This is a genomic window from Brumimicrobium mesophilum (assembly GCF_003025005.1).
Taxonomy (GTDB): Bacteria; Bacteroidota; Bacteroidia; order Flavobacteriales_D; family Crocinitomicaceae; genus Brumimicrobium; species Brumimicrobium mesophilum.
Window position 1 is genome coordinate 1 of sequence record NZ_PVSS01000014.1, and the last position, 115,343, is coordinate 115,343.

Consider the following 115,343-nt stretch of genomic DNA (forward strand, 5'->3'; position numbering starts at 1 on the left):
CATCTGTTACAGTTAAAGTATAACTCCCACTTGATAAAGCACTCAAATCCAAAGTTGTGGCAGCAGATAAAGTCCAGCTATAAGTCAATGTTCCAGAACCTCCAGAAGCTATAATACCAGTAATTGAACCATCGTTTCCATTGCACGATTCATCAGTTATAATTAAATTAGTTTCATCAATCACAATTGGTGAAGGTGAATTAATTGTGAAAGGTCCAACGGTTGCAGCACATCCATTTGCATCAGTCACAACTAAAGTATAATTCCCACCGACTGCATTGTTGAGATCAGCACTTGGTGTTACAATTCCATTCCATTCGTAAGTTAAAGGGGCTGTTCCACCAGAAGTCGTAATTCCTATAATACTTCCGTTATTTCCGTTACAAGTTTCATCATTTATCGCTAAACCAACTGAATTTATTGAAGGGCCGGGTGAAGAAGGAATAACAAAAGGTCCAACGGTTTCAGAACAACCAGATAAATCAGAAACAGTTAAAGTATATGAACCGCCTACAGAATTTAATAAATCTAATGACGTTGAATTGACCCCATTCCATTCGTAAATCAATGGAGCGATTCCACCACTGACCGTTAACCCCGTAATTGCCCCATCATTTCCAGCACACGTTTCCGGAGAAATTAGTGGAGGTATTCCTGAAATCGTGATTTCTGGGGAAACCACAATAGTAACTGGAACCCTAAATGTACCGGGACAAGAACCTGCATAAAATGTTATTGTTGTGCTTAATGGCGGAGTTGTAAAAGTAGACCCAGCATTTAGGAAATTTCCACCTACCTCTGAATCAAACCAACTAACAAGTGGACCAGGTAAAGTATTCCCTATAATTCCTGCAGTAATTACAGCCGATTCACCCTCACAAATTGTATCATCTGTTAATACTATATCGTAAAATGAAGTGGACTGTGAAGCCATTCCTGCAGCTCCTCCTGTTGCTCCATTTACAGGAAATAGTGTCATGTAACTTGAATTGGTAACACCAGCAAAACCACCGGAAACGTTTTCATTTGGAGAACCAACAGAAAAGGCAATTAATCCACCTGCACCTCCACCACCAGGACCGTCAGCTTGATTTGCATTATTAAAAAGACCAAACTTCAGAAATTGATCTCCACCGTTTCCTCCTTTTGCTTCCAAGTTTATAGTTGAAGGAAGAGGGTTAATATTATTGATGATTACTGAACCACCACCTCCTGCTCCACCAGCTCCATCATCACCATTTTTTTGTCCAAAGCCTGGATTTGCTACCGCCATTGCATTTCTTCCATTTCCGCCATTGGCTGAAATCGTTCCATTACCCGTAACATTTCCGTATAAATTTAAAAATACTGCACCACCGCCTCTTCCACCCCAACCGGCGTAAGTATTGTTTCCATGACCACCGCCACCACCGCCACCTAAAAAAGCACGATCTTCGTCATACGTTAGTGGATGACCACCAACACCTCCTGAAATCCTTCTATAATCTATACCCCATAAGGAATTATGAGGCCCCGTAATAAGTGGATTATTGTTAGTTTCCGCATGCGAATATCCACCTCGACCACCTCCGGAAGAAGGCAAAGAAACCATATTTGGGTCTTCTAAATTCCAAGCCTGATTATACGCATTTGCAGGACCTTGATCAACTACTCCATAGCCATAGTAATTTCCTGTTCCAACGTTAGAACCTCCACCACCACCAGCATTGTGATAACCTCCACCTCCTCCAGCATTAGCTATTGCTCCATAACCATATCTCGTTGACAATAAATCATATACTGTATTTCCTCCGTAAATCCCTTCTCCTTTTTCTGACCCTTGTATTGGATCAAATGACCCCATATATCCACGATCTTGAATATTAGAAATACTTCCTGGACCACCAGATGTGGAAGCATTGTTAACCGGATGACCACCTCTAAATCCAGAAGAATCCGCTGTTATCTCGCCTGACCCCATTATATTTAATGTTCCATTTACTTCCATCGACAATACTCCACCAGTTACTCCATCCCAATGAGTCGCAACTATACTTGTATTGTTTGAAACGGTCAAATCATTAAATCTTGGAATCCTGATAACTTGAGTTTTATTATTTGAACCCGTTGAGAAATTTTTGGTTAAGGGACATGACAAAGTAATAGTTTGTGTTCCACTGATCGATTTCACTTCTACAAACTCATAATTACCTGTATTATCATAAGTTAAGACATCCCCAAACTCAATAAAACTAAATGGTAAGCCATTGGTTATAAAAGAGCTTTGCACCACATAGCTCCCTCCCCAAGAAACTGTAGGAGTTACATCAATATCAATTGTACCACCTTGAACTTGATAAATAAGTAATAAGTCTCCAGGTGATAGAGGACCAGAAAAGTTTGCTCCAGTTAAGGCATTATTATTTACAGAAATTGAATTGCTTGGTGCAGTAGCATTGGAAATTAAAAAAGTAAATGTATTTACTATTTCATCTTGTGCAGAGCTTGTATAACTTCCATCTTTACCCCTTTGAGAAAACCCCAAAAAAGCTATCATAAAAATAAGTAGTGAAATTTGAAATTTATACATTTTGTAAAATTATCATTTCTTATCCATTTGGACGTATTTGAAATATTTATGAATGACTAAATTAAGTAAAGATTCAAATAAAAGTAAATTCATACTTCTAAAAAACATTTTAAAATTCCTATTTTAGGTGGAAATAAAATATTTACCTCTATTTATAGATGAAGAAAAAGATTAAAAAAAGAAGGAACAAAAGTAGCCAATTGAAAAAGACTGGTATGTCTCCTGGTACATTTTTGTTTACAGGGGAACAAAAGGTAGACAATACTACTTTGCAATTAATCACCTATGACAAATCTGACATTGAAGAAAAATATTTTACAAATATGGAAGCGCTTTTGACTCAAATGTCAAATACGAATCAAATGTCGTGGTTAAATGTTATTGGACTACACGAAGTAGAAGTAATCAGCAAAATAGCGGAACATTTTCAATTACATAGGCTATCAGGAGAAGACATTTTAAGTGTTGGTCAGAGACCTAAATTAGACGAATATGATGATTACATTCATATTGTAGCAAAAATGTTTAGGATTGAAGATGAAAACATTGAAGATGAACAAGTAACGATATTATTCGCAGAAGGATTGTTGATCACTTTTCAAGAAAAGGAAGGCGATGTTTTTAATGGTGTAAGAGAAAGGTTATTTGAATCAAAAGGTCAAATAAGACATCGAAAAACTGATTACCTGGCTTATGCTTTATTGGACTCTATAGTAGATCATTATTTTATAGCAATAGAACATTTTGGAAATGTCATTGATGAATTAGAGTTAGAATTATTAGAAAATCCATCAGATCAAATTTTACCACAGTTACATGAAGTCAGAAGAGAGGCTTCATACATAAGGAGATCTGTTTTTCCTATGAGGGAAACTGTAAGTCGCTTTGAAAAATTGGAGGTGCCTTACATGCACAAAGAGACGAAACTATTTATTCGGGATTTATACGATCATACGTTACAAGTTATTGAATCCTTAACCGTATTTAAGGATACTGTAGGAAGTTTGATGGATTTATACATGAACAGTATCTCTTATCGCATGAATAATGTAATGAAAGTCCTCACAATTGTATCTACAATTTTTATCCCATTAACCTTTATAGCAGGAGTTTATGGAATGAATTTTTTAGTTATGCCAGAATTGGAGTATAAATATGGCTATTATTACGCTTTGATTGCGATGGCTGTATTAACTTTGCTAATGATAATTTACTTTAAACGCAAAAAATGGCTTTAAAAAAGAAAGACAAACCCATTAAGAAGGTAAAACCTATTATAGGAAAAGACGATATCGCGGACATGCCTAAGTTTAATTTACAAAATGTGAACGTAAAAATTGATTCAGGAGCCTATACATCCACAATTCATTGTTCAGATATTGAAAAAACAGATAAAGGATTGAGGGTAATATTCCTTGATGAAAACGAATCAGGATATACTGGAGAATATGTGTACTTCGAAGAATATGAAAAGAAAAAAGTACGCAGTTCAAGCGGAGAAATGCAATTGAGATACATCATTATGGGAAACATAGTTTTATTTGGAAAAAAACATTCAACAGAATTTACACTTTCTAAACGAGATTTAATGAGATATCCTGTACTTTTGGGAAGGAAGCTATTATCTAATCGCTTCATGATAGATACAACATTATCAAACGAATCATACAAACATAAAACAACAATTACAAAGTAATGAAAATTGCAATATTAAGCAGAAATGCTAATTTATATTCAACTAGAAGACTAGTAGAAGCATGTAAAAAAAATGGTCATCATGTGGAAGTTATTGACCACTTAAAATGTAACATTCTAATTGAAGAAGAGCTTCCAAGGATTTACTATGTAGATCGTTATCTTGAAGGTTTTGACGCTGTAATTCCTAGAATTGGAGCATCAGTTACTTTTTATGGCACTGCAGTTGTTAGGCAGTTTGAAATGATGAGTGTTTTTACAACTGTTAAATCAAGAGGCCTAGCAGATTCGAGAGATAAACTTCGCTCTTTACAATTGTTAACTAAATCAGGTATTGGCTTACCTAAAACAGTGTTTACTAACTATTCAAAGAATGTGGAAAGCATCATTGAATCAGCTGGTGGCGTTCCAATAGTAATAAAATTGTTGGAAGGAACACAAGGATTGGGAGTAGTTTTAGCAGATTCCAAAAAAGCAGCAACATCTGTTCTTGAAGCCTTTAATGGATTAAAAGCACGTGTAATCGTTCAGGAATTTATCAAAGAATCAGGTGGTGCAGACATCAGAGCATTTGTAGTTGATGGAAAAGTTGTTGGAGCAATGAAGCGACAAGGTAAGCAAGGTGAGTTCAGGTCTAATCTTCACAGAGGAGGGTCATCTCACGTTATTGAGTTATCTGAGGCTGAAGAAAAAGCTGCAATCAGTTCAGCTAAGGCATTGAATTTAGGAGTTGCAGGAGTTGATATGCTTCAATCTAGTCGTGGTCCATTGGTATTAGAAGTAAATTCTTCACCGGGATTAGAAGGAATTGAAAATGCAACACATTTAGATATTGCTAATGAAATAATTAAATATATAGAAAGAAGCGCTAAATAATGAAAAAAGCAAAACCCTTAAAGAGAGCTCCCTTCAAATTATTGGGTCATTCAATTGAGCCTGGTAAAACTACGAGAATAACTTTGGAGGTTGCAAAATTGCATACCAACACCCCTATTCAAATTCCAGTAATAGTAAGTCACGCCAATAAAACTGGACCAATATTACTTTTACTTGCTGGTTTACATGGTGATGAAATCAATGGAATTGAAGCTGTTAGGCAAATCATTAAAAAAGGTTGGCATAAACCGAATTACGGTACAGTAATATGTATTCCCGTTTTCAATATTTTCGGATTTTTAAATTTATCAAGAGAGTTTCCAGATGGTAGAGACTTGAATCGTGTGTTTCCTGGTACCAAAAATGGATCATTGGCAAGTCAATTCGCTTATATTTTTATGAAAGAAATAGCACCATTGACAGATGTCATTATTGATTTTCACACTGGTGCTTCACAAAGAAATAATTTCCCTCAAACTAGGGCAGATTTTAGAGATAAAGGATCACGAGAATTGTGTGATGTTTTTGCAGCTCCATTTACTATTGATTCAGCAGTTTTAGCCAAATCAATTCGAAATTCTGTAACCAAATTGGGGAAAAAATATATTTTATTTGAAGGAGGAAAAGCCAATAGAATTGAAAATTTCGTTGTAAACACTGCTATAAATGGAACTTTAAGGGTAATGCAGCATTTAGGGATGAGATATTTCGATGTAGAAGACAATGAAGAGCCAAGTCATGTAATTAAGAGAACAAAATGGATAAGAGCAAGTAGTTCTGGAGTTTTAAACTTGAGGGTTGAAAACGGTCAATATGTTGAGAAAGGCAGTGTTTTGGCTATTATTTCAGATCCTTTTGGGAAATTTGAACGCTCTGTAAAATCTCCAACGAACGGCTTTATTTTCAATGTAAACGAAATTCCATTGGTCAATAAAGGTGATGCAATTTTTAATATTGGAAAACGTGACCCTAAGCCCGTTGTTGTGGCAGAAAAGAAGGTAGAAAACTAATAAAAAACGCATAAGGAATTATTCCAGCTTGAGTTTCCAGCATTGATTCGGGTAGTAATGCTACGCATAAAATGCTAATTATTCCTATTCTCCAAGCCCTGTAATTGTCTGGTTTCCTCTTAAGGTAGCTTGTTACAATTGAAAGTAACAAAAATAAACTTCCAAAGATTCCCAATGCGATATGGGAATTAAAGAATTGATTGTGACTATTCAGTTTTTGTTTTGCAACTCCCGTATAACCTTTATCAAAATTTCTTTGAATTAATTCATCTTTAATATCTCCTGTACCTACACCCCACCAAAAATTCTCCTTGATTAATTCTAAGGATGAATCCCAAACCATGATTCTTGATGCAGTACTTTCGGGATGTTCCTTATCAAAACTATCGATTGATGCATTCATAGAGTTAATGGCAAGGTTTAAACGTCCTGTTATACTAGGAGCTAAATAAAAAACAGATGCTATACCAACGGCTAATACTGCTATCGAAACTGGTAGAATCCATTTGTTATTAAACTTTTTGAACAAAGAAATAACCGCCCAAATACTCACAAAGAATAAAAGGATAAAACCAACTTTAGAACCTGATAGAAAAACAAAAGCAATCATTATTAAAGCTCCAGTAAGGTTTAAAAAAAATGATTTTTTATTTTCTGATTCAATCATGAGTTTTAGCAAAAAGAAATAAGCTAAAATCAAATAAACTGCCCAGTATCCACGGTGCATTAGATGAGATAAATGTTCTCCAGAAATATAATAAACATGCAAGTGTCGTAAAAAGACCTCAGAAGATAAGTAAACGTTATATAGTATAGAAATAAAGGCACCAATGATGAATACTTTCACAAATAATTTCCAATTTACCTTTACACTGTAAAGCATAAAAAATAATGGTAAAACCCCTAAAGAAGCTTTCATTCCTAGGTCCATATTCGCAAATTTCATATTTTCAGAATGAATAAGACCAACTAAATGCAATAAATAGAAGCCTAAAATCCAAATACCCGGATTGCGCCATGAGAATTGTGATTTTAAATAAGATAAATCAATTTTAGGACGGCGGATCAATTGTTCAACAATGATCAAAGCAACTGCAACGCCAAGCATTTTTGGACTTAAAGGAATGAAAAAAGCCATAAAGTAAACCCCAATAGGTCCTTCACTGAATAACTTCCTTAAATTATTTATTAATTTACTCATAAATTTTAAGATTTTTGCTACCTATAAACGAATCGATATGTAATTGTTCCTTCTTGCTTTTTTGGCGCACTCGAAGTGTAATTAAATCTTGATTTCATTGCATATTCTCTTGCTTTTTCCAACATACATGGTGTAGCTCCTTGACTCTGTTCTTCGATAACTGAGGCTCCAATGACCTCACCTCCGACATCAACTGAAATTGCTATTGTAACGATTCCATTTACATTCCCACAAGTATAACCTGGGTTTCGTACATTCCAATCATTATGATTTAATGGATGACGATTGATTAGCGAAAATGAAACCATCGTCTTACCTCCTATTGCCTCAGTACTTGAGTTACTTCCTTGTCCAGCATCTTTTTTTGGAGGTTTATTGCCTTCATTTTTTATTGCTGTGGATACTTTAGTTTTTTTACCCTCCTTTTCTTCGCGGGCTTTCTGAATTTGATCTTTTATGCTTTGCTCATAATCTCGCTCTAATTGTTCAGCACCAGTTTTGCTATAAGTTGACGTGTATTTGGTATTTTCATCCTGACTGGTTTTACGCGTATCATTTTGATCACGCACAAAAGCTGTGACTTTCTCTTGAGGTTGAAGCAAACTTTGTTCTTCTGGTGTTTGAATTTGATCAGGATCTATTTGAATATCATCAATAGATTCATCTTTGGCATTTCGGAATTCCCAAGGTTCAAAAAGAACAGCTTCTTTGTATGTAGCGACTTGAAAGTACACAAATATCCCTACATGAATTGCAAGGGTTATTAATATACCAAATTTATGGCGCTCAATAAAATCAAGTAAATTGTTCATTAATCTTGTAAACTAATTATTCTGTTATTATTTACTTCGTAATAGGTAACATTCTGTCCTTTAATCAATTGAAATAAATTTGGAGAAAGCTCTTGAATTCGGTCATAATTGGATGCAACAACAGTTTCATTCGAAATAGTCAAAAGTCCATAAAATCCAGCTTGTTTAACCAATAAAATATCATTTGACATTCTTTTTATAGATTCAAACGCTATGGGGATAATTTCTTCATTTTCTAAACCAATTACTCCCATTAAATCGTCTCTTTCTACAATTGCTCCACCGTTTACAAATCCATAAGCATATGAGTACTGATACTTTATTTTCAAATAAACGTCTTTATTTGAGTATCCCCAACCATCACCTTTTGTAATAGGAATTAACTCCCCAAAAGTTCCAATTCCTGTAAAAATTGCTGGAAGTACTGATTTTCCCAGACTATCCATCATTGCGAATTTTCCATTTCTTTTTATAACGACGTGACCATTTTCAAATTGTGCAAATTGCGTATAATTTGAATAAGGAGTATGTTCCATTGGAATAATAATTTTCCCTTTGCCATCGATATAGCCATATTGACCATTTTTTTCGATAATTGCTCGATTGTTTTTCAAAACTCCAATTTGATCAAAACTTTCTGCAAACAAATATTCACCATTGGCATACATTAGATTTACACTATCTCTCGTTTCATGTATAAAAATCGAATCTTTGAAATGCTTTAAGCTTCCATTTTCAACCGAGACAACAAATGAACCGTCCTTTTTAATATATCCTTTCTCTTCATTCTTTCTTACCAAAGCCATACCCTTATCAAATGAAAAGGCTTCATCATACATTGTAGAAAAGGCTAAAGAACCATCTAAGGTGTAGTATTGAAAACCTTTCTCTTCCTGCACATAAGCCAACCCCTCTGAAAACACTCCAATATCTTTATACTTTGGATTTAAGATATATGTTCCAGAAACATCAATTATTCCATACTTGTCATTTTCCAAAACAATGGCTCTACCTTGATCGAAATCCATTGCCTCTTCATATTTATAATCAATAAGCAGAACCCCATCTTTATTAATGTAACCATAAATCCCATTCTTTGCCACTACGGCCAACCCATTATTAAATTCACCTGCAAATTCGTATTTAGCCGGTATTACTACATTACCGCTCTCGTCCATAAATCCATATTGCTCATTTTTTATGAATTGGAATATTTTCTTGCCAACAAGTTTTAAATCTTGCTGTATTAAATCTTGGAAAGGAAAATCTGAATAATCATTAGAAAACTTCTCAATTGTTTCCTTTTTGTAATCTGCTATGGATAAGCGATACAAACTGGTCCAAGCGTCATTAATAAATGGATTTTTTGGAAAACTGCGAATAAAAGTCCTGTATTCTGCAATTGTTCCTGCTTTGGTTTCTAACGAGTAAATTTGGAATTCTGCATCCCTAACAAGCGGATTATCTGGAAATTTATTAATAAAATCAACATAACTCTGTGTAAGGCCTTCTATTATTGTTTCATCAAATTGAGCACGAAATAATAGAGTTTGCGCCTTATTTTCCCATTTTTCGTTCTGATATTTTTTCAGGAATTCAATATAGGCTGTACTTGAACCTATTGACTTCGCATTCAGGAAAGCCAAAGAATCTCTTCTCTGTTCGGCTAATTCTTTAAAGACAGACCAAGGGTATTTTGCAATAAAACCTTGATAAGCCAAAACTGTATTTTCATCAACCGTTTTGTTAAAAGCTAAATCACTAATTTCTTTCCTGTGTAGTTTTGCCTTCTCTAAACTAAAATCAAGTTTTTCTTTCCATTTAATTTGAGTTTTCTCCTTCGACTCTTTAAACGATTCTACGGAAAGTAAACTATAATGGTATGCAGAGTCCAAATTGTGGAAAGGATTATCATTTCTAAAATAGATTACACTTAAACCATAGGACGCTGGAGACTTTTCTTTTTGAATAGATTTTTCAAAGTTCTTTTTTGCCTCAAAATAGTTGAAAGAATCAAGCGATTCAAATCCCTTTTGAATTTTACAAGAACCTAGAGTAATGAGGAATAGTCCAAGTGAAGATAAGAATATATATTTGTATCGCGTCATTTCGTTTTAATATAGCGCAAAGGTAAACATATCCATCCAAAATAGAACTTCCATTGAACAAAGGAAAAACCTTTTTTATGAATTCTTATCAAGAAATTGGGATTGCGGAGGTATAAAATGTGGGTTGGAAAAGAAAATGATTAAATGGAGTTAAGGTAACTGAATAAAAAAACTTCATATTATCAATATTTTACCTGTTTAGAAGAAAAACAAAACATATATCACCAAAGTCACCACAACGGAAGCCACCAAGTTCAATAATACTCCATACCTCACCATTTCTTTTATTCGAATTAAATTTGAGGAATAAACGATAGCGTTTGGCGGCGTGGCAACTGGCAACATAAACGCGCAACTTGCACTTAATGCAACTCCTGCTGAAATTCCCAATAATGGTAAATCTAGCTCAATAGCAAATTTTCCTATCAACGGGATAAGTAAACTTACGAGCGCCAAATTCGACATTAATTCTGTGGCGAAAAGTGCAACGCTAAAAATGACCAAGAGTAAAACTATAACAGGGAATTTAGCCAATGGTTTCATATTTTCAACTAAAAAAGACACCACATTTGCCTCGGCCAATATCGCAGCTAGGGCCATTCCACCACCAAAAAGGAAGAGAATTCCCCAAGGTAATCTATTGAGATCTTCCCAAATAAGCAGTGCTCGTTTTTCGGTTGATGGCAAAATAAACAACAAAATAGCTCCAGAAAGAGCAATTACGGTATCGTTTATTTTAATAGGCATTATTTCATTTAAAAAAGTTCTACCCATCCAAAAAGTAACAACTGTAAGAAATAAAAAAAGCACTCTTTTTTGATTGGCATCTAATTTTCGTTCCGCTATTCTAGGCATTTCAAAATTGGCCTTTCTAATGAAAAAGTAACGTAAAGTAAGGTATGACAACACCATCATAATAACCATAAAAGGTGTTCCAATCATGAACCATTCAAAAAAACTAATCGATAAATTAAACTCTTGTTCTAAAATTCCAGCCATTTGAATATTAGGTGGCGTACCTATCAAAGTTGCCGTTCCTCCAATATTCGCAGAAAAAGCAATACTCAACAATAAACCTACAGCAAACAACCGTTTTTCTCTAAACCTTGGAATAGAATTAATGACTGCAATGGCAATCGGCAGCATCATCAACGTAGTTGCCGTATTACTGATCCACATACTCAACAAAGCAGTTGAAAACATAAATCCTCCTAAAATTCTATTCGGTGTTCGCCCGAATAATCGCAATATAGTAAAAGCAATTTGTTCGTGTAATTTCCATTTTTCAATTCCCAATGCCAAAATAAAACCTCCTAAAAACAGAAATATCATCTGATTCCCATAAGATTGTGCCAAGATATCATTAGGGATTAATTCAAAAGGAACACCAACTGCTATGGGCAACAAAGCAGTCACATAAAGAGGAACTGGTTGAAAAATCCACCAATAAACCATCCATAGGGCCAAACCAAGTGCTGAACTATCGAATGCAGAAATATCGAATTGTCGAATGCCGAAAAACAAGACTATTCCGATTATAAAATGTAAATATTTCACTAGATTATGAGTGTTATTATATTGGTTTCTATGCTTATCCCCTCAGAATATTCAAGGCTTAATTGAACAAAAATAATCAAATTCTATTTGCAATTTTAGTTTCTTATTAATTCGATAGAAATCTTCTTATTTTTACATTTCAAAACAAATAAAAATGAAATACTTCATCCTCCTTACATTAATGCTTGCTTTGGGTTCTTGTTATAAAGGAAAAAGCGTTGACCTGATCATTCATAACGCCAAAGTGCACATTATGAATGACAAACTTGAAATTGCAGAAGCTATTGCGATAAAGGATGGAGAAATTGTTGAAGTTGGTCCAGAAAGACAAATTTTGAATAAATATTCTGCTGAAACCACAATTAACGCGCAGTCTAAAGATGTTTTCCCTGGTTTCCATGATGCACATGGACATATCATGAGTTTGGCCAAACAAAAACTCAATGTTGATTTGCGCGACACCCGTTCTTACTACGAGGTGATTTCAAAATTAGAAAAGCATCAAAACAAGAATAACCAAGAAGTTCTAATTGGAAGAGGTTGGGATCAAAGTATGTGGAATGAAAAAGAATTGCCAAATAATGATTTATTAAATGAAGCGTTTCCGACTATTCCTGTTGCATTAACAAGAATAGATGGTCATGCGATGCTTGTGAACAAAGCTATGTTGGGTCATGTTGGAATTACAGATACAACGATTGTAGATGGTGGTGTAATCAAACTAGAAAACGGAAAACTTACAGGAATTCTTCTGGATCACGCTTTAGATTTGGTAAATTTCAAATTGCCAAAACCTAATAAAGAACAATTGAAGAAGGCGATTCTTCAAATTCAAGATGAACTTTTAGCCGCTGGAATAACCCATGTTCACGAAGCAGGACTATATAAAGAAGATCTGGATATATTTATAGACTTAGCCACAGAAAATTCTTTGCAAATTTACGTTTATGCCATGTTACTCCCAACCAAAGAAAATATTCAATTCGCTAAGGAAAATGCCTATTACAAAAACAATCGCCTTTCAGTTCGTAGTTTTAAAGTAATCGCTGATGGCGCACTAGGTTCACATGGCGCATGTCTAATTGAACCTTATTCAGATGATTCATCAACAACTGGAATTCTGCTAAAATCACCAGAAGAAATTATGGACATTTTCACCCTTGCAAAAGATTTAAAGTACCAGGTCAATACTCATTGTATTGGAGACTCTGCCAATCGTTTGGTTTTGAACATCATCGACACTTTGATGAATGACGTACAAGATCATCGATGGAGAATTGAACATGCTCAAATCGTAAAACCATCTGACTATAAACTATTTAGTTCAGCAAGAGTTCTTCCTTCAGTTCAACCAACTCATGCCACTTCAGACCAACGTTGGGCAGCACATCATATAGGAAAAGAACGTTTAAACAACGGTGCCTATGCTTACAATAGTCTGCACAAGCACTCAGGGATGATATTATTTGGAACAGATTTCCCTATTGAACATTATGATCCTTTTGCCACCATTCATGCTGCAGTTCAAAGAAAAAATTCGAACGATGAACCTATTGAAGGTTTTTTAAAAGATGAAGCTGTTTCTTTACCAACGACTTTAAAAGCGATGACATTATGGGCTGCTTACGGATGTTTTGCTGAATCTGAGGTAGGAACTTTGGAAAAAGGGAAAATTGCTAATATTTCTATTTTCGACCAAAATGTGACGAGTACTGAGAAGTTTTTACCAAACTATTCTTGGGTTACAATTGTTGATGGTAAAATTGTGCATGACATGCGTTGATTTTCAAATCCATTAGGTGAAGAAATATAAAATCAATAAATTTACTTGAATTAATTCTTAATGGAACTAAACTTTAAAATAATGAAAACTTTTGCTTTACTTCTGTTCAATAGTTTCATTTTTCTATTTGTTAATTTTAGTCATGCCCAATTTGGTTTTATTTTCAGCGACAGCATTCAAGTTAAAAAAGGGGGCAACACATTAGAGTTTCCTTGGGCAGGCGGATTAAATCATGCTCAATTCTCAACTATTGATGTAGATTTTGATGGAATGGAAGATTTATTCATTTTCGATCGAAGCGCAAATCAAATTCGTATATTCAAAACAGTTCTGCTTAATGGTGTTAAAAGCTATCAGTATTTAAACAACACCAGAGATTTATTCCCTAAAGATATACGCTATAAGGCTACGATGGTAGACTTCAATGGAGATGGTAAAAAAGACATTTTCACTTATGGCATTGGAGGTGTAAAAGTTTATCGAAATATTGGAAATGCTGCAATTGGATTACAATGGATCTTGGAAAAATCAGTTCTACAATCAATTTATTCAAATGGTAACTTATCCAACCTTTATGTAAGTTCGATAGATATTCCTGCCTTTACAGATGTAGATGGAGATGGCGATACAGATGTATTAACCTTTAATATTGGAGGGCAACAGGTAGAATATCATAAAAATACATCCATGGAAAATTATGGGATTCCTGATTCTCTAGAATTTCAACTTGAAGATGCATGTTGGGGAAAATTCATTGAAAGTGACACTGATAATAATATCCAACTAAATTCAAACGTTGGGCCTTGCGATCCTTCTAATATTACTTTTCCTCAAAATGGAGTTCGGCATGCGGGCTCAAGTTTGTTAGCCCTTGATTTAAATAATGACAATGCTCTAGATTTGATTCTGGGCGATGTTTCACATTATAACTTAACTTCTTTGACCAATGGAGCACTGCCGAATGAAGAGGCTTTAATGACAGCTCAAGACCCAAATTTCCCAAGCAACACCACTCCAGTAAATCTTCCAATTTTCCCAGCTCCTTTTTATATTGATGTGAACCATGACGGAATAAAGGATTTGGTAATTGGCACAAATGCTAGTGGAGGTTCAGAAAACTTAGAAAGTGTTTGGTATTACCAGAATCTAGGTTCGAATTCTAATCCAAATTTTTCTTATGTCAAAAAGAATTTTCTTCAAGATCAAATGATAGAAAATGGAAAGGGTTCTATTCCTGTTTTAATTGATTTAAACAATGATGGATTGAAGGATTTATTGGTGGCTTCAAATTTTAGATTTTTAGATCCCGCAGATAAAATTTCGAAAATTCAGTATTATCAAAATACAGGTACTGTTGATACGCCTGCGTTCACTTTTATTTCAGACGATTGGCTTTCACTGTCAAACGGAGGGTACGGTTTGAGAATGCATCCAGCTTTTGGAGATTTAAATGGAAATGGGCAAGTTGAAATGATTATAGGAACTTCAGCCGGAAATCTTCATTTATACAACAAAACTGGGAATGGTCCAGAAAATTTTGTGTTGGATCAAATTAACATGACTGACAATTTAGGTCAAGTTATTCAAGTAGGTGCTTTCGCATCTCCACAAATTTTTGACCTCAACAACGATGGTTTATTGGATATTATTATTGGAGAGAAAAATGCCGGATTAACATTTTATAAAAATATTGGAACTCCTACACTACCGTCTTTTGAATTAATTACAAATGACTTAGGTCAAATAGACATGGGGGAACAATTTATTCCTGATAATTATTCTGTTCCAGCTTTTGTTCGACACAATGACACAACCCATTTATTTATTGGAAACAGAAAAGGATCAATATATTACTATAGGGAAATCGATGAAAACTTAGAAGATGGAGATTCATTTTCATTATTGTCAGATAATTATTCTTTCATAAATACAGGAGCTTATTCTGCACCTTTTATTGATAAAATACATTCTGATGGCAGGTATAGCATGTTTGTAGGAACGGATTTAGGTGGAATTTGGTCATATATCGCTGGTACTTCAAGTGATCTAATTTTATCAATTAACGAATTAGAAAAAATTGATAAGAAAATTAACATTCACCCTAACCCTAGCAAAACTGGACTATTTACAATTAATTTAGGTGAAATTGATCAAGGGTTAAATATAGGAGTTTACGATAATTTAGGTCAGCTGATTAAAGAAAGTAAACAACTTTGGGGACACGCACACTTGGATTTATCCAATTCAGCGAAAGGGGTTTATACTGTCATTTTTAAAAGTACGACGCAATTTGTTTCCACAAAAAGAATTGTGATTCAATGATTTTTTCACCCTATAGAGGCCCAATGCATTACGCATCAACGGGGTGAAAAAAAAATTACAATTCCACTACTTCTAAAAATCCATCTTGTATTTCAAATTGACCTTCTAAATCCGGTGCTGAATCAAATATTCCAAACATGGTAGAACCAGAACCTGTCATTGCCGCATAGCTAGCTCCTAAATCATACAACTTAGCTTTTATTGATTTTAACTCTGGAAAAGCCATTAGAGAAGGTTCTTCAAAATCATTCTCTAAAGTTTCCTTCCAATTTGGAATTGGTTCATTTAAAATATCCTCCAGTAGATAAATTGGCGTTTTTGGATTTATTCTTCCATACGCATCTGCAGTACTAAAATGCAAGCCAACATTCACCAAAACTAATGTTTTACCTTTCAAATCTAAATCAAAAGGTGTGAGTTTATCTCCTTTACCGGTGGCTATTTGTGGTATGGCTTCAATAAAAAACGGGCAATCTGAGCCCAATTTAGCAGCTCTATTTTTTAAATCCTCTGTACTTAATCCCAATAAAAATAATTCATTCAGAACTTTTAAAGCGTAAGCACCATTCGAAGACCCACCACCTAAACCTCCACCCATTGGAATATTTTTGTACAAATAAATTGAAACAGGAGGAATATCAAATTCGTCTTTCAAGATTTCATAAGCACGAACAACCAAATTTTTACTTTTATCGCCTGGAATAGCTAATCCACCAGATTCAAATTGAAATTTTTCAGCTGGTACAATTTCTAGAACATCCTTAACTGGAACAGGATACATCAATGAATTTATCTCATGAAAACCATCTTTTCTTTTAGAAAGAATGTGCAATCCGAGGTTTATTTTGCATATTGGGAATGATATCATAGTTACAAATGTAGAAATAGCTATTAATTTTTTGTAACTTTCACCGCTCAAAAGAATATAAAAAATGTCAATATACTTAGATTTCGAAGAACCATTGAAAGCATTAGAGGACCAAATTGCAAAAGCGCAAGAAATTGGACAAGATGCAGAATTAGACATGACTGATAAAATCAAAGCTTTAGAATTAAAGCTAGAGGAGAAAACCGTTGAGATTTTTTCTAATCTTACGCCTTGGCAAAGAGTACAATTATCACGTCATCCAGAAAGACCTTATACATTAGCTTATATAGATGCAATTACCCATGGTGATTTCCAAGAACTACACGGAGACAGAAACGTTGGTGATGACAAAGCCATGGTAGGTGGCTGGGGTTCAATTGATGGAAAAACAGTAATGTTTATTGGTCAACAAAAAGGAATGAACACCAAAATGCGTCAATACCGTAATTTTGGAATGGCCAATCCGGAAGGATACAGAAAAGCCTTGCGCTTAATGAAAATGGCTGAAAAGTTCAATAAACCAATTGTAACTTTTATTGATACACCTGGTGCATTTCCAGGTTTAGAAGCTGAAGAGCGTGGTCAAGGTGAAGCAATTGCAAGAAATATTTACGAAATGATGAACATAAAAGTTCCTATCATTTGTATTATTATTGGTGAGGGTGCTTCTGGTGGAGCATTAGGAATTGGTGTGGGAGACAAAGTAATCATGCTTGAAAACACATGGTATTCTGTAATTTCTCCAGAATCTTGTTCATCAATTCTTTGGAGATCTTGGGATTACAAAGAAAAAGCAGCAGAAGCATTGAAATTGACTTCTGAAGACATGAAAAGATTGAAGCTTGTTGACGGAATTATTAAAGAACCTATAAACGGAGCGCATAGAAATAAGGAAGAGATGTTTGCTACAGTAAAACGTGAAGTAAAACGCCAAATCACTTTATTATCTAAATTAGAACCTTTAGAACGTTGCGAAAAAAGAATGAATAAATTTATAGATATGGGTGTTTATAAGTAAACGAACCCCATGATTACACTTAAAGCTTCAACTTAATGTTGAAGCTTTTTTTTTGTTTCAATATTCTTATAGATGAAATTTAAAAATGGCCACAGGATTATAAAGTGCCTACTTTTACAAGATTTTGGGTACCTACTCTATCTAAAACACCTCCTTTATTATAAACATTTTTTATCTTTGTAATTCATAAACACAGAAAATATGTTCGGAAAAGATATGATGGCAAAATTGCAGAAAATGCAAGAACAAGCGCAATTGTCAAAAGAGAAATTAGATACCATAATCGTTCATGGAGAAGCGGGCGGAAATCTGATTGAAGTTGAAATGAATGGAAATAGAAAATTGACGAAACTTTCTATCAATTCTGATTTGAATCAAATGGAAAAAGAAGATTTAGAAGACCTGTTAAGTGTAGCTCTAAATCGCGCAATTCAAGCTGCTGATGCCGCAAATGAAAAAGAAATGGCAAATTCTGCTAAAGGATTAATACCAGGAATGTAATGACAAGAGAGGAAATTCGTAACCACTATCGTGCTCTAAGAAAAGAGTTAACTCCTGAGCAATGTATTTATTATTCTCAGCAGATTGCTAATAATTTTCTGAGAAATTGGAGATTTACCGACAAGTTAATTCATTGTTTTCTGCCAATACATCGCTTAATGGAGGTGGATACGATTCCTCTAATAAAAAGATTGAGACTTAAAAATCAAGTATGTATTCCTGTTTCAAACTTTGATAAAAACAACATGACGCATAAAATCTTGGATGAACACACTCAATTCCAGGACAATGCGTACGGAATAGCTGAACCTCAAACAGGAAAAGATGTTGATGTTAAAGAAATTCAGGTAGTTATTGTTCCACTTTTAGCCGTTGACCAGCACGGAAATAGATTGGGTTACGGTAAAGGATTTTATGATAGATTTTTAGCTGAATGTTCTCCAGAAACTATTTTTATTGGTTTTACGATGTTTGATATTCATGATGATCTTACGGAAATTGACGAATTTGACATCCCTTTACATTTTGTAGTAACACCTAAAGGAATTCTACAAACGACAGCTGAACAACCTATATCGAATGGATAACTAACAAATCAGAGGACCTTCTTAAATAAAATCGAAAAATTTGTGGATTGGTTGAAAGGGTTCCGCTACTTGAAGTGAAACCCAATTTGTGAATTGTCAACTTTACTTTATTTAGGTAATACTCAATATTGCCTGTTGGGTATTATTTAATTGAATAATGTCTCCTACTTTTTTATGTAACAACAGTTTTCCTAATGGTGAAGCTGTTGAAATTGCATATATAATTTGATTCTGAATTTCAATTTTCCCCAAACTTAAACCTAAGAAATAAAATCCCTTATCTGTTTCGACAAAACTACCAGAAATCACTTTCTCAGATTTCTCTAAAACCGGTAACCTACTCAATTCATTTTTAAACAATTTCGCTTGGTGGATACTGGCCTCAGCATTATCCATTTCTTGTTGCATCATAGCCCTACTGGTTTCATATTTATCTCCAGCACTGCTTTTAGTGTCATTATTACGTGATTCTAACGCATCATTGTATGCCTGATTAGATAAAGCCAGTCTTTCTTCCAAAACTTCTTCAATCGCTTTAATTACTTCTTTTTTTATGGCTTCCATATTTTTCTAATATCGATATTTTTAACTGAAATGATATTGAATTACTACTGTTATATTGTTAAAAAGTCTTTATAAAAGTCGGGATAAGATTTATCTATGGCATTTGGACTATCAATAAAAATCGAGCTTTTAGCAGCAATACTAAATAAACTCATCGCCATTGCAATACGGTGATCATTATGCGATGAAAAAGTAACTTCTTCTGAAATACTTTGATTTTCATTGCCATAAATAATCATTTCATCCGCTATTAACTCAATCTTCACTCCTATTTTAAAAAATTCCTTTTGCAAAGTGATTCCTCGATCACTTTCTTTATGTTTTAACCTATTTACTCCTTTAATCCTAGATCTACCATTACAGTATGCTGCCAAAACAGCTAAAGGAGGAAACAAATCTGGACATTCAGTGGCATCAAATTCAAAGTGATTCAATTCGCTTTTTTCAACATATAAATCTCCTTTTTTCCAATTCACTCTTGCACCAGCCAATTTTACAGCATCTAAAATTGATTTATCTCCTTGACGAGAATTTTCAGAAAGACCAGAGAGTTTAACTTTACCTCCTATTGCAGCAGCTACAACATGAAATGAAGCCGCGCTCCAATCTCCTTCCACTTTATAATTTATAGGCTTATCCAGACTTTGATTTCCTTTAATATTAAAAGTTTTAAAATTTTCATGTTCGACTTTCAATCCAAAAAAACGCATTAAATCGATTGTCATTTCGATATAAGGTTTACTTTTTAGATTACGCACTTGTATCCTTGTATCTGAATTTAAAAATGGTGCTACGATTAATAAACCTGTCAAGAATTGTGAGCTAATACTTCCATCGATTTCAACGTTGAGATTTGTAACTTCTCCTGAGATCGACAAGGGCAATTTCAACTCATTACTTTTAATCACTTTCCCAAATGGTTCTAATCCATCAATGACCATTTCCATTGTTCGCTGGAGAATTGAGCCTTCACCATTGAGAAGAAACTCCTGTTCAAACAGCAATGAGAAAGCACTAAATAAGCGGGTGCTTAAACCAGATTCTTTACTATTTATGAAAACTTCTTCTTTAGAATCAAAATTTATTCCCTTTAAAAAGCGTAATTCTGCGCCATTTCGAGAGAATTTTGCTCCAATTGATTTAACAATACCTTGCGCAGCTATTACATCATCACTATTGGTCAAATTATGAATTACTACACTTGAACTAGATAATGATGCCAAAGCAATTGCCCGTTGTGCATAGCTTTTGGATGAAGGAATATTTATTTCACCTTCAATACATTTTTTTGGTAGAATCTCCATTTTCAACATGGTTACGAAGATAAGAAAGTACCAGAAATACCAACTTCTAAAATCAAATTTCGAATAAATTAAGCAAAAATTGAACTTTGACGAGTTATGTCAATAAAACCAAATAAATCTAATCATATTCACCAAATCTGACTAACTTTACCATAAATAAATCAAAATCTCCATTCTAAAACCTACTTGTATGAATAATCTAAAAACACTACTTTCAATCGCACTTTTTAGTTTTATATTCTTAGCATCCTGTAATAAAAAAGAAACTGCGGAAAAAGATTTTCAAACATCTCTCCAAAATATAGCAGATAGTATTTACCAAAGTTTTAATACAGAATGGGGAATAGATAATGCTGGAATTCATTTTTATATTTCTGGGCTCTCCGGGTCTTTTATGGCTTCAAGCAATATTACTCCAAAACCTAGTCCTGACTCTCATTTTCGTGTAGCAAGTATTACAAAAACCTTTACAGCAGCTTCAATAATGTTGCTTCATCAACAAGGGGAGTTAAATATAAACGACACCATAACCTCCTATTTACCAAACACATCAAATTTTGATATCCCGAATAAAAACATAATTACGATCAAGCAACTTCTTCAGCACCGGTCCGGGGTTTTTGATGTGTCAAATAATGATATTCCTGCTACTGTTTCTGCTCCATATGCAGGAATGAAATATGAAGATTATATTAGAAATCAAAATGATTTACATAGCTTCACATTTGAAGAAATGATTGGAGTAAATGCCGAGCACCAATTAAGTACGGCCTTACCCGATGATGGATTTTACTATTCAAACACAGGCTATAATATTTTAGGAAGAATAATAGAGGAAGTTTCAGGCATTAGTTATAGTGAGTTTATTGCCGAAAAATTCACGATTCCTCTAGGTTTAACAGGCACTTACAGTCCTTGGCAAGGAAGCGAAGTTGAAATGCAAACACCTTATATAAATTCCTATTTTTATATGGTTGGAGAAACACCTATAGAAACTTCACAAAATAATGTTTCCATTCATGTAGCTGAAGGAAATATTGTATCAACTCCAGAAGACATTACCAAATGGATAAAACTATTATTGACCGGTAATGCAGGAATAAATTCTTCAAATGTGGCATTGATGAAAGAAATGGAAATAGCGGATGAGGGGCATGGTCTTTATGGTTTAGGATTAATATATGACGATTTGGGATACGGACACAATGGAATACATCAAAGCTACGTCTCTTCAACAAGATACAATCCAAACAATGGAATATCTATTTTGGTCTCTGCAAATTTCATAAGGTTTGATCCGGCAGTTGGACAAGAAAGCATTTTTGAATTAGCTTATGCACTTCGCGATGCAATGCATGTTGTAGTTGAAGAATATCAAAAATAAAACTGCCGCCCATTTTAAGAGGCGACAGTTCAGCATTATTTAAGAATTTATACTAGCTGTTTATTTTCCAGCTTTCTTCGCACGTTTTTCTTCTTTTTTCTCTTTTGGAGTTTTTAAAGGTGCTTTTTTTTCAGTTTTCTTTGCATCTTGACTTTTTGCCATGATCTTAAAGTTTAATTGTTAGTTACAATTGACAACAGTCATTTCGTTGTCATTCACAAACCAATTTTACGACAATTTTCGATATAAAAAGAAAGTTGATGAAAATATATTTAAATGCTTTCACTTTGAATTTAATTTAACATTTATAAACTCCAGTTCTTACACAAATCCAATTGGTGGGAATTCATCCCCCACTAATTGAAATTATGAGTTGTCAAAAGTGGTTTCAACCACTTACTTTAATAGATTTAAGCTATTTCTCTACTGGCGAAGTATCCAATCGGCATTTATTTCTTTTAGATTCTTTCAATTAACAGATAAATTGAGACTAAAAATCAACAAAAAAAGCCTCAACAAAATTGTCGAGGCTTCAATATTAAATATGTTTATTTTCTATTTTTTTTCTTCTTCGAAGTTAGCCAAACGATAAGCTATTCCAAGTCCAATTACTTGTTTAAATTGGGTTCTAGGCCCAACGTTTCCGTCTCTATCCGTGATGGCAATATCATCATCATAAATTACATTCAGCTGTAAATTTGCCGAAAACCATTTATTCACTTTAAAATCAAGAATTACCTCTCCATTCACATCAATATTCCCAGGGTTTTCTTGGTAATTAGAGAATAATTCAAGTCGAGATCTCAAACCAATATTTTCCATTAACTCCTTTTTATAGATTATACGGAAATATGCTCCTAATTCCGCTCTGAAGTTTTCACCAGATTTTATTAAATCACCCATACTATTAAATTCAGCCGGTGCTACACCAAAAGCTCCAGAGTCTGCCAAAACTTGATCTTGAACAAAAGTTAATTTAGCAGATAACGGAGAAAGAAATACTTTTAAATTTTCATTAGGAATATATTCAATACCCAAAGATATGTTAGCATATCCCGGTGCCATAATCGTTGAAGAACGAACAGAATCTTCTGGATTAGAAAAACCATCTAAAAATTGAGTTCTAAACCCTCCTAATAGTGAAACATACCAAGGATCTTTCAAACCGTAAGAAACTGTTGATTGAATATCTATAACATCATCCGTTTTTTCTATGGCTTCATCAAAATATTGAATTCCACCAAGACCAGTAGATAATGTTGTAGCCCATCTGATTCTGTCTTTTTTATAATCCGCAGAAGCATTGATAAAACCTAATCCTGAAATATTGTTACGTCCACCACTTGCCCAATTTGTAAAAGTTGATTGTGTAACGTTCAAAGCAAATTTACTTTCAAGTTTCCAATTACTTGTTTTTGGAACTAAAACAATAGTATCCATCTGTGCATTAATAGTTGGTGCAGCGAAAATGCTAATCAAACCGACTAATGAAATCATTTTAAAATTCATTAATTAAATTTTATGTAGTTAATATATATTAAAAAATTCGGAGCAAAAGTAGTTATTAATATCCTAATTAGCCGATTAAAGGACGTTTAAAGTACTTAATCACTTAAAAAGATGGGGAAAGGTGAAGAATTTTGTACATTCGTAGCAATTAAAAAAAAATTACAGAATCATGAAAGAAGTTTATATTATTTCAGCTGTTCGTACACCTATTGGAAGTTTTCTTGGTGGATTATCGACGGTTTCAGCTACACAATTAGGAGCAACAGCCATTAAAGGAGCAATTTCAAAAGCTAACATCAAACCTGAAGACATCAATGAAGTTTTTATGGGTAATGTGCTTTCTGCAAATTTAGGTCAAGCACCTGCTCGTCAAGCATCAATGTTTGCCGGTATTTCTGATCAAGTTCCTGCCACAACAATTAATAAAGTTTGTGCTTCTGGAATGAAAGCTTTGTCTTTAGCTGCACAAACCATTCTTTCGGGTGACAATCATATTGTTGTTGCTGGTGGAATGGAAAACATGAGTCAAGTTCCTCATTATCTAAATGGACGTAATGGTCAAAAGTTAGGTGATATGAAAATGGTTGATGGAATGGTTAAAGATGGTTTAACTGACGTTTATGGTCAAGTTCACATGGGATCTTGCGCCGACGAATGTGCAACAGAATATAAATTTTCTCGTGAAGACCAAGATAATTTTGCTATTAACTCATACGAAAAAGCTGCAAAAGCTTGGGAAGATGGTAAATTCAAAGAGGAAGTAGTTCCTGTAGAAGTACCACAAAGAAGAGGAGAGCCAGTTGTTGTATCGGAAGATGAAGAATATTCTAATGTAAAAATGGATAAAATTTCATCATTACGTCCGGCCTTCAATAAAGAAGGAACTGTAACGGCTGCAAATGCTTCTACATTAAATGATGGAGCTTCTGCATTAATTCTAGCTTCAAAAGAAGCTGTAGAAAAGCACGGTTTGAAACCAATCGCAAAGATTGTTGGATATGCTGATGCTTCTCAAGAACCAAAATGGTTCACTACAGCTCCAGCAAAAGCTTTACCAATTGCATTGGACAAAGCAGGAGTTTCTAAAGATGATATTGACTTTTGGGAATTGAACGAAGCTTTCTCTGTTGTTGGTTTAGCCAATACAAAGATTTTAGGTATTGACCCAGCAAAAGTTGATGTGAATGGTGGTGCTGTAGCACTAGGACATCCTCTTGGAAATTCTGGATCTAGAATTATTGTAACTTTGATTAACGTTCTGAAACAAAACGGTGGTAAATATGGAGCTGCTGGAATTTGTAACGGTGGTGGTGGTGCTTCTGCTATGGTAATAGAGAATATAGATTAATAAAATTAGATATAGATAAGGGCGATTTACAAATCGCCCCTATATTAAACCAAAAAAGCAGACCTAGGTCTGCTTTTTTAATATTATAATATCATACTTTAACCAGCCATGTGCGCAAAACTGCTCTTCTTAATAGATCTAGGCCAAGCTTTTCTTAATTCTCCTAATGAGTTAATTAATGGATCAAAAATGAGTACTTCACTACGATTACTTAATTCTGAAAAATGAATTTGTTTTAGCTCCTCTCCTTCTTGAATGGTAACCTGCATTCTATCAAAAAAGTTAATTCCCATCTTTCCTCCTAAATCTTTCATTTTGTGAACAGATGCATCTACTGAGCAGCCCGATGGTGGTACTAATGAATCATTTACTGCTACAACTGCAAAATATGGATTTAATACTTTCGCTCCAGCCCATAATTTATTTCCATGAGCAGCCCATCCATCAACGAAGGATGATAGTTGATTCTCTAGTTGTGACATCTCTTCCCCATTCAAAGCTCTATCGCTTTGATACAACCAAATTTTTGATTGATCGGGAAACTGAATAAATAAATCTTCGTTTGAAATCTCCATAAATATTGATTATAAATCTGCCGCAGTAGCAATTAACTCTGCAACATCAATGACTTGAATATTATTCTCTTGATCTTTATTTTTGACACCGTCAGTCATCATCGTATTACAGAATGGACAACCTGTAGCAATGATATTCGGTTTTACTTCCATTGCTTCTTCGGTTCGTTTTACATTAACTTCTTTATCTCCTTTTTCAGCTTCTTTAAACATTTGGGCACCTCCTGCACCACAACAAAGTCCTTTAGCTTTACAGTTCCTCATTTCCACCAATTCGGCATCTAACTTACTTAGCATTTCTCGTGGTGCTTCATAAACATTATTACCGCGGCCCAAATAGCAAGGATCATGGAAAGTGATTTTCTTACCTTTGAATGTATCTCCTCCAGCCACTTGCAATCTTCCTTCTTCAATTAATGACTGTATCAATTGCGTGTGGTGAACTACATCATAATTCCCACCCAATTCAGGATATTCGTTTTTCATTGTATTAAAACAATGAGGACATCCAGTTACAATTTTCTTAATTTCATATCCATTTAAAACTTCAATGTTTTGCATCGCTTGCATCTGAAAAACAAACTCATTTCCAGCACGCTTTGCAGGATCACCTGTGCAAGACTCCTCTGCTCCAAGAACAGCAAATTTAACTTCGCATTTATTAAGTATCTTAACAATTGCCTTGGTTATTTTCTTTGCTCTATCATCAAAACTACCAGAACAACCTACCCAGAATAAAATTTCAGGAACTTCTCCGTTCGCTGTCATTTCCGCCATTGTCGGTACTTTCATCAAATCGCTCATATAACTATCTTTGTAATCTGTTTATAATCTTATTTCTCTTCTCTCCAATTCAACCTGTCTTCAGGACTAAACTGCCAAGGTGCTCCATTGTTTTCAATGTTCGAAATCATTCCAGCCAATTCATTTGGCACTTTTGATTCTTCCATCACTAAGTAACGGCGCATATCCATGATAATCGATAAAGGGTCTATATTCACCGGACAAGATTCAACGCAGGCGTTACACGAAGTACATGCCCATAACTCTTCCTCGGTGATATAATCATTTAACAAACTTTTCCCATCATCATAGTCTTTTCCATTCTTCCTTAAACCTTCCCCTTTCTCTTCCAATCGGTCTCTGGTGTCCATCATTATTTTACGAGGAGAAAGCAATTTACCCGTTTGATTTGCCGGGCAACTAGAAGTACATCTACCACATTCAGTACAAGTGTATGAATCCAATAAATTTTTCCATGTTAAATCTTCAACATCTTTAGCACCAAACCTTTGAACCACTGCATCTTCATCCCCTTCTTCAGGAACTGCATACGGATCAGCATCTGGGTCCATCATTAATTTCACTTCTTTCATCACAGCCTCCATGTTGTTGAACTGACCTTGAGGTTTAAGGTTAGAGAAATAAGTATTTGGAAATGCCAATATTATATGGAAATGCTTTGAGAATGGTAAATAGTTTAAAAAAGTAAAAACCATCAATATGTGTCCCCACCAACCTATTCTTTCTACGATAATTAACGAGGATTCACTCATTCCACCGAATAGAGCTGGACCAACAAATTGAGAAATAGCAAAACCAAATGATTGATCTCCTAAATTCTCAGCGTGAGAAAGGCCTTGTGAATATAGGACTTCATCCGCCCCATTCATCATAAAAATGAAAGTAACAAGAATCAACTCCATTACAAGAATCATGTTTCCATCAATCTTAGGCCATCCTTTCATTTCTTTCATATTGAAACGAGGTATTTTGAGCAAATTTCTTCTGGCCAAAAATATAAATGTAGCCACAAAAGCTAAAACTGAAAGTACTTCTATAAATGAGATAATGAATGTATAAAAACCACCTAAAGCTTCTCTAAAAACCCTATGTTCTCCAGTTAAACCATCAGCGATAATCTCTAACAACTCAATCTGTGTTACAACAAATGCAACATATAGGCAAAGGTGAAGAATAGCCGGAATTGGTTTTTTAAACATTTTTTTCTGACCTAGCGCTATAAGCGACATAACCTTTAAACGTTCTCCTTTATTATCAGACCGATCCACATCGCGTCCCATTAAAATATTAGTTCGAATTTTATTTACATTCATTGCAAAAAATCCAAACCCCAGAAGCAATAAAACTGCGAATATTATAATTGAAATCATAAATTAGTATTTAATGTTTATTGAATAGTATCAAGCAAATTCTTCAATTTAAGCTCTTCATCTTTTGTAATTGGTACACCTTTAGTCTTTGAGCCAAAAACAGAGAAATGGATGTATCGTTCTGGATGAACTTTAATGTCGTCAACTAAATTTTGTAAGCGCTCATTCGTTTCATTCAATTCATCATATAATTTCTCATCATTCAATAATTTTCCAAGCGTACCATTTCCTTCAGAAGCCTCTTCTAATAAACCATTAAGGTTTTTCAGAGTTATTGTTGCCTCACCAATAGCGGATTTAAAATCTACCGTCATCAATGTATCAGAAATTTGAACCATATTTCCAACCACTTTCTGAATTTCAGCATTTGTTTCTTGGAAATTTTCTGTAATATTTTCAACATTATCAAAAATACGACCTAATTTGGCTTTTTCATCCAATATCATATTGTCGATATTATAAGCCACACGTCCAAATCTAGAAATTGCAATTTTCACTTCGTTTAAACCTTGGTCTAAAGTGTGGGCAGCTGATGTATCCCAAAATACAGTAATCGAATTCACGATATTATCAATTGAAGTTATTAGGCTTTCCATCTTTCTTTTAATAGGAAGTAACTCTGACTCGATTTGTTCTGTTATTTCTTGACTTACTGTCCCATCAAGTGTATCACCAATTTCATGATATCCCTTTTCAGCAATAAAGTTTTGCTCGATATGCACTCCAGTACTTAAAACACCTGGAACAATTTTAATTCCAGAACCTCTGGCTAAACTAAGCCCTTCAGTGTGTACATTGAATTTCACCAAAACTCTTTTGTTTGGATCAGTAAAATTATTAGGGTTAACAAGATCTACAGTTAAAACTTTTCCTACTTCTACCCCATTTAAGGTAACAGATGATGATGGAGTCAATGCTCCAGAAGTTGGGAAATAGGCGTAATAGACATCATCTCCTCCGAAAAAACTATTTCCTTTGAGGTAATTCACCCCGAAAACCAGTAATGCTGTAGATAATATTACTGCTAAACCTATTTTAAATTCTTTTGAGACTTTCAATACTTATGATTTTGTGCTAAAATAAAGAGAATAAATTAATAATTACAGTACTAAAGTAATAGAAATTCTACTGCTTTGCCAATTTTATGGCTTCAGCAATTGGAATTCTTTCGCCATTTTTGAATCCAACGACAAATGCGTGTTTAAATCCTAAATTTTGCATTTCTACTTTATACTTGTTTGCAGTATCAAAATCATTCTCAAACAATCCAGCTGTATATTTGTACAACCCATCTTGTTTATACTCTTTAACTGCCACATTATTAAATCGTTTGTGATTCACAGAAAGTGGTTCTCGTGAAGTCTCTACTTGAACTTTAAAATAAACCTTATCTTTTTCTTCTTTAAAAACAACCTTTTCACCGGCATCGTTTTCCTTTATATCTTTGATTGAAGCTTCAAATCCTTCTCCATTTTCTACCAAAGTATTAACACCTTCTATTTCAGAAACATACTCTTGAAAAGCTTTAAAAATAACATTGGCCATTTTAATTTGATTCACAGGATCATTTAAAAACTTTTCTTCAGAGGAATTAGTTAAAAATCCAGTTTCAATTAATACACTTGGCATTGTTGTTTTATACAATACAATGAATCCAGCTTGCTTAACTCCTCTATCACGTCGGTCAATCCCTCTAAATTGTGCTTGAATTTTAGAAGCTAAATTTATACTTTGATTCAAAAAAACACTTAATTGCAATTGTCTGGCAATAATGGCATCAGGTGTTAATTCGAAATCTTTGTACTTCTCTTCGCTATTTTCTTCAAAAAGAATTGTGCTATTTTCACGTTCCGCTACCTGTTGTTGACTTTCAGACCTATGCAAACCTAAGACATAAGTCTCTGTTCCATATGCGGCAGATCCAGCTGCATTAGCATGTATAGAAATAAATACATCTGCGTTTTTTTCATTGGCGATTTTTGCACGTTGATCCAATTCGACAAATTCATCTGAATCTCGTGTAAATATCACGTTAATATCAGGATACTTGCTTTTAATGTATTCACCAAGCTTCAAACCAATTGCTAGAACAACAGTTTTTTCATTGGTAATTCCACCATGACAACCTGGATCTTTTCCTCCGTGTCCAGGATCAATAACCACGGTTTTTATCCCACTAGACAACACGTCATCAAGATTTCCTTGGGCGAACATTGGATGAACTGACCAAAGAAGCGTAAATAATACTATTGTTTTAAATATTTTTGACCACACAACAATGTAATTTTTTAGATTTGCATCCGTTAAGTTTATCTATACATACAAATTTACAAGTTACTATTGAGCAAAAAATATTCCATAAGGCATTTTTTCGTCGTTGGATTGTTAATAATTCTATTAGCTCCTTCTTTTTATGCCCAAGATTCTCTTCGAACTGAAGATAAAAAACGCATCTATAAAACCAAAGATGTGTTAGACTCTCGTGTGTCCTATTCATGTACAGACTCAATTGTTGCAAATTTAAAAACCAATAAGATTTCAATTTACGGTGATGCTCGAATAGAATATGAAGGCATTGTAATGACCGCTGATTTAATTGAATTAGATACTGATAAAAGTGAAATTTATGCGATATACACGCTTGATGAAGAGGGTAATCGTGTTGGAATTCCAAAATTTGAAGAAGGAACTCAATCATTTACCGCTGCAACAATGCGTTATAATTTTAAATCCGAAAAAGGATTTATTGAAGAATTAAAGACCAAACAAGAAGAAATGTACCTCCAAATGGGAGTGGCAAAACGTCAAAAAAATGAACAAGTCCATTTCATTAAAGGTAAATTTACGACTTGTGAGTTAGACGATCCACATTTTCATTTTCAACTTTCTAAAGCCGTCATGGTTCCTAATAAAAGAATTGCCACAGGACCGGTTAATTTATGGGTGAAAGGAATTCCAACTCCACTCGGTTTGCCTTTCAGTATGATTCCAACAAAAAGTCAAGAAGAAGAACAAAATGGTTTTATATTTCCAATGTTTACTCCAGTTTCGCAATATGGTTTTGGATTTCAAAATTTAGGATACTATTTTCCCTTGAAAGGATCAGATCTTATTCAAACTACTCTATATGGAACTTTATATTCGAGAGGAACATTCGAAGTAAGAAATCAAACGGATTATAAAAAGCGATACAAATTTCAAGGAAATTTCAATCTTCAGTACAGTAGCTTTAGACAATCATTTCCAATAGATACAGTCCGAAATCAAAAAATTGTCGTTCAATGGAGGCACCAACAAGAGGCAAAAGCAAATCCTTTTTGGCGATTTAATTCAAATGTTAACTTTCAATCAGATAATTCAGGAAAAACAGATTTAGATCCTCTTAGTCAACAATACTTTCAGAATAATTTCAATTCTGACATCAACTTAATTCGAAGTTTTCCCAGCAAACCAGTTACAATTGGTTTAAAGGCAGCATTAAAACAAAACTCTGCATCTCAAAACATTGATGTTGACCTACCAACATTAAATGTTAATGTGAACCGTTTTTTCCCTTTTAAGGGATTAAGAAAAAGTGCAATTGGAGATGAAAAATTCTATGAAAAGATAGGTTTCACCTATGCCTTAGAAGCAAAAAACACAGCCCTATTTGGAGATAGTTTATTAACAGATAAACGATTTGACTTAATCCAAAATACTTTTCAGAATGGAATTCAACACAATTTTGGTTCAAGCTATCCCTTAAAACTATTCAACCAAGTTGTAACACTTAACACCACAGCGCAATACAATTTAAGAATGAATTTTCAATCAATCGATAAACGATATATAGATTCATCCAATTTGATTATTAATGATACATTGTCTGGACTAGGACTTTCACATGATGCCGCTTTTGCTACTGAGCTTTCTACAAATTTATATGCATATTACAGTTTCATTGGAAATAGTGGAATGAAAATGCGTCATGTAATAACTCCGCGTATTTCCTTTCGCTACCAACCGAATATTAGCTCATATAAAGCCGAATATTTAGGTCCAGAAAAAGAATCTGTTTATTACTCTCCTTATGAAAATAGTGTTTACAGGGAAAGTTTTGGGAGAGATGTTGGAGTTATAAGTTATTCTTTAAATAATACTTTCGAATTAAAACACCGCAATAAAAACGATACAATTGAAGATGAGTTTACGAAAACGAGAATCATAGATGCATTTGGAATAAGTGGAAATTATGATTTCTTTAAAGACTCCTTAAAATTATCAGATATTAAATTCGACTTGAGAATTGCACCTATTAAAGGATTGAGTATTGTATCAGGGGCCTCATTTTCTCCTTATGCATGGGACGATAACGAAATTTCTTACGATGAGTTTGCTATCGACAACGGACAAGGTTTAGCGCGATTAACCAGAGCAAACATTTCAACAACATACACGTTCACAGCCGATGAATCGAGGGATGAAATAAATAAAACCCAAGAATTAATGGGAGATCATTGGGGTGCAGATTTTCAATATTATGCATTGAATCCACATGAAGTTATTAATTTTGAGATTCCTTGGAAAATAAACTTAACCCACACTTTCTTTCTTGATTTAAACACCTCCAATCCAGAAGAACGCTACAGCCAAAATCAAAATATTGTTGTATCAGGAGATGTCAGTTTTACAGAAAGATGGAAGTTAGGTCTAAACTCAAGTTACGATTTAAAAATGCAGGAATTAACCCAAACAAGATTATCATTAAGTAGAGACATGCATTGCTGGCAACTTTCCTTCTTTTGGACTCCAATTGGAGGACAACAAAGCTTCTTAGTTCGTTTTAACGCTACTTCGGCCCTATTCCAAAGTGCTAAATTGGAATTGCGTAAACCACCGGAATTTCTTTGATAATGGTTAATTCTCTTTCGGATTTGACGTTCGAGGAATTATTGGCAGTTAAACAAACAATTGAAAGTTCACATTACCTTTCATCTACTTTCCATATGCGAACAAAGCCGTTGTAAATTTGTTTTATAGATACCTTTAGGAATATAAATTTGACCAAAATATTAAAGAGTTAATTAGAGCTGCTATTTTTATTACTTATTTTTAAATTTAGTTAATATTTACTATTTCTGTTAAAGAAGATTTTATATATTGAAAAAAATTAAAAGTTCAACACATAGAAACCATGGCTATCGACTTATCATTCGAAAACAAAAGAAAACCACGCAAAGGACGCGTTCTAATTTCTGACCCATTTTCTAAAGACGATTATTTTGGTCGTTCGGTGGTGTACATGTGCGATTATAATAGTGAAGGAACTTTTGGATTTGTTTTAACCAACTATTTAGATCTTGATCTATCTGAAGTTGCTAAAAATTTCCCTGATGTTGGTGCTAACATTAGTATTGGCGGACCTGTTCAAACAGAAAACATTTTCTTTATTCATACATTAGGTGATCAGTTACCTGGTAGTATTGAAGTAGATGATGGGATCTATATTGGTGGAGATTATGACCTTTTATCGAAACAATTGAAAGAGGGAAAAGCTGATCCTTCTAAAGTTCGTTTCTTTTTAGGTTACTCTGGATGGGACGCAGGTCAATTAGAAGAAGAAATTAATCAAAATAATTGGATTGTAGCACCAGTTTTAAATCCATTAGAAATTATGGACACTTCAATTAATGACATCTGGCAAAGATTCATGAAAAGAGAAGGGAAAAAGTATGATATATTGTCTAGAGCTCCTTTGGATTTTAATGACAATTAAGATAAAAGTATTGAATAGGGAGTACAACGTAGTATGAACGAAGTACTCAAAACTCTAGCCGACCTACTCAAGACTTTAAACTCAATACTGATTTAATATAACGCCATCAACAGACCGAGTGTTTCTGATGTCTCTACTTTTGTAGCTATACCATAAGAACTTTTCACTGACATATCTTTTCCAACATTAAGTTTCAAATCATCCAATCTCTTTACTTCATCATTTCTTCCTATTGGGGATTGAACCTCCATCATTTCCTCAAGAAAAACATCCTCGGTTTGAAGGTTATTCTCCATTTGAATTACCTGAGGATTATGTTCATTTGTTGAAGTAGGTATGTCGAAAGAACTTTCTTCCATCTTTACTTTCAATTCATTTTCCAAATCTTCACCCACCTCTTCCACTTTATTATCCGATTGTGAATTTGATTTTTCTTTAGAAGAAGTGTGTTTTACTTTATCCAAAACTTCAAGCTTTTCAATTTTTAGTTGACTTTCATTCATAGCATATTGCGCTTTTTCATCTTGCCATAAAAATGGGATTATTAGCAATATTACTAACGCAACCATTGCCAGTTGAAATGCGGGCTTCTTGAAAAAAGATGTCTCACTTGGAAAGAAGAAGACTGAGAATTTATTCCAAATCGATTCATTTTTCTTGCCATGTTTTGCCGCGAAACGATCTTTCAGTCTATTCTTCACCTCTGGCGACAAATTAGCTTGTTTACCTTGACTCAAGGTTGACACAGCTTGAAAAGTTCGTTTTAATGCATCAAACTCTTCTTCATTTTCAGCCCAGTCTTTGATCAACGACCTTTCTGTTTGAGTCAATTCAAAATATCTTTTCTCTGTAATTATATTTTTTATCAAATCTTCCATCTTATTCTTCATTAATAGGATTATACATCTGCAAAGCTCCAGCGATTTTCTTAGTTGCATAAAATAAGCGCGACTTTACAGTTCCTTCATTGATATCCATTATTTCTGCAACTTCTTTAACCGACAAACCATCTATATGGCGCATCACAAAAACTTCTCGGTGTTTATCTTCTAGTTTATACATTGCTTTTTCTAAATCCGAACTAAAGTTCTTTTCATTCAACTGTTCTTCTATCGGCTGATTATTCCCAGCAACCTGCAAATCAGATGAAATACCATTATTTGTATTGGAGCGAACAGCCATTTTTTTGTATTCATTAATACACATATTATTGGCAACAGAATAAATCCAAGTTTTAAAACTTCTCGAAGGATCAAAAAGTTCTGGACGATCTATCAACTTAGCAAATAAATCATGCATGAAGTCTTCTCCTTTTTCTTTATCATGCTTCAGTTTTCGAGTAAAATAATAGGCCAACTTTGAACCATAGCGTTGATAGACCTCGTCAAAAGCGCGTTCATCACCTTTGCCCATTAGTCTAACCAATTGCTCATCAGTTTGTTTTCTATAGTTAACTCTAAATATTCCCATTCTATTTTTTCAAGAGCGCTTTGACTTGATTTATTTTATTCGATTTTTGTCCAATTAATATTATCAATTTTTCTAATTCCTGCATATCTTCAACATTTTTTAAGTCACTTCTGAAGATGTAATCATTTCTTACTGAAAATAAATACGGAAGGTAATTTGCTAAAATCTGTCCATCTTTAGCCTGGGCTACATGATTCAAAATTTCGTTTTTTAGAGTATTTTCATAATAATTCAAATTATAATAAACATCATTCTTCCTGTCAAAAGAGAAGCCCAAACCTACTGTATTGATCTGCTTACCATTTTTCAAATAAGGTTGAGGAACAGATCCTGCAACAATAATATTTTTAGTAGAGTTCATTTGAATAAAAATTTTAAAAAACTCCGTATCTACCATCTCGCGTTTAGGTATTTTAAACCCTTTCGATTGCAATCGGTTTCTATACTCCTTACTTTGTAGATGATCTAAACTTATAATTTCCACATCATTTCTAACATTATTTATTTTTTGTTGAATTAGCATTGGGTAAGTATCAGATTCTCCATGACTTAACACAACTGAATTAGTAGGAAGAGATTTAAGTACGTTTGTCGCGTAAACATCTAAATCAGAGGAAAAAACACGTTGAGAATTTAGGCGTCTTAAGTATTTAACTAGGTCTTTCTCATTGTTCATTATATAAGAATATGCACTAAACTCTTTCAAAAGAGCGGCATCATTTGGGTTTATTTTCTCTGCTTTCTTTAAACTCTCAACACGCGAGAAATCATAATTACCAACCTGATAATTCAATAAATGATATTCAAAACTATTAGCATTCAATCTCTTCACTTCTTTTAATTGAATCTCCAATTGTTTCTGTTGTTTATCTGTAGGTGTTTTACTTGTTGTAGATAATGATAAAACTCTCAAATCCGTTTGTAAAGTATTTACATTACTCAAAAAAACTTCTCTTTGAGAAGCGAAAGGTTTTGCCTTTATTGATTCAGTTTCAACTTCTTCTAATTCTTGAATTATTTTGTTTGACTTCTTTTCCACCTCGATAGAATTATTCTGATTTCTAGTTGGTGTTTCCACCTGAGCAACGGAAACCAGTGAAAAAAAGACGAATAAAAGGAGTATTTTATACATAATGATGCTTATTTTTATAACTGTACATCTTTGTTTAAGATTGGTTCAAATAAATAATTCATTACGAATTATTCAAACACGAATTTAGTGAATAAGGTACCAATTGCTGCGGGATTACAATATAAAATTAGCCCTAATTGAAAAAGAGCATGATTACAAAGAAAGAATTTACTACAATGTCGTTACAAGAACGCTATGAAATACTCAAAAAACATGGTGAATATGCTGGTGTTCGACAATTAGGAGATCATCGGGTACACTTGTATGCCGTTTCTAGTTTCTTTGTTGAAATGTGGATTCTATTTTGCATTAATGAAATTCGATGGATAGAAATTCAAGAAAATCAATCGATATTAAACGAATACACGGATAGAATTGATTTGAAGAAAAATCTTGGAATTTAGATAATTACGAACGGCTTTAGCCCTCAACGAAGTTAACTACTACTGCTAAAATAATTAATGGTACTGTACAGTCCACTTGTAAATCGCCCTAATTAATCCGAAATTATTTTACCATTTTCTTTCGCACTACTCCTTCAGAAGTTTCTACTGAGATGAAATAAATTCCAGAATAAAGATTTGAAACAATTACTGAATGTTTTGTTTTTGAATCTACAACTTCCTCATTTAATACTAATTGACCAAAAGAATTGAAAATTTCAACTTTCTGAATGATTGCATTTCCAGTTGATAAATTGATAACGTCCATCATTGGATTTGGATAAACAGATAAATTGATTTCTTCCGTTTTAACTGATAATGGATCTTCCACTCTCACATTAATACTATCTAAATACAATTTAAAACCATTGAATGTAGTATTCACGAAAGCAATATAAACATCTTCGCCTGCATAATCATCTAAAAGTTCAGTGTGACTTGTCCAGATTGGAGCTTCATTACTCACAACAGTGATAGTATCTGTAAAATCTGCAATCGTATTTCCAGTAACAGAAATCATCACTTTGTATGAATCTGGGAAAGAAGGATCATGTGATAAACCACTCCAAGAAAGATAATTCCCAAATGACGACAAAGTTATTTGTGGAGTGATTAACCAGCGGTCGGCTCTATCCACAGGACTAAAATAGGAAGTACTTGAAACTGTTCCATTAGATGCGTCCATCGGATCCTCTTTTAGAATCCAAGCACTAGTATATTCTTGTACATCTTGCGCAACAGTGTTACCATCATTATCAATTATCGAAAAATTAGAAGGAAAAGTTGGTAAATCAAAATTTTCGTCCAAAATTGTTGTTTGTCCATATAAAGTTGAACCTACTATAACCGCTAAAATTGTAAAAATACACTTCATCTAATGAATTCATTTTATTTAAGCAACTTGCTTAAAATTTGATGTACAAATGTAACAAATTCAATAGACAAAGTTTGTATTCAGATTGAGATATCGTTAAAGTATGTGTTTTTTCTATAGGCAATTATTAAGAAAGTGAGATTATTAAAAATAGGGCAACAGCAGACATGCCCGCTGTGCCCCAAAATCCAATTGATTTCCAATAAACAACAGGTTCCTTGTGTACATTTTTAAGAATAGCATCAAAGTCCTGGTTTTTTCGGATTTCCTCGGAGGGAATTTTCCATCGATTATAAACTAATTTTCGTTTCATAAGCGTATATTTTTATTAAATGATTTCTTGAGCTTTTCAAGAGCTCTGAATGTTTTAACTTTTGCATTATTTTCTTTCACATCAATAATTTCTCCAATTTCTCTATATGGTCTGTCTTCAAAATAACGCAACTCAATCAATTGTAATTCTGACTCATTCAAACCTTTTAAGGCATTAAACAAACGTTTTTTATTAATTGAATTGGTTTCTTCTTCAAAAACCTCCATAAATGTAGCCACTTGAATATCATCAATATTAATTGCACGTTTCGCTTTTTTATCTCTAAAAGATTGATTTAATTCACTTTTAGCAATGCGATACAACCATGAAGCCAAGGGTACTCCACGAAATTCAAACTTTTTTAAGTTATGAATTGCTTTTAAAAATACCTGGGATGTTACATCATAAGCCGATTGCTTATCGTCCATTCGTTGATAAACATAACGGAAAATTTGTTCGTGATATTTCTCATACAAAGGAGCGAAATTTTTCGGATTTTCTTTTGCTTTTGTTATCCACTCTTGCTCTTGACTAAGCATTTGAGTTGAGTGGTGATAAATGGGGTTTACACTTCTCATGGTTTCAAATTTGGGTTTATATGGGTTTATTAAAGTTGCTTGCAGACAACTTTGAACACTTATAGAATGAAATTTTAAATTCCAAAGTAAAGTGCTTTTCACATATATTAACGCCTGATTAAATAATTTATTGTGGTTTGGAATTACAGAAAATATATTTCAACAAAAAAAGTGGACCCTACACTTGAGTAGAATCCACTTTAAATTATGTTTAAACTAAAAAAAAGGATTACAATAAAAGCTTCCCTCTTCTAATTCCAGTACTAATTACAATAATAAGTCGTATTTATATCATTAGGAATTGGACTACAAAAATTCAATGCATTTGTATATTGTCCATTACATAATTCTTTTGTAGAATTTTGGTTAAGCGCTCTCCAATTCCCATTAAAAGAAGGTTTATACTGAGTTGCTGTTACACGTGAAGAAAATATTCCTAATGCTCCATCAACATTTGAATATGTTGGTTTATTTTGAGCTAATGAAGAACTAGGTTCGTTTGTTAACATGTAAGTATACAAATCTCTTGAACCTGCAGTTATCACGATTTTCATTCCTTCAACTTGTCGTTTAGTCACATTCGGGTCAACAGCAATTTTACTTTGTAACAACTGGTAAAAACGTTCTCCACTTGGTAAAAAAGTTGCAGAACCATTTGTAGAACTGTTATTTACTGATTCTCCTAGTTCCATAAGTACAGTTTTAACTTCACTATTGCTCCCAACAAACTCTCTATAATCAAACTCTAACCTTCCTTTAAAAATTGACGCTTCAGGAGATGTTGAATACTTAATCTGCGTAGTTCTATAACCATTCAAAGGAACGTTATTTTCAGCAAAACCAAAGGAGATATTAATATTTGGATATTCTATACCAACGCCTTTAACCAACTCTGTTTGTCCTTCAACAATATGGTTTCCATTGTCAATGTCAATATTCAATCGATAAAATGCATCTTCATCTAAATAAACAGTTTGTCCATTAACCACATTTTCATCACCTCTAAAAAAGTACAATTTTTGCTCAGGACCATAAAAAGCTCCTTCATCTTTATTATTAATAACTGTATCCTCTAAAGTCCAAGTTTTTTGAACACTTCCGTTCTTGATTTCTTCAACCGTGGCTACAACATTATCGAAATAGGACAATTCAGCATCTTTTGCAAACTCATTTGCGTTTCCTTCCTTCAAAAAAGTTCGATTTAGTTTTAAAAATTGGAATTCTTGACCTTGGTCAAGCAAGAAATGTACGATTGGAGTTTCCTCGTATTCACCGTTAACACTAAACTTTGTTTCACAACTCGCTAAGAAAGTAAGACTTAAACCAAAAAAGAATATTTTTTTAAACATATATATAGCTTTGAAAAAGATAAAATTAAGAAAAAAATACGGCTAAAGAGTTACCAATCACTCATTAATCCACACTAATCAAATAGTAAATATGATTATTTCACGCGATTCATCCCCATAGCTTTCAACATCCATGTAGGCAGTGCTTTTTTGGGGTTTCTATTTTTTAGATTAATATACCAACCCAACTTTTTCATTACTGGAACTTTATGCGTCTCAACAAATTCTATCCATGAACCATCTGGATCTTCAATATATGAGAATCTTCCACCTGCTTCACCCATATCGAAAGTTGAACCACTATCAACAGTGAAAGGAAAACCTGCAGCTTCGCATTCTTTTTGAAGTTCATCCATATTTCTCACATCAAAACACAAGTGAATGAATCCCCAATCTCCCCAGAAACGGTCTTTAAATATCTTCTTAGCGTCTGTTCTTTCAATTGCTTGAACTAATTCAATTTTCGTTGGGCCTAATAATGGAGCAAAAGGTCCTTCACGTTTTTCTGGATGCGATAATAAAACACGACGTACTTTCTTATCTCCATGAGGTAAATCAGAAAAGCAATCAAAAACATCAGTTTCATCGTATTCCACAGTTGAATATCCAAGAATATCAGCATAGAGTTTTTTAGCAGCAGCAATATCACTAACACCAATCATAACTCCAGCAGCTCCTCCTGTTTTTCCTTCAAATTTTGTTTTTTGGAAAACAGTATGTTCTTGAACTACATTGAAAATGTTTCCATTTGGATCTTCTACAAAGAAATGAGGTTCGCCATGAGGAGTCTTTTTTAAATCCCCTAATACTTTCGCACCTTTAGATTTCATAAATTCGTAAGACGCCTTGACATCTCTTGACTTAATACGACAAATATATAATCCTAAATCACCTAATTGAATTTCGAATTTCGCTTTTTCGGTATCTCGGCTTGTATATTGCCAAATTTCGAATCCACCACCTCCTTCCATGGAAAGCGCTAAAGTTGCAGTTCTAGCTTGAACCTTGTCACCCGTATATCTTGTCATTAAAGGAGCTTCAGCAGCTTCTTCAAAAATCCGAACATCTACTCCAAAGAATTTACGGTACCATTTCCATATTTCTTGAACATCTGGAACACCAATTCCAATTTGTTGAATTCCACAGATAATTTTCTCCATTTTTTTGCATTATTTTGACTTCGCAAATTTAAGATTCTTTTCCATATAGAAAAACACCCTCCAATAGCAAACGGAATACGAAATAACAATTCCAATTATACCATACCCCATTTGGTCGACAATTAACCATTGATAATTCACAATTAAAAAACTATTTTTACAAAATGTTCAGTGCTTTCGCATATTACGTATTCATTTATCCTTTGTCTTTACTGCCATTGCGGGTGATGTATTTATTTACTGATTTCTTTTATTTGTTATTGATTTCTGTAATTCCTTATCGCAGGAGTGTAGTGCGTGGGAATATTGAGAGATCTTTTCCAGAGAAATCAACTAAAGAAAAAAGGAAAATTGAGCGTCAATTCTATCGTCACCTAACAGATTTATTGGCTGAGGGGGCGAAAAATTTAAGTATTTCCGAAAAACAATTATTGAAACGTTTTAAGGTTGAGAATCCTGAAATAATGGAAGAACTATATGCGAAAAACAAGGATGTTTTATTGGTTTCTGGACATTACAATAACTGGGAATGGCTAATAACAGGGCAAAATTTGTTATTTAAACATCAAGCAGTGGGAATAGGAATGCCATTGAGCAATGGATTTTGGGATAAAAAATTAAATGCCCGAAGATCAAGATTTGGGATGAAGGTTATTCATGCGAAAATTGTTCATGAATTTTTAAAATCAAATTCCGCTACGATTTCAACACTCATTTTAGCTGATCAATCGCCAGGAAATTCCAAAAAATGTTATTGGATGGAATTCTTGAACCAAACATCGGGAATCATTTTTGGACCTGAAATGCTCGCAAATCAATATGATCAAGCTGTCGTATACTTTAGTTTGCATAAAGTAAAACGCGGTCATTATTCAATGCAATTAAAGGAAATCACCTCTACTCCAAGGGAGTTAGAATATGGCGAAATTACAGAACGATTTGCTCATTTGTTGGAGGAAACAATTAATGAAGCTCCTCAATATTGGATTTGGTCTCACAAACGATGGAAAAGAGATATTCCAGCTGATCTAAAAGAACTTAGAGCTCAACAAATTCAGAAATTTAATGATAGATTCCGTTCTAATTAAATATGGAAACAATTTCTATAATCTTAGGCACAATCATCCTCTCATTAGCAATTGGAATTACAGGATTTTCTTTACTAAAGAGAGGTCACAAAAAACAAAAAGATGCTTATCCAAAGCTATGGGATAAATTTCAAAAATTGAAAAACGAAAATTCCAATGTTCAATCAAAAGAAATTATTGAAATAGCTAACCAATTAATTTACAATAATGCTATCCCTACAAAACATTTAGAAATCATTCTAGAATTTGCTAAGGAAATGGAAATTAGATATCCTGAATTTAAAGCTTTAAAATTAAATGCTTATGATAAGTGGGTTCATCGTTCCCAGGGACGAGGAGGTAATTTTTAATACAAAAAGGAGCGAAAACACATTCGTTCTCACTCCTTTTTACAAATTATCTCAATATAACTGAGAACTTCAAAAAGAATCTATTTTTTATCAACTCTAATCCCCTTATCATTAAATACCATTGTTGACATTGCACCATCCTTTTTAACATTTACTTCATAAGTTTTGGTTCCATCAGCATGTTCTAAAACAAAAGCTCTCTCAAAAGTATAAGATAAGTATTTTTCACCTTTAAGAGTTTCTGAAATTGATGGAGGCAATAACGCCAATTTCACTTCTTCTCGTTCCACTATCTCACTGGTTTCAGTTGAATTTAGACCATCCTGATTCATAGAATCTGAATACATTAAATCTTGTTCTTCCTCCATTTCATAATAATCAGAGTTTGATGAATTCATATCCTCATCATTATCATCATTCAGAATCATTGTATCTACTGACATATCGGACCTTGACATATCATCTTCTGAACCAGATTCACAAGACGAACTGATCAATGCTCCAGCTAAAACTCCCGTTAATGCAATTTTCGTTAATTTCATATCTTTTTATTTTAGTTAATACGATAATGAAAATACAAAAGACAATTCATTATTCCTAACTAGCTGATTAATATAGTTTTTACTAAATTTAAGGTTTATCAGAATATTTCAAAAAAAACAATACAAACATAATCACGACAATAAAACCCATAACCACATAACAACCAGAAAGTTAACTGCAGCCATAGAATTTATTACTTTGGAAAACCTCACTTTTTCTTATTAATAAAACAAGAATATACTATTGAAAATATGACCAAAACTTTAACAATTGTTTTAAAATTTAGTTAGATAGAAATACCTAATTAAGAGCAATTCGATGGCAATAAAATTATTTCAAAGGAACATTTAAAAAATTATTAATTATGGCTTTGCCGTGTTCACTTAAAACTGATTCAGGATGAAATTGAACACCATAAAGATTGAATTTCTTGTGTCTTAAGGACATAATTCTCTTATTATCATCAATCGCTGTAATGACCAAGTCATTTGGGAAGTGAGTAGTAGATATAATCCAACTGTGGTATCTTCCAACTTGAAATTTATTTGGCAAACCTAAATAAAGCTTCTCCTCATCATCAATAACCGTTAATTGTGTAGACACCCCATGGTAAACATGTGATAAATTTTCTAATTTTCCACCGAAAACCTCTCCTATTGCTTGCATTCCTAAACAAACTCCAAGAATTTTCTTTGAACTAGCATATTTTTGAATCAGAGACTTTAATATACCCGCATTTTCAGGCAACCCTGGACCTGGTGACAAAACTATTGTATCGTATTTCTCAACCTCGTCAAGTGAAATTTCGTTATTTCTATATACATCAGCATCATAATCACCACTGGATTCAATATAATGAACCAAGTTATAGGTAAACGAATCATAATTGTCTAAAACAAGGATTTTTTTCTTCACTTGCCAAATATAAAAATTTAAAAAGATGAAATATTTGGAATTACATATTAGAAATCGAGAATTAAGTAAAATAAAATAGTTTAACAATAAGTGAATTACCTTACCTCCACCATTCAATAGGACTTACAGAAGAAATTATTTTAATCGTGCATATTTTTTGAAATTATCAATTGACAATTATCCATTATCAATTATCAAATCCGTAACTTTGAAATGTAAAAATCCGCTCCCATGTACATAGTTTTTGATACTGAAACAACAGGTTTACCTAAAAATTGGAACCTTCCATATACTGACACCGACAATTGGCCAAGATGTATTCAAATTGCCTGGCAATTGCACGATGAAAAAGGTCAGCTTGTTGAGTCAAAAGACTTCTTAATTCGTCCAGATGGTTTTGATATTCCTTACGATTCGGAGAGAATTCACGGAATTTCTACACTTTTAGCTGAAACTGAAGGTGTTCCTCTTCGTGAAATGATGGAAGAATTCAACAAGGACTTGGAGCGTTCTCAGTTTATTGTTGGGCAGAATGTTGGTTTCGATATCAACGTTATGGGTTCTGAATTTGTACGATTGAACATGGAAACGCCAATGCATGACATGCCAATATTGGATACATGTACGGAAACTACAGCTCAGTTATGTCGTATTCCTGGAGGTCGAGGTGGAAAATTCAAGTTACCCACATTAACTGAATTACATCAGCACTTATTTGACGTTCCTTTTGGAGAGGCGCATAATGCAACTGCCGATGTTGAAGCAACTGCTCGCTCTTTCTTCGAATTGGTGAGAAGACGCGTATTCACAGCTCAAGAACTTCAAGCAGAAGAAGCATATATTGAGGAATATTTAGATGCTAATCCAGATGTTATTCAACCCGTTGGACTGACGCACTTAAATTTGAAACAAAAAAGTGAAGCACTAAAAGCCCAACATGAAACTCAAGAGGAAGTTTCCCAAGCGGAAATAGAAGAAGGACTTGAAATATTAGCAGAAACTCAGTTTGTTCACCTTCATAATCACTCTCAGTTTTCAGTTTTGCAATCTACGAGTAACATCAAAGATTTAATTAAGAAAACTGCGGAATACAATATGCCTGCTGTTGCCTTAACAGACACCGGAAATATGATGGCTGCCTTTCACTTTGAAAAGCACATTACAAATTTCAATAAAGCTGTAAGAAAGGAACGTGAAGAGGCTGAAAAAGAAGGCAGAACATACAAACAGAATGAAATTACACCAATTATAGGTTGTGAATTTAATATTTGTGAAGACCACCTTAACAAAACAGTAAAGGACAATGGATTTCAGGTTGTCTTGCTTGCGAAGAACAAAAAAGGGTACCACAATGTTGCGAAAATGTCTTCTATTGCCTTCACTGAAGGTAAATATTACGTTCCGCGAATTGATAAAAACGTAGTTGAAAAATACAAAGGAGATATCATTGTACTTTCTGGAAATATGTATGGTGAAATTCCATCTAAAATCCTGAACGTTGGTGAAAAGCAAGCTGAAGAAGCAGTTATTTGGTGGAAAGAGCAATTTGGAGATGATTTCTACTTGGAATTAATGCGTCATGACCAGGAAGATGAAAGACGTGTCAATGAAGTATTATTACGATTTGCAAAAACGCATAATGTGAAACTCGTAGCCACAAATAATACTTTCTATTTGAATAAAAGTGATGCTGCTGTTCATGATATTTTATTGTGTATTAAAGATGGTGAAATGGTGGAAACGCCAAAAGGTAGAGGTCGAGGTTTCCGATATGGACTTCCAAACGACAACTACTATTTCAAGTCACCAGATGAAATGAAAGAATTGTTTGCAGATTTACCTCAAGCAATAGAAAACACAATGGAAATAGCCAACAAATGTGAGAAATACACTTTGGCCAGTGATATATTATTGCCCGCATTCGATATTCCTGAAGAATTTACTGATCCTTTAGATTTAGAAGATGGAGGAAAAAGAGGAGAAAATAATTACTTGCGTCACTTAACGTATGAAGGAGCAAAACCTAGATATAAGGAAATTACGGATGAAGTTAGAGAAAGGATAGATTTTGAGTTATCAGTAATTGAAAATACTGGTTATCCTGGATATTTCTTGATTGTACAAGATTTTTGTCATGCCGCACGAGACATGGGAATTATCGTTGGACCAGGTAGGGGTTCTGCAGCAGGTTCTGTAGTTGCCTATTGTAATGGTATTACGAATGTAGACCCTATTGCTTACGATCTACTTTTCGAGCGTTTCCTTAATCCTGACCGTGTATCAATGCCCGATATAGATATTGACTTCGACGATGAAGGTCGTGGTAGAATTATTCAATGGGTAATTGATAAGTATGGCGCTAATCAAGTGGCTCAAATTATCACCTATGGAACGATGGCGGCAAAATCATCGATTAGAGATACCTCTCGTGTTTTGAATCTTCCACTCTTCGAAGCTGATAGATTAGCCAAGTTAATTCCAGATACTTCTTTGAAGAATATTTTTGGCATGGATGCAGCAGATTTATCTGTAAAATTAAAAGAAAACCAGGAAAGTATCACAATGGCCAATCAGCTAATTGATATTTCAAAAGGTACCGACTTACCCGCGCGGGTACTTGGAAGCGCTCGTAGATTAGAAGGAAATGTAAGAAATACAGGAATCCATGCTTGTGGGGTAATCATTACACCTAGCGACATCACAGAATATGTACCTGTTGCATTGGCTAAAGACTCTGAGATGTATTGTACGCAATACGATAACTCTGTCGTTGAGGAAGCCGGTCTACTTAAAATGGATTTCTTAGGATTAAAGACCCTTACTTTAATTAAAGATGCTGTTGCATTCGTTAAAGATATACATGATATAGATTTAATTCCTGATGACTTTCCTTTAGATGATCTAAAAACATATGAACTCTTCCAACGAGGTGAAACTGTGGGAGTTTTCCAATATGAGTCTCCAGGAATGCAGAAATACATGAGGGAACTTAAGCCATCAGTATTTGCAGATTTAATTGCAATGAATGCCTTATATCGTCCAGGACCAATAGAGTATATTCCTGACTTTATTAAACGTAAAAATGGAGAACAAGAAATTGTTTATGACATTGAAGATTCAAAGGAATACTTGGAGGAAACCTATGGAATTACTGTATATCAAGAGCAAGTGATGCTGCTTTCTCAAAAATTAGGTGGATTTACCAAAGGTGAAGCAGATACACTTCGTAAAGCTATGGGTAAAAAGCAACTGAGCTTACTAGCTGAACTAAAACCAAAGTTTTTAAATCAAGGTGCAGAATTAGGACATAATAAAGGGAAATTAGAAAAAATATGGCATGACTGGGAGGCTTTCGCATCTTATGCATTTAACAAATCTCACTCCACTTGTTATGCCTGGATTGCCTACCAAACAGCTTATTTAAAAGCCAATTATCCAGCAGAATATATGGCTTCCGTGTTGAGTAACAACATGAATGACATCAAACAGGTAACATTCTTCATGGAGGAATGTAAGCGAATGGGATTAGATGTTTTAGGACCAGATGTTAATGAGTCAAACTACAAATTTACAGTGAATTCGAAAGGAGCTGTTCGTTTTGGTTTAGGAGCTATTAAAGGTGTTGGTAACGGACCAGTGGATGCAATTGTTGAGGAAAGAAAAGAAAATGGACCTTTTAGGGATATTTTTGATATTACAAAACGCGTAAATTTAAGAAAATGTAATAAGAAAGCATTTGAAGGCTTGGCACTTTCTGGTGCTTTAGACTCATTTTCAAATGTTCACAGAGCACAATATTTCGTGGAAGAAAACAACAGAACTTTTTTAGCGAATGCTATTAAATTCGGAAGTAACCATCAAGAAAGTGCGAACTCTAATCAAGTTAGTCTTTTTGGTGAAGGATCTGGTGTTGAAACTCCTGCTCCAAAAATTCCTATGGTTGCAGAATGGTCTTCTCTTCAAAAATTGAATAAAGAAAAAGAAGTTGTTGGAATTTACATTTCGGGTCATCCGCTTGATGATTATAGAATTGATATTGATTCTTTCTGTAATGGGAACGTAGAATACATTAACAACCTGGAGGAATACAAGAATTTAGAATTTACTGTTGCAGCAATTATCACGGAGGTTGAACACCGACATACAAGAAAAGGTGACCCATTTGGAACCTTAATGATCGAAGATTATAACGATTCAACTAAATTATTTTTGTTCCGAGAGGATTATGGAAAATTTAGAGATTACATGGTTGAAGGTTCATTTATTTTCATGACAGGTAAAGTAATGTCAAAACGATGGAATCAAAATGAATTTGAATTTAAGATTCAAAAGATTGATTTCCTTTCAAGTTTACGAGATCAAAAAGCAAGTGCTTTAGAATTATCTGTTCCATTAACCGATATTAGTCATACACTAATTGAAGACATTGACAATATTTTTAAGGAGAACGAAGGAAAATTCCAAGTAAAGTTTAAAATTTATGATACAGTAAATAAACTTGAAATTGAAATGCCATCACGTTCGCTGAAAATTGATATTAACGAGAATGTTTTAAAGACATTGAATTCAAAGAATATTGAATATAAGTTGATTTGATTTGGATTGTTGCATTTTTTCATGTTCTTGTAGAGGCGTAATGCATTATTCCTCAACAAGAATATGAAAATCACCTCATCAAGTACATTTTTCCCCAATTCTTTTTGAAGTATTGATCTGCACCTGTTTCTCTATGTTTGATATCTTCACCGTTGATTTTGGCTTTCATTCGGTACAAATAAACACCATTCGCCAATGGATCTCCAAATTCATCTCTACCATCCCAAGCATATTCTGTGATGTTTCTACCAATTCTAATAAATCCTAATTCATCTTCGGTAATTTCTCGAACAATTCTTCCAGTTACCGTCATAATTTGGATAATCATGTCTTCAGGAACTTCAGTACCAGTTAACGTAAACACAAATCTAGTAGATGTAGAAAATGGATTAGGGTAATTCATTAAATGAGTTATCGTTGACTCTAAAATCACTTCAAATTGAATTCGGTATTCAATATCTCCAGAAAGATTTCCAGAGTTATCAGATCCCTGAACCATCAATTCATATACTCCACTTTCTTCAAATTCTGCGTTGTAGATAATTTCGAACCTTAAATCTGTACCATTCGCAGGAATCCAAGTCAAAATTTGATTTCCATTTCCATCGATAAAAGGAACACGTTTTTGATCACCATTCGGATGCGTTAAGAAAATTCCAAAATTACTCGTATCCGCATCATTATTCATCATTAAGAATGGATTTTCATCTTTTAAACCAATGACTATTTCCGCTTTTGGACTTACAATATCGCCGTTCAAAATATGTTCACCATCAAAAGTAACATCCAAAATAGGATTGACGTCATCCACTTTTAAGAAGAATGAAATTTGCAATAGATTATTGAAATGCGCCAATTCTGGTTGATCCTTTAATTGATTATTAACCCCTTTATTGTATGGGTTAACTTCCATCCAAAAGGTGTTTTCACCCGATAAACCTTGAGTTGAAAATTGCACAGTATCTCTTAAAACCTGCCCTGGTCTCAAAGAATCTTGACGCATATAATTAATAGGATGTTTAACTTGATTTTTATCTGTTATCCAATAATTCACCAATAATGAATCCATTGATAAATCACTTATATTTTTCACATCAACTGCAAAAGACATTTCAATACCTTCTTGCAATGAATCTCCTTGATCGGGTAAAAATGCATATCCAGCTGAACCATCAATTGCGGCTTCAGGCAGAGGTTGATATAATACATGCCATCTGTCCACTTGCGCTGGAGTTAGTGTTATTTTATCATAATACTTAGCTTGCAATTGCAGATATGGGTAGTCATTTGCAGAAAGAATAGTATTGAAATTTTGGATAGAATCGTTGTTGGAAAACACAGTATCAATCTCAATTTGGAATTGTTTATTGTGATCGTACCCCTTAATAACTAACCTAGTAGAATCATTCACAGGAGTTTCCATAGAGCTTTGTTTCCAATAAATGGTTTGCCATTCCGCTGCCGGACCAATTAAAGTAGAAGACTCTATTCCACTACCTACTGAACCAGAAAAGGTATTTGCTAAACTAATGAATTCCCCTGAATTTTGAGCATGAATAGTCATGGCCGTACTTGGATCCCCTTTTTCATAAATAAAAATAAAGGCTCTATCAGGTGATGAAGGTGACATTCCAGTTGCACCAGCATTTTGTAAAGTCGTAAATAAACTTGGGTGAATGGATTGCCATTGACTATACAAAGCTCGCATTGTAGTATATATCACTATGAAATGTCCATCTGGAACTTCATTCGCAATCATATTTTCAAATGCTTGAAGTTGTGATGCAGAGTTTTGACGAAAAATAAAATAATTCTCTACACGAGTTCTACATGAAGCACCATTGTTAGCATTTCCAAATTGATTATTTACATTAACCCCGTTATAAAAACTTCCCCACGGAGCTTGGGTAGAAGGGTCAACAACACCTACATGTAAGGAAGGTGAAGTTGTACATAAACCATATTCTGCATCTTGCCCATTTACAGACCACAATGTGGAGTTATATTTGAAAACTGAATTTGAATTATCATAAACTTGAGCAGCTAACTCTATTTGTTGTGTTGCGAATTCTCTTTTTCTTGGAGTTCTTTCATAAGAAACTCCATTAAAATCACTGTTTTTAAATTGAAAGAAATGATCTTGTCCCCAACCCGTTTTATTTGGAATATATTGGAAAGAATGCTCTGTCCAACTATAAACACTTGAATCTATAGAAACCCTCCAAAAATAAGCTACGCTATCTTCTAAAATCAAGGGAGAATTGGAATTATTTGAAACCCTCCTCCAATCATTTGGGAAAACTTCTTTTACACCACCAGTTCCACTTTTTACAGCATATTTTAGAAATGGACTATTAAATAAATCAGTCGTATCAATTTCAAAACGATAAGTATTAAAAGAAGCTATGGGATTAATCGTTGAAGCTTTCAGAACTATAGAGTCATTTGGTACAACTGCATAATTATATGGCAATACAGGCATTATTCCGTCAATATTTAGAAAGTAATCAATTTTAACTTCATTATTTTGAAATTCATCGTACTGTTCTGGAACAAAAGATGGTAAATCTGCTTGAATTGTAAATTGATTCACTCCAGAACCTATTGAAGCTTGCAAGGGCATATTGAATTGAATAGTATCTCGATAATTCAATCCATATATTGATAAATTATAAACCGAATCAATAGCTGAATTAGGAAAACCTCTAGTTATTGTCAATCCAAATGTATCGGTTACGCTTCTACCAAGATTTGTGAGAACAACATTTACTGTAATTGAATCAGTAGACAAATTAACTTGAGAAGGAGTAAAATAAACATCTTGAATTGTTAAATCAATTTCAGGCTTAGCATGCCAATTCAATTTGATCATTGGGTCAGCATGTAATATCATTTGCATTGCCGTTACCTCAGTCAAGAAACTAGGATTTACAATTTCTAAATTGCGTATTGTCGTGGACATTTGAGCCCCCAAAGATGCGCCATAATTATCTGGACTCATTTGTCTATATAACTCCGCAGAATATAGATTCAAATAAGAAGCATATCCTAATTTAGAAGAGGAAAGAAAGCCTATGGCACCTAAATCCTCTAAAAGGACAAAACTCTCGGCCGTAGAACTATTATCTGATTTAAAAATATCTCCAGTGTAGCATCCGTTTCCAATTACCATCGGATATTTCCCAGTATTATTCCAATTTTCAGGATCGTCAATATTTTGATCGAATCCATCACCTGTGGCATGTCCAAAGAAAGTCATTAATGAAACTCCATTTTCTAGTAATTCACGCACTTCAGAAGATTGTACAGGATTAAATGGATTTGAAGTTTCTTTAAAATATGAAGTAACATTCCCTCCGTAATCTGGACCTTCAATGGAATTTTTCATACCATTAAGGTAAGATTGCAAAAGTGACTGTTCCTGAGATGTTGAACCACCTCCAAAATGGATAACTTGTTTTTGCCATTCTTTTAACTCTTTATTATAAACAGCATTTTGATTTTGCGTAGCTTCAAAAATCTTAACTTTTTGCAAATACATATTCAACTGTTCATTGTTATTGGCTGCAATTCTACCTGTTGGAATTTCAGGTTTCATGCTGATGGATCCATTCCATTTGGCAGTTATACAAATATCACTAGAAGGAGAACCATAACTTGGTACAATATTCAAACTGTTCACCGCAGCATTCTTTCTCGGTGCCCCTGCTGAACTTGTGTTTGGATCACTGGCCTCTGAAATCGCCTTACCTGCTATAAATAATGCTACAGGTTTTAAAGTTGAAATGTTGTAAATATGATTAATAGCGCGACGACTTCCTAAAATATGTTTTGGAACTCCCCCTCCATATTGCATCCATGCATCGTTCACTTCTAACATCACAACATTATATCCTCCTCCATTTGGAGTTTTACGGTAAGAAGAATATTGGGTCGCAGAAGATAACATTTGCTGATTATATAATAAAATATATGCCGCTTCAACGTTAATTTGACTATAATCCGTAAAAACTCCAGTTCCATTTACGGCCGAAATTGAATTAATCTCTTTAATATCAGCATCTGAGGTAATAATTAATTTTTGATTTGCACCATTCACTGAATTTGGAATTAAAACTTGCCAAACTCCCCCATTGTTTGTGATCGGAATTTTCCGAGCATTTAGATTTCCAAAAACATAAGCAGTAGGATTAATTAAATTAGAAGCTGAAATATCTAATCTACTTTTTGCTTGAGTGCCCGCACTACGAACTTCCCAGTCAATAGATGTTTCATTTGAATTAGGTATACGAGGATATTCAACAGAGACATAACTCACAGATTGAAAATCCGTTGAAGCTCCTTGATCACCTATAATTTTAAAAAATGCATTGGTTGTTCCATTCGAAAGAATACTTGGGTTGAAATTCTTATTAACTGAAGTCTGCCTATAACCTATAAAAATTTCATCATGCATTTCCGTCCCACTCGAACCAAGTTCCCATCTTAAATGATGATTTCCTGACCCTGAAAAACTAGCATTTGAATTGGCATTAGATTTAGCATGGAAACTTGCATCTGGAGCTCCAACCCCAGTATAAACATCAGGTGTTGGAACTGGAATAGTTAAAGTATAATTAGAGGCCCCATTATAATTTGGTCCGCCCCAACCTTCACCTGCAGAGAAAAATGAACTATAAGATGAGTATGCCGAAAAACCACCATAATATTGCACATGATAATCTAAAATAGACTTTTCAAGAACATAAGATGAAGGAGAATAAATTGAATAATTGACATCTGTTTCAATTAAAAATCGTTTAGCAGTACCTGTAGTCCACGTTAAAAAATAGTATAACGAATCATTATATAATGAATAAGCTGGATTCCCAATATCGTCTGGGGAGTTATACAGTAATGAATCTAGCCATCCATCATTAGACTCTGCATAAAATTCAATGTAATCTCCTACATTAATAACATTATCTCCATTGTCATTCACAAATAGAGGAAGCTCTTTTTCCTTACCGAAAATTTGAAATTTATTCGCTGCTATAGTATTCACTGGAACACCTGCATTAACCAATGTTTGATATGAAAGTTGGTAAACACCATCCTCTGCCACTCCAAACTTGTAATATTTTTGGTTGTAGTCTATCCATTCATTCCCATATGGCTGAGCCCATACGAATGTTATGGTTAGAAAAACTGATAATAAGGTAGTTATTATACGCATACAGCGATTTAAAAAGTTTAAAGTTAGCTATTTAAACCCGAATTTAAGTGAAATTACGTGAGAAAACAAAGCTTCTGACTGATTTCCGATATTCGTGAAAGCATAGTCTAGGGTTATCCCTTTAAATGTAACACCTAAACCTATATTTGGTTGAAAAACTAAAGTTTCATTGTCATTAAAGTCCTTGATATATTGAAAGTTATTCACTCCTGTTCTAACAGCAACAATATCTCTCCAGCCTATTTCTAAGCCCATCACCGGATCTATTGAAACAACACCAGATTTGATTAAAGTATTTCTTCTTCCGTCTGTTGTAATTGAAGCATTTATTTCTGGAGAGATAGTAATATCTTGCCATCCAATATCAATTTTTCTTTTTGCTGCTAAAATTAATCTTGGTAAAGTCAACTCTAAACCATTTTCTGGAATTTCGTTTCCCGTTTCTAAGAAAACCTCTTGCATATCGGAATCGAGGTTAAAAATCCACGCATTGAACGTTGAAGTAACATCTCTAGCCATCGCTCCAAAAAACCATTTTTGATTAACGTTATATTGCATTCCCGCATCGATTCCAAAGCCCCAACTTCTAGCAAAATCTCCAGCTCGTCGATGTACAACTTTAACTGTTCCACCAACACTAAGTCCTTCAACACCTAACTTTCTACCATAAGAGAAAAGGAATCCGTAATCTGCAGCCGTAAAAACAGTAATTCTATCGTAATCAATATTTCCTTCATTATCAATCAATTGAGTAGTATTAGGAATATCGTCTACCCCAAAACGAATTGCGGCGAAACCAACCGCACTTTTATCATCAATTTTGTGTGCCAATCCCATATAATCGTATTTCGCAATTCCAGCAAAATATTCTGAGTGCATTAAACCAACATCAAATTTGTTTTTCACGCCTGTTAGTCCTGCAGGATTCCAATAAACAGAAGTTACATCATCTACACCAGCTACCATGGCATTTCCCATTCCAAGTGATCGTGCTCCAACACCAATTTGTAAAAATTCGTTTGAATATTTAGGTGCAATAGTCTCATCTTGTGCAAAAACAGAAGTTTGTAGCATCAATAAAGACAAGGTGATAATCCAAAAGTTATTTCTCATAGTCTAAACAATAGCGCAAATTTGCATAAAATATTGTGTAACTTAATAACTTTTATTAACAGAATCTATATTAATGATAAAATGGAACACTTTCAATCAGGAATTAAACAAAATTAGACCTAAAACAAACGCCATTAAAACATTATTTGTTTCTTTGTCCACATGTTTACAGTAGCAAATATTTTAACTGGTTTCAATCTATTATTTGGTGTTTCCAGTATCATCTTCACATTTTCAGGGAGATTAGAGTTAGCAGTTTTAGCAATCATTGCTGGGGCTTTATGTGATTTCCTTGACGGATTTGTCGCGCGTTTAATGAAACAACCAAGTGAATTAGGAAAGCAATTAGATTCTTTAGCTGATTTGGTTACATTCGGAGTAGCTCCTGGACTAATCGTTTTTGTACTTTTGATTTTATCAGGTGCATGGGATATTATTCTTGAAAGTGGCGGAGGAATTAACGAATTGTGGATAGAAGGAACAATGGGCTTTAGCGTTCAATTATGGATTTCAGTTTTCTTGAATGATTTGGTTGGCAACAATTCCCCATTTCTACCTAATCATTTTTATGGATGGTACAAAGTGATGCCTTTCTTTGCATTATTGATTCCTTTCATGAGTATGTTCCGTTTAGCAAAATTCAACCTAGACGTAAGACAAGCAACAGGATTTATTGGTTTACCTACTCCGGCAAATAGTTTATTTTTTGCCTCTTTTGCCTTGTTATTATGGGATGGATTTGGTCAAGACAATTGGAAAACCGTTTTATCCATGACATTCATTAAAGACCAAATGTTATTGTCCTTAGTCATTTTGTTCTCCATTCTTTTAGTTGCTGAAATACCTTTATTTGCATTAAAATTCAAGTCCTTCAAATGGAAAGGAAACGAAATTAGATATTCATTCCTTCTGGCTTCATTGGTTTTAATACTGATTTTATGGGTTTGGGCAATACCAATTATTGTACTCATGTATATTTTGCTTTCGGTGGTGAATAATATGGTTTTGAAGAAAAATAGCTAGAGTTAATGACATTCTATTCCCATATCCCTTAGTATTTCAGGCAATTAAACAAGGTTTTGAATTAAACTAAATAATTTTGAGAAACAACAAAATAATATCATTTGTTCTCCCTTTTACTTTTATAATACTAGGCTGTTCAACACAACAACTATTTTCAATAAAAGAGGTTGAAAATGACTTTATTTATAAAGATAAAATTCAGGAATTCAACAAAGACTCAATAAGTAATTTTCTAAAATTAATGGAGCAGGATATGAATAAACCTAAAGCCATCCTTAATGAATTACACCTCTCAATTTTTCAAAATCCTAAAGATGTCGATTCAATTATTACAGAACAAACTTATTTCCTTTATAACATTCAATCATTAACTACTAAGAGAACTCGGATTACTGTGATTGGAACTAACGATAATTGGATAAATGAAATTACTTTACTCTCATTCAATAAATTTGGACGACTTTGTAATAAATCAATATTAGCTGAACTAGGTGGTGACCAAGATTACTTTATTGAGAGTCAAAGCAAATTACAAAATGACTCAACTTACATAAAAACTATCAAGAATTTCAAATACGATATAAACACCAATAGTAATAAGCTTATAAATCAATTTCAAGACACAGTTAATATAAAACAGGGTAATAAATAATCACAAGTTTTGATAATCGGATTTGATCAACCATTATATTGCGCTATGAAAATCAATACTAAATTTTGTAAGTTAACCCTAAGTATATTTATTATTATTTTAATTAATGGATGCTCTTCATATAGTGAGGATGAACAAGAATTAATCAAAACATTGGAAAATAAATATGAATGTAAAATTGAGGTAAAAAAAGAAGAAGACCTTATAATCATTATCTTTTCCAAATGTGTGATAGATGAAAAAAAAAGAGGAGAAATCTCTTCTAACAGCTCTTTGTCAGCATTAAATACACTTTCTAAAATTAATGATTTTACAAAAGTGAAAATTATATTCCCTGAAAATGCCTATTTTGAATATAAGATAAATGATTTGGTAGAAGTGAATAAATCTCTAGATTTATATTATCTAACATTTGAAGAGCTAAAAAGTAAAAAATACGAACCTGTATATAATAAATTGTGGTCCGAGATACGAAAAACAACTACACTAGAAGATTTTATATCTTATATTCAAACAGTAGATAAAAAAGCTAATTTTGCACAACTTGAGTTTAAAGAGTTTAAATTTGGAGATATGAAAGAAGATAATTTAGAAATATCTTTCATAAGGTTTATTGGGCAATTCAAAAATAAAAAAGATGAAAGTTTTATATTTGAACTTTTCATTCCAACCAAGGGAAATGATGAAATCTACGGCTTGTTGATTGAAACTTTATAGAAACAAATTAGTATACTCAGCTACCACACAACTCCGTTCGCTTAGTAGTCCTCAAGTATCAAGCGAGAGCTTAAGAAGCTTGAAACAATAAATTTAGAATTTTAATAATATAGTATCACAACTTGAATAAAATGAATAATTATAGAATGTTTAAAATTCAAATAATAATACTTCTTTGTCTTGTGTTTGGTATTAAAGAATGTTTTTCTCAAACTAAAAAACAAATAACGAGTGATTTAATCAACATAGAAAACATAGTCGAGGCCAAGACCTACTCCAAGCTGCATCCCACCTGGTTAGCAAATATTTATACAATTTCAGAGTTAGATACTTCTAAAAGATTCCATGATATTACAAAAGCTCCATTGATGGAAACGTTTTACTGGCATGATATTAAAACTAATATTAATTTCATGGCTAAGGTAATAGATACCATAACACAGCATGTTTGGGATGCTAGATTTATCTACTTAGATAAAAACAAATTAGAAGCCTCTAAAATCGACTCATTTATTGATGTAATAACTGATAGTTATAAAAATGGTGAGTCATTTCAATCCCTATTTGCAAAATACCATATGGGTCCTGATCCCATTAGTAAATTAGAATTGATTAAAGAGGGAGATTTATTACCAGAACTTGATTTAAAAACTAAAGAAGCCAATCAAGGAGATATTTTCACTGCCTATCTCCCAACTTTAAACTGTTATCTCATCGTATTAAAAACAGTCGACGAACGACCTATAAGGTTTAAGAGAGTACTTGTTACTAAGTTTGTTGATTAGCCCTCCTCGCATTCGTACGTCTTTATTCGCATGGTTGTCTTAATCCCCCAGGAGCTTGAGAATTAATATTGAATTCCCTAAGATTCTATTTTATTTCCTTACCATTTAACTCAATTAGTCTGCGGTTATCATAAAGTCCTTTTTCAACAATCTGTTTATCATGGATTATGAAGTAACCATACCTATAAACTCCAAGGTAAGATTCCCATTCATTGCCAAAAGGTTCATAGTCTTGACCAAAATTAGTTCTATTGAGACTTCTAGCCTCTTTGTATAAGGTGACAGTTAGTTTATCATTCTCTTCCACCTCGTCAAGAACTAAACTATCGATTAATATTCTATTTTGTTGAGTATATAGATTGTCACCTCCTAAAACCATAACAAGGTTTTGGGATTTATCAATAAAACATTTCGCATAGAACTCAGGAGGAAAAGGAATTAACTCAATCCTATCTTTCTGACAGGATTGTAAAAGCATTGTTAAAAGGATAAAATTAAACACTCTCATCAGCAATATTAAAAATTAAAAATGATTTTCTATTTTCATCAAAATTGAATGAAAAGAATTTTGCCTAAAATTTCATTTATGAAATTTCCCTAGGTTGGTACGGACGTTTTGCAAAACGTCCACCTACCAAGCCTATCAATAGCTCAAAAAGATTTGATCAAGAAGGTTTTTTCTCTTTTAAATTAGACTATTTAATAAAATCAACCTACTTTAATAAAAAAGGCCATTATTCCAAAAATGAAAGTAGTTAATCCTCCTACTAATGTCATTGGAAACAACCATTTCACACTTTTCTTTAAATAGGCAATTCTGGAGGAAACAAGAATTTCAATTAGACCGACAATTACTACATAAATTGAAGCGATTTTTATGCTAAAAAACATTACTCCAAGAAGAAATAGACCAAACATCATCATTATTAAACCCAATAAGAAAAACAGAGGTAATCGCCAGGGACTCTCCAGCTTATCAAATCTTTTAACATAAGTGCTATATACCGAATACGCTCCTACACCTATTGAAATAATTGCAGAATAAAAAAAATTTGAATCTGTTTTTAAATGTCCAGAATAAACCTTGTCTAGCACCAAAAAGTAACCAAAAAATATAAAAACAATGCTACCAAAAAGTATCATCGATTTTCGCCATTCGTCAGCTACCTCATTATTCCAAAAATAAAGTATAAAGCAAACTCCAAATAACCCTAAGCCTAACAATACAAGTTCATTTAGTGTAATCATCAAAAAATATTTAATTTTATTGCCTATTTTAAATAAAAAATGGTTACATCGCGTTTAAAAAACACCATGTAACCATTCATATAATTAATTTTACTACTTAATCAACTTCTCAATCTCAACATGCAATCCAATTCCTCTCAATTTATTTCCTTGAGCAACAATTATCCCATCTCCATCGATTAAGAATGAATGTGGAATAGAACGCACATTATATTTTTGCGTTACATCCTTTGACTTATCCCAAACGTGTCCATCCCATTTCAAATTGTCTTTTTTAATTGCATCCTTCCATGGTTGTTCTGCTCTATCTAAAGAAACGCTTAGAATAACAAATCCTTTTCCATTTTCGAATTTTGAGTTTTTATATTTTTCGTATGCTTCTACAATATTTGGATTTTCTTTTCTACAAGGTCCACACCAAGAAGCCCAGAAATCAAGTAGAACAACTTGCCCTTTATAATCGTCTAACGCCACCATTTCTCCTTCGGGATTCAACAATGTAAAACCTATTGCTCGCATTCCATTCTTAGGTTGTGCAAAAAGCATGAATGGTAAAAAACCAACGAGGATTAAAACTAAATTCTTCATAATACAATTTATTCTTTTAATGAGGCAAGCAAAATATACCGAAAGCCAGGTTAACCCTAAAAATGGGAACGATAGAACGGAATACTTAACAATTTGATTTGCTAATTAGCAAGAACTATACCCTTCTGATATCTGCTCCGAGATTATTCAAACGAATATCTATATCTTGGTATCCTCTGTCGATTTGCTCGATATTGTGAATTACACTTTTACCTTCAGCAGATAAAGCTGCAATCAACAAAGAAACTCCAGCTCTAATATCAGGTGAAGTCATTTGAATTCCACGCAAATTATTTTGTCTGTTCATTCCAATAACGGTTGCTCTGTGAGGATCACATAAAATGATTTGAGCTCCCATATCTATTAATTTATCGACAAAGAATAAACGCGATTCAAACATTTTTTGATGGACAAGTACACTACCTTTGGCTTGTGTTGCGACAACTAAAATAATACTCAACAAATCTGGAGTAAATCCTGGCCAAGGTGCATCAGAAACCGTTAGAATAGAGCCATCAATGAAAGTATCAATTTCATAAGATTCTTGCGCAGGAACAAAAATATCATCTCCTCGGCGTTCTAAATTGATTCCTAAACGTTTAAAAATCGTTGGAATAATTCCAAGGTGTTCGTACCCAACATCTTTGATTGTAATTTCTGATTGGGTCATTGCTGCCAATCCAATAAAACTACCAATTTCAATCATATCTGGAAGAATTCTGTGGTAACATCCACCCAATTCCTTTACTCCTTCAATGTGCAATAAGTTACTTCCAACACCTGTAATTTTAGCACCCATATTGTTGAGCATTTTACACAACTGTTGTAAATATGGTTCACACGCGGCATTATAAATTGATGTTTTACCTTTTGCTAGAGCAGCTGCCATCACGATATTTGCAGTTCCAGTCACAGAAGCCTCATCCATATGAATATAAACCCCTTCTAATTTTTCTGCTTCAACAGTATAGAAATGTTCTTTAGAATCAAAATTGAAATTCGCCCCCAATTTAATCAATCCCTCAAAATGTGTATCCAGTCTTCTTCTTCCTATTTTATCTCCTCCTGGCTTAGGCATAAATGCTTTTCCAAAACGAGCCAATAAAGGTCCAATGATCATTACAGAACCTCTCAAACCACTGGCACGATCTTTAAAATCTTCTGATTTCAAATAATCTAAATCTAAATCTTTGGCTTGGAAAATATAAGTTCCTTTTTCAACTTTTTCAATCTTTACTCCCATTGCTTGGAGTAGACTGATCAGTTTATTGACATCAATAATATCGGGAAGATTAGATATAGTTACTTTTTCTGGTGTTAGTAAAACCGCACAAAGAATCTGCAAAGCTTCGTTCTTTGCTCCTTGTGGAATTACTTCTCCTTTTAACTTCTTACCTCCGTGAATTTCAAATGATGCCATAATTTTTATTTTCTACGTTTTTTAGATTTGTGTTTTTTCATCGGCTTTTTAGGAGTTACCCCAACCGTTTTTAGGATTGTATTCGTAGGCTTTAAAAGACTAATATCTTTCAATTTAAGTTGTCCTTTTGATAACTCTCTTAAGTGTGAAGTTATTGCACTGTTCTCCACATTTTGTGTGTGAAAAGTCAAATAATTCTTCTTCAACAGATTCGCCAACAATTCAGTTAGGTAATCTTTTTCTTCCTGATCCTCTACTGTGACAGTCTCCTTAATCATTCTCTCAGCGTAATAGCCAAAATGACCATATTTACTACTATTTCGAGGATATTTCATGATTTTAGGACGCTCAGAAAGAGTTTCTGGTTCTGGAATTTCATAAGGAGAGTCTACATCAATTTCAAAATTACTCATTATGTACATGTGTGTCCATAACTTGTGAGTGTAATCTTCAACATCTCTCAAATGCGGATTCAATTGACCCATCACATCAATAATAGCGCGTGCGGCCAAATTACGTTCTTCCCTTGATTCAATCTGCTTAGCAAAATTGATCATGTTCTGAACATTTCGTCCGTATTCTTGAATATGTAATTGTGCCCGTTCTGTATTGTATGAGAGGGCATTCATTGAGTATTCTTCCAAAATAAATTTGTTTTAAAAATAAGGTAAAACCTTAAATTGATGGTGGTTTATCCAAAAAATACAATCGTTAGGATAACTCCTAGTAAAAAGACTGTATATAACGATGCTAATGCAACGGTTGAATCATCAAAATAATTTCTCTTAGACATAATATTGTTGTTTTGGGGTAAAAATAGTAAATCTTATTTAAATAAAACAGCCTAAAAAAAGGAAAAACTGTTGGGATGATGTTTTTTATTTCAAAAATATAACTTCTGGAATTGGGGGGACAGGTTTTCTCACCAATTTCCTTCCTCTTTTCCATAATTGCCACTCCTCTACGGAACCAGATTCAAATTCTACCAATAGTGAATAATACATTTTAGTTTCAACAATAACTTTATAGCTTGCCGCTATATTTTGTTTGGGTGTTTTTAACCATAATTCATTATAAGCTAAGGTCAGTTCATGTTCAGCTGCAGGAACTACAACCGGCTCACCATTCATGCTTACTTCAAAAGCTTCTTGCCTTCCTTCATACCTACCTAAATGTTTTTTCGGGAATAATCTGTCACCATTTCCACAAGAGCTCATGAAGAAAATTATTAAACCGTAAAATAGGAAGTTGCGCATTTATTCATTTTTAAAGGTCTAAGATAAATATATAATTTGAACCGCTACAAATTCATTTCAAATTAAAGGAGTATCAATATTACTTAATTAATAAAATCAACTATTTTTACCCTTTAAAATTGACAATTCATGGAGCAATATCATCATCTTTTAAAGCATATCCTTGATAATGGAACTGATCGAGGAGATAGAACGGGAACGGGAACACGGTCGGTATTTGGCCACCAAATGCGCTTTGATTTAAGCAAAGGTTTTCCTGTTGTCACAACTAAAAAATTGCATTTACGTTCTATCATTCATGAACTTTTATGGTTTATAACTGGTGATACAAACATCAAATACTTAAAAGAAAATAAAGTTTCTATTTGGGATGAGTGGGCGGATGAAAATGGAGATTTAGGTCCTGTTTATGGTCACCAATGGCGTTCTTGGCCTGATGGAAATGGTGGAACGATTGATCAAATATCAAATTTGGTGGAGCAGATTAAAAACAACCCCAATTCACGTAGACATATTGTAAGCGCATGGAACGTTGCCGATGTTGAAAAAATGGCTTTGCCTCCTTGCCATCTGTTGTTCCAATTTTATGTTGCAGATGGAAAATTAAGTTGTCAGTTATATCAACGCTCTGCAGACACATTCTTAGGTGTTCCTTTTAATATCGCAAGTTACGCCCTTTTCACAATGATGATGGCTCAAGTTTGTGGATTGGAACCTGGAGATTTTGTGCATACTATGGGAGATACACATTTATATTCAAACCACTTTGAACAAGCGGAATTACAACTTTCTAGAGAGATTTTACCGCTACCAACAATGAAAATAAATCCAGATGTAAAAAGCATATTCGACTTTAAATATGAAGATTTCGAATTGGTAGGTTACGAACCACATCCTCACATTAAAGCTCAAGTAGCTGTATAATATTTCAATCGAGATTGACTATTTAAAATACACCATTTATGAATTACTCGCTGATTGTAGCCATGGGAAAACACCGAGAAATCGGGAAAGACAATGATTTATTGTGGAGGTTACCACGTGACATGAAGTTTTTTAAAGCAACTACCGAAGGTCACACCGTGGTAATGGGACGAAAAAATTGGGAGTCTATTCCAGAGAAATTTCGCCCACTTCCAAATCGTAAGAATATTGTTGTTTCCAGAAATCCTGACTACGAAGCAGATGGAGCAATTGTGATTTCTGATTTAAAAGAAATTCCAACACATTTTAATGTTGAATCTGATAAGAAATGTTTTTTTATTGGAGGTGCGCAGATATACAAGTTGGCTTTGGAACAGGGCTTAATCAATGAAATGTATATCACACAAGTGCATGAAACATTCGAAGCCGATACTTATTTTCCATTCGTAAATTGGGACGGTTGGGACGAAGAAGAACTTTTTGAATTCGAAAAAGACGATAAAAATCCGCATTCATTTACTGTAACAAAATATACACGATAATCCATGAAAGTTTGCATTGCCGAGAAACCGAGTGTCGCTAAAGACATTGCTAATACTATTGGGGCTACCCAGCGTAAAGACGGTTATTATGAAGGCAATGGATATCAAGTAACATGGACTTTTGGACATCTTTGTACCTTAAAAGAACCTAGAGATTACGTTGAAGATTGGAGATATTGGAATTTAAGACACCTTCCAATGGTGCCTTCAAAATTCGGGGTAAAAGTCATCGAAGATGAAGGAATTCAACGACAATTTCATATCGTAAAAAGATTATTGGTTGCTGCAACAGAAATCATAAACTGTGGTGATGCCGGACAAGAAGGAGAAGTGATCCAACGATGGGTTTTTCTTAAATCAGGAACAAAAGCTCCAATTAAACGGTTATGGATTAGTTCCTTGACCGAAGAAGCAATTAAGGAAGGATTTGATAATTTAAAAGACAATAAACTTTTTGATAATTTATATGCAGCTGGGAGTGCTAGGTCAATTGGAGATTGGCTTTTAGGAATCAATGCAACACGATTATTCACCAAGAAATTTGCACTGCAACGACAAGTCCTTTCAATAGGAAGAGTGCAAACTCCTACCCTTGCAATGATTGTGAATCGTCATTTGGAAATTGAAAACTTTAAACCTAAGGATTATTGGGAATTGCGTACCGTATATCGTGAAACCGAATTCAATAGTGTTTTAAGTAAAATAAAAAAGCAAGAAAAAGCAGAATACGCCTTAAGTAAAATTAAGGATGAACCTTTCGAAATTACTTCATTTGAACAAAAAGAAGGTAAAGAAAAACCGCCAAGATTATTTGACTTGACAGCTTTACAAGTTGAAGCGAATAAGAAACAAGGTTATTCTGCAGACCAAACATTGAAGTTGATTCAAAGTTTATATGAAAAGAAATTAGTTACTTATCCTAGGGTTGATACAACTTATCTTCCGGATGATGTTTATCCAAAAATCCCTGGAATTTTAAAGAACTTAACTTATTATTCGGAATTAACCGCTCCATTATTGGAGAAAAAACTTCCTAAAAGTAAGCAGGTTTTTGACAATAAGAAGGTAACAGATCACCATGCGATTATTCCAACTGGAGTAAAAGTGAGTGGTGTCACAGCTGAGGAACAAAGAATTTATGACACCATAACTAGGCGTTTTATTTCAGTTTTTTATCCCGACTGTATCGTGAGTAATACAACAGTTTTAGGTGAGGTGTTAAAATTAGAATTCAAAGCTACAGGAAAGCAGATTTTATCTCCAGGATGGCGAATAGTGTATCAAAAAGACGATGCTAAATCGAAGAATAAAGATGAAAACTTGATGCCCGTGTTTGTAAAAGGGGAAAAAGGGCCGCATGAAGCAAGAATAGATCAAAAACAAACTTCACCACCAAAACCGTTCACTGAAGCAACATTATTGCGTTCGATGGAAACCGCTGGACGTCAAGTTGACAACGAAGAAGCGCGAGAATTAATGAAGGATAACGGTATTGGAAGACCTTCTACCCGAGCAAACATTATAGAAACCCTTTTTAGAAGAAGATACATTGAACGTTCGAAGAAAAATATTTTAGCTACACATACGGGAATAGATTTAATTCAAGTGATTGATAATGAAACCCTAAAATCCCCCGAATTAACTGGAGATTGGGAACGAAAGTTGAGGTTAATTGAAAAAGGAGAATATCAACCTGCACAGTTCAAACAAGAATTGATTGAAATGGTGGTGAACCTTACAAATGAAGTTCTTTTCAATACTGGAAAAAAAGCCATTCGCATTATGGATGACTCTAAAGAAGAAGAGAAAAAAGCCAAACCGAAAAAGAAGAGAGCCAAAACCATAAAAGTTGATATTACAGAATTAGAATGTCCAAGTTGTAAAAAACAAGGCTTTTTGGAAGGTAAGAAAGCTTACGGTTGCGCTCATTATAAAGAAGGTTGTAGATTTGTTATTCCTTTTGAATTTATGGGGAAAAAGTTAAGCAACAAGCAATTAAATGACTTAATAACAAAAGGGAAAACAACTAAAATAAAAGGATTTAAAAAATTAGGAAGCGAAGAAACTATTGATGGAAAATTAGAATTGACCTCTGATTTCAACGTTACTTTAAATTCCAATTAAAAAAAACAAAACATTTTACCATGATAAGAATAGCACTTTCTGTATTGACTTTAGCCGTTTTAATTTTTCTCCATAATTCAATTATCTCAACTGGACTAGAGTTTAAATTATCTTTTACTTTTTCTAAAATTCTTCCTTATATGTTAGAGTTTTTTGCGGTGTGTTTAATTATTTTTAATGTTTACCGCCAATTTTTAATGGGAACATCACTAACAATTAGGAGACTGGTGAGTATTCTTATTCTTTTTGGTGGTTCTGGAATTGCATTTGCAGTAAACCCAATCTATGAAGGTGATTTTAGTCACCAATATCGTGAAGTAGCATTATATGGTGAAAATGCAGATACATTTCAGCGTGGACTGACCATGATTGCTTTACCAGGATGTCCATTTTGCTTTGAAAAATTAGAAGAAATGAAAAGAGTTAAGGCCATTTATCCTGAACTTCCAATGTATGTTTTGGTGGTCAACGATGATGAACTTGCTGCAGAAAATTATAGAGAAGCAAGCGAAGGTATGATTGAAGTTGAACTTTTCCCAAAATCGACTTTATTGAGAAATATTGTTGGAGATGGTTATCCAAATATGATGTATAACTCAGGGAATAAAGGATCTAAATTAATTAATTGGAACAATAGTGGTTTTGGTAGTGCGAGTTGGGACTTTATACTTGAAGAGGAAGGGCTTTAGAAGTTAACCGAATTTTTTTTAACCGCTAAGGACGCAAAGGTTTCGCTGAGAGCGCCTGTGGCACTTTTTTCATTAAAACATAGGATTGCATCCTATGTTAACATACACCATCCCTTTGGGATTTTCATTTTCATACCTTGCGGCCTTTGCGAAAAACTCAGCTGCCTCTGCGGTTAAACCTACCAAATAGTCAACTGCTGAACTTCATTTTCTGATTCATCCACATCAAAAGCACTTATAGAAACTCCAATTAATCGCAATGGAACTCCTGGGACAATTGCTTCTTTCATCAATTCGGTGAGTTTTTCACGGATTTCAACCTTGTCGGTCACAAAATCGGGTTCTGTAATGGAGCGCGTGATGGTTTCGAATTCGTAATTTCTGATTTTCAATGTAACTGATCTTCCTTTTACTCCATGTTTTTCATACCGTGTCCACCATTTATCAAAGACCTGAGAGAATTTCTCATTAATATCGATTTCTCCAATCACATCTTTTGAAAAAGTCATTTCTGCTCCAACACTTTTTCTTACTCTTTCGGATTGAACTTCGCGATGATCTATTCCTCTAGCGATATCAAACAAGAATCCACCTGTTTTACCAAACAATTGTTGCAATTCCCACTTAGAATAAGGCAATAAATCTGCTCCTTTAAAAATGTCATTGGTTTTCATTTTTTCTGCGGTAACTTTCCCTACCCCAAAAAAATCCTCAATTGGAAGTTCTTCCATAAAAGTCGCTCCTTCTTCTGGAGTAATCACAAAAAGTCCATCTGGTTTGTCTTGATCTGAAGCGATTTTTGCTAAAAACTTATTGTAAGAAACTCCAGCTGAGGCAATCAAATCGAGTTCATTTCGAATGTCGTTTTTAATTTGCTGTGCAATTAAGGTGGCTGATCGCATTTCATATTTGGAATAAGTCACATCTAAAAATGCTTCGTCCAAGGAAAGTGGCTCTATGATCGATGTGTAACGACTAAATATTTCATTGATTTCTTTTGAGACAGCCTGGTATTTTTCAAAGGTAGGTTTCACGAATAACAAGGTAGGACACTTTCGCAAGGCAACACGAGAGGGCATAGCAGAACGCACGCCAAACTTTCGCGCCTCGTAACTTGCTGCAGCTATCACTCCTCTACCATCTGAACCACCAACAGCCAAAGGTTTTCCACGTAAATCTGGATTATCACGTTGTTCCACAGAAGCATAAAACGCATCCATATCAATATGAATTATTTTACGTATTTCTTCCTTACTCATTTTCGTCCTCTGGCGCTATGATTCTTTTAATATCATCTTCAGTTTTGTCTAATTTCTTACGACAGAAATCGACTAATTCTTTCGCCTCGATTACCGTTTCTGACAGATTATCGATTTTTACCTCCTTCAACTCCAAAGCCCCAACAATCTCTTTTAACCGCTGCAATGCTTCTTCGTAGGTTGTTTTATCCGTTATTTTCATGTTTTATATCTTTTTTCGTCACGATTTTACTCGTGATTAAATAATTTGAAGAAAGCGTTTTCATCTCGTCTCCTATTTTCACTTCTCTATTTTTGACGTCTTGATCATCAATAGTAGAAATCGTATAACCTGATTCCAAAATTTTCAAAGGATTTAATAAAGCCAATAATTCTTCTTGATTTCCAAAAACAATGCGTTCTCTATCAATAATCTGCTGACTCAACAATTGAACTGAAGAAAGCACTTGGCTTAAATTCACCTCTTTTTCTCTTTCGATTTTTTGTTGTGCGAAATCTGAAATTCTATCTAACAATCTCTCCAGTTGACTTCCCTCCTGCTGAACTAAACGTTGTAAATGAGAAGAAGTTCGGTGACTCAATACCGCCAAAATATCTTTCCCTTCGTACAACAAAGTCCTACTTTTCTGTAGGATTTCATATTCTTTTTCTTGGAAAGTACTGCGCCAATAATGAATCAATTCTCTACTGTAATGAGATAAATAATTGTTGTAATGCGTAAATTCTTCCTTACTTTCGCTTAACAACTGCAATGATAATTGAATAGATTTATCATGCAATTCCCGCATTATTTCCTTAAAAGAACTAATCGCATAATGAATATGTCTTGCCACAGCTGTTGGTGTAATAAAAGTAACACGGGCCACTAAATCGGACACCACCTCATCGTTTTCATGTCCAATTCCAGTTATAACTGGTAAACGTGAATTACAAATTGCTTTAGAAATTTCATAATCATCGAAAAGCGCCAAATCCATTTTACTCCCTCCACCTCTTAAAATCACAATAACGTCAGCATCATGGCGACTGGCATCTTTAATGGCAGCTACAATTTCTTTTACGGCAGCATCACCTTGAACACGCACTGGAAATTCCTTAATAACGAATTTATTATAGTCGTGATTAATCAGTAATTCCTGTTGAAAATCTCTATAACCAGAGGTATTTGGAGAACCAATCAAAGCGATGCGTTTAATAATCGTTGGCAGTCGGATTTGTTTTTGAAGATCAAAAATTTCTTCTTTCTTCAATCTTTTAATCACCTCTTGGCGTTTGCGTTCAATCTCGCCGTAAGAATATGCCGGATCAATTCCACGAATTTTTAATTTCAATCCATAAATCGTGTGAAATTCAATTTTGACATTAATCAATATTTTATTTCCTGGTTGAAGAATACCCAGTACTTCATTTAATCCAATTTGTTCAACAATATTTCTATAATTAGAAGCCCAAATCGTTGCGAAACTTCTTGCGGTTGTTGAATCATTGATACTGTCAGCTAACTCAATATAAAAATGCCCACTTTTCTGATTGATTTTTATCAACTCTGCAGTGATCCAAAAATCACGTTTCGAAAACGTATCCCAAATGTGCTTTTCGAAGGACTGATTGAGTTGCGTAAGTGAATATATTTTTCTTTGCTCAGACATTAGAATAAAGGTAGTAAGAATAATTGCGAATATTGAATTATCAATTACGAATTATTTAAAAAGATGAAAATTTGGGTTGGAATTTGATTAGGATTTCGTCAAATAAATTATTGTACAGTTTACTTTCCATAGATGGAATGTTGTAACCTAAGAATTAAAAATATCCCGAATTGATTATCAATGGAATAGTTGATAATATAACTCACTAATTACTTAGCACAAGAAATCCTAAATCTAGAACATTTCTCTTTTGACTTTGTTGTTTAAGGAAACAATTAATAGCATGAAAAACTATCTAATAATTGGAGGCTCTTCTGGAATTGGAGCTGCTGTGACAGATATATTGTCGAAAAATAACAACGCAATATTCGCGACATACAATTCTAATTCAAATAATCCAGACACTGAACTGATTAAATATCATCATTTAGATGTTTTGGATTCAGCATTTGATTTTGATTTCCTTCCTGAAATACTTGACGGTATGGTCTACTGTCCGGGTAGCATTAATCTCAAACCATTTTCGCGAATAAAGCCCGATGATTTTCTAACAGACTTCAATTTGCAGGTCAATGGTGCTATTTCTGTTCTGCAAAAAGTATTGCCACGATTAAAGAAATCAGAGTTAGCAAGTGTAATTATGTTTTCCACTGTCGCAGTACAAAATGGATTTAATTTTCATTCCCAAGTTGCGGCATCAAAGGGAGCAATAGAAGGATTAACCAGATCCTTAGCCGCTGAATTTGCTCCAAAAATTAGATTTAATGCAATAGCACCTTCATTAACTGACACAAAATTAGCAAGTAAGTTATTGAGCTCTGAAGAGAAAAAAGAAGTCAATGCAGAGCGTCATCCTATGAAAAAAATTGGAAGTGCTCAGGACATTGCAGAAATGGCCGTATTTTTATTATCGGATAAAGCAAAGTGGATTACAGGTCAAATTATCCATGTAGATGGAGGAATGTCAACTATAAAAAATTAAAAATGGAAATGGAAAAAATGAATACTAGGGATGTGATTTTAGAAAATTACACAAAATATGTCTTAACACATAATGAAAAACCAAAGAGCGTTTATGCTTTTACAGCTGACAACAATATGGAAGAAGCTGAGTTTTATAAGTATTTTGGTTCATTTAAGGCAATAGATTCCGCCGTCTTTGTTGATCTATTCAAGAACACACTCAATTTGTTATCTCAAGATGAAGATTTCCAACAAGGTGATGCAAAACATAAACTATTGAGCTATTACTTTACATTTTTCGAAATGTTGACTGCCAATAGAAGCTTGGTAACCTATATTTTACACCAAGATGAAAATAAACTCAAGGTTTTAAAAACCTTAGATGGATTAAAAGAGGAATACACTCAATTTGTAGAATCATTGGACATTAAACCAATCGACATGATCGTAGATAATTTAGCCAACGTTGTTGATAAAGGTCTATCTAAAGCTTCATACGGCCAATTGCTTTTCATTATGAAATTTTGGTTGAACGATACTTCTCCATCATTTGAGAAAACTGATGTTTTAATTGAAAAAACAATGCATGCCGGATTTGAAGTTATCAACACCAAACCAATTAATGCCTTTGTAGATTTAGGAAAGTTTTTATGGAAAGAAGGAATGGGTAAAAAATAAAATATCAGGAAATGAAATCGATAGACAAAATACCAACTTCAAAAATTCAACGGGCAACTAAAATGGCGTCCACTGGAGCGAAAATTGGTGTTAATTACTTAAAATATTACGGAGAAAAGCTGGTTGGATCCGAGGAGAAAGCAAAAGCCAAACTTGATGAATCCAATGCTTCTGATATTTATGACAGTTTAAAAAACTTGAAAGGAAGCGCCTTAAAAATGGCTCAAATGATGAGTATGGACAAGACCATGCTGCCTCAAGCTTATGTTGAAAAATTTTCCTTGTCTCAATTTTCTGTTCCTCCATTATCAGCCGCTTTGGTTAGGAAAACCTTTAAACGCTATTTTGGTAAAGACACAGAAGAACTCTTTGATAAATTCAATTTCGAAGCCATTAACGCAGCAAGTATTGGTCAAGTTCATCAAGCTGAAAAGAATGGTGAAAAATTAGCTGTAAAAATTCAATATCCGGGAGTTGCTGACAGTATTGGCAGTGATTTATCTATGGTGAAACCAATTGCCTTGCGCATGTTGAACATAAAAGCCAAGGATGCCGACCGTTATTTCCATGAAGTTGAAGAAAAATTGATGGAAGAAACGAATTACACCTTGGAATTAGAACAAAGTAATGCGGTTTCTAAAGCATGTAGACACATTCCAAATTTACATTTCCCTCGATATTATGGTGAATTGTCAAACGATAAAATCTTGACAATGGATTGGATGGAAGGTGTTCAAATTTCTGAATTTTCTAAAAATAACAACTCACCAGAAAAAGCGAATAAAATAGGACAAGCTCTTTGGGATTTTTATATGTATCAAATCCACATCGTTAGAAAAGTACATGCAGATCCTCATCCTGGGAACTTTATGGTTTCGCCAAATGATGAGTTGATAGCTATTGATTTTGGATGCATGAAAGAAGTGCCAGAAGATTTTTATTTTCCTTATTTTGAATTAACTAAACCTGAAATATTAAATAACCCAACTTCATTCGAAAAACAATTATATGCTTTGGAAATTTTGAAAGAAACCGATTCAGAAAAGGAAAAAGTATTTTTCTCACAAATTTTTAAAGAACTTTTGGGATTGTTTGCTCTGCCATTTCATCATGAAGAATTTGATTTTTCTGACCCAACATTTTTCAATCAAATTGCAAATATGGCCGATAAATTTTCAAAAGATGATGCATTAAGAAAAGTAGATGCCGGAAGAGGTTCCAAACATTTTATTTATATCAACAGGGCCTTTTTTGGATTGTATAGTTTAATGAATGAATTGAAATCGAATAAAATTGTGGTGAATAATTATTTATCATTTGAAGAATGATTGGAAGAGAATTAATCGCGGAGGTTTTGCAGAGTACGATTGCAAAACGTCCGTACAAAAGCAAAAAAAGCGAAATCAATTGACTTCGCTTTTTTATAATTCGTAATTTATAATTATTAATTCGTAATTATCTATTTAATAAGTCCGATTTCTCTTAATCGTTCCATTAAATATTCTCCTCCAGTAATATCTTCATAAGCTTTCGGGTTTTCTTCATCGATGCAAGAAGGTAGGCAGTTTAATGGCATTTCTGATCTTGGATGTAAGAAGAAAGGCACAGAATATCTGCTTGTTCCTAAATTTTCCTTAGAAGGATTAATCACACGGTGAGTTGTAGATTTTAGTTTATTGTTTGTTAAACGTTGTAACATATCCCCAACATTTACAACAATATGATCTTGAATAGATGTTACAGAAACCCATTCGTTTTGTTTATTCAATACTTGAAGTCCATCTGCAGAAGCACCAACTAAAAGTGTAATTAAATTGATGTCTTCATGTTCACCTGCTCTCACTGCTCCCTCTTCAATATCACCTAAAATTGGTGGATAATGAATAGGACGTAAAATACTATTTCCATTGTGAATATGTTCATTAAAATAGTTTTCATCTAATCCTAAATGAAGTGCAATCGCCCTTAACAAATGTCTTCCTGTATCTTCAAAAGCTTTATATGAAGCTTTTCCAACTTTCAAAAAATCAGGTTGTTCTTCAACATTTACATTCTCAGGATATTGTTTGCCAATCGGATCATTGTCTTCAACGAACTGACCAAAATGCCAAAACTCTTTTAAATCTCCAGCTGTTTTTCCTTTGGCGTGTTCCGTTCCAAAAGGTGTGTAACCTCGCTGACCTCCTATTCCTGGAATATTGTATTTATTTTTAATGGCTTCATCTTGACCAAAGAATTCTTCCATTTGAGCATAAAGATTATCAATTAAATCTTTTGAAATACCATGATTTTTAACTGCTACGAAACCAATGTCTTCATATGCTGTACCTAATTTATTTATAAAGTCTTGTTGTTGTTTTTCATCACCTGATAAAAATTCAGATAAATCAACAGAAGGAATACCTTGTGGATTGCTCATAATTTCTTTGTTTTAAACAAAAATAATAATATTTCTCTTAACAGAATTATAGTTTAAAGTATTGAGATGAGCTTAGAAAAACTAGATCCTGTCCACTCTATATTGAATACTCAATACTGTTTTCCAAACTCACTTCTGATTTAAAACATATTCCTTCGCGGCTTCGTATTGTATTTCGAACTCAGCTTCTTCGCTCATCTGGTACATTTCCATCTCTGAAGCAAGCATATCCTGAATTTGAAGTTGCTCAAAATACTTTTTTGCATGAACAACATGAATTAAAAAGCGTTTACCTACCAACTGAACTTCTTCAAATGTAGTAAAAGACGTAACTTTGTAAAAAGACTTATTGTCAAAACGTTTTCTATATTGGGGAAAGTCCATAATTTTGTATCATAAATTTAGAACACAAATGTATATTAATTCGGAACATAAAAAAGCACAAGAGTTATTGGATGAACAAAAGTTTGAAAAATCTTTGCTTGCATTTAACAACGCTTTAGAATTAAATCCTAACCATCCAGACATTCTTTCTCACAGAGGAGTTCTCTATTTACACATGAATGAGAAGAAAAAGTGTCTTGACGACCTTGAATTATCACTTAGATTAGACGATGGTTATGGATATCGCTATGCTGCATTGGCGTATGCACAAGATTACTTTGGTGATTTAGACAAAGCAATAGAATTATACGAAAAGGCCGTTCAAGTTGATCCAGATGATGCTGTAGCATACAATAACTTAGGATTGTTGATGGAAAAAAGAGGTTATCAACAAAAAGCCAAAGAAAATTTTGAGAGGGCAGATAAATTATCTCAAATTGAAGACGGTATGCTTGATAAAATGGAAGAATTAGAAAGAATTGAAGAAAATTTCCACATTAATAAAAGTGAGTCAAAAAATGACGAGAAAAAACCAGAAAATCCTCTTCCAAAACCTGGTACTCAATTAAAGGGTGAACCTTTGCAACCCACTAAAATAAAAACAGATCCACCAAAAACTTTTGGGTCGGTTTCAAAAGATTTGGTAACTGACAAAACTGTATTTAAAGAGTTTATAGCTTTTATAAAAAATGGATTTAAATTAAAAAAATGACCAAAAAAGAAAAGGCCAAATTTATAATGGAAGAGTTGGATAAAGTGTACCCTACTACTCCAGTTCCACTAGATCACAAAGATCCTTTTACTTTATTAATTGCTGTACTTTTATCGGCACAATGTACAGATGTGCGTGTGAATCAAATTACACCTTATCTATTTGCAAAGGCTGATAATCCTTACGACATGGTAAAACTTTCTGTTGAAGAAATCCGTGAAATTATTAAGCCATGTGGATTATCACCTCGAAAATCTAAAGCAATTCATGAATTATCACAAATTCTAATTGACAAGCATGACGGAATTGTTCCTGACAATTACGAAGATTTAGAATTTTTGCCTGGTGTTGGACATAAGACAGCGTCAGTTGTCATGTCACAAGCTTTTGGTTATCCTGCGTTTCCTGTCGACACGCATATCCATAGATTATTGTACCGTTGGGGAATTACAAATGGGAAAAACGTGACACAAACCGAAATTGATGCCAAGAAGATATTTCCAGAGGAGCATTGGAATAAATTACACTTGCAAATTATATTTTACGGTAGAAGTCACTCTCCAGCACGTAGTCCGAAATTAAGTGTGGATTACATTACCGAGGCAATTGGAACAAAAAAGGTACTGAAGGATTATAAGCCATAAATAATTATTAGTGGTTAATTATTTATGGTTAGCGCCCAGAATTACGAATTTTAAGGCTTGTACTTCACTAAATTGTGTTGATCGTTTTATCGAATTAAATTAACGAAGAAATCAAATCAATTAGAAACTAGATTTATGAAACATCATTTCTAACATTTATTAATAATTGTTTTACTCTGAATGTTTCAAAATTATTCGTAATTCGTAATTATTTCATTCATAATTAATCCTTATATTTCGCTCATGGCAGAACAAATTCAACGTGAATATTTAGAACAGTTTGGAAATCTTGAGGTCCTTGCAAAACAAATTGTTGAAGGCTTTATTACTGGACTGCATAAAAGTCCTTTTCATGGGTTCTCCGTTGAATTTGCAGAACACCGATTGTACAACACTGGAGAATCCACAAAACATGTAGATTGGAAACTGTTTGCCCGAACAGATAAACTTTTTACAAAAAAATACGAGGAAGAAACCAATTTACGTTGTCAGTTCGTTTTGGACACATCTAGTTCTATGTACTTTCAGCACGATGATAATTGGTCGAAGTTAAAATACAGTATTTACGGAATCGCATCATTAATGGAATTATTAAAACGCCAAAGAGATGCTGTTGGACTATCGCTTTTTACGGATAAATTAAATTTACATACAGAGAATAAATCCTCTAATACACATCACCGCTATATTTTTTCAGAATTAGAAAAGCTTCTTCATAATTACGAAGCCAAAGAAGCGAAAACAACTGAAGCCGTTCAAGTTTTACATGACATTGCAGAACTTTGTAAACGTCGTAGTTTAGTTGTTGTATTTTCTGACATGTTAAACGACCCTGAAAATAAGGACAAACTTTTTGAAGCGCTTCAACATTTAAAGCACAACAAACATGAAGTAATTTTATTTCACGTAGTTGACAAAGAAAAGGAGATTGACTTCCAATTTGAAAATCGTCCTTACACTTTAGTTGACATGGAAACTGGAGAACAAATGAAATTATTACCTGGTGAAATAAAAGAACATTACATAGAGCAAGTCGGAGAATATTTCAAGGAGTTAGAGCAAAAATGCGGTGCTTATGGCATTGAATTTCATGAATTAGACACCAATCAACCATTAAATGAACTATTAGTTCAGTTTTTGAATAAACGTGGGAAAATGCGTTAATTGAATTGAAAATTCATAATTGAAAATTCAAACATTCAAGGGTTCAACACCATCCGGAGATGCAATGTAGGGACGTTTGCAAAACGTCCGTAATCATTGTTTCAACCATTTTAAATTGGTAATTATCCCCTTTTGTGAAAAAAAAGCCCCAACATTTCTGCTGAGGCTTCCTTAAAATATATTTTAGAATTCTAGTTCTTATACATAGTTGCTTTTACCGCTTTGATAATTCTATTCACATTTGGTAATGCTTCTTCCATCAATGGCGGAGAGAATGGGAATGGAGTATCAGATTGCGTAACTCTCATCACAGGAGCATCAAGATAATCGAATGCATAACGCTGTAAATGATAAGCTATTTCAGAAGAAATTGAAGCTAATGGCCAAGATTCTTCAACCACCACACAACGGTTAGTTTTTTTGATTGATTCAACCACAGTATCATAATCGATTGGTCTTACAGTACGCAAATCAATTACTTCAACTAAGATTCCTTCTTTCTTTAATTCTTCAGCTGCTTTAAATACTTCTTTGATTATTTTACCAAAAGTTACAATAGTAACATCTTTACCTTTTGATTTAACATCAGCAACTCCGATTGGAATAAGGTATTCTCCTTCTGGAATTTCACCTTTATCACCATACATTTTCTCAGATTCCAAGAAAACGATTGGACTTTCGTCACGAATTGCAGATTTTAATAATCCTTTTGCATCTGCAGGGTTTGAAGGAGTAACAACTTTAATACCTGGTACATGTGCATAGAATGATTCAAATGCCTGTGAATGCGTAGCTGCTAACTGTCCAGCTGTTCCATTACCACCTCTAAAAACAATAGGACAATGGTATTGACCACCAGACATTTGTAACATTTTTGCAGCACTATTAATAATTTGGTCAGCTGCCAAAATAGCGAAGTTCCATGTCATGAACTCTACAATTGGACGCAAACCGTTCATTGAAGCACCTACTGCTATACCTGTAAATCCAAGTTCAGCAATCGGAGTATCAATAACTCTTCTGGCTCCAAACTCGTCTAACATTCCTTGTGAAACTTTATATGCACCATTATATTCGGCAACTTCTTCTCCCATTAGGAATACATTCTCATCACGACGCATCTCTTCTGACATCGCTTCCCTAAGGGCTTCTCTAAATTGAACTGTCTTCATTATTAAGTCTAATATTTTCCTTTTTAATAAAAGTAAATTTAACGTGGGTAAAACTAAGAATTTTTGCGTTGAACCTTAAAGAATCATCATCTTTTTTCTGTAAATAATCTAAGGTTAAGCGGAAACAGTTATTTTTACTATTCATAATTTAGATCCATAAATCAAATAACATATAATACATCATGAAAAAGATAGGACTACTTACATCGGGTGGTGACGCTCCAGGAATGAATGCAGCTATACGTGCAATTACAAAAACTGCAATGCATTTTGGGATTCAAGTTGTTGGTATCCGAGATGGTTTTGAAGGCTTGATGGAAGGTCGATTCATTAATATGAAATACACCGATGTTGATAATATTATCCAACGTGGAGGAACAATTTTAGGTTCTGCCCGAAGTCTAGAATTTAAAGACAAAGAAAAACGGAAACAGGCACTAGAAAATGTGATTGAAGCCGGAATTGAAGGTTTGATTGTAATTGGAGGTGATGGATCCTTTCGTGGTGCTCATGTACTAGCACAAGAAGTAAATATACCTGTTATTGGTATCCCAGGAACAATTGACAATGATTTATATGGAACAGAAGCGACGATTGGATATGATACAGCTTTGAACACAATTGTAGCGGCCGTAGACAAAATTCGTGATACTGCATCTTCCCATAAACGTATCTTCTTTGTGGAAGTTATGGGTCGAGATTCGGGATTCCTGGCTTTAAACTCCGCCATTGCATCAGGAGCTGAATCGGTCTTAATTCCAGAAACAATTACCGATATTGAAGCAATTGCCAATCAAATAAAATCTCAAAACAAAGGACGCAGAAGTAGTATTATCATAGTTGCAGAAGGAGATGAAGAAGGAGGTGCAATGGACATTATGCGAAAAATAAAACCTCATCTCGAAGACTTCGAACTAAGAACTACAATTTTAGGTCACATCCAAAGAGGTGGTTCTCCCTCCTATTTTGACAGAGCTTTGGCTACACGCTCAGGAATAAAAGCTGTTGAATTATTATTAGCTGGGGAAACTGAAAAAATGGTAGGGATTAAAGCAGATGAAATGATTACCATTGACTTAATAGACGCAATTGAAAAAAATGCAACTCCAAAAGTGGAAAGAGAAGAACTTTTAGCAAAACTTCTTACCAAATAATTTTTGATGATTTTATTTTTTTTTGCAGTCAACCTATAAATATTGGATACCGTAGGCCAGTATTAAAAAGGTAACAATCTGCATCCAACATGATCGTTAATCTTCTAGCAAATCAACTGGTTCAATAATTTTCACATCGGGTAAATTATTTTCAATAAACGCAATTCCTTTTTCTGCATTACCCTTTAAATTCGGAAGATGTAAAATGATTTTTTGGTCATTTTGAACATTAAATTCAATTGCTGAAATCCCAATTCCTGATTTATTTATTTTGATGCTTTGAATCTCACTTTTAGAAATCGAAATGTCATCATAAATAATTGTCTCCTTTTCTACTTTAAGAATTACAGATTTACGTGCAAATATTTGAGCCAAAATTAATGTAATGGTCAGTAATATTAATCCCAGAAATATAACAGCATATTGATGTCCTCCGTACATTTGAATGAGAACAGGAATTAACATCCACATTGGAGAAAGTAAAGCAATAAAAAGATAGAGCTTCTTTAATTGAATAGAATACAGTTGAATGCTCATAATTAATTTTTAATTATCAATAGTCAATTGTTCGCGAAATTGAGCTTCAAATAATACGACAAACGCTTTCAGCTTTCATATTGATATTCTACAAGATTACACCATCCGAACAGTTAAACCCACAATTAACTTAAGTGTAATTCGCAATCAATTAAGGCGTAGTTGAACTCACTGGTAAAACTTTACCATTAAAGAATTTCGGGGCATTGTAAGCAAAATCAACAATATACTCAGCCATTTCAGAAGCAGAAATTGGCGCCTTTAATCCAGGGAAAGCTTCCTCTAACATTTCGGTTTGAGTTGCTCCCAAGCACAAACAATTCATTTTGATTTTTGTGTCTTTATACTCCTCAGCAAAAAGTTCTGTAAAACTAGTTATTCCAGACTTAGAGGTCGAGTAAGCAGATAATCCAGGGAATTTCACACTACCTTGAAAAGCGCCCATTGTTGAAATATTCACAATGTGACCACCTTTCTCTAACATTTTACTCACCATAAATTGTGTGGCATGCATCACTCCTATGGCATTGGTTTGATAACATGCATTAATGTCTGCTCTCGATAATTCAAGAAAAGGCTTGTTGACCAATTTCCCTGCGTTATTTACTACAATATCAACCATAGGAAATTGATCTAGCGTTTTTGCCATGTCAACATGCAAATTCTCAGACATCAAATCGATGAATCCACTGTGAATATTTTCAGCTTGGAAATTTGATTTCATCGCTTCAATATTCCTTGATAAAGCAATAACAGTATTTGACTTTTCTTTCGCAAATTGAACAACCAATTCTTTCCCAATCCCCCTACTCGCGCCAATAACAACAATTACCTTATTCGTCATAACTTACAATTAATTCTTCGCTATTTGGATGTGCTTGACAAGTCAAAATGTAACCTTCCTCTACTTCTTTATCAGTTAAAGAATAGTTTTGATCCATAGTTGCAGAACCTTTCAATATTTTCGCTTTACAAGTACAGCAAATTCCACCACGACAAGAATAAGGTGCATCTATTCCATGTCCCTCAGCTTCTTTCAATACTGTATCGCCATCAGAAGCCAAATCGAAATGCTCTTCTTCCTCATCAAGAATTACGGTTACTTTTGATATTCCAGTGAAATTAGAAACGACAGCCTTTTTAACTGGTTCCATTAATACCGGAGTAGTAAATAATTCATAGAACATTTTATCATCTGAAACTCCAAATTTCTTTAATGCATTTTGCGCATTAATAATCACTGGTTCTGGTCCACATAAGTAGAATCCATTTGACTTTAAGATATCTAAATCACTTTTGATGATTTCAGTAATCACTTCTTCGGTCATCATTCCGTGTAAGAATCCTTCTTTTTCCTGTTCAGAGAAAATATGAGTAGTTTTTACTTTTTCTGGCGATAATAAACTAATTTCTTCCTCGAACATAATGGATTTGTCATTTCTATTGGCATAGAATAAGTTCAAATGACCTTCCTTCGTGTTGTTTATTAGTTTTGCTATAGATAGCACAGGAGTAATTCCACTTCCGGCAGCAAAGGCAACATAATCACCTTCAACTTTAGCCATTTTAAAATTCCCCATTGGGAAACCTACTTCAATTTCATCTCCAACTTTAGCTTCATCATTAAAAAAAGATGAAACAATTCCTTTTTCCACCTTTTTAATTCCAATGGCCAAAGGTTCGTTCACATCACTACAAATAGAATATGAGCGATTTTCAGCTTTACCATTGATATTCATCTTAAGGTTCAAATATTGACCAGGTATGTAATTATACTTTAAAGTCAAGTTCTCAGGAACCTCAAAAATAACCTTTACAGCATCATCGGTTAAGCGATCGATTTGCTTAATTTTCAGTACAGCACTTGTTTGTACCTTTTTATCTTTCTTACTGGTATCGGTCTCTTTTTTACCCCCAAACATTTTTTTAAACAAACTCATAATCTAACTTTATAATAATTATTCATCAAAAGAAACCACTAAAGTTTCACTAACTGGATGTGCTTGACAAGTCAAAATATATCCTGCTTCCACTTCATCCTTTTCTAGGGCATAATTAACATCCATACGTGCTTTACCTTCTAAAACTTTTGCCTTACAAGTACAACACACACCTCCTTTACATGAAAAAGGAACATCTCCACCTGCTTTAGCTGCAGCATCAAGAATACTTTCACCCTCACTGTCCAAATTCAACAGAATTTCTTCTCCATCGAGAATTACCTTAATATTAGCATCAACCTTATCAGCTGAAACCATATTCGGTAAAGGTTTCTTTTGTGTTTGTGTAGGAGAAGTAAACAATTCAAAATGAACTTTCTTTGGATCAAAACCAGCTTCTTCAAAAACATCTTTCACAGCATAAATTGTTGGTTCAGGACCACACACAAAAACTTCGTCTGTATCTTGACCTTCCAAAACAGCTTTATAAATTAGCTCAATCTGATTTTTATCCAATAAACCTTCCTGCAGTTTATTTCCAATTTTTTCACTACTAAATACATGCATCAAACTAAATTTGTCCATGTAGCGATTTTTTAATTCTTCCAATTCATCACGGAAAATAATGTGATCAACACCACGATTTCCATAGATTAAAGTAATGTGACTTTTTTTAGCAGTGTGTAAAATTGTTTTAATCAATGACATTACAGGAGTAATTCCACTTCCTCCGGCAAAAAACACAAATGATTTATCTGTATTTTCATCAATATCTGCAGTAAAGGTTCCCATTGGAGTCATCACTTCGATTTCTTCACCTACCTTCAATTCGTCATTGGCAAAGGATGAAAACTTTCCGAGCACCATTTTTTTCACGGCAACACGCAACTCATTTTCCTGAAGACCAGTACATATCGAATAAGACCTTCTAATATCTTCACCATCAATTGTGGTTCTAAAAGTCAGGTATTGACCTGGAGTATATTTATAATTATCTGCTAATTCAGTTGGAACTGATAAAGCAATCGATACGGCATCGTTAGTTTCCTGACGAATGTCCTTAATTTTTAAAGTGTGAAATCTTGGATTCATAATTTTCAATTTCTATGCTTACAAATTTAACAACTAAGCTGCATTATACACTAAAACACTCAATTTATTTGTAAGTGATTAAATATTCTAAAACTAGTTTTCCTTCTAAACGAAGTTAATTTCATCAATTCACCTGAATTATTAAAATTTATTTTTCACCCCTATTTATTTGAAATTGAACAATATGACTATACACCTCCAAGCATTATAATAACCAATAAGTAATACATACGCAAAGGTTAAGAACTTAACGAAAATAATTCTACAGATTTAAAGCCAATTTTCTTGGATTCCGACGTTAAAAATCATATCTTAAACTGAACAAAAATTATCATTAGCATATATGAACTTCATATTCGGAGTCATTTTACAAGGTTAAAACATTAGAAGCTTAACTTGTAATGTTTACAAATAGTATTCAATCTAAAAGTAGAATCAAATAACAGCACCTTAAATGGTAAAAAATTTATAAATTTGTAGAGAGTGTTTTTTAAATAAAACATTGCTCAAAAAACTAATAACATGGAAAAAGAAAATTTAGAAGCATTAGACAGAAATTTTCAGGACAAGATTGATCGCGAGATTAGAATTGAACCTAAAGATTATATGCCTGACGCATACCGAAAAACCTTAATTCGTCAGATATCACAACATGCCCATTCGGAAATTGTAGGACAACTTCCAGAAGCAAACTGGGTTACTCGTGCACCAAACTTGAGAAGAAAAGCTGTTTTATTGGCTAAAATTCAAGATGAAGCTGGACATGGATTATATTTATACAGCGCAGTGGAGACTTTAGGAGCAGATCGTGAAGACACCATTGATGACTTGAATGAAGGTCGAGCTAAATATTCAAGTATTTTCAATTACCCAACATTGTCTTGGGCTGATATGGGAATGGTTGGTTGGTTAGTTGATGGTGCTGCTATAATGAATCAAGTTCCTCTTTGTAGGTGTTCATATGGACCATATGCTCGTGCAATGGTACGTGTATGTAAGGAAGAATCGTTTCACCAACGTCAAGGATTTGAAATCGTTACTCAGTTAGCGAATGGAACTCCAGAGCAAAAGGAAATGGCTCAAGAGTCATTGAATAGATGGTGGTGGCCAGCGTTAATGATGTTTGGTCCTAATGATGCAGACTCTACGCACACTGCACAATCGATGGCTTGGAAAATCAAAAGAAACACCAATGATGAATTAAGACAAATGTTTGTGGATGCAACTGTTCCACAAGCAGATTTAATTGGATTAAAAATTCCAGATAAAGATCTTAAATTCAACGAAGAAACTGGTCATTATGACTTTGGTGAAATCGATTGGGATGAATTTTGGCAAGTAGTTAAAGGATATGGACATTGTAACAATGAACGTGTAACTGCTCGTAAAAAAGCCAAGGAAGATGGAGCATGGGTCAGAGAAGCTGCGAATGTTTATGCTGAAAAAAGAGCTCAACGAAATAAAAAAGTTTCTTAATTGAACTTTACAAATATTTAAGACAAACAATTATGAGTAAAAAAGAATGGCCACTTTGGGAAGTTTTTATCCGAAGTAAACAAGGATTAAGTCACAAACATGCAGGTAGTCTAAGAGCTGCAGATGCTGAAATGGCAGTAAACAATGCACGCGATGTTTACACACGAAGAAGTGAAGGAATTAGTATTTGGGTTGTTGAATCAGTTAATGTTGTAGCCTCAGATCCTTCTGAAGCAGGACCAATGTTTGAACCAGCAAATTCGAAAGCATACCGTCACCCAACTTTTTATGAAGTGCCAGAAGGAATTAAACACATGTAAGCCAAGAAAATGACAAAACAAGAAGCATTATTTGAATTTTTACTGCGAAAAGCAGATGACAGTTTGATACTTGGACATCGTCTCTCTGAATGGTGCGGACATGGACCAATACTAGAAGAAGATATTGCATTGACAAACATTTCACTTGATTTAATTGGTCAGGCAACAGAACTTTATAAATACGCAGCCGAAGTTGAGGGTAAAGGAAGAACCGAAGATGATTTGGCTTTCTTACGTATCGAAAGAGAATACAAAAACGTATTGCTTGTCGAGCAGGTAAATGGAGATTTCGGGAAAACTATTGTTCGTCAATTTTTCTTTGATCACTTTGAACACTTATTGTATGAAGGTTTAATGAACAGTAAAGACGAAAGAATTTCTGCGATTGCAACCAAGACAATTAAGGAAATAAAGTATCATATTAGACATTCAAGTGAATGGGTCATTCGATTAGGTGATGGAACTGAAGAGTCACATAACCGTGTACAAGCATCCGTTACCGATTTGTCGCGTTATATGAACGAATTATTTTATCAAGACGAAGTCGATGAAACTTTGATAAAGGAAGGAATTATTCCAGATGTTAAGGATTTCAGAGTTGAATATGAAAACAATATTGAAAAAATACTTGAAGAAGCAACCTTGAGTTTGCCAGAAGAAAAATGGCAATTGTCGGGTGGTAGAAAAGGAGTTCACTCAGAGCATTTAGGGTATTTGTTAACTGAATTGCAATATATGCAAAGGACTTATCCAGGGATGGAATGGTAGAATCACTTACGAATTACGAATGTTTGAACTACGAATTATTTCGTAATAAGCTGAACTCAACAATTCGTAATTCGTAATTTAATAATTCGTAATTAATATGACAGAGGAAGATATTTGGGGAATGTTAGAGGACGTTACGGATCCTGAAGTTCCTGTATTGACTGTTGTGGACCTTGGAGTTGTACGTGATGTTTTATTTGTAAGCGATAACCATTGGAAGATAATCATTACTCCAACTTATACTGGTTGCCCTGCAATGCAAGTAATTGAAGAAGATATCAAAACAAGGTTAGCCAAGGAAAATATTACTGTTGATGTTGAATTAGTTCTTTCTCCAGCTTGGACCACAGATTGGTTAAGTGAAAATGGTCGCAGGAAATTGGAAGAATATGGAATCACTCCTCCACAAGATGAAGGAGATAAATCTGTTCTTTTTGGAGAAAAACCTGTGATTCCTTGTCCTTTGTGTAAATCTAAAAATACGCGTTTGGTTTCACAATTTGGTTCGACGGCTTGCAAAGCACATTACCAATGTAATGAATGTCAAGAGCCTTTTGATTATTTTAAATGTTTGAAGTAAGTAATTAATTAATATACAAAATTATGAAAATGATGAAAATTTTAACAGCTACAGGAATGTTTTTCCTAGGAGGAATGATGTTTACTGCATGTGGTTCAGAAGGTACCAATGGACAAGAACAAACAGCTGAAAAAGAAGTTTACCAATGCCCTATGGACTGCGAGGATGGAAAAACATATGATCATGAAGGTCAATGTCCACTTTGCGAGATGGATTTGAAGAAGATTGATGCATAATGATATTGGATTTTAGGGGCGGATGCAAACCGCCCTTAAAGACCATCCCCAATAAAGTTCACTTCTATTACACTACCTATCCCTTACCGATTTATCGACATTCTCTCCCGGTTGATGCTAATCAGCATCAATACTCACACTTTGAATCTCAATCTTCCTTTCACTGGCTGCAGCTCTAGAGTAAACTGAGTTTTTTTGGTCGTTTGGATTATCGCTCACGATTTTATCGGATTGATCCTCACCAAAAGGAATTTGAACAATAATTAAAACCCCACCATTTTCAGCTGATTTATTTAAATATTTACTAAAGAAACCATTGTCATAGGCGTTTAAATAGTTTACCATAGAGGCAATTCTTCTTTTGGTAAGATTCACATTGTAATCGTTTTTAGCTAGAGGACTTGCAAATCCTTTAACGGTCAATTCTATTTTTCGTCCTTTTTCTAGTTCAATTTGTAATAATTCTATGAATTGATTTAAATCTTGAACTCCCTGTTTTACAAATTCAGTAAAGAAATCTTCGATATCATCTTTAGCATCATCGCTTTTCTCTCCTTTTAAACCGTCGGAATATTTCTTTTTGTATTCATCAGTCATAGCGATATAATCATTGTAACTATCCAAATAATTCACATTCGAAACCGTATCTGTAGAACGTGGATTCGGCACATCATTATGAAAATACAAAGTAACAGGCAACCTACTGTTTAATTCTTCAAGTGTTTCTTCAATTGTTGGAGGTAAATCAATTAATGGTTTTCTGACACTGAAAATATCACTACAACACGTGGGATTCTTGCTGTAATTACTTCCTATTCGGTTCGAACTAAAAAACGCAGAGTCACTTGAAGAAGTTTGGAAGTAATATAAATCGTTAGCAGGAGAATTGATTGGTTCCATCATATTTTCAGGATCCTCAAAAGCAGTGTTGTATTTCGATTTAAATACGTCTTGACCTCCAAAACCATCGTACCAAGAACTACTAAAGAAAAGTGTTTGAGTTTTACTGTCCCAAAATGGCGACAATTCATTATCTATTGTGTTTAAGGCACGAATATTAATTGGCTTTTGATATTGGTTGCCGTTTTTAACAAAACTGTACCACAAATCCATACCTCCACTACCTCCCTCTCTATCAGATACATAAAACAAAACTTCACTATTTTCCCATTTTCCAATAAAGGGCATTGTTGTATTCGAATTTTCTGTGTTAATTATTGTACCTAAGGTATCAACATCAACGAATTGTTCTCCTTCGACATAGGCAACTAGAATTTTGCATTTGTAATTCTGTCCGCTATCAGCGCAATAACTAAAGTAGAAGCGCTTTCCATCTAAACTAAAACTGCCATTTCCAGTATGTGCATTTTCGAAGGCTAACTCTTCGATGCGTTTTTCTGTATCAAATTGATCTTCGTTTATCTTGGAAACATACAAATTAGTATGGTAGGATAAATCGTAAACTTCCTCACTTGTACTAATAGAATCTGCACGTAATGATGAAAACACGAGTTGATTATTGTGAATTCTGTGACCAAACTCAGCATTTGGTGTATTAATATGTTCTGGTAAGGATTGGAAAACTAATTTAGAAGAATCTCCTTGATTGGCTTTTGCCCATACACAAGATTCAATTTCAGCTCTGCTTTTTTTATATAAATAACCTCTTCTGTCGTTGCGGTATTTCTTTTTTCCAAGCTTAAAAACATCCAATGCTTTGTCGTATTGTCCAGTTTGTTTTAACATCAAACCATATTGTAATAAACTCGCTGGATAGATTTCTGCACCTTCCCTTCCGTAAACTTTTCCATAATAAAAAGCAGCTTTAGGATAATCTTTATAGGCCCTTAAAGTTTCAGCGTATTCCCACAAAGTATTGATCGTATTTGAATCAATCTTCATGGCTTTTTCGTAATACTGTAAAGCATAAACGTAATCTCCTTCTATGAATTTCTCTTGAGCAAATTCTAAATATTTTTTTAGTTCTTGCTGGGCAAAAGTTACTGTCGAAAGAAACAGTAGAAAGAATATTATATAAAATCTGGACATACTCTATGTTTTATAACCTTAGGGTTAAATCTTGTAATAATATAACGTAAACTAAATTCAACTCCACCTCTACCTCTGCTTGCTGGAGTTAAACTCGAAGTATTGATATCATATGAAATTCCTCCCCACCAGTTTTGGTATTCCATTCCTGCGGAAACGAAAAAAGCATCGTTACTTCGCATATAGACTCCTGCCATTACAGAACGATAATTTCCTAAACGGTCTTCTAAAATATATCTCACTTGAGATCCTAACACCAATTCTCTATATTTCCCTTGTAAATTCAATTGAATACTCGGTAAAATATCCCAATCGAAGCCAATTTCATATTCCGCTTGGGTAAAGAAGTTAAAACGCATATCTCTTTTGACCTCATCTCCAAAAAATCCTTGGTTAGGTCTATTGATATTGAACAACCCTACTCCAGCAATAATTCTTTCCCGTTTTCCTTTTTGATATTCATAAGCTGCCCCAATTCCCCAAGTGAAATTTGTCCTTTTTTGAGATTGAAATACTTCATTGCTTGGAATGGACCCATCGAATTGTTGTCCGTTCCATTGATTGTCAAACGTAAAAGCGGAAGCATCAAAAGAACGGAAATTGATTCCCATTTGAACTCCTGGTCTGAAAAGATGAGTTGAATCTGCAGTAAGTTTAAACACGTATGATACTGAAGGTTGAAATTCAATTGTTCGAAAAGAACCATCTCCGGCAACATCATTTGTAAAAAATGCACCTACATTAAAATTATTAAAAACTTGTTTTGCCTCACCTGAAAGAGACAATGTTTGGAAAGGTGCTGTTACACTTCTCCATTGATCTCGGTAATTAGCATGAATACGATAATCACCATTGAAACGTCCAACATTTGCTGGATTTTGGAATACAGGATTATGATCATATTGCGACCAGTGAATGTCTTGTGATTGAACAAAATTCGACCACAACAATAAAACAAATATGTATTTAATCGTTTTCACTTATCGAATGAGTGTAATATTTCCTTTGATTAAAAAATCTTGTCCATCAATACAAATTCCTTCCAAATAGTAATCATAAACATCAGGATCTAATTTCTTCCCTTTATAAGTTCCGTCCCAACCATCGTGCAATGTTTCTGTTTCGTAAACCATTTCTCCCCAACGGTCAAAAATTCTAAAGACAATTTCTTCTACAATTAAGCTCCTTACAAACAGGACATCATTTTCTCCATCACCATTTGGGGTAAATGCATTTGGCACATATACAAAAGGTTCGACACAAGTAAAGTTGAAAGACTTCACGGTAACAGAGGAAGTTTTGGTGCAAATTCCATCAGAAACTGAAACTGTAAAAGTTGTTGTTTCCGTAACGAAAGCATTCGTTTCTTGCGCATTGGGATTTTCTAAACCATCTGTTGGAGACCATGAATAAGAATAGCCATCAGGTTCAGCAGTTAATATTACGTTTGTACCAATGGGAACATTTGTTTCAGAAGCCGAAGCATTCACCGTTGAAGGATCGATATTGCTAACAGAAACCAGAATAGAGTCAAACACAACACAACCATTATCGGCAATAGCCGTGACATAAATATATTGCGTGACACTGGGTTGTACAGTTACGCTATTTGATCCTTCTCCTGATACAATTACAGAATCAGGCATCCAATCAAAATTCACAAAATTAACTCCACTTGAGTTACTGGAAGCGGTAATGACAGTTTCATCTCCTAAGCACAAATTGGTAACTCCATCCAAGTTTAAACTTGCACTTGTAAAGGAGAATTGTACACTATCGATAGCGTTACAAGTTCCATTTGAGGCGGTGATATAATACCAGCCATCTACAGGATTATTTATTTGCAGGACAGAATCCAAAACAGAAGTATTTAATGTATCGGTAAACTGATTATTCGAAGACCAAACAAATGAATTGGCAGTTCCGTTGGTTAAGGCTGTCAAAATGATGGTATCAGGTTCACACAAACTAATGTCAGCTAAATTTTGCAAGTCAACTTCAGGTAAAACTTCTATTGTAATAAAAGCTGTATCTGTAATTAAGCAAATTGAATCAGTAACAGTCAACATCACTTCATAAGTTCCAGGCTGATCATAGGTAACAACAGGATCGAGTGTTGTAGAATCCAATTCACCATTTCCAAAATCCCATAAATAACTATCGGATTCGGATGAAAAATTATCAAAAGTTACAGTAAAAGGAGCACATCCTATTTCAGAATTAGCGGTAAACTCGGCATTAGGAATTAAGTTGAAATCAAATTTAAAGGTTAACGCATTACAGTTATTGGCCAAGTTTTGACTTGACCAAGCTCCAGGTGTTGTTGGAAAATCACTAAATCCTCCACAGCCTCCACAAACTCCTTGGTAGACCACTCCATTTTTGTCGAAACGACTTGTTCCACCATCCACATGTTCCTTTGAAGATGGACTCCCTAAATAGGACCCATACAATAAACTGTTGAATTCTCTTTCAATTACCATCAAATAAAAATCATATCCACTTGGCGGTGCACTTTGAAAAGCATCTTGTGTTATAGGCATTCCTGAAATTGAAGGTGTTCCAGGAAAAACACTTCCTCCCCACCCAGAAACATACATATTTCCGCAAATATCGACCAAAAAAGCAGCGGGCGAAATATCAAAAGCTGTACTTCCGCTACCAAAAACAGTAGAACTTTCTATGATTGATAAATTCGGGTCTAATTTGGCAATAAACTGACTTGAATTGGCATTTGAATATGGTGCGTTGATCACTGGGAATGACCCTCCATTACTTTGTCCTAAAACAAAAACATTATCTAACCTGTCAATTTCAACAAAAAACACTTGATCATAATTTGATGTTCCTATATATGTTGAATGGGTTAGGTTAAAACCGTTTGGAGACAATTTCCCGATAAATCCATCCGCTTCTCCACCAGCATTAGCGGACTGATAAACACCAGCCGTACTATTCAAATCTAGAGAAGTTGTTCCACCACCAAATACAATATTGTAGCTCGAATCAATTTTCACAGAGTAAACCGCATCTGCCTCTGCCCCCCCATAATAACTAGAAAACAACAGTGAAGAAAAATCATTTTTCAATTTAAAAATAACCCCATCTTGTTGACCACCCAAGGTAGATTGAAAAGCATTACTCAAAGGGAAGTTTGTAGAACGCGAACAAGAACCTACAATAATGTTGTTTACAGAATCAAGCATTATTTCTCCACGGAATTGATCACCATAATTAGTTGTCAAACTATCATAAGCGCCAGGATTTGGATAATTTCCCGCGCTAATCATATAATTAACACCATCATTTTTATCACCACCAACATAAGTTGAACCCAATAAATTGTGACCATTTGCACTAAATTTCGCAACATAAATATCCGTCCCTACAAGACCAAAATTAGTTCCATTTGAAGAAATAGAAATTGGAGTTCCACCACCATGCGTAGTTTGAAAACCATTCACAATTGGGAAGTCTAAGGAGGAAGTTGAACCAAAAGCATAAATATTGTCATTTTGATCACAAATTAAGGAATGAGGAACATCCGTTCCTTGGGAATTGTCACCTCCTCCATAAAATGTGGCCCAAAGCATATTCGTGCCATCTTCAGAATACTTGGCTATAAAAGCATCGGTAGTAATTGTTCCCACATTAGTTACCGTAAAATTAGAATTTACATCAAATGCATTCGGATCTGGCATAGGGTGGGAATTTCCATAAATTGTTCCTCCGGTGAAAGCAGAGCCATCATAACCATAGGTTGCTGTCATTCCAAAATTATCTGAAACTGCTCCGTTGAATGTTGCAAAAACCAGAGTTGGATCAATTACTAAATCTACTCTTTTATTGAAATCTCCTAATTGAAAGACCACATAATTCTCAACAAGCTCATATTCACATGAAATTTCAATGATTTTTCCATTCACTATTTGGTAAGCGTAGGGTTTTTCTTCAATGATATTTCCTAATTCAGTTTTGACAACTAAGTTACCTTCTCTATCAATTTTCAAATCATCCTGATAAGAATATTTCAATTTAATTTGATTTGGATTTACATCTGGCGCAACTATAAATTCATATTTGATTTGTTTCTCTTGCTCTATAAATCGTAAATCAATTCCTTTATATAAATTCTTTAAAGTAAATTCTTCAAATCCATGAACGTCAGAAGCCCATTTAGATTCGTCTTTACCTAAAAAGTAATTGTAATAATGCTCAGTCGCTCCTTTTTTCTCAACTTCCTTTACCTCAAGTGCATCAACAAAACGCAGTTCAACTAATTTCTCTTTGAATGTTATATTTTCTTTAAATTCCTTTTTAGCAAAGTGCGCTTCTTGCAATTGAGAATAATCTTGAAGTTGAAATAAAACGCGTCCTTGTTCCACCCACATATTTCCGCCTTCAACTTTATTTTTGAAGAAAACGTGATCGGCCCATTGCCCTTTATTTTCGAGAAATGCATGATGGACAGAATGAGAATGAGATATTTCTTGTGTTTTCCCAGCAAAACTGAGAAGAAGAATGTATAGGAATAGCGTAAATCGATACATAAAGCTAAAGTAATGAATTGTTTTTAGAATACGTATTGTGCAGGAGAATTTAGGGTTGGGATATTTGTTCTAAAGTCTGTCAGTAATGAGCCAACTAAGTTTCTCTCATTAAGTTTTGTTTAGAGTTTTAACCACATCTCCCATAATCCCTCTCCAAAGAAGGAGACTGAAGATCCCTCCGATTTGAAGATTAAGAATAGATAAGAAAATTAAGCTTAGACTAAACTTTTAACAATAACCTCAGGCTTTTCGACTCTATTTATATCGACCACGAGTTGCAAACTCACGGCAGCGCTATAAATAGTTTTATGTTTAAATAATTCCATATGTCTCCCTTGTCAGTAAGGAATTCAACTTAAAACTGTCAGATTTAGGACAAGATGTCAGTTAAAAGAAGTATAAAACATTCAAAACGTGTCAAAATGGATGAATATTTCGAACATTTTTCGATGGCACAAGAATTGAGAATAGGGGAATGAGTTTATAAACAAAAACTAGAATAAACAAAAATTGATATGGGAAAAATAATTGGAATTGACTTAGGTACTACCAACTCTTGTGTTTCAGTGATGGAAGGTAACGAGCCAGTAGTAATTACAAACGCTGAAGGTAAGCGTACAACACCTTCAATCGTTGCATTTGTTGAAGGAGGAGAACGTAAAGTTGGTGACCCAGCTAAGCGTCAAGCCATTACAAATCCAACAAAGACTATTTCTTCAATTAAAAGATTCATGGGTGCAACTTATGATGAAGCTAATAACGAAGACGGAAGAATGTCATACGAAATAGTAAAAGGAGATAACAACACACCACGTGTTAAAATAGATGACCGTACATATACACCACAAGAAATTTCGGCAATGATTCTTCAAAAAATGAAGAAAACGGCTGAAGATTACTTAGGTCAAGAAGTTACAGAAGCAGTAGTAACTGTTCCTGCTTACTTTAATGACTCTCAACGTCAAGCGACGAAAGAGGCTGGTGAGATTGCAGGTTTAACAATCAAAAGAATTATCAACGAGCCAACAGCAGCAGCTTTAGCTTACGGATTAGATAAAAAGAACGTAGACCAAAAAGTTGCAGTATTTGACTTTGGAGGTGGTACTTTCGATATGTCAATCCTAGAATTAGGAGACGGTGTTTTCGAAGTATTGTCAACAGATGGTGATACACGTTTAGGAGGTGACGACGTTGATGAGAGAATCATTCAATGGTTAGCTGACGAATTTAAAGGAGACGAAGGAATTGACTTGAGAAAAGACCCAATGGCACTTCAACGTTTGAAAGAAGCAGCAGAGAAAGCGAAAATTGAACTTTCTTCTTCTAATTCAACAGAAATCAACTTGCCATACATTATGCCAGTTGACGGAATTCCTAAGCACTTAGTGAGAACTTTACCAAGAGCTAAATTTGAACAATTAATTGGTGACATCGTAGAAAGAACAATCGCTCCATGTCGTAAGGCATTAAAAAGCGCTGGTTTAACTATCGATGATATCGATGAAGTAATCTTAGTAGGTGGATCTACACGTATTCCTATGATTCAGGATGCAGTGAAGAACTTATTCAAGAAAGATCCTTCAAAAGGAGTTAACCCTGACGAAGTTGTTGCAATTGGAGCAGCTATTCAAGGTGGTGTTTTAACTGGAGAGGTGAAAGACGTATTGTTATTAGACGTTATTCCACTTTCTTTAGGAATTGAAACAATGGGTGGTGTTTTAACGAAATTAATCGAAGCAAACACAACTATTCCAACAAAGAAATCACAAACTTTCTCTACAGCAGCAGATAACCAGCCTTCAGTAGATATTCACGTTCTTCAAGGTGAGCGTTCAATGGCAACTGACAACAAGACATTAGGTCGTTTCCAATTGACAGACATTCCACCAGCAAGAAGAGGTGAGCCACAAATTGAGGTAATCTTTGATATCGATGCAAACGGAATTATGAACATTTCTGCAAAAGATAAAGGAACTGGAAAAGAGCAATCAATTAAAATTGAAGCGTCTTCAGGATTGAGCGAGGAAGAAATCGAAAAGATGAAAAACGAAGCTCAAGCAAACGAAGCAGCTGACAAGAAGAAATTAGAAGAAGTTGAAGCTATTAATAAAGCGGATTCACAAATCTTCCAAACTGAACGTCAATTGTCTGAGTACGGAGATAAAATTCCAGCTGAGAAAAAACAACCAATTGAAGATGCTTTAGCTGCATTAAAAACAGCTTTCGAAGCAAAAGATATTGAGAAAATCAATTACGCTTCTGAAAAACTTAACACTGTATTCCAAGCAGCATCTGAAGAGATGTACAAGCAAGGTGGTGAAGAAGGAGCAGCAGACCAAGGAGCAGCAGATGCAGAAAACGCAGCTGGTGACGACGAGGTAACTGATGTTGACTTCGAAGAAGTTGAAGAAGATAAAAAATAAGCTTAACTTTTTATAAGCAATTGGAGGTCGTTCGAAAGAGCGGCCTCTTTTTTTTTGGACTCACCTGCGGTGGTGGTGGAAGGTTTAAAAGATAACCGCAAAGAGACACAGAGGTTTTCGCAAAGGGATGCGGAGGTTTTGTTTAGGTGTGGTAAGTTGAGGACTCAGAGAAGAGTTCACCTGCGGTGGAAGAAGGTTTAGAAAAGGTAACCGCAAAGAGACGCAGAGGTTTTCGCAAAGGGATGCGGAGGTTTTGTTTAGGTGTGGCAAGTTGAAGACTCAGAGAAGAGTTCACCTGCGGTGGTGGTGGAAGGTTTAAAAGGTAACCGCAAAGAGACGCAGAGGTTTTCGTAAAGAAACGAAGAGATTGTATTTACCTTCGGTAAATTGAGGACGCAGAGAAGAGAGTCACCTGCGGTGAGTTTTTACACGAAGGAAAAAGGCGATGCACAGAAGAAAAGTTCAATATCCTATAGACATGAATAAATATTTTCATTTTTCTAGTAGAGCATTTTGATCAAAAAATCGAGACATTACAGATTGAATATATTTATTTAGAGCTCGAAATTAAGTCAAATCAAGAATGAATTATCCTTTTATTCAAAAATCACAAATAAAAAACCACTCCTACATCTCCCTGTTTACAGCAATTCTAGACAGTTTTTGTTTTTATACCTAAGAAACTTATGTATAAAATTTGTTTACCTAAGATTCTTATGTATATTTGTCTTATGTATACATCAGAATTAATAAAAGGAACATTAAAGACAATTATCTTAAACCTGTTAAAGGAACGAGGTAAAATGTACGGTTATGAAATTACTCAAACAGTAAAAGAAATGACTAATGGTAAAATCCAAATCACAGAAGGAGCCTTATACCCTACTCTTCATTCATTAGAAAAAAAGGGAGATATAGGATTTGAAAAGGAGTACATTGGGAAGAGAGTGCGAAAATATTATACACTTACTGACCAAGGACAGAAAACGGCTCAAGTTAAGGTGAACGAATTTGCCGACTTCATCGAAACAATGAAGTATTTATTAGACATTGATTCAAAAACGAGTAATGCATAAAATTACAGAAGTTGAAATAGATTTCATTTTAGAGGATATTAAAGCCAATGGAGTTGTTATTGAAGATCTGCAATACAACTTACTTGATCACATTTGCTGTATCATCGAGAATGAGAAATCTGATAGTGAAGACTTTTATGAATTCTATAAAAAAATCATGCCTCGGTTTTTCAAAAAGGATTTAAAGGAAATCCAGGAAGAGACCGAGATTTTATTAAAATTCAAAAATTATTACGCCATGAAAAATACATTGAAAATAACAGGTTTTACAATTGCAGTTTTCACCATTTTAGGAGCTTTTTTAAAATCATTCCACCTTCCTGGTGCTGCAGTGGTAATAATTTTAGCAGGAGGACTTTTTAGTCTTGTCTTCTTACCCTTACTCATTGTTCTAAAGTTTAGAGATGAGGAGAGTAAAACGGATAAATGGGTATTTAGTTTGGGCTTTTTACTCGCAATAGTTATGACCATTGGAATTCTATTTAAACTCATGCATTGGCCTTACGCAAACATTCTAATGTTTTCTGGAGTTATTGCTTTTACTTTCACCTATGTTCCACTCTACTACATTACGCGTATAAAGCGCCCAGAACTCAGATTTAACACTATAATTAATTCTGTTTTAATGGTTGCTTGCGGAGGAATGTTGTTTGCGCTACAGAATTTAGGCTACAGTTCAAAAACAAATAATCAGCAAGAGATTTATGAAGAATATTATGATCAGAAAATCGAAACATTAGAAAATACAAATCAAGAATTGTACAATATCATCGACACAAACAAAATCGAAATTTCTTTATTAAAAAAGCATTCAAGATCGATTATTAAATCTGTTAATGAGATAAGGCAGAAATTAAACACAAAAGTGGATTTCTCCTACACTGATTTGCAGTCAAAGTTGACTGAATATAATGACTTTATGGATAAACATTCTTCAGCTGAAAAAAAGATTGAAATCAATGATTTATTAAAAAAGGAAACCAATTACAGCATTTTAGATGATCTCTTAAACCATATTCAACTGCAAGTTGTAAACAATGAGAATTCTCTTTTGAATAAGTGGAGTTAAAAAATAAACTTTCTTTAAATGAACTGAGGTCGTTTGGAAGGACGGCCTTTTTATTTCAAGTTTAAGGGGGAGAAAGGTTACCCACAAAGGTATGCAAAAGTTTTCGCTAAGGACTTAGAGGCTATATTTAACTTTGGCAAATTGAGAACGTTGAGCTGAATTCACTTGTAGTGAGTTTTTTGCACGGAGGAAAAAGGAGTGTTTTCACGAAGGTACACGGAGGTTTGTTGTGGTTGAGATAATTTGAAGAGAAAGAAAAGTGAGACACATGAGAAGTGCTGGATGGTGTAGAAAAAGAAACCGCAAAGGTACACTGAGGTTTTACACAAAGAAACGCAGAGGTTATTTACCTACGGCAAATTGAGAACGCAAAGAAGAGTTCACCTGCGGTGAGGTGTTTTTACACGGAGAAAAAAGGAGGGTTTTCACGAAGGTACACGGAGGTTTGTTGTGGTTGAGGTAATTTGAAGAGAAAGAAAAGTGAGACACATGAGAAGTGCTGGATGGTGTAGAAAAAGAAACCGCAAAGGTACACTGAGGTTTTACACAAAGAAACGCAGAGGTTATTTACCTACGGCAAATTGAGAACGCAAAGAAGAGTTCACCTGCGGTGAGGTGTTTTTACACGGAGAAAAAAGGAGGGTTTTCACGAAGGTACACGGAGGTTTGTTGTGGTTGAGATAATTTGAAGAGAAAGAAAAGTGAGACACATGAGAAGTGCTGGATGGTGTAGAAAAAGAAACCGCAAAGGTACACTGAGGTTTTACACAAAGAAACGCAGAGGTTATTTACCTACGGCAAATTGAGAACGCAAAGAAGAGTTCACCTGCGGTGAGGTGTTTTTACACGGAGGAAAAAGGAGGGTTTTCACAGAGAGACACGGAGTAAGATCGAAACACTGTTTTCTAAGTAATGGAAATTTTAATCAATTGTAAACCCTGATAAATCGACCAAGAAAATAATGAAGATTATTAAAAGTAATGACATGATTATTGAACTCATTAAAGCTAGTAAAAAAGATGAAATATAAATTAAAGTTTTATTGCTCTTAAACTTACTTTTTAATCTTCGAGAAATCCAAAGATAACAAGGTATAGTGAGCGCAATTACACATATCGAAAAAAATCCTTGAATAAGAAATCCTACTAAAATAGCTGCTTGAAGTAATATCATTTGTTTATTTTAAGAGTGTCTTTATTTTCATCTATTTTTTAATGACTCATTTAATGCCTTCATTAAAAAATCCGCTATTTCATTTTGTTGGACTGTCAATTTATGTCTATTGGTTTTATGAGACTTCTCAAAGGCATTTTTAAAATCATACCAACCATCTGTCAAACCGTTTAGATATCTCTGAGCCTCTTTAAATTCAGTTGTAATTTCAATTTTATTATCAGAATCTAATTGTTCAATCAACTCGTCGAATAATTCCCAATAGTCTTTCCAACCTGTTAGCGAGTATTCCTTCATTGCTTAATTTTCGGTAGGGTCAAAACCATACATAAAGTTATTTAAATGTCCTCCAGAACTTTCAAGACCAACAATATCCATTAGCTCTTCAAAATACGAGCATAATCTTTCTCTATCTTCTGTATCAAGTTGAAGGTAAATTTCATCAAAACGTTGTAGTCCATTCTTAATGGCGTCTTGATATTCTTTATCTGTAGCAGTTCCTTTATCAGCAAGATTTCTAAAGTCGTCAGATGCAAGGTTAGTTTTCTCGGTCAATATTGAATTTAGTGACGGGTCGCTAATGCCTGGATAAAATAATTTATCATCCTGTAGAAATTTATCTTTGTTTTTAAATTCTTCAAATTCTGTCATTGCGTTTTCAGGTGTTTTGATTTGTCCTTGTCCACAAGATGTAAAAAGAAGCAAAGTCAGTCCGAATAATATGATTGTTATTTGTCTCATGGACGTTTTTTTAAATACCGTATAAGATATTAGTACCCAAGTAAGTAAAGAAAATACCACCCTAAACCTCTCACAGAAATGCGTTTAAAAGTATACCCTCTCCCCGATCTTATTACACAAATCTAAATAATCACATTGATTTATGAAGAGTATTGTCCAATTTTTAGAAGTATAATCACACCTTTTTGTATTGAATCCCTATGTTTTTTTTTTGGACTTCAAATCCGCCACCTAGGGTAGCATTCAAGATCAAGTAAATGAAGTCGAGGTTTACTTGGATTTATTGATGGTTAATTGTTGGCTGCTGGCTTTTTTTCATTTAAAGTGCATTTTCATTCCCTCGTGAGTGGCTTTAAATCCTAAATCTTCATAGAATTTAATTGCTTTTGGCCGTTTCTTGTCTGTTGTTAATTGAAGTAAATGAGCATTTCGTTCCTTTGCCCTTTCAATAGCCCATTCAAACATTGTTTTTCCTATTCCAAGTCCTCTTTGGTCTTTTCTAATTCTTACAGCTTCTATTTGCGCTCGAATTCCGCCACGATAAGTCAAATATTGAATAAATGACAATTGCATGGTCCCTATAATTACAGAATTTTCGTTCTCTACAACAATCAGTTCCTGATTTTGGTCAGAATCTATATTTTCGAATGCGACAAGATATTCAGACGGTAACGGAATTTGAAAGTTTTCTCTTGTCGTCCCGAGTTCATCGTCCGCAATCATTTCCACAATTTTGTCAACGTCATTTTTGATTGCTTTTCTAAATTTCATTCTTCAGTTCGGTTTTTTAGCTTGTTGCTAACGTTTTGCAAATAGGCACATGCGGCTACCACTTATGAACGTTCGCCGCTGGTGATTATTTGATGTTATTGCACGTATCTTATTTATATGGTATCCTTAGTTCTTAATTATTTTTTCCGTCTTCAATAGTCCAAGTTTCTCTATGGTCCTTCAAGTTGGTATTTATTGAAATCCGGTTATTTTTATCAAACTCAAAAATAACAAGACGATCCCTGTAGTCATAAATTGAGCCACTTGTTTCTCTTATTTGCCTAATTATTTTTGTTCCTTTTTCATTAGTGTATATCTGCATGTTATTCCAAGAGTTTCTTTCATTTTTCTCAAATACAATAATATTATTCCATATTGCTCCAAATATGAAAAGCAAAGAAAGTAGACCTAAAGTTACGTAAGTTGTAAACTTCAGTAAGCTATGATTTAACTTCTTGACTTGTTTAAAAAGTGTGAATAGCAAAAAGAAAATAAGAGTAAATGAGAGTATGCGAAAGATTGATTCAATCTTAGGGTTCTGAACTTCAAACGGAATACCAGTATAGATAAAAATAAAAAGTACTAATATACCAATCAATATTTTGAATAATGGTTTCATCATGGTCTATATGCTACAACAATTGGCTTTACACATTGCGCATATTCAGCCTTTGTGATTACTCCAAATTTAATAATTCAATTGGACTTTTGATATTTTTCAACTGATTTGTTATTACTCGCCTATTTACTTCTATCCTTCTACCTTGAGGCCGATTAAAAATTGAATAGATCTTAAATCTGTTCCAAATTCTAAATGATAAGTTGCAAAGCTATGTCCAAAATGTGAAGGGATGGCTTTTGAAATTTAAGAGTTAATTCTGGGGTTAAGAGGTCCACCATCAAAATTGAAAGCAAACAATGAATTTTAAACAAATAGCAGTCTGCTCTTTAAAATCTATAACGCATACGGACAGCTATTTCTATGCTTTAAATGAAAGCTTTTGTCAAAATCAATACTTAAAACCGCATTATCTCAGCAAATCAGAAGCTAAAAAGTGTTCCTGTTTGACAAAACAGCTTATTTTTAAGAATAGAAAGTCCAATTTTTAGAAATACAATCACACCATTTGGTATTGAATTCCCATAGTTTTTTTTTAGGCTTCGAACCCGCCACCAAAGGCAGAGCTCAAGATCAAGAGTAAAGAATTCAAGGTTTACTTGGATTTATTGATGATTAATTGTTGGGTACTGGCTTTTTCTTTATAGTTATCCAATCTGCTTTAATATCCAAGTTTTTGAGGTCAGACTGGACTTCCAATTCAGGATAGTCTCCAACTGTTGTTTCGTCAGTCATAAATACAAAATCCCAATTGTTAGTTGTATCAGAAATGTATTCCCACCCATTCATTAAATCTTGATTGACTTTTACTTGGGGGTACTTTTCTGAAATCAGTTTTACAGTCGAATTTGGGTTGAGTCCGTTAGTTGTCGTCAAATTAGGTGAAGCCGCTATTATTAGTAAAACTGTCTCCGTATTAAGTGTCGGAATTAGTCCAAATGCTACTTTATCTTGGTCATAGTATAAGTAAGCTGGACTTCCACCACCGTAACCGAAACTAGTTGCCTGTCCGACTTCTTTTCTAAGTCCTTCGAATTTTTGTTCTGCTTCTGATATCGTCATACCGAGTTTGATTTCTCCAAGTTGTCCGTTTTTAATTTCAAACTCTTGGTAGTCGAAGGTCAAGACTTCCGAAAGTTCATCAGTTGTCGATTCAGATTTTGTCTGTTTTGGTTGTTCTGACTTCTTTTTTTTGTCCGCAGGTTGGTTACAAGACCAAATTACTGTCAGAAATATTATAAATATTATTTGTCGTTTCATATTTTACTTGTGCCTAACGCTCTGTGCATGCGGCGTACATCCGTCTAGGACGTATGAACGTTATTCACTTTGTTAGCGGCTGCTTTCATTTATTTAATTCAAATTTTTCAAAATTATCTCCATTCTGCCTGTAGACTCCGTCATTATTTGTTCCCAACCAAATTGTCCCGTATTTGTCTTCATAAATAGAAATCAACAAAACGCTTTCTGTTCCATTATGAATTTCTTGGTTTGTGAGTCTATTCCCATCATATCTCCAAATACCACCTCTATAAGTTGTCATCCATAAATCACCTTCACTATCAGATATTCCAGAATTGAAATAAAGAATTTTATCTTTCACTATTTCTTTGGGTAAATCTACAGCCTTCACCTTTTCATACCCTTTATTTAGATCAGGATTAATTTTGTACTTATTATAAAAATTAGATAGCCAGAAATATCCGTCTTTATCTTGAATCATTGAGCGTACACCAGGTACTCTTCCGTCTGGAAGAATTGAGAGCTCCTTCTCTCCAATCCATAAAAACGATTTTCCATCAAATCGAAATGCACCTGCTTTAATCGTACCAAACCAAATATTTCCATCTTTATCTCTATCAATACCATAAACAGCATAAGGGCTGTATTTCATTTCTTCAAGAGACATATTAGAATCTAAATTAAATAATAAAGAATCTTGCTTAGGAAGCGATAAATCGTGAAGCCATTCCCCGTCAAAGCGATATAAATAATCACCAATTCCATTAAACCACAAATCAGTTGGTTCATTTTTCCATTTACTATTTGGTGGCTTTATAACTTTTAGTGTAGTTAATTTTGTTCCATCAAACTTACTTACACCTTTTACCGTTTCTATATAAATATTACCCTTTGTATCTTCTTGAATTCCCCGAACTTGATTATGAACCAACCCATCATTTGTTGTAATTTGCTTAAGCATTTTTTTTCCATCAAATTGATAAACACCATTTCCGTTGCTTCCAAACCAAAAATCCCCTTTTGTGTCTTGATAAACTGCCCAAATGTGGTTATCAAGGTCTGTAACCCTTTTACCGATTTCAAAAGGTATAATTTCAGCCTTTTTAGGCTCAGGTTTTACTTGTCCATTGCAAGAAATCAAGTTACTTGAAACAAGAATTATTAGGATTAACTTGACAGGATTTATATTCATTTCGATTTTTCTTCTTTTTAGTTGCCGCTAACGTTTGAGGCTTTGCGGCGCCCTGTTTGCTAAATGTTTTATCGAAGATACAAACATTTCATTTACATGAGTGTAAAAATCGAAGGTTTTGACAGGCTGACAGCAAAGGCTGTGTTATAGATATTTGTTTTGTCACGGAAATTATTCCTATATTATAGACCAAGTATTTTACCAAATTATTTTTATTGTGGAAAACTACAAACCTGCCAAAGGGCTAGCTAAATACTGAATAGCCGAAATTACAATTCCTTCTGAATTCAGCACTTCTTGATCGTGTACTAAGTACGAATTTAGGTTGAACAAGAACATAAACTAATAGAAAAATAAGTGGACTAAGTTTCATTCCTAAAGGTGAAAAGGGTAGAAGACTTTTGAAATCAACCGCAAATTAATATCAAACTTAGCGTTTTCAGCTCATTAATAGTCTTGAAAAAAATCAAATGTATGATTCATTTAAAAGTGACAGGCTGAAGTTTCCATTTACCCTCAACTATGAATAAATTGGAACTATTATTGTTAACTTTTAATTCAAAATGTTGAGCATCTATTTTGGTTATTGAATCAACACTCATATTTTCTAAAATTTCATTAAAATGTTTGATTATTTGGTTTTTATCCGTTTCAGAAAAGTAATTACCCGTCCTGATATGATTATCCTCTAAACTGTTAATCATGGATTCTAGTTCATCATTTCTATAAACACATAAATATTTCATAGCATAGATAATATCATCATTTTCAAATGCTGCAATTAGGGAGTTGAACAATTCGACAACACTTGATTGTGGATACATGGATATGTCCTCGTCAATACTTTCAAATTGATCTAATTTTTGATTTTGTGGCTCGATATAATTTAGTTCAGCTTTTCCTTTTGAGAAGGATGCTGTTATATTAATACATGGCACTAGAAAAGAATGATCTGTCGAATCCACTTGTTGCAAGAAATACGGTATCAGAGAATCATGAAGTTCATGTTGGTATTTAGCCATAAATACACCCCATTTGAGCCACTCAGCATCAAAGGGAAGTTTATACCAAATTTTATTCTTAGCATTTTGGTAAAGTTCGTACCTGGCTCCAAGAACAACACCATCACCACTTTTAACTTCGGTAACGAGCGTGTCATTTTGATAATCACCATTAATCACAGTGGTCTTATATATCAAGGTGTCTTGGTAACGTTTTGAATCCGTATTTTCAAACCATTCAATACCAATGAAACACCCATTTTCCCCTATCGTTATACGTTCTTCAATTAAATCAAACTTCACCCACTCATTCCCCTTCGTTCCTGACTTCACAATGTTAGAAGAAGTGAGTTCTTTGTCAGGTTTTATTTCTATCAAAGAAACATCATAAACATGTATTCTAAAATAACCATCGGGATAACCATTATCTGTAATGTACACATTGACGTATTTTAATACCCCAGGAGCTGAATAAATGTTTGGAATATGAACTGCTTGTATAGTTCCATTCTGAGATGTTATTCCATATTGAGGAAATAATTTTCTTGGCTTTTTAGTAACGCCAAGTTTCTTCAATTTATACTTGCCTTTTTTTTGAACAACAGCTACTTCTTCTAATTGTTGTTGTTTTGGAATTAATGGTATTTTACTCGAAGAATGTAAATTTTTTACTGCAATTTTTTTTGTCGCAAAACCAATACTTGAAATGATTAAAGAATCATTATTAAAACGTAATGAATCCAAAAAAAAGTAGCCGTCGTGATTGGAGATTACATATTTATTATTCTTAACGGCACGAATATGAGTAAATGGGACTGGTTCAGAACTCAAACTATCAACAACTTGAATTTGAGCAAGATGATAACCATGAATAATTAAAAAAATAAATAAGGTCAATAATTTTAACATAATATCAGTATTTGAAAATAATTACCTTCAGGTTTTAACAAGGATCATTATACACGGTATGTACCCCTACTTCTAGCCAAAGGAAATACGTCTTAGTAGTTTTACTTCTAATATGTAAGAGGTCATTACAAGGCCACTAACTTTCATAAAGGTATTTATCTAATTAGGTTAAACAAAATAAGTGCAGAGTAAAACTATTATTATTAGATGAGTAATATAAAACTCTCTATTGAACTGAAATTTTATTAGGCTAATCGAATGCTGGGCAAAAGGAGTCTAAGACAAACTACTTTTGATAATAATTTTCTGTTTTTTCCTTTATTTTAAAATGGTGTTCTTATTCTTTAGTGTGTTTACGTTGCTCATAACGTTCGGCACTATGCTTTGTGCCGTCTCTCGAATATACACTTTTCGGCATTAAGCATAGTGTATGTTATAGTGCGTCAAATTGTTAGCCTAAGAGTTTTATCTTCCAGCAGTATTTGTATGCTATTAGCGTCACATCCGATAACCGTTGAATCTGGCATTCCAATATCAACGGAAACACAAAAAGTGTCACCATTTTCTAAATTAAAAACAATACTATGGTCGAAAATAGTTGAATAAAGTGTAGAAGATTCTGCATTAAATGTTTGAGTGTCACGATCGGAATAAATATCAATGCTCTTCAATTTTGAACTACTTTTTAGCTTTATATCGGATGGTTCATGCAGTTCGTAGCGTTTAAATTGCTTGTCTTTTTCATATTTAATATCTCTAGGCTTTGAATTACAATCAACGTGCATCTGCCAGTATAAGCTTTTACCATCTAGTTCATTAGTCCAAAGGTTTAAAAACCCTTTTTCCAAACTAATGGAGAACGAGGATGAGCTAACAAGGTTATTTGATGCGGATATTGATAAGGTCGGTGCAAATACAATGTACAGAGTTTCACCAATAGCAGACCTCAAAGCATCTAAGCTATCATCATTTAGTTTATATGTTAATTCTGTTGTGGGCTTCATGCACTACGTTTTGGGTATGTAACGAATGGCTTTTCGAAGCGAATATCTGTCGCCCGTTGCAGAAAACGAAAAGCGATCTGAGAATGAACGCAAACCACTAAATGCCATTTGTTATATACCTTTTGTTGTGCATTGCCTATTTATAATGTAATTCATTGCTCACTGATGTTGCAAATCGCACTCGTGGTACAATCGCGTGTCTGAATTCAAGTTCTGAACAGTCTGAGTTATTTACATTGAAGTAAAATTCATACTCATCATCCAATATCATAGTTTTAAAGGTTTCTGTGTCTACCACTAAAGTTCCATTTACATTTTTTGATTTTATCGTTGTAGTGAAATAACGGTTTCCAGGTAAAAAATAACCATTACTTGAAAATCCGGAGGAGTTCCCCTTAAATGCATTCTTACCTCTTGTGCCACTTAATAGATTGACCGTGGTGTCATTGTCATCAAAGTATAAATTACCCCAAGATTCAACAATAATTTTAGTTCCATCATGGCTATTTCCTTGAAATGTAGATTTATAGTCATTGTAATTGATAAATAACTCTTCGGACTTGATTCCAGTCAAATTCAAGGAGTCATCTTGAAAATGATTCGAGACTATCTCATTGCTTCTTATAAAGACTTTCTTAAAGGCTAAATCGCCATCTTCCGTTGCATACTCATAGAACAAATGCTCACCATCTTTAAATGGATAAAAATCACCTGTACATTCTTCATTTAGATGAATCAGCGGAGAAAATCGTTTAGTGTCAATCTCATATTTATAAATTGAAGTTTTGTTTTTATCACTAAAATTTTTGTCCCAAACTCTATCTTGAGAAATTAAGAATCCCTTTGAGTTAGGTAACCATTGAATGTCAGTACTTAAGAATCTTTTGGATTTACGCTCATCCTGTACGGTATAAAGTCCTGTACAATCATCAATTGTGAAAAGTACTTTTCCTTTTTTGTCAATAAGTGTTAGCTCTTTATCAGTATAAACTATTGCAAACTCACTATTAGGTGAAACGTAAACCTTTTCTGGTTGTGTTGTCCAAACAGGGTTTTGGTTTTGAATTAATTTACCAGTTGATGAGTAATAAATTTTACCACCCTTAGAATAGAAGAATGGCTTACTTGAATTGAATTCAAAATTATCTAACTTAATTTCAGTTATTTCTGGAGATTCATTTAAATGTGATTTAAAGAAAAACCGCTGCAACAAGAAGTTGACACCAACTAAAAACACACCAAGAATTAAAAGTATTATCAGAAGTTTCTTCATTTTTCTGGTTATGCACAACAATTGGCTATACGCATTGCGCATATATCGCCTATGTGATTACTCCAAATTTAACAATTCTTTTGAACTTTTAATATTTTTTGGTTGCTTTACTGCTATTAAGGTATAAACTTCAGTTGTTTTACTACTGCTGTGCTCCAACAAAGACTGAAAACATCTCAAATCTGTTCCGTTTTCTAATAAATGTGTCGCAAAGCTATATCTTAAAATATGTGGACTTACAATTTTCTTCATTCCTCCTTTCTTTACTAGAAATTGTGTTTAAAGGAACTAGCATCTTCACCGGCCCTGACGGAAACGGAAATCCTGTTGAACTGGTTTGCTCAGCTGTATTCACGAAAAGAGCGACCAACGGAATGCTCCTTTTTGGGGATTTTACAGCGTGGCAAAAACAGGAAACAGATTGGAGATGGAGGCAGAAAAGGACGCTGAAACAATTACGAATTATAAATATTTTAATTACGAATTGTACAACAAACTCATTAAAAAATCAGCAAATTCACAACTTAACGAATTAACGAATCAACAACACAACCAACTCTTAAATTTTAATTATCTTTGCGTTTTCATAATCGTAAAAGAATCATGGCAGATAATCGTTATAATCAAAGAGGTGTTTCCGCAGGGAAAGAAGATGTGCACAATGCAATTGCAAATATTGACAAGGGACTTTTCCCTAAGGCATTTTGTAAAATAGTTCCAGATTTATTGACTGGTAGCGAAGACCACTGTGTTGTAATGCATGCTGACGGTGCTGGAACAAAATCTGCTTTAGCATACATGTACTGGAAAGAAACAGGAGATATTTCTGTTTGGAAAGGTATTGCTCAAGATGCTTTGATTATGAATGTTGACGATTTATTATGTGTTGGAGCTACGGATAACATCCTTGTTTCTTCTACTATCGGGCGTAACAAAAACTTGATTACAGGAGAGGTTCTTTCTGCGTTAATTAATGGTTCTGAAGAATTATTGGCTGATTTACGTGAAATGGGAATCGGAATTGACTCAACTGGTGGTGAAACTGCTGATGTTGGAGATTTGGTTCGTACAATTATCGTAGATTCAACTGTGGTTTGTAGAATGAAACGTGAAGATGTGATTTCTAATCACAACATAAAACCTGGAGATGTAATTGTTGGACTTTCATCGTCTGGACAAGCAACTTACGAAACAGAATACAATGGAGGAATGGGATCGAATGGATTAACTTCTGCTCGTCATGATGTTTTCCATAAATATTTGGCAGAGAAATTCCCAGAGAGTTTTGACCCAAGTGTTCCTGATGATTTAGTGTATAGTGGAAATTACAAATTAACGGATGAAGTTGAAGGTAGTGCGCTTGACGCTGGAAAATTAGTACTTTCTCCAACGCGAACTTACGCTCCAATCATTAAGAAAATTTTAGACAATCACCGTGCAGACGTTCATGGAATGGTTCATTGCAGTGGTGGTGCACAAACTAAAGTATTGCACTTTATAGATAATTTACATATTGTTAAAGATAACCTCTTCCCTATTCCACCGTTATTTAAAGCGATTCACGAAGAATCTGGAACGGATTGGAAAGAGATGTACAAAGTTTTCAATATGGGACACCGAATGGAACTTTACGTACCTGAAGAAATTGCACAGGACATTATTAAGATTTCAGAATCATTTAATGTTGATGCACAAATTGTTGGTCGCGTAGAAGAAAGTGAAAGTAAAAAACTTACGATTACATCGGAATTCGGTACTTTTGAATATTAATCACATTTATGGATAATACATTATTAAGCAAATTAGAAGCTATACATTACCGTTTTAAGGAAGTTGGTCAATTAATCGTTGACCCTGACATTATTTCGGACATGACACGCTATGTTAAGCTGAACAAAGAATACAAAGATTTAGAGGAACTCGACAAAGTTTACGAAGAATATAAAAACGTCTTAGAAAACATCGCTTCGTCACGTGAATTACTTGCAGAGGAGAAAGATCCTGAAATGCGAGAAATGGCGAAAATGGAGCTAGATGAATTAGAGCATCAACGTCCAGAAATGGAGGAAGAAATCAAATTCATGTTGATACCTAAAGATCCAGAAGACGACAAAAACGTGATTATAGAATTGCGTTCTGGAACGGGTGGAGATGAAGCTTGTATTTTCGTTGAAGATATTTACCGTATGTACACCATGTACTTCAAGGAAAGAGGATGGAAAGTTGAAATCATCAACTCCAACGAAGGAACAACTGGTTACAAGGAGGTTTCCATGAACATTGAAGGAGATGGAGTTTATGGAACGATGAAATTTGAATCTGGTGTACACCGTGTTCAACGTGTCCCTGAAACAGAATCTCAAGGTCGTGTTCATACATCTGCCATTACCGTAGCAGTTTTACCTGAAGCGGAAGAAGTAGATGTTCAATTGAATATGGGTGACGTTCGTCGTGATACTTTCCGTGCTTCTGGAGCTGGGGGTCAACACGTAAACAAAACGGATTCAGCCATTCGTTTAACACACGCGCCTTCTGGAATTGTTGTTGAATGTCAAGATGGTCGTTCTCAACACAAAAACTACGATAAAGCCCTTACTGTTTTACGTTCAAGATTATACCAAGTTCAATTGGACAAAATCATGGAAGAACGTGCTGAAAAGCGTAAGTCATTGGTTTCTTCAGGAGATAGATCTGCTAAAATCAGAACTTACAATTATCCTCAAGGTAGAATTACGGATCACCGTATCAACAAAACAATGTACAATCTTTCGTCGTTTATGAACGGAGATATTCAGGAAATGGTTGATTCTTTGAAAATGGCTGAAAATGCTGAGAAATTGAAAGGTGAGGAAGGGATTGCTTAAATAATTACGAATATTTTAATTACGAATTACGAATTTTGGTTAACTCAAAAATATTCAAATGCGTTGCACTAATTGTGTAACGCATTTTTTGATTGTTGGAATTCGATTATTCTGACTCTGCTCTGACTGCACAGGATATTCATTTTGGTAAAATGAATATCTGTCAAAAGAGATCCCTCGGCGTTTCACTTTGTCGGAATAACAGGTGATGGGTTTAGCTAGTCGGGAGAAATGTTACTCAAGCTTCGCTTGAGTAACATTTCTCCCGAAAACCAACAAGATGAGTCGTCATTCCGACAAAATTTTAATTCTTTCATAAGAATTAAAATGCCGAGGAATCTCTTTTATACTCCCTTTGGTCATGAGATCACTTCGCTAAGTGTACAAAACGTTCTTTTCATTGTTGGAATTTTACTTGATTCTAAAATTGAAAGATTGAAGGATTGAAAGATTGAAGGATTGAAGGATTGAAGGATTGAAGGATTGAAAGATTGAAAGATTGAAGGATAAATTTATTAAAATGCGTTACGCTGATTGTGTAACCCATTTTTTTGTTTGTGGGAATTTAATTATTCTGACTCTGTTTTGACTGAAAAGATTATTCATTTTGGTAAAATGAATATCTGTCAAAAGAGACTCCTCGGCGTTTCACTTTATCGGAATGAAAGGTGATGGGTTTAGCTAGTCGGGAGAAATTTTATTTCTTAATTACTTTTTTAACTTCATTTTGGTACTGATCAACAATATGAANTTTATTTCTTAATTACTTTTTTAACTTCATTTTGGTACTGATCAACAATATGAAAAAAGTAAATTCCTCCCCTTACATTTTGTAGGTCAATAATTTCTCCGATTTTATAATTTGTGATATCCTTTACTTTAGCTCCATTCAAACCATACACCGTAATTGTGTTTGCTTTCCCTATTCCAGTAATTTTATATTGTCCACTCGATGGGTTTGGAAAAATATTTATTTGACCAGTTATAAATGGGTTCTTTTTTGGAATTTCGACAATCAAGCCATCAAAATTCTTTCCGCATGAAATATTGTTAGATAAGAATGCATTTCTGATTGAATCTCCTTTTTCAAAAAGAGATTGGAGTGGTGAAGTAATCGCAGTAGAATTTGCTTCATCTCTTGTAAACAAATACGCATAATCAAGGGTTATCATATCTCCTTGACTTATGGATGTTTCGCCAAAACTAGAAAACATTTTTCTATCACCTTCCTCATTGGCAGTTCCTGAACCGTCAATATCCATTTCTGACCAGTTTTCAAAAGGTGGCTGATTTCCACTTGTTCCAAATTGAAAGGTGTCATGTTGCCATGGAAAAACATATTTCGTCGGAACAGAACCGCCAAATCCAAGACCACCATAAGTTATGGGATTTCCTGCTGCGGTTAATCCTTTAGCATTATTAATCCATCCCTCAAAATTCTCATCGCCAGACAAATCAGTTGGAGTAGCTAAATCAGCGTTTGAACCTGAACCAACTAATCTATAATAAGGAACAGAATAAGCCAGTCCACTATATTCATTGTCTATGATTCCATCACCAAAACCTAAACCATTGATAGATTCATTTTCTTCAACTCCAAAATCATCATCAATGCCATTGTCTTCATTTTTAAAACCTTTTAAAATCATTGTTCCAGTTGCAGCTAATCGATCATTAAATCCTACACCATAATTTGAATAGTCCGATAAAGTACCATTATAAAAATAAGTCATTCCTAGATCTGGATTTGTACCTATATAATCATTATTGTATTGACCAATATCACCTTCTTGATAAACACCCATATAAAACTCATTTAAATCAGCTCCTCTGGAGATCACATTTAATTTTCTAAACAATACATTTCTAAATGTTGAAGTTGAATCACAATCAAAATGATAGATGTAGCTATGGAATTCTAATTTTCTATTCTGATTGCCTTCATCCCAATAATGAGAAATGCTAAAAACACATTCATCACCATAAATAATTGGATAATCTCCTTCCATAGGTTCATAAACTCCGTTTTTATTGAAATCAACAAAATCTGCTAATTTTTTCGCTTGACCTTTCGAAGTATTTCCATTACCTGGCCAATTCCTTATTTCCCATACAGGAATATAGTCAACGGTTCCATTTTGAATAGAGTCCAAATGATCAGCAATTATTTGCCTACTTAAATGATAAGAACGATTATATTTTGCTTCCTCAACTTCATCATAGTCTTCTTCATTCGTGCATGGTCCCGGCAATTCACTTGTACCAGTTTGATAGATTAAAGTATTTCCGAATTTATTATTATCGGAATCGACACCAACATAGTTGTCTAAAAGTTCTCGAGATAATCTTTGTTGGTTTTTATAAGTAATTCCTGGGGAAATTCCATTCATTGCAAATGCCCTAGAACCTAAACCAATGTTCATATTCAAATCACAATTTTGAAAATCGAAGGAATTATAATACTCTTCTTTATTTAGAATTAATGTTTCATCGAAACTCTCCAAATATGGAATATAACCTTGAATAAAAGTATCTGATTTAACAACACGTTTGCCATGATTGCTTATTACTCCATCCAAATAGTAATTTTGATCATGCTCCACCACTCTATTTATAAAAACCTGGTTAATTTCTCTTTCCTCCAATTTATTAAATTCCTTATCAAGAATTAATAACGCAGTTGGACCCGACATTTTACCAGAATAGATAACGTAATACTTATTGTCCTTATAAAAAACGAAGTTTTGGTCAGAGCCAAAGGTATATCCCAATTCCAAATCAATGGTTTTGATATAATTTCCTTCAGAATTTATAATGTTAAACACTTCACCATCCGTAATCACAATATCGTTATCGCCATTCACGAAAATTGTAGTTCCTAGCGTGTACTTAAAATGGTAGTTAGGATTTAAATCGATTTTAGTAAATTGATTTTGACCTTCTCTTCTGTAAATAAGAATATTTCTATCATTTACAGCTTGCGTATTGATGAAATACTCTTTGCCTTTCAGCATAAATAATTTTCCCATTTTCTTACCTCTCTCCATGTCATATAAAGTTAGACTATGAGTCGTAACTTCTTCAATCAAGACACTTCCAAAATCAATTATTGACATTGCAATTCGTTTTAACCTTAATCCGCTATTAAGATATGAAACCATCTCACCACCAATTAATTTCGTTTCCATGTAGCCGACTTTGTACAGACCTTCAGAATACTCGATTCCCAATAAATTTCCTGATTCTATTTCTGTTTTTAACCAAACTAATTTTACACCACTGCCATTTTCAATTATTAAAACATAATAGCGATGTACACCTTTATCAAAAATTCCAGAAATAGAATTAATATATCCTACATCATTAGAAAAGGAAGCATCTACATAAATATTCTTCTGAAAATTGATGACTTCACCGTGATCATCAATTTCTTGGGTTGTTAAAATTAACTCATTGTTGGGTGAGATAAACATATTAGTATACAACATTTCATTGTTATTGCTGATATGAAAGAAATTCGAAAAGTAGGAATAAGATGTGGTTGTAATATTTCCATACGACCTGTTGAACTGTGAATAACCAGAATTTAAAGTAAGTAGAGCAAATAAAAATAGTAGTGCTTGTCTCATAATTTAGAATTTCAACTGAACTAATATACGTTATAAAATGATAAAACGTTGGTTAACTTGAAATTATTATTGGGCTAGTTGAATTAAAACTTTACTCATCTCTTAAAGATTTAACTGATTTAAAATTGTGAATTGTATATTTTACAAAATCGTATTAGACATTCATTCTAAATTTATTCATTAATGAAATAATCAGATTATTCAATCGTTAAAATAACTACAATTTTTATACATAAATAATTATCTATATTTGTCAACTACTATTTAACCCACAATAATGAAAGGACTTCTACTTCTATCCATTCTTTTTAGCACATTTTTCGCATTCACCCAAGAAAATGCAACTTTCAGTGGGTCTATTTCAGATTTTAGTTCTGGAGAAGAAATAATTGGAGTACAGATTTATACTTCAGATCATAAATTTGGCGCATTAACCAATGAATATGGGTTCTTTTCTCTCACCTTACCTAAAGGTGAATATTCAATTATTGTTTCCTACTTCGGATACGAAAAGCTGCTGCTTACTTTAGATTTATCAAGTAGCATTCAGAAGAACATTCAGTTAAAATCAAAGCTTCAAGAATTTGAAGAAGTTACAGTATCTGGCACCAAAGAAAATGACAACATAACCAACACTGAAATTGGTGTGGATCGACTTCGCATTGAAGATATTGATAAACTTCCTATGATTTTCGGGGAGAAAGACATCTTAAAAGCGATACAACTTTTACCAGGTGTGAAAGATGAAGGTGAAGGAAGTGCTGGATTTACTGTTCGTGGTGGAGCAGCTGATCAAAATTTGATTCTTTTGGACGAAGCTACAGTTTACAGTGCATCACACCTTTTAGGGTTTTTCTCAACTTTTAATTCGGATGCCATTAAGGATGTTACCTTATACAAAGGAAATCAACCTGCCAACTATGGAGGGCGATTATCTTCTGTTGTTGATATAAAAATGAAAGAAGGAAACAACAAGAAATTTCAAGTAGATGGAGGAATAGGATTGATTGCTTCTCGATTGACAGTACAAGGACCAATCGTGAAAAACAAAGGTTCCTTTATGATTTCTGGAAGAAGAACTTATGCTGATTTCATTGCGAAGGGTTTCTCTAAGGATCTTCGTAAATCGGGTTCTCAGCTTTATTTTTATGATCTGAATGCTAAAGCAAACTATAAGCTAGGTGAAAAGGACCGAATTTTCATTTCAGGATATTTCGGAAGAGATAACTTCATTATAAAAGATAAATCTTATTCTTCTAATGAATTTGGAGAAATATATGAATCTGAAAGTCAGTTTGGACTGCAATGGGGTAATAAAACGGGGACAATTCGATGGAATCATATCATTAACAACAAGCTTTTCTCCAACACCTCTTTAATTTACAGTAATTTCGATTTTCGTATTATTAGTGAGAATAATTATGGAGATGATTACGACATGTATAGAATTTCCTCAATCATCAATGATATTCATTTAAAGCAAGACTTTCAATGGTTTGCCAATTCCAAACATAAATTGAAATTTGGACTAGATGCCATACTTCACCAATCCATTCCTGGAATGGTTGAATCTGAACAAGATAATCAATTCGGTCAATCAAAATTCAAGCGATCAACTACATTACCTAGTTTAGAAATGGCAGCTTATGTTTCAGATGATTTTCAAATAACCAACAAACTAACCGCAACTTATGGATTACGTTTTTCTACTTTTTCTGTGTTAGGAAATGGTGAATCAACATTCACATTTGATAAAGATGGAAGTATAAACGATTCTTTGTTTTTCAGAAAGGGAGAATTTGCAAAAACTTATTACAATATTGAACCTCGTTTAGCACTATCCTACGCGTTTTCTTCGGTAACATCAATCAAAGCTGCTTATGCCAGAAACACGCAAAACATTCATACTCTATCCCCTTCCATTTCTTCCAATCCAATGGATATTATTTTATTTACTTCTTACCATACCAAGCCAAGTATAGCA

At 34.0% G+C, this 115,343-nt stretch carries 98 protein-coding genes and 1 pseudogene (1 of these 99 running past the window's edge); 43 read left to right on the forward strand and 56 right to left on the reverse strand.

Annotated elements, in window-relative coordinates; genetic code table 11:
• Positions 1–2,569 (reverse strand): SprB repeat-containing protein (locus C6368_RS13750; RefSeq protein ID WP_199851646.1); only part of this gene is annotated, 2,569 nt, incomplete at its 3' end.
• Between the two features lie 200 nt (positions 2,570–2,769).
• Between C6368_RS13750 and corA the strand changes: the two genes are divergently transcribed.
• Genes corA through C6368_RS13770 form a run of 4 tightly spaced genes read left to right on the forward strand, consistent with a single transcriptional unit; the run spans position 2,770 to position 6,150 of the window.
• Positions 2,770–3,807: a magnesium/cobalt transporter CorA gene (gene corA / locus C6368_RS13755; protein WP_199851647.1), complete on the forward strand. Its 1,038-nt coding sequence runs from the start codon at positions 2,770–2,772 to the stop codon at positions 3,805–3,807.
• Positions 3,798–4,265 carry an ATP-dependent zinc protease family protein gene (locus C6368_RS13760; RefSeq protein ID WP_107039801.1) on the forward strand — a complete coding sequence of 156 codons (468 nt, stop codon included), beginning with the start codon at positions 3,798–3,800 and terminating at the stop codon, positions 4,263–4,265. The genes corA and C6368_RS13760 overlap by 10 nt, the downstream gene beginning before the upstream one ends.
• Positions 4,265–5,140, forward strand: a complete 876-nt coding sequence (gene rimK, locus C6368_RS13765; protein WP_107039802.1) for a 30S ribosomal protein S6--L-glutamate ligase — start codon at positions 4,265–4,267, stop codon at positions 5,138–5,140. Before C6368_RS13760 ends, rimK begins: the two co-directional genes overlap by 1 nt.
• Positions 5,140–6,150, forward strand: a complete 1,011-nt coding sequence (locus C6368_RS13770) for a succinylglutamate desuccinylase/aspartoacylase family protein (RefSeq protein ID WP_107039803.1) — start codon at positions 5,140–5,142, stop codon at positions 6,148–6,150. Before rimK ends, C6368_RS13770 begins: the two co-directional genes overlap by 1 nt.
• Here C6368_RS13770 and C6368_RS13775 read toward each other — a convergent pair.
• The 4 genes from C6368_RS13775 to C6368_RS13790 all read right to left on the reverse strand — a co-directional run bounded on the left by C6368_RS13775 (position 6,110) and on the right by C6368_RS13790 (position 11,828).
• Complete coding sequence (locus tag C6368_RS13775; protein ID WP_107039804.1) at positions 6,110–7,351, reverse strand: O-antigen ligase family protein; 1,242 nt, start codon at positions 7,349–7,351, stop codon at positions 6,110–6,112. The two genes, C6368_RS13770 and C6368_RS13775, sit on opposite strands and share 41 nt — an antisense overlap.
• A gap of 17 nt (positions 7,352–7,368) precedes the next feature.
• Positions 7,369–8,163, reverse strand: a complete 795-nt coding sequence (locus C6368_RS13780) for a hypothetical protein (protein ID WP_107039805.1) — start codon at positions 8,161–8,163, stop codon at positions 7,369–7,371.
• Complete coding sequence (locus C6368_RS13785) at positions 8,163–10,271, reverse strand: WG repeat-containing protein (RefSeq protein ID WP_107039806.1); 2,109 nt, start codon at positions 10,269–10,271, stop codon at positions 8,163–8,165. The genes C6368_RS13780 and C6368_RS13785 overlap by 1 nt, the downstream gene beginning before the upstream one ends.
• A 198-nt stretch (positions 10,272–10,469) precedes the next feature.
• The gene (locus tag C6368_RS13790) at positions 10,470–11,828 is read right to left on the reverse strand and encodes an SLC13 family permease (RefSeq protein ID WP_159038602.1); all 1,359 of its coding nucleotides are present in this window, start codon (positions 11,826–11,828) and stop codon (positions 10,470–10,472) included.
• 154 nt (positions 11,829–11,982) lie between these two features.
• On the opposite strand from C6368_RS13790, the gene C6368_RS13795 reads away from it, so the two are divergent.
• Together C6368_RS13795 and C6368_RS13800 are read left to right on the forward strand one after the other, a co-directional pair.
• Positions 11,983–13,611, forward strand: a complete 1,629-nt coding sequence (locus C6368_RS13795) for an amidohydrolase (protein WP_107039808.1) — start codon at positions 11,983–11,985, stop codon at positions 13,609–13,611.
• Positions 13,612–13,692: 81 nt separating this feature from the next.
• Positions 13,693–15,933 (forward strand): T9SS type A sorting domain-containing protein, encoded by a 2,241-nt coding sequence (locus tag C6368_RS13800; protein ID WP_159038603.1) that lies wholly within the window; start codon positions 13,693–13,695, stop codon positions 15,931–15,933.
• Positions 15,934–15,988: 55 nt separating this feature from the next.
• On the opposite strand, the gene ispE is transcribed toward C6368_RS13800, so the two are convergent.
• The gene (gene ispE, locus C6368_RS13805) at positions 15,989–16,801 is read right to left on the reverse strand and encodes a 4-(cytidine 5'-diphospho)-2-C-methyl-D-erythritol kinase (RefSeq protein WP_107039810.1); all 813 of its coding nucleotides are present in this window, start codon (positions 16,799–16,801) and stop codon (positions 15,989–15,991) included.
• Between the two features lie 64 nt (positions 16,802–16,865).
• Here ispE and C6368_RS13810 point away from each other — a divergent pair, with 64 nt between their 5' ends.
• The 3 genes from C6368_RS13810 to C6368_RS13820 all read left to right on the forward strand — a co-directional run bounded on the left by C6368_RS13810 (position 16,866) and on the right by C6368_RS13820 (position 18,907).
• Entirely contained in the window at positions 16,866–17,819 is a 954-nt protein-coding gene (locus C6368_RS13810; protein WP_107039811.1) for an acetyl-CoA carboxylase carboxyltransferase subunit alpha, read from the forward strand.
• Between the two features lie 201 nt (positions 17,820–18,020).
• Positions 18,021–18,320, forward strand: coding sequence for a YbaB/EbfC family nucleoid-associated protein (locus tag C6368_RS13815; RefSeq protein ID WP_107039812.1), 300 nt, complete (start codon positions 18,021–18,023; stop codon positions 18,318–18,320).
• Complete coding sequence (locus C6368_RS13820; protein ID WP_107039813.1) at positions 18,320–18,907, forward strand: 5-formyltetrahydrofolate cyclo-ligase; 588 nt, start codon at positions 18,320–18,322, stop codon at positions 18,905–18,907. Before C6368_RS13815 ends, C6368_RS13820 begins: the two co-directional genes overlap by 1 nt.
• Positions 18,908–19,018: 111 nt before the next feature.
• Here the strand turns inward: C6368_RS13820 and C6368_RS13825 are convergent, their stop codons facing one another.
• Positions 19,019–19,471 carry a 3-oxoacyl-ACP synthase gene (locus tag C6368_RS13825; protein ID WP_107039814.1) on the reverse strand — a complete coding sequence of 151 codons (453 nt, stop codon included), beginning with the start codon at positions 19,469–19,471 and terminating at the stop codon, positions 19,019–19,021.
• Positions 19,472–19,521: 50 nt separating this feature from the next.
• Complete coding sequence (gene aroA, locus C6368_RS13830; protein WP_159038604.1) at positions 19,522–20,775, reverse strand: 3-phosphoshikimate 1-carboxyvinyltransferase; 1,254 nt, start codon at positions 20,773–20,775, stop codon at positions 19,522–19,524.
• Positions 20,776–20,965: 190 nt separating this feature from the next.
• Here aroA and C6368_RS13835 point away from each other — a divergent pair, with 190 nt between their 5' ends.
• On the forward strand, positions 20,966–22,159 hold the full coding sequence (locus tag C6368_RS13835) for a serine hydrolase domain-containing protein (protein WP_107039816.1): 1,194 nt from the start codon (positions 20,966–20,968) through the stop codon (positions 22,157–22,159).
• A gap of 555 nt (positions 22,160–22,714) precedes the next feature.
• Here C6368_RS13835 and C6368_RS13845 read toward each other — a convergent pair.
• Positions 22,715–23,668: a DUF3078 domain-containing protein gene (locus tag C6368_RS13845; protein WP_107039818.1), complete on the reverse strand. Its 954-nt coding sequence runs from the start codon at positions 23,666–23,668 to the stop codon at positions 22,715–22,717.
• Between the two features lie 169 nt (positions 23,669–23,837).
• Here C6368_RS13845 and C6368_RS13850 point away from each other — a divergent pair, with 169 nt between their 5' ends.
• Entirely contained in the window at positions 23,838–25,016 is a 1,179-nt protein-coding gene (locus C6368_RS13850; RefSeq protein ID WP_107039819.1) for an acetyl-CoA C-acyltransferase, read from the forward strand.
• A 98-nt stretch (positions 25,017–25,114) separates the two neighbouring features.
• Here C6368_RS13850 and C6368_RS13855 read toward each other — a convergent pair whose 3' ends face one another.
• From C6368_RS13855 to C6368_RS13875, 5 genes are all read right to left on the reverse strand, one after another.
• Positions 25,115–25,591 (reverse strand): hypothetical protein, encoded by a 477-nt coding sequence (locus C6368_RS13855; RefSeq protein WP_107039820.1) that lies wholly within the window; start codon positions 25,589–25,591, stop codon positions 25,115–25,117.
• 9 nt (positions 25,592–25,600) lie between these two features.
• Positions 25,601–26,395 carry a (Fe-S)-binding protein gene (locus C6368_RS13860; protein ID WP_107039821.1) on the reverse strand — a complete coding sequence of 265 codons (795 nt, stop codon included), beginning with the start codon at positions 26,393–26,395 and terminating at the stop codon, positions 25,601–25,603.
• Positions 26,396–26,424: 29 nt separating this feature from the next.
• Entirely contained in the window at positions 26,425–27,765 is a 1,341-nt protein-coding gene (locus C6368_RS13865; RefSeq protein ID WP_107039822.1) for a (Fe-S)-binding protein, read from the reverse strand.
• Positions 27,766–27,782: 17 nt separating this feature from the next.
• Positions 27,783–28,823 (reverse strand): MlaD family protein, encoded by a 1,041-nt coding sequence (locus tag C6368_RS13870; protein WP_107039823.1) that lies wholly within the window; start codon positions 28,821–28,823, stop codon positions 27,783–27,785.
• 67 nt (positions 28,824–28,890) lie between these two features.
• Positions 28,891–30,039, reverse strand: a complete 1,149-nt coding sequence (locus C6368_RS13875) for an N-acetylmuramoyl-L-alanine amidase family protein (protein WP_159038605.1) — start codon at positions 30,037–30,039, stop codon at positions 28,891–28,893.
• Between the two features lie 66 nt (positions 30,040–30,105).
• Here C6368_RS13875 and C6368_RS13880 point away from each other — a divergent pair, with 66 nt between their 5' ends.
• Both C6368_RS13880 and C6368_RS13885 read left to right on the forward strand, forming a co-directional pair.
• Positions 30,106–32,655 carry a putative LPS assembly protein LptD gene (locus C6368_RS13880; RefSeq protein WP_159038606.1) on the forward strand — a complete coding sequence of 850 codons (2,550 nt, stop codon included), beginning with the start codon at positions 30,106–30,108 and terminating at the stop codon, positions 32,653–32,655.
• 283 nt (positions 32,656–32,938) lie between these two features.
• Positions 32,939–33,520 carry a YqgE/AlgH family protein gene (locus tag C6368_RS13885; protein ID WP_107039826.1) on the forward strand — a complete coding sequence of 194 codons (582 nt, stop codon included), beginning with the start codon at positions 32,939–32,941 and terminating at the stop codon, positions 33,518–33,520.
• A gap of 92 nt (positions 33,521–33,612) precedes the next feature.
• Here C6368_RS13885 and C6368_RS13890 read toward each other — a convergent pair whose 3' ends face one another.
• Genes C6368_RS13890 through C6368_RS13900 form a run of 3 tightly spaced genes read right to left on the reverse strand, consistent with a single transcriptional unit; the run spans position 33,613 to position 36,122 of the window.
• Positions 33,613–34,410: a hypothetical protein gene (locus C6368_RS13890; RefSeq protein WP_107039827.1), complete on the reverse strand. Its 798-nt coding sequence runs from the start codon at positions 34,408–34,410 to the stop codon at positions 33,613–33,615.
• A complete protein-coding gene (locus C6368_RS13895) occupies positions 34,400–34,990 on the reverse strand; it encodes an RNA polymerase sigma factor (protein ID WP_107039828.1) in 591 nt (196 codons plus the stop codon). The genes C6368_RS13890 and C6368_RS13895 overlap by 11 nt, the downstream gene beginning before the upstream one ends.
• Position 34,991: 1 nt before the next feature.
• Positions 34,992–36,122: a hypothetical protein gene (locus C6368_RS13900; protein WP_159038607.1), complete on the reverse strand. Its 1,131-nt coding sequence runs from the start codon at positions 36,120–36,122 to the stop codon at positions 34,992–34,994.
• A 149-nt stretch (positions 36,123–36,271) separates the two neighbouring features.
• Between C6368_RS13900 and C6368_RS13905 the strand changes: the two genes are divergently transcribed.
• The gene (locus C6368_RS13905) at positions 36,272–36,526 is read left to right on the forward strand and encodes a hypothetical protein (RefSeq protein WP_107039830.1); all 255 of its coding nucleotides are present in this window, start codon (positions 36,272–36,274) and stop codon (positions 36,524–36,526) included.
• A gap of 103 nt (positions 36,527–36,629) precedes the next feature.
• Here C6368_RS13905 and C6368_RS13910 read toward each other — a convergent pair whose 3' ends face one another.
• From C6368_RS13910 to C6368_RS13930, 5 genes are all read right to left on the reverse strand, one after another.
• Positions 36,630–37,439, reverse strand: coding sequence for a T9SS-dependent choice-of-anchor J family protein (locus C6368_RS13910; RefSeq protein ID WP_107039831.1), 810 nt, complete (start codon positions 37,437–37,439; stop codon positions 36,630–36,632).
• 127 nt (positions 37,440–37,566) lie between these two features.
• A complete protein-coding gene (locus tag C6368_RS13915; protein WP_107039832.1) occupies positions 37,567–37,752 on the reverse strand; it encodes a hypothetical protein in 186 nt (61 codons plus the stop codon).
• A complete protein-coding gene (locus C6368_RS13920) occupies positions 37,749–38,330 on the reverse strand; it encodes an RNA polymerase sigma factor (RefSeq protein WP_107039833.1) in 582 nt (193 codons plus the stop codon). The genes C6368_RS13915 and C6368_RS13920 overlap by 4 nt, the downstream gene beginning before the upstream one ends.
• Positions 38,331–38,593: 263 nt before the next feature.
• On the reverse strand, positions 38,594–39,679 hold the full coding sequence (locus tag C6368_RS13925) for a DUF4249 family protein (protein WP_107039834.1): 1,086 nt from the start codon (positions 39,677–39,679) through the stop codon (positions 38,594–38,596).
• A gap of 95 nt (positions 39,680–39,774) precedes the next feature.
• Complete coding sequence (locus C6368_RS13930) at positions 39,775–40,839, reverse strand: VOC family protein (protein ID WP_107039835.1); 1,065 nt, start codon at positions 40,837–40,839, stop codon at positions 39,775–39,777.
• Between the two features lie 164 nt (positions 40,840–41,003).
• Here C6368_RS13930 and C6368_RS13935 point away from each other — a divergent pair, with 164 nt between their 5' ends.
• Positions 41,004–41,927: a lysophospholipid acyltransferase family protein gene (locus tag C6368_RS13935; RefSeq protein WP_107039836.1), complete on the forward strand. Its 924-nt coding sequence runs from the start codon at positions 41,004–41,006 to the stop codon at positions 41,925–41,927.
• Positions 41,928–41,929: 2 nt separating this feature from the next.
• Entirely contained in the window at positions 41,930–42,277 is a 348-nt protein-coding gene (locus C6368_RS13940) for a hypothetical protein (protein WP_107039837.1), read from the forward strand.
• An 80-nt stretch (positions 42,278–42,357) separates the two neighbouring features.
• Here the strand turns inward: C6368_RS13940 and C6368_RS13945 are convergent, their stop codons facing one another.
• Positions 42,358–42,819: a hypothetical protein gene (locus C6368_RS13945; RefSeq protein WP_107039838.1), complete on the reverse strand. Its 462-nt coding sequence runs from the start codon at positions 42,817–42,819 to the stop codon at positions 42,358–42,360.
• A 331-nt stretch (positions 42,820–43,150) separates the two neighbouring features.
• A complete protein-coding gene (locus C6368_RS13950; RefSeq protein WP_107039839.1) occupies positions 43,151–43,735 on the reverse strand; it encodes an anthranilate synthase component II in 585 nt (194 codons plus the stop codon).
• Positions 43,736–43,966: 231 nt separating this feature from the next.
• Between C6368_RS13950 and dnaE the strand changes: the two genes are divergently transcribed.
• Entirely contained in the window at positions 43,967–48,331 is a 4,365-nt protein-coding gene (dnaE, locus tag C6368_RS13955) for a DNA polymerase III subunit alpha (protein ID WP_107039840.1), read from the forward strand.
• A gap of 70 nt (positions 48,332–48,401) precedes the next feature.
• Here dnaE and porU2 read toward each other — a convergent pair whose 3' ends face one another.
• Together porU2 and C6368_RS13965 are read right to left on the reverse strand one after the other, a co-directional pair.
• A complete protein-coding gene (gene porU2, locus C6368_RS13960; RefSeq protein ID WP_107039841.1) occupies positions 48,402–53,546 on the reverse strand; it encodes a putative type IX secretion system sortase PorU2 in 5,145 nt (1,714 codons plus the stop codon).
• A 27-nt stretch (positions 53,547–53,573) separates the two neighbouring features.
• Positions 53,574–54,659, reverse strand: a complete 1,086-nt coding sequence (locus tag C6368_RS13965) for a putative type IX sorting system protein PorV2 (RefSeq protein ID WP_199851648.1) — start codon at positions 54,657–54,659, stop codon at positions 53,574–53,576.
• A gap of 162 nt (positions 54,660–54,821) precedes the next feature.
• Between C6368_RS13965 and C6368_RS13970 the strand changes: the two genes are divergently transcribed.
• From C6368_RS13970 to C6368_RS13985, 4 genes are all read left to right on the forward strand, one after another.
• A complete protein-coding gene (locus C6368_RS13970) occupies positions 54,822–55,682 on the forward strand; it encodes a CDP-alcohol phosphatidyltransferase family protein (protein WP_107039842.1) in 861 nt (286 codons plus the stop codon).
• A gap of 76 nt (positions 55,683–55,758) precedes the next feature.
• Positions 55,759–56,334, forward strand: coding sequence for a hypothetical protein (locus tag C6368_RS13975; protein WP_107039843.1), 576 nt, complete (start codon positions 55,759–55,761; stop codon positions 56,332–56,334).
• 45 nt (positions 56,335–56,379) lie between these two features.
• On the forward strand, positions 56,380–57,051 hold the full coding sequence (locus C6368_RS13980; RefSeq protein WP_107039844.1) for a hypothetical protein: 672 nt from the start codon (positions 56,380–56,382) through the stop codon (positions 57,049–57,051).
• A gap of 131 nt (positions 57,052–57,182) precedes the next feature.
• Positions 57,183–57,836, forward strand: coding sequence for a hypothetical protein (locus tag C6368_RS13985; RefSeq protein WP_107039845.1), 654 nt, complete (start codon positions 57,183–57,185; stop codon positions 57,834–57,836).
• Between the two features lie 85 nt (positions 57,837–57,921).
• Here the strand turns inward: C6368_RS13985 and C6368_RS13990 are convergent, their stop codons facing one another.
• The 6 genes from C6368_RS13990 to C6368_RS14015 form a co-directional block, all read right to left on the reverse strand.
• Positions 57,922–58,314, reverse strand: a complete 393-nt coding sequence (locus C6368_RS13990; protein WP_159038608.1) for a hypothetical protein — start codon at positions 58,312–58,314, stop codon at positions 57,922–57,924.
• Between the two features lie 230 nt (positions 58,315–58,544).
• A complete protein-coding gene (locus C6368_RS13995) occupies positions 58,545–59,084 on the reverse strand; it encodes a MotA/TolQ/ExbB proton channel family protein (protein WP_107039847.1) in 540 nt (179 codons plus the stop codon).
• A 93-nt stretch (positions 59,085–59,177) separates the two neighbouring features.
• Positions 59,178–59,672 (reverse strand): peroxiredoxin family protein, encoded by a 495-nt coding sequence (locus tag C6368_RS14000; protein ID WP_107039848.1) that lies wholly within the window; start codon positions 59,670–59,672, stop codon positions 59,178–59,180.
• Positions 59,673–59,787: 115 nt separating this feature from the next.
• A complete protein-coding gene (murA, locus tag C6368_RS14005; RefSeq protein WP_107039849.1) occupies positions 59,788–61,092 on the reverse strand; it encodes a UDP-N-acetylglucosamine 1-carboxyvinyltransferase in 1,305 nt (434 codons plus the stop codon).
• Between the two features lie 5 nt (positions 61,093–61,097).
• Positions 61,098–61,736: a DUF4290 domain-containing protein gene (locus tag C6368_RS14010; RefSeq protein WP_159038609.1), complete on the reverse strand. Its 639-nt coding sequence runs from the start codon at positions 61,734–61,736 to the stop codon at positions 61,098–61,100.
• A 234-nt stretch (positions 61,737–61,970) separates the two neighbouring features.
• A complete protein-coding gene (locus C6368_RS14015; protein ID WP_159038610.1) occupies positions 61,971–62,348 on the reverse strand; it encodes a hypothetical protein in 378 nt (125 codons plus the stop codon).
• Positions 62,349–62,477: 129 nt separating this feature from the next.
• Between C6368_RS14015 and C6368_RS14020 the strand changes: the two genes are divergently transcribed.
• From C6368_RS14020 to C6368_RS14035, 4 genes are read left to right on the forward strand one after another with little or no spacing between them, the layout of a single operon-like run.
• Positions 62,478–63,272, forward strand: a complete 795-nt coding sequence (locus tag C6368_RS14020) for a thymidylate synthase (protein ID WP_107039852.1) — start codon at positions 62,478–62,480, stop codon at positions 63,270–63,272.
• A 38-nt stretch (positions 63,273–63,310) separates the two neighbouring features.
• Positions 63,311–63,814, forward strand: coding sequence for a dihydrofolate reductase (locus C6368_RS14025; RefSeq protein ID WP_107039853.1), 504 nt, complete (start codon positions 63,311–63,313; stop codon positions 63,812–63,814).
• 3 nt (positions 63,815–63,817) lie between these two features.
• The gene (locus C6368_RS14030) at positions 63,818–65,938 is read left to right on the forward strand and encodes a type IA DNA topoisomerase (protein WP_107039854.1); all 2,121 of its coding nucleotides are present in this window, start codon (positions 63,818–63,820) and stop codon (positions 65,936–65,938) included.
• A 20-nt stretch (positions 65,939–65,958) separates the two neighbouring features.
• Positions 65,959–66,627 (forward strand): hypothetical protein, encoded by a 669-nt coding sequence (locus tag C6368_RS14035; protein WP_107039855.1) that lies wholly within the window; start codon positions 65,959–65,961, stop codon positions 66,625–66,627.
• Positions 66,628–66,806: 179 nt separating this feature from the next.
• Here the strand turns inward: C6368_RS14035 and dinB are convergent, their stop codons facing one another.
• From dinB to xseA, 3 genes are read right to left on the reverse strand one after another with little or no spacing between them, the layout of a single operon-like run.
• Positions 66,807–67,886, reverse strand: coding sequence for a DNA polymerase IV (dinB, locus tag C6368_RS14040; RefSeq protein ID WP_107039856.1), 1,080 nt, complete (start codon positions 67,884–67,886; stop codon positions 66,807–66,809).
• Positions 67,879–68,088, reverse strand: a complete 210-nt coding sequence (gene xseB, locus C6368_RS14045) for an exodeoxyribonuclease VII small subunit (protein WP_107039857.1) — start codon at positions 68,086–68,088, stop codon at positions 67,879–67,881. The genes dinB and xseB overlap by 8 nt, the downstream gene beginning before the upstream one ends.
• Entirely contained in the window at positions 68,072–69,535 is a 1,464-nt protein-coding gene (xseA, locus tag C6368_RS14050) for an exodeoxyribonuclease VII large subunit (RefSeq protein WP_107039858.1), read from the reverse strand. Before xseA ends, xseB begins: the two co-directional genes overlap by 17 nt.
• Positions 69,536–69,818: 283 nt before the next feature.
• Between xseA and C6368_RS14055 the strand changes: the two genes are divergently transcribed.
• From C6368_RS14055 to C6368_RS14065, 3 genes are read left to right on the forward strand one after another with little or no spacing between them, the layout of a single operon-like run.
• Positions 69,819–70,517 carry an SDR family NAD(P)-dependent oxidoreductase gene (locus C6368_RS14055; RefSeq protein WP_107039859.1) on the forward strand — a complete coding sequence of 233 codons (699 nt, stop codon included), beginning with the start codon at positions 69,819–69,821 and terminating at the stop codon, positions 70,515–70,517.
• Between the two features lie 8 nt (positions 70,518–70,525).
• Complete coding sequence (locus C6368_RS14060; protein WP_159038611.1) at positions 70,526–71,176, forward strand: TetR family transcriptional regulator C-terminal domain-containing protein; 651 nt, start codon at positions 70,526–70,528, stop codon at positions 71,174–71,176.
• Between the two features lie 11 nt (positions 71,177–71,187).
• Positions 71,188–72,504, forward strand: a complete 1,317-nt coding sequence (locus C6368_RS14065; RefSeq protein WP_107039861.1) for an ABC1 kinase family protein — start codon at positions 71,188–71,190, stop codon at positions 72,502–72,504.
• A gap of 131 nt (positions 72,505–72,635) precedes the next feature.
• On the opposite strand, the gene C6368_RS14070 is transcribed toward C6368_RS14065, so the two are convergent.
• A complete protein-coding gene (locus C6368_RS14070; protein ID WP_107039862.1) occupies positions 72,636–73,595 on the reverse strand; it encodes an isopenicillin N synthase family dioxygenase in 960 nt (319 codons plus the stop codon).
• A 129-nt stretch (positions 73,596–73,724) separates the two neighbouring features.
• Positions 73,725–73,979, reverse strand: coding sequence for a hypothetical protein (locus C6368_RS14075; protein WP_107039863.1), 255 nt, complete (start codon positions 73,977–73,979; stop codon positions 73,725–73,727).
• Positions 73,980–74,007: 28 nt separating this feature from the next.
• Here C6368_RS14075 and C6368_RS14080 point away from each other — a divergent pair, with 28 nt between their 5' ends.
• From C6368_RS14080 to C6368_RS14090, 3 genes are all read left to right on the forward strand, one after another.
• A complete protein-coding gene (locus C6368_RS14080; RefSeq protein WP_107039864.1) occupies positions 74,008–74,691 on the forward strand; it encodes a tetratricopeptide repeat protein in 684 nt (227 codons plus the stop codon).
• Positions 74,688–75,335 carry an endonuclease III gene (gene nth, locus C6368_RS14085; RefSeq protein WP_107039865.1) on the forward strand — a complete coding sequence of 216 codons (648 nt, stop codon included), beginning with the start codon at positions 74,688–74,690 and terminating at the stop codon, positions 75,333–75,335. Before C6368_RS14080 ends, nth begins: the two co-directional genes overlap by 4 nt.
• Before the next feature lie 243 nt (positions 75,336–75,578).
• Positions 75,579–76,499, forward strand: a complete 921-nt coding sequence (locus C6368_RS14090) for a DUF58 domain-containing protein (RefSeq protein ID WP_107039866.1) — start codon at positions 75,579–75,581, stop codon at positions 76,497–76,499.
• Between the two features lie 191 nt (positions 76,500–76,690).
• Here the strand turns inward: C6368_RS14090 and C6368_RS14095 are convergent, their stop codons facing one another.
• A complete protein-coding gene (locus C6368_RS14095) occupies positions 76,691–77,671 on the reverse strand; it encodes a pyruvate dehydrogenase complex E1 component subunit beta (protein WP_107039867.1) in 981 nt (326 codons plus the stop codon).
• A 182-nt stretch (positions 77,672–77,853) separates the two neighbouring features.
• Between C6368_RS14095 and pfkA the strand changes: the two genes are divergently transcribed.
• On the forward strand, positions 77,854–78,825 hold the full coding sequence (gene pfkA, locus C6368_RS14100) for a 6-phosphofructokinase (protein ID WP_107039868.1): 972 nt from the start codon (positions 77,854–77,856) through the stop codon (positions 78,823–78,825).
• Positions 78,826–78,921: 96 nt separating this feature from the next.
• Here the strand turns inward: pfkA and C6368_RS14105 are convergent, their stop codons facing one another.
• The 4 genes from C6368_RS14105 to paaE all read right to left on the reverse strand — a co-directional run bounded on the left by C6368_RS14105 (position 78,922) and on the right by paaE (position 82,394).
• On the reverse strand, positions 78,922–79,362 hold the full coding sequence (locus C6368_RS14105) for a hypothetical protein (protein WP_107039869.1): 441 nt from the start codon (positions 79,360–79,362) through the stop codon (positions 78,922–78,924).
• A 151-nt stretch (positions 79,363–79,513) separates the two neighbouring features.
• Entirely contained in the window at positions 79,514–80,206 is a 693-nt protein-coding gene (locus C6368_RS14110; RefSeq protein WP_107039870.1) for an SDR family NAD(P)-dependent oxidoreductase, read from the reverse strand.
• The gene (locus tag C6368_RS14115; RefSeq protein ID WP_107039871.1) at positions 80,196–81,302 is read right to left on the reverse strand and encodes a 2Fe-2S iron-sulfur cluster-binding protein; all 1,107 of its coding nucleotides are present in this window, start codon (positions 81,300–81,302) and stop codon (positions 80,196–80,198) included. The genes C6368_RS14110 and C6368_RS14115 overlap by 11 nt, the downstream gene beginning before the upstream one ends.
• 18 nt (positions 81,303–81,320) lie before the next feature.
• A complete protein-coding gene (paaE, locus tag C6368_RS14120; RefSeq protein ID WP_107039872.1) occupies positions 81,321–82,394 on the reverse strand; it encodes a 1,2-phenylacetyl-CoA epoxidase subunit PaaE in 1,074 nt (357 codons plus the stop codon).
• A gap of 522 nt (positions 82,395–82,916) precedes the next feature.
• On the opposite strand from paaE, the gene paaA reads away from it, so the two are divergent.
• The 5 genes from paaA to C6368_RS14145 all read left to right on the forward strand — a co-directional run bounded on the left by paaA (position 82,917) and on the right by C6368_RS14145 (position 85,774).
• Positions 82,917–83,870: a 1,2-phenylacetyl-CoA epoxidase subunit PaaA gene (gene paaA / locus C6368_RS14125; RefSeq protein WP_107039873.1), complete on the forward strand. Its 954-nt coding sequence runs from the start codon at positions 82,917–82,919 to the stop codon at positions 83,868–83,870.
• A gap of 32 nt (positions 83,871–83,902) precedes the next feature.
• On the forward strand, positions 83,903–84,190 hold the full coding sequence (gene paaB / locus C6368_RS14130) for a 1,2-phenylacetyl-CoA epoxidase subunit PaaB (protein WP_107039874.1): 288 nt from the start codon (positions 83,903–83,905) through the stop codon (positions 84,188–84,190).
• A 9-nt stretch (positions 84,191–84,199) separates the two neighbouring features.
• Complete coding sequence (paaC, locus tag C6368_RS14135) at positions 84,200–84,958, forward strand: 1,2-phenylacetyl-CoA epoxidase subunit PaaC (RefSeq protein ID WP_107039875.1); 759 nt, start codon at positions 84,200–84,202, stop codon at positions 84,956–84,958.
• Positions 84,959–85,055: 97 nt separating this feature from the next.
• Complete coding sequence (paaD, locus tag C6368_RS14140) at positions 85,056–85,538, forward strand: 1,2-phenylacetyl-CoA epoxidase subunit PaaD (RefSeq protein ID WP_107039876.1); 483 nt, start codon at positions 85,056–85,058, stop codon at positions 85,536–85,538.
• Between the two features lie 29 nt (positions 85,539–85,567).
• Complete coding sequence (locus C6368_RS14145) at positions 85,568–85,774, forward strand: heavy metal-binding domain-containing protein (protein ID WP_159038612.1); 207 nt, start codon at positions 85,568–85,570, stop codon at positions 85,772–85,774.
• A gap of 117 nt (positions 85,775–85,891) precedes the next feature.
• Here the strand turns inward: C6368_RS14145 and C6368_RS14150 are convergent, their stop codons facing one another.
• Genes C6368_RS14150 through C6368_RS14160 form a run of 3 tightly spaced genes read right to left on the reverse strand, consistent with a single transcriptional unit; the run spans position 85,892 to position 92,373 of the window.
• Positions 85,892–87,823 carry a tetratricopeptide repeat protein gene (locus C6368_RS14150; RefSeq protein WP_107039878.1) on the reverse strand — a complete coding sequence of 644 codons (1,932 nt, stop codon included), beginning with the start codon at positions 87,821–87,823 and terminating at the stop codon, positions 85,892–85,894.
• A complete protein-coding gene (locus C6368_RS14155) occupies positions 87,805–88,803 on the reverse strand; it encodes a PorP/SprF family type IX secretion system membrane protein (RefSeq protein ID WP_107039879.1) in 999 nt (332 codons plus the stop codon). The genes C6368_RS14150 and C6368_RS14155 overlap by 19 nt, the downstream gene beginning before the upstream one ends.
• Positions 88,804–92,373 (reverse strand): DUF7948 domain-containing protein, encoded by a 3,570-nt coding sequence (locus C6368_RS14160; RefSeq protein ID WP_107039880.1) that lies wholly within the window; start codon positions 92,371–92,373, stop codon positions 88,804–88,806.
• 515 nt (positions 92,374–92,888) lie between these two features.
• On the opposite strand from C6368_RS14160, the gene dnaK reads away from it, so the two are divergent.
• From dnaK to C6368_RS14175, 3 genes are all read left to right on the forward strand, one after another.
• Positions 92,889–94,796 carry a molecular chaperone DnaK gene (gene dnaK / locus C6368_RS14165; RefSeq protein WP_107039881.1) on the forward strand — a complete coding sequence of 636 codons (1,908 nt, stop codon included), beginning with the start codon at positions 92,889–92,891 and terminating at the stop codon, positions 94,794–94,796.
• A gap of 731 nt (positions 94,797–95,527) precedes the next feature.
• Positions 95,528–95,872 carry a PadR family transcriptional regulator gene (locus C6368_RS14170; protein WP_107039882.1) on the forward strand — a complete coding sequence of 115 codons (345 nt, stop codon included), beginning with the start codon at positions 95,528–95,530 and terminating at the stop codon, positions 95,870–95,872.
• Entirely contained in the window at positions 95,865–96,941 is a 1,077-nt protein-coding gene (locus C6368_RS14175) for an MFS transporter (protein ID WP_107039883.1), read from the forward strand. The genes C6368_RS14170 and C6368_RS14175 overlap by 8 nt, the downstream gene beginning before the upstream one ends.
• Before the next feature lie 1,200 nt (positions 96,942–98,141).
• Here the strand turns inward: C6368_RS14175 and C6368_RS14180 are convergent.
• The 10 genes and pseudogenes from C6368_RS14180 to C6368_RS14225 all read right to left on the reverse strand — a co-directional run.
• A complete protein-coding gene (locus C6368_RS14180) occupies positions 98,142–98,411 on the reverse strand; it encodes a hypothetical protein (RefSeq protein WP_107039884.1) in 270 nt (89 codons plus the stop codon).
• Positions 98,412–98,414: 3 nt separating this feature from the next.
• Positions 98,415–98,855, reverse strand: a complete 441-nt coding sequence (locus C6368_RS14185; RefSeq protein WP_107039885.1) for a DUF4844 domain-containing protein — start codon at positions 98,853–98,855, stop codon at positions 98,415–98,417.
• A gap of 315 nt (positions 98,856–99,170) precedes the next feature.
• Positions 99,171–99,626 carry a GNAT family N-acetyltransferase gene (locus C6368_RS14190; protein ID WP_107039886.1) on the reverse strand — a complete coding sequence of 152 codons (456 nt, stop codon included), beginning with the start codon at positions 99,624–99,626 and terminating at the stop codon, positions 99,171–99,173.
• 133 nt (positions 99,627–99,759) lie between these two features.
• Complete coding sequence (locus C6368_RS14195) at positions 99,760–100,248, reverse strand: hypothetical protein (protein ID WP_107039887.1); 489 nt, start codon at positions 100,246–100,248, stop codon at positions 99,760–99,762.
• A gap of 612 nt (positions 100,249–100,860) precedes the next feature.
• On the reverse strand, positions 100,861–101,505 hold the full coding sequence (locus C6368_RS14200; RefSeq protein ID WP_107039888.1) for a hypothetical protein: 645 nt from the start codon (positions 101,503–101,505) through the stop codon (positions 100,861–100,863).
• Positions 101,506–101,590: 85 nt separating this feature from the next.
• Entirely contained in the window at positions 101,591–102,679 is a 1,089-nt protein-coding gene (locus tag C6368_RS14205) for a ligand-binding sensor domain-containing protein (protein ID WP_107039889.1), read from the reverse strand.
• Positions 102,680–103,158: 479 nt separating this feature from the next.
• A complete protein-coding gene (locus tag C6368_RS14210; RefSeq protein WP_107039890.1) occupies positions 103,159–104,589 on the reverse strand; it encodes a carboxypeptidase-like regulatory domain-containing protein in 1,431 nt (476 codons plus the stop codon).
• Positions 104,590–105,032: 443 nt separating this feature from the next.
• Positions 105,033–105,593: a hypothetical protein gene (locus tag C6368_RS14215; RefSeq protein ID WP_107039891.1), complete on the reverse strand. Its 561-nt coding sequence runs from the start codon at positions 105,591–105,593 to the stop codon at positions 105,033–105,035.
• A gap of 136 nt (positions 105,594–105,729) precedes the next feature.
• Positions 105,730–106,866 (reverse strand): hypothetical protein, encoded by a 1,137-nt coding sequence (locus tag C6368_RS14220; protein WP_107039892.1) that lies wholly within the window; start codon positions 106,864–106,866, stop codon positions 105,730–105,732.
• 57 nt (positions 106,867–106,923) lie between these two features.
• Positions 106,924–107,124 (reverse strand): annotated as a pseudogene (locus C6368_RS14225) (tyrosine-type recombinase/integrase); the annotation flags it as partial.
• Positions 107,125–107,469: 345 nt separating this feature from the next.
• On the opposite strand from C6368_RS14225, the gene C6368_RS14235 reads away from it, so the two are divergent.
• Together C6368_RS14235 and prfA are read left to right on the forward strand one after the other, a co-directional pair.
• Entirely contained in the window at positions 107,470–108,636 is a 1,167-nt protein-coding gene (locus C6368_RS14235; protein ID WP_107039895.1) for an AIR synthase related protein, read from the forward strand.
• A gap of 8 nt (positions 108,637–108,644) precedes the next feature.
• Positions 108,645–109,730 carry a peptide chain release factor 1 gene (prfA, locus tag C6368_RS14240; RefSeq protein WP_107039896.1) on the forward strand — a complete coding sequence of 362 codons (1,086 nt, stop codon included), beginning with the start codon at positions 108,645–108,647 and terminating at the stop codon, positions 109,728–109,730.
• 752 nt (positions 109,731–110,482) lie between these two features.
• On the opposite strand, the gene C6368_RS14245 is transcribed toward prfA, so the two are convergent.
• The gene (locus tag C6368_RS14245; protein ID WP_107039897.1) at positions 110,483–113,359 is read right to left on the reverse strand and encodes a T9SS type A sorting domain-containing protein; all 2,877 of its coding nucleotides are present in this window, start codon (positions 113,357–113,359) and stop codon (positions 110,483–110,485) included.
• 277 nt (positions 113,360–113,636) lie between these two features.
• On the opposite strand from C6368_RS14245, the gene C6368_RS14250 reads away from it, so the two are divergent.
• Positions 113,637–115,343, forward strand: the 5' portion of a protein-coding gene (locus C6368_RS14250; protein ID WP_107039898.1) for a TonB-dependent receptor. The gene runs 699 nt beyond the window's last position; the window shows 1,707 of its 2,406 coding nt (coding positions 1–1,707); its start codon is at positions 113,637–113,639; the stop codon falls past the right edge of the window.

What these genes read in the sequence shown, in the direction of transcription:
- C6368_RS14180 (WP_107039884.1), bottom strand. Translation starts at nt 98,411, where the DNA reads ATGAAGGAATACTCGCTAACAGGTTGGAAAGACTATTGGGAATTATTC.
- prfA (WP_107039896.1), top strand. Translation starts at nt 108,645, where the DNA reads ATGGATAATACATTATTAAGCAAATTAGAAGCTATACATTACCGTTTT.
- paaE (WP_107039872.1), bottom strand. Translation starts at nt 82,394, where the DNA reads ATGAATCCAAGATTTCACACTTTAAAAATTAAGGACATTCGTCAGGAA.
- pfkA (WP_107039868.1), top strand. Translation starts at nt 77,854, where the DNA reads ATGAAAAAGATAGGACTACTTACATCGGGTGGTGACGCTCCAGGAATG.
- C6368_RS14025 (WP_107039853.1), top strand. Translation starts at nt 63,311, where the DNA reads ATGAATTACTCGCTGATTGTAGCCATGGGAAAACACCGAGAAATCGGG.
- C6368_RS13820 (WP_107039813.1), top strand. Translation starts at nt 18,320, where the DNA reads ATGACAAGAGAGGAAATTCGTAACCACTATCGTGCTCTAAGAAAAGAG.
- C6368_RS13825 (WP_107039814.1), bottom strand. Translation starts at nt 19,471, where the DNA reads ATGGAAGCCATAAAAAAAGAAGTAATTAAAGCGATTGAAGAAGTTTTG.
- paaC (WP_107039875.1), top strand. Translation starts at nt 84,200, where the DNA reads ATGACAAAACAAGAAGCATTATTTGAATTTTTACTGCGAAAAGCAGAT.
- C6368_RS14175 (WP_107039883.1), top strand. Translation starts at nt 95,865, where the DNA reads ATGCATAAAATTACAGAAGTTGAAATAGATTTCATTTTAGAGGATATT.
- C6368_RS13890 (WP_107039827.1), bottom strand. Translation starts at nt 34,410, where the DNA reads ATGAAGAATAAGATGGAAGATTTGATAAAAAATATAATTACAGAGAAA.
- dnaE (WP_107039840.1), top strand. Translation starts at nt 43,967, where the DNA reads ATGTACATAGTTTTTGATACTGAAACAACAGGTTTACCTAAAAATTGG.
- C6368_RS13865 (WP_107039822.1), bottom strand. Translation starts at nt 27,765, where the DNA reads ATGATTTCAATTATAATATTCGCAGTTTTATTGCTTCTGGGGTTTGGA.
- C6368_RS14110 (WP_107039870.1), bottom strand. Translation starts at nt 80,206, where the DNA reads ATGACGAATAAGGTAATTGTTGTTATTGGCGCGAGTAGGGGGATTGGG.
- C6368_RS14015 (WP_159038610.1), bottom strand. Translation starts at nt 62,348, where the DNA reads ATGCGCAACTTCCTATTTTACGGTTTAATAATTTTCTTCATGAGCTCT.
- C6368_RS13925 (WP_107039834.1), bottom strand. Translation starts at nt 39,679, where the DNA reads ATGTTTAAAAAAATATTCTTTTTTGGTTTAAGTCTTACTTTCTTAGCG.
- C6368_RS14145 (WP_159038612.1), top strand. Translation starts at nt 85,568, where the DNA reads ATGATGAAAATTTTAACAGCTACAGGAATGTTTTTCCTAGGAGGAATG.
- C6368_RS13920 (WP_107039833.1), bottom strand. Translation starts at nt 38,330, where the DNA reads ATGAGAAGTGTAAACCCCATTTATCACCACTCAACTCAAATGCTTAGT.
- C6368_RS13895 (WP_107039828.1), bottom strand. Translation starts at nt 34,990, where the DNA reads ATGGGAATATTTAGAGTTAACTATAGAAAACAAACTGATGAGCAATTG.
- C6368_RS14020 (WP_107039852.1), top strand. Translation starts at nt 62,478, where the DNA reads ATGGAGCAATATCATCATCTTTTAAAGCATATCCTTGATAATGGAACT.
- C6368_RS13780 (WP_107039805.1), bottom strand. Translation starts at nt 8,163, where the DNA reads ATGAACAATTTACTTGATTTTATTGAGCGCCATAAATTTGGTATATTA.
- C6368_RS14220 (WP_107039892.1), bottom strand. Translation starts at nt 106,866, where the DNA reads ATGAAGAAACTTCTGATAATACTTTTAATTCTTGGTGTGTTTTTAGTT.
- C6368_RS13855 (WP_107039820.1), bottom strand. Translation starts at nt 25,591, where the DNA reads ATGGAGATTTCAAACGAAGATTTATTTATTCAGTTTCCCGATCAATCA.
- C6368_RS13980 (WP_107039844.1), top strand. Translation starts at nt 56,380, where the DNA reads ATGAAAATCAATACTAAATTTTGTAAGTTAACCCTAAGTATATTTATT.
- C6368_RS13990 (WP_159038608.1), bottom strand. Translation starts at nt 58,314, where the DNA reads ATGCTTTTACAATCCTGTCAGAAAGATAGGATTGAGTTAATTCCTTTT.
- C6368_RS13860 (WP_107039821.1), bottom strand. Translation starts at nt 26,395, where the DNA reads ATGAGCGATTTGATGAAAGTACCGACAATGGCGGAAATGACAGCGAAC.
- C6368_RS13845 (WP_107039818.1), bottom strand. Translation starts at nt 23,668, where the DNA reads ATGAATTTTAAAATGATTTCATTAGTCGGTTTGATTAGCATTTTCGCT.
- paaD (WP_107039876.1), top strand. Translation starts at nt 85,056, where the DNA reads ATGACAGAGGAAGATATTTGGGGAATGTTAGAGGACGTTACGGATCCT.
- C6368_RS13770 (WP_107039803.1), top strand. Translation starts at nt 5,140, where the DNA reads ATGAAAAAAGCAAAACCCTTAAAGAGAGCTCCCTTCAAATTATTGGGT.
- C6368_RS14205 (WP_107039889.1), bottom strand. Translation starts at nt 102,679, where the DNA reads ATGAATATAAATCCTGTCAAGTTAATCCTAATAATTCTTGTTTCAAGT.
- porU2 (WP_107039841.1), bottom strand. Translation starts at nt 53,546, where the DNA reads ATGCGTATAATAACTACCTTATTATCAGTTTTTCTAACCATAACATTC.
- C6368_RS13885 (WP_107039826.1), top strand. Translation starts at nt 32,939, where the DNA reads ATGGCTATCGACTTATCATTCGAAAACAAAAGAAAACCACGCAAAGGA.
- C6368_RS14160 (WP_107039880.1), bottom strand. Translation starts at nt 92,373, where the DNA reads ATGTATCGATTTACGCTATTCCTATACATTCTTCTTCTCAGTTTTGCT.
- ispE (WP_107039810.1), bottom strand. Translation starts at nt 16,801, where the DNA reads ATGATATCATTCCCAATATGCAAAATAAACCTCGGATTGCACATTCTT.
- C6368_RS14075 (WP_107039863.1), bottom strand. Translation starts at nt 73,979, where the DNA reads ATGGACTTTCCCCAATATAGAAAACGTTTTGACAATAAGTCTTTTTAC.
- C6368_RS13945 (WP_107039838.1), bottom strand. Translation starts at nt 42,819, where the DNA reads ATGAAATTAACGAAAATTGCATTAACGGGAGTTTTAGCTGGAGCATTG.
- C6368_RS13985 (WP_107039845.1), top strand. Translation starts at nt 57,183, where the DNA reads ATGAATAATTATAGAATGTTTAAAATTCAAATAATAATACTTCTTTGT.
- C6368_RS13800 (WP_159038603.1), top strand. Translation starts at nt 13,693, where the DNA reads ATGAAAACTTTTGCTTTACTTCTGTTCAATAGTTTCATTTTTCTATTT.
- aroA (WP_159038604.1), bottom strand. Translation starts at nt 20,775, where the DNA reads ATGGAGATTCTACCAAAAAAATGTATTGAAGGTGAAATAAATATTCCT.
- paaA (WP_107039873.1), top strand. Translation starts at nt 82,917, where the DNA reads ATGGAAAAAGAAAATTTAGAAGCATTAGACAGAAATTTTCAGGACAAG.
- C6368_RS14185 (WP_107039885.1), bottom strand. Translation starts at nt 98,855, where the DNA reads ATGAGACAAATAACAATCATATTATTCGGACTGACTTTGCTTCTTTTT.
- xseA (WP_107039858.1), bottom strand. Translation starts at nt 69,535, where the DNA reads ATGTCTGAGCAAAGAAAAATATATTCACTTACGCAACTCAATCAGTCC.
- C6368_RS14200 (WP_107039888.1), bottom strand. Translation starts at nt 101,505, where the DNA reads ATGAAACGACAAATAATATTTATAATATTTCTGACAGTAATTTGGTCT.
- dnaK (WP_107039881.1), top strand. Translation starts at nt 92,889, where the DNA reads ATGGGAAAAATAATTGGAATTGACTTAGGTACTACCAACTCTTGTGTT.
- C6368_RS14030 (WP_107039854.1), top strand. Translation starts at nt 63,818, where the DNA reads ATGAAAGTTTGCATTGCCGAGAAACCGAGTGTCGCTAAAGACATTGCT.
- C6368_RS14105 (WP_107039869.1), bottom strand. Translation starts at nt 79,362, where the DNA reads ATGAGCATTCAACTGTATTCTATTCAATTAAAGAAGCTCTATCTTTTT.
- xseB (WP_107039857.1), bottom strand. Translation starts at nt 68,088, where the DNA reads ATGAAAATAACGGATAAAACAACCTACGAAGAAGCATTGCAGCGGTTA.
- C6368_RS13930 (WP_107039835.1), bottom strand. Translation starts at nt 40,839, where the DNA reads ATGGAGAAAATTATCTGTGGAATTCAACAAATTGGAATTGGTGTTCCA.
- C6368_RS13775 (WP_107039804.1), bottom strand. Translation starts at nt 7,351, where the DNA reads ATGAGTAAATTAATAAATAATTTAAGGAAGTTATTCAGTGAAGGACCT.
- C6368_RS14090 (WP_107039866.1), top strand. Translation starts at nt 75,579, where the DNA reads ATGGCAGAACAAATTCAACGTGAATATTTAGAACAGTTTGGAAATCTT.
- C6368_RS13835 (WP_107039816.1), top strand. Translation starts at nt 20,966, where the DNA reads ATGAATAATCTAAAAACACTACTTTCAATCGCACTTTTTAGTTTTATA.
- C6368_RS14190 (WP_107039886.1), bottom strand. Translation starts at nt 99,626, where the DNA reads ATGAAATTTAGAAAAGCAATCAAAAATGACGTTGACAAAATTGTGGAA.
- C6368_RS13905 (WP_107039830.1), top strand. Translation starts at nt 36,272, where the DNA reads ATGATTACAAAGAAAGAATTTACTACAATGTCGTTACAAGAACGCTAT.
- rimK (WP_107039802.1), top strand. Translation starts at nt 4,265, where the DNA reads ATGAAAATTGCAATATTAAGCAGAAATGCTAATTTATATTCAACTAGA.
- C6368_RS14150 (WP_107039878.1), bottom strand. Translation starts at nt 87,823, where the DNA reads ATGTCCAGATTTTATATAATATTCTTTCTACTGTTTCTTTCGACAGTA.
- C6368_RS14060 (WP_159038611.1), top strand. Translation starts at nt 70,526, where the DNA reads ATGGAAAAAATGAATACTAGGGATGTGATTTTAGAAAATTACACAAAA.
- C6368_RS13795 (WP_107039808.1), top strand. Translation starts at nt 11,983, where the DNA reads ATGAAATACTTCATCCTCCTTACATTAATGCTTGCTTTGGGTTCTTGT.
- C6368_RS13850 (WP_107039819.1), top strand. Translation starts at nt 23,838, where the DNA reads ATGAAAGAAGTTTATATTATTTCAGCTGTTCGTACACCTATTGGAAGT.
- C6368_RS13970 (WP_107039842.1), top strand. Translation starts at nt 54,822, where the DNA reads ATGTTTACAGTAGCAAATATTTTAACTGGTTTCAATCTATTATTTGGT.
- C6368_RS14080 (WP_107039864.1), top strand. Translation starts at nt 74,008, where the DNA reads ATGTATATTAATTCGGAACATAAAAAAGCACAAGAGTTATTGGATGAA.
- C6368_RS14245 (WP_107039897.1), bottom strand. Translation starts at nt 113,359, where the DNA reads ATGAGACAAGCACTACTATTTTTATTTGCTCTACTTACTTTAAATTCT.
- C6368_RS14055 (WP_107039859.1), top strand. Translation starts at nt 69,819, where the DNA reads ATGAAAAACTATCTAATAATTGGAGGCTCTTCTGGAATTGGAGCTGCT.
- C6368_RS14000 (WP_107039848.1), bottom strand. Translation starts at nt 59,672, where the DNA reads ATGAAGAATTTAGTTTTAATCCTCGTTGGTTTTTTACCATTCATGCTT.
- C6368_RS13910 (WP_107039831.1), bottom strand. Translation starts at nt 37,439, where the DNA reads ATGAAGTGTATTTTTACAATTTTAGCGGTTATAGTAGGTTCAACTTTA.
- C6368_RS13940 (WP_107039837.1), top strand. Translation starts at nt 41,930, where the DNA reads ATGGAAACAATTTCTATAATCTTAGGCACAATCATCCTCTCATTAGCA.
- C6368_RS14195 (WP_107039887.1), bottom strand. Translation starts at nt 100,248, where the DNA reads ATGATGAAACCATTATTCAAAATATTGATTGGTATATTAGTACTTTTT.
- C6368_RS14170 (WP_107039882.1), top strand. Translation starts at nt 95,528, where the DNA reads ATGTATACATCAGAATTAATAAAAGGAACATTAAAGACAATTATCTTA.
- paaB (WP_107039874.1), top strand. Translation starts at nt 83,903, where the DNA reads ATGAGTAAAAAAGAATGGCCACTTTGGGAAGTTTTTATCCGAAGTAAA.
- C6368_RS14035 (WP_107039855.1), top strand. Translation starts at nt 65,959, where the DNA reads ATGATAAGAATAGCACTTTCTGTATTGACTTTAGCCGTTTTAATTTTT.
- C6368_RS14095 (WP_107039867.1), bottom strand. Translation starts at nt 77,671, where the DNA reads ATGAAGACAGTTCAATTTAGAGAAGCCCTTAGGGAAGCGATGTCAGAA.
- murA (WP_107039849.1), bottom strand. Translation starts at nt 61,092, where the DNA reads ATGGCATCATTTGAAATTCACGGAGGTAAGAAGTTAAAAGGAGAAGTA.
- C6368_RS13760 (WP_107039801.1), top strand. Translation starts at nt 3,798, where the DNA reads ATGGCTTTAAAAAAGAAAGACAAACCCATTAAGAAGGTAAAACCTATT.
- C6368_RS13935 (WP_107039836.1), top strand. Translation starts at nt 41,004, where the DNA reads ATGTTCAGTGCTTTCGCATATTACGTATTCATTTATCCTTTGTCTTTA.
- C6368_RS13785 (WP_107039806.1), bottom strand. Translation starts at nt 10,271, where the DNA reads ATGACGCGATACAAATATATATTCTTATCTTCACTTGGACTATTCCTC.
- C6368_RS14215 (WP_107039891.1), bottom strand. Translation starts at nt 105,593, where the DNA reads ATGAAGCCCACAACAGAATTAACATATAAACTAAATGATGATAGCTTA.
- C6368_RS14070 (WP_107039862.1), bottom strand. Translation starts at nt 73,595, where the DNA reads ATGAGCAATCCACAAGGTATTCCTTCTGTTGATTTATCTGAATTTTTA.
- C6368_RS13915 (WP_107039832.1), bottom strand. Translation starts at nt 37,752, where the DNA reads ATGAAACGAAAATTAGTTTATAATCGATGGAAAATTCCCTCCGAGGAA.
- C6368_RS13815 (WP_107039812.1), top strand. Translation starts at nt 18,021, where the DNA reads ATGTTCGGAAAAGATATGATGGCAAAATTGCAGAAAATGCAAGAACAA.
- C6368_RS13965 (WP_199851648.1), bottom strand. Translation starts at nt 54,659, where the DNA reads ATGAGAAATAACTTTTGGATTATCACCTTGTCTTTATTGATGCTACAA.
- C6368_RS13900 (WP_159038607.1), bottom strand. Translation starts at nt 36,122, where the DNA reads ATGTATAAAATACTCCTTTTATTCGTCTTTTTTTCACTGGTTTCCGTT.
- nth (WP_107039865.1), top strand. Translation starts at nt 74,688, where the DNA reads ATGACCAAAAAAGAAAAGGCCAAATTTATAATGGAAGAGTTGGATAAA.
- C6368_RS13995 (WP_107039847.1), bottom strand. Translation starts at nt 59,084, where the DNA reads ATGATTACACTAAATGAACTTGTATTGTTAGGCTTAGGGTTATTTGGA.
- C6368_RS14115 (WP_107039871.1), bottom strand. Translation starts at nt 81,302, where the DNA reads ATGAGTTTGTTTAAAAAAATGTTTGGGGGTAAAAAAGAGACCGATACC.
- dinB (WP_107039856.1), bottom strand. Translation starts at nt 67,886, where the DNA reads ATGAGTAAGGAAGAAATACGTAAAATAATTCATATTGATATGGATGCG.
- C6368_RS14235 (WP_107039895.1), top strand. Translation starts at nt 107,470, where the DNA reads ATGGCAGATAATCGTTATAATCAAAGAGGTGTTTCCGCAGGGAAAGAA.
- C6368_RS14065 (WP_107039861.1), top strand. Translation starts at nt 71,188, where the DNA reads ATGAAATCGATAGACAAAATACCAACTTCAAAAATTCAACGGGCAACT.
- C6368_RS13810 (WP_107039811.1), top strand. Translation starts at nt 16,866, where the DNA reads ATGTCAATATACTTAGATTTCGAAGAACCATTGAAAGCATTAGAGGAC.
- C6368_RS14210 (WP_107039890.1), bottom strand. Translation starts at nt 104,589, where the DNA reads ATGTTAAAATTATTGACCTTATTTATTTTTTTAATTATTCATGGTTAT.